Origin of the sequence: Phytoamicus setariae (assembly GCF_016722925.1) — a bacterium.
Lineage (GTDB): Bacteria > Pseudomonadota > Alphaproteobacteria > Rhizobiales > Rhizobiaceae > Rhizobium_E > Rhizobium_E setariae.
Map to the genome: position 1 here is coordinate 1 of NZ_JAEQNC010000011.1, position 113,692 is coordinate 113,692.

At 59.2% G+C, this 113,692-nt stretch carries 109 protein-coding genes and 2 riboswitches (1 of these 111 cut by a window edge); of the genes, 49 read left to right on the forward strand and 60 right to left on the reverse strand.

Annotated elements, in window-relative coordinates:
• Positions 1 to 137: 137 nt before the first annotated feature.
• A complete protein-coding gene (locus JJB09_RS18675; RefSeq protein WP_201661644.1) occupies positions 138 to 686 on the forward strand; it encodes a GNAT family N-acetyltransferase in 549 nt (182 codons plus the stop codon).
• Between the two features lie 17 nt (positions 687 to 703).
• Here the strand turns inward: JJB09_RS18675 and JJB09_RS18680 are convergent, their stop codons facing one another.
• Positions 704 to 910, reverse strand: coding sequence for a DUF1737 domain-containing protein (locus JJB09_RS18680; protein ID WP_201661647.1), 207 nt, complete (start codon positions 908 to 910; stop codon positions 704 to 706).
• The gene (locus JJB09_RS18685; RefSeq protein ID WP_201661650.1) at positions 907 to 1,809 is read right to left on the reverse strand and encodes an HpcH/HpaI aldolase/citrate lyase family protein; all 903 of its coding nucleotides are present in this window, start codon (positions 1,807 to 1,809) and stop codon (positions 907 to 909) included. The genes JJB09_RS18680 and JJB09_RS18685 overlap by 4 nt, the downstream gene beginning before the upstream one ends.
• Positions 1,810 to 1,923: 114 nt before the next feature.
• On the opposite strand from JJB09_RS18685, the gene JJB09_RS18690 reads away from it, so the two are divergent.
• The 5 genes from JJB09_RS18690 (at position 1,924) to ubiG (ending at position 6,292) form a co-directional block, all read left to right on the forward strand.
• Positions 1,924 to 2,181, forward strand: a complete 258-nt coding sequence (locus JJB09_RS18690) for a hypothetical protein (protein ID WP_246748790.1) — start codon at positions 1,924 to 1,926, stop codon at positions 2,179 to 2,181.
• Between the two features lie 125 nt (positions 2,182 to 2,306).
• The gene (locus JJB09_RS18695; protein WP_201661653.1) at positions 2,307 to 3,149 is read left to right on the forward strand and encodes an AAA family ATPase; all 843 of its coding nucleotides are present in this window, start codon (positions 2,307 to 2,309) and stop codon (positions 3,147 to 3,149) included.
• An 81-nt stretch (positions 3,150 to 3,230) separates the two neighbouring features.
• Positions 3,231 to 3,308, forward strand: a riboswitch (SAM riboswitch).
• A 43-nt stretch (positions 3,309 to 3,351) separates the two neighbouring features.
• Positions 3,352 to 4,299: a homoserine O-acetyltransferase MetA gene (gene metA, locus JJB09_RS18700; RefSeq protein WP_201661656.1), complete on the forward strand. Its 948-nt coding sequence runs from the start codon at positions 3,352 to 3,354 to the stop codon at positions 4,297 to 4,299.
• A gap of 9 nt (positions 4,300 to 4,308) precedes the next feature.
• Positions 4,309 to 5,496: a vWA domain-containing protein gene (locus JJB09_RS18705; RefSeq protein ID WP_201661659.1), complete on the forward strand. Its 1,188-nt coding sequence runs from the start codon at positions 4,309 to 4,311 to the stop codon at positions 5,494 to 5,496.
• A 52-nt stretch (positions 5,497 to 5,548) separates the two neighbouring features.
• Positions 5,549 to 6,292, forward strand: a complete 744-nt coding sequence (gene ubiG, locus JJB09_RS18710) for a bifunctional 2-polyprenyl-6-hydroxyphenol methylase/3-demethylubiquinol 3-O-methyltransferase UbiG (RefSeq protein ID WP_201661662.1) — start codon at positions 5,549 to 5,551, stop codon at positions 6,290 to 6,292.
• Between the two features lie 19 nt (positions 6,293 to 6,311).
• On the opposite strand, the gene JJB09_RS18715 is transcribed toward ubiG, so the two are convergent.
• The 6 genes from JJB09_RS18715 to hemC all read right to left on the reverse strand — a co-directional run bounded on the left by JJB09_RS18715 (position 6,312) and on the right by hemC (position 12,092).
• On the reverse strand, positions 6,312 to 7,049 hold the full coding sequence (locus JJB09_RS18715; RefSeq protein ID WP_201662149.1) for a glutamine amidotransferase: 738 nt from the start codon (positions 7,047 to 7,049) through the stop codon (positions 6,312 to 6,314).
• A gap of 21 nt (positions 7,050 to 7,070) precedes the next feature.
• On the reverse strand, positions 7,071 to 7,520 hold the full coding sequence (locus tag JJB09_RS18720; RefSeq protein ID WP_201661665.1) for a tellurite resistance TerB family protein: 450 nt from the start codon (positions 7,518 to 7,520) through the stop codon (positions 7,071 to 7,073).
• Positions 7,521 to 7,574: 54 nt separating this feature from the next.
• A complete protein-coding gene (locus tag JJB09_RS18725; protein ID WP_201661668.1) occupies positions 7,575 to 9,158 on the reverse strand; it encodes a heme biosynthesis protein HemY in 1,584 nt (527 codons plus the stop codon).
• Between the two features lie 13 nt (positions 9,159 to 9,171).
• The gene (locus JJB09_RS18730; RefSeq protein WP_201661671.1) at positions 9,172 to 10,353 is read right to left on the reverse strand and encodes a mitofilin family membrane protein; all 1,182 of its coding nucleotides are present in this window, start codon (positions 10,351 to 10,353) and stop codon (positions 9,172 to 9,174) included.
• An 80-nt stretch (positions 10,354 to 10,433) separates the two neighbouring features.
• Complete coding sequence (locus JJB09_RS18735) at positions 10,434 to 11,159, reverse strand: uroporphyrinogen-III synthase (protein ID WP_201661673.1); 726 nt, start codon at positions 11,157 to 11,159, stop codon at positions 10,434 to 10,436.
• Positions 11,160 to 11,162: 3 nt separating this feature from the next.
• The gene (hemC, locus tag JJB09_RS18740) at positions 11,163 to 12,092 is read right to left on the reverse strand and encodes a hydroxymethylbilane synthase (protein ID WP_201661675.1); all 930 of its coding nucleotides are present in this window, start codon (positions 12,090 to 12,092) and stop codon (positions 11,163 to 11,165) included.
• 74 nt (positions 12,093 to 12,166) lie between these two features.
• Between hemC and tsaD the strand changes: the two genes are divergently transcribed.
• The 7 genes from tsaD to JJB09_RS18775 all read left to right on the forward strand — a co-directional run bounded on the left by tsaD (position 12,167) and on the right by JJB09_RS18775 (position 17,817).
• The gene (tsaD, locus tag JJB09_RS18745; RefSeq protein ID WP_210341776.1) at positions 12,167 to 13,261 is read left to right on the forward strand and encodes a tRNA (adenosine(37)-N6)-threonylcarbamoyltransferase complex transferase subunit TsaD; all 1,095 of its coding nucleotides are present in this window, start codon (positions 12,167 to 12,169) and stop codon (positions 13,259 to 13,261) included.
• Positions 13,258 to 14,247, forward strand: coding sequence for an NAD(P)H-dependent glycerol-3-phosphate dehydrogenase (locus JJB09_RS18750; RefSeq protein ID WP_201661677.1), 990 nt, complete (start codon positions 13,258 to 13,260; stop codon positions 14,245 to 14,247). Before tsaD ends, JJB09_RS18750 begins: the two co-directional genes overlap by 4 nt.
• Positions 14,248 to 14,258: 11 nt before the next feature.
• On the forward strand, positions 14,259 to 14,552 hold the full coding sequence (locus tag JJB09_RS18755; RefSeq protein WP_201661680.1) for a YciI-like protein: 294 nt from the start codon (positions 14,259 to 14,261) through the stop codon (positions 14,550 to 14,552).
• Positions 14,553 to 14,555: 3 nt separating this feature from the next.
• Positions 14,556 to 14,990, forward strand: a complete 435-nt coding sequence (locus tag JJB09_RS18760; protein ID WP_201661692.1) for an EVE domain-containing protein — start codon at positions 14,556 to 14,558, stop codon at positions 14,988 to 14,990.
• Positions 14,987 to 15,631: a class I SAM-dependent methyltransferase gene (locus JJB09_RS18765; RefSeq protein ID WP_201661696.1), complete on the forward strand. Its 645-nt coding sequence runs from the start codon at positions 14,987 to 14,989 to the stop codon at positions 15,629 to 15,631. The genes JJB09_RS18760 and JJB09_RS18765 overlap by 4 nt, the downstream gene beginning before the upstream one ends.
• A 70-nt stretch (positions 15,632 to 15,701) precedes the next feature.
• Positions 15,702 to 16,640 (forward strand): tyrosine recombinase XerC, encoded by a 939-nt coding sequence (locus tag JJB09_RS18770; protein WP_343229056.1) that lies wholly within the window; start codon positions 15,702 to 15,704, stop codon positions 16,638 to 16,640.
• Between the two features lie 70 nt (positions 16,641 to 16,710).
• On the forward strand, positions 16,711 to 17,817 hold the full coding sequence (locus JJB09_RS18775) for a TraB/GumN family protein (RefSeq protein WP_201661712.1): 1,107 nt from the start codon (positions 16,711 to 16,713) through the stop codon (positions 17,815 to 17,817).
• Here the strand turns inward: JJB09_RS18775 and JJB09_RS18780 are convergent.
• From JJB09_RS18780 to sdhC, 18 genes are all read right to left on the reverse strand, one after another.
• Positions 17,810 to 18,271: a DUF2867 domain-containing protein gene (locus JJB09_RS18780; RefSeq protein ID WP_201661714.1), complete on the reverse strand. Its 462-nt coding sequence runs from the start codon at positions 18,269 to 18,271 to the stop codon at positions 17,810 to 17,812. The genes JJB09_RS18775 and JJB09_RS18780 overlap by 8 nt on opposite strands.
• Before the next feature lie 59 nt (positions 18,272 to 18,330).
• Positions 18,331 to 19,737 (reverse strand): dihydrolipoyl dehydrogenase, encoded by a 1,407-nt coding sequence (gene lpdA / locus JJB09_RS18785; RefSeq protein ID WP_201661716.1) that lies wholly within the window; start codon positions 19,735 to 19,737, stop codon positions 18,331 to 18,333.
• Between the two features lie 24 nt (positions 19,738 to 19,761).
• Positions 19,762 to 20,517, reverse strand: coding sequence for an SDR family oxidoreductase (locus JJB09_RS18790; protein WP_201661719.1), 756 nt, complete (start codon positions 20,515 to 20,517; stop codon positions 19,762 to 19,764).
• Positions 20,514 to 20,990, reverse strand: coding sequence for a hypothetical protein (locus JJB09_RS18795; protein WP_201661721.1), 477 nt, complete (start codon positions 20,988 to 20,990; stop codon positions 20,514 to 20,516). Before JJB09_RS18795 ends, JJB09_RS18790 begins: the two co-directional genes overlap by 4 nt.
• A gap of 25 nt (positions 20,991 to 21,015) precedes the next feature.
• The gene (locus JJB09_RS18800; protein ID WP_201661725.1) at positions 21,016 to 21,654 is read right to left on the reverse strand and encodes a LysE family transporter; all 639 of its coding nucleotides are present in this window, start codon (positions 21,652 to 21,654) and stop codon (positions 21,016 to 21,018) included.
• A gap of 27 nt (positions 21,655 to 21,681) precedes the next feature.
• Positions 21,682 to 22,071 carry an MAPEG family protein gene (locus JJB09_RS18805; RefSeq protein WP_201661727.1) on the reverse strand — a complete coding sequence of 130 codons (390 nt, stop codon included), beginning with the start codon at positions 22,069 to 22,071 and terminating at the stop codon, positions 21,682 to 21,684.
• A gap of 57 nt (positions 22,072 to 22,128) precedes the next feature.
• On the reverse strand, positions 22,129 to 23,340 hold the full coding sequence (gene odhB, locus JJB09_RS18810) for a 2-oxoglutarate dehydrogenase complex dihydrolipoyllysine-residue succinyltransferase (RefSeq protein ID WP_201661729.1): 1,212 nt from the start codon (positions 23,338 to 23,340) through the stop codon (positions 22,129 to 22,131).
• A 41-nt stretch (positions 23,341 to 23,381) separates the two neighbouring features.
• Positions 23,382 to 23,684 (reverse strand): YciI family protein, encoded by a 303-nt coding sequence (locus JJB09_RS18815; protein ID WP_201661731.1) that lies wholly within the window; start codon positions 23,682 to 23,684, stop codon positions 23,382 to 23,384.
• A gap of 9 nt (positions 23,685 to 23,693) precedes the next feature.
• A complete protein-coding gene (locus JJB09_RS18820) occupies positions 23,694 to 26,678 on the reverse strand; it encodes a 2-oxoglutarate dehydrogenase E1 component (protein ID WP_201662155.1) in 2,985 nt (994 codons plus the stop codon).
• 100 nt (positions 26,679 to 26,778) lie between these two features.
• Positions 26,779 to 27,681 (reverse strand): succinate--CoA ligase subunit alpha, encoded by a 903-nt coding sequence (gene sucD / locus JJB09_RS18825; RefSeq protein WP_201661733.1) that lies wholly within the window; start codon positions 27,679 to 27,681, stop codon positions 26,779 to 26,781.
• Positions 27,682 to 27,683: 2 nt separating this feature from the next.
• A complete protein-coding gene (gene sucC, locus JJB09_RS18830; RefSeq protein WP_201661735.1) occupies positions 27,684 to 28,880 on the reverse strand; it encodes an ADP-forming succinate--CoA ligase subunit beta in 1,197 nt (398 codons plus the stop codon).
• Positions 28,881 to 28,914: 34 nt separating this feature from the next.
• Positions 28,915 to 29,877, reverse strand: a complete 963-nt coding sequence (mdh, locus tag JJB09_RS18835; RefSeq protein ID WP_201661737.1) for a malate dehydrogenase — start codon at positions 29,875 to 29,877, stop codon at positions 28,915 to 28,917.
• A gap of 175 nt (positions 29,878 to 30,052) precedes the next feature.
• Entirely contained in the window at positions 30,053 to 31,213 is a 1,161-nt protein-coding gene (gene zapE, locus JJB09_RS18840; RefSeq protein WP_201661739.1) for a cell division protein ZapE, read from the reverse strand.
• A gap of 24 nt (positions 31,214 to 31,237) precedes the next feature.
• On the reverse strand, positions 31,238 to 31,774 hold the full coding sequence (locus JJB09_RS18845; protein WP_201661742.1) for a protease inhibitor Inh/omp19 family protein: 537 nt from the start codon (positions 31,772 to 31,774) through the stop codon (positions 31,238 to 31,240).
• Positions 31,775 to 32,045: 271 nt separating this feature from the next.
• Positions 32,046 to 32,825, reverse strand: coding sequence for a succinate dehydrogenase iron-sulfur subunit (locus JJB09_RS18850; protein ID WP_201661744.1), 780 nt, complete (start codon positions 32,823 to 32,825; stop codon positions 32,046 to 32,048).
• Positions 32,826 to 32,842: 17 nt separating this feature from the next.
• The gene (gene sdhA, locus JJB09_RS18855) at positions 32,843 to 34,684 is read right to left on the reverse strand and encodes a succinate dehydrogenase flavoprotein subunit (protein WP_201661747.1); all 1,842 of its coding nucleotides are present in this window, start codon (positions 34,682 to 34,684) and stop codon (positions 32,843 to 32,845) included.
• A gap of 5 nt (positions 34,685 to 34,689) precedes the next feature.
• Positions 34,690 to 35,070: a succinate dehydrogenase, hydrophobic membrane anchor protein gene (gene sdhD, locus JJB09_RS18860; RefSeq protein WP_201661749.1), complete on the reverse strand. Its 381-nt coding sequence runs from the start codon at positions 35,068 to 35,070 to the stop codon at positions 34,690 to 34,692.
• A gap of 11 nt (positions 35,071 to 35,081) precedes the next feature.
• On the reverse strand, positions 35,082 to 35,474 hold the full coding sequence (gene sdhC / locus JJB09_RS18865; RefSeq protein ID WP_201661752.1) for a succinate dehydrogenase, cytochrome b556 subunit: 393 nt from the start codon (positions 35,472 to 35,474) through the stop codon (positions 35,082 to 35,084).
• Positions 35,475 to 35,911: 437 nt separating this feature from the next.
• On the opposite strand from sdhC, the gene JJB09_RS18870 reads away from it, so the two are divergent.
• Positions 35,912 to 36,328, forward strand: a complete 417-nt coding sequence (locus JJB09_RS18870) for a hypothetical protein (RefSeq protein ID WP_201661755.1) — start codon at positions 35,912 to 35,914, stop codon at positions 36,326 to 36,328.
• Between the two features lie 14 nt (positions 36,329 to 36,342).
• Here JJB09_RS18870 and JJB09_RS18875 read toward each other — a convergent pair whose 3' ends face one another.
• Together JJB09_RS18875 and JJB09_RS18880 are read right to left on the reverse strand one after the other, a co-directional pair.
• Positions 36,343 to 37,407: a pyridoxal phosphate-dependent aminotransferase gene (locus JJB09_RS18875; protein WP_201661758.1), complete on the reverse strand. Its 1,065-nt coding sequence runs from the start codon at positions 37,405 to 37,407 to the stop codon at positions 36,343 to 36,345.
• 1 nt (position 37,408) lies between these two features.
• Entirely contained in the window at positions 37,409 to 38,317 is a 909-nt protein-coding gene (locus JJB09_RS18880) for a polyprenyl synthetase family protein (RefSeq protein ID WP_201661761.1), read from the reverse strand.
• A 228-nt stretch (positions 38,318 to 38,545) separates the two neighbouring features.
• Here JJB09_RS18880 and mtgA point away from each other — a divergent pair, with 228 nt between their 5' ends.
• The 4 genes from mtgA to JJB09_RS18900 all read left to right on the forward strand — a co-directional run bounded on the left by mtgA (position 38,546) and on the right by JJB09_RS18900 (position 43,711).
• Positions 38,546 to 39,226: a monofunctional biosynthetic peptidoglycan transglycosylase gene (gene mtgA / locus JJB09_RS18885; RefSeq protein WP_343229057.1), complete on the forward strand. Its 681-nt coding sequence runs from the start codon at positions 38,546 to 38,548 to the stop codon at positions 39,224 to 39,226.
• A 355-nt stretch (positions 39,227 to 39,581) separates the two neighbouring features.
• Positions 39,582 to 40,556, forward strand: a complete 975-nt coding sequence (locus tag JJB09_RS18890; protein WP_201661766.1) for an ABC transporter substrate-binding protein — start codon at positions 39,582 to 39,584, stop codon at positions 40,554 to 40,556.
• An 82-nt stretch (positions 40,557 to 40,638) separates the two neighbouring features.
• Positions 40,639 to 41,742 carry a quaternary amine ABC transporter ATP-binding protein gene (locus JJB09_RS18895; RefSeq protein ID WP_201661769.1) on the forward strand — a complete coding sequence of 368 codons (1,104 nt, stop codon included), beginning with the start codon at positions 40,639 to 40,641 and terminating at the stop codon, positions 41,740 to 41,742.
• A complete protein-coding gene (locus tag JJB09_RS18900; RefSeq protein ID WP_201661772.1) occupies positions 41,723 to 43,711 on the forward strand; it encodes an ABC transporter permease in 1,989 nt (662 codons plus the stop codon). Before JJB09_RS18895 ends, JJB09_RS18900 begins: the two co-directional genes overlap by 20 nt.
• On the opposite strand, the gene JJB09_RS18905 is transcribed toward JJB09_RS18900, so the two are convergent.
• The gene (locus JJB09_RS18905) at positions 43,708 to 44,070 is read right to left on the reverse strand and encodes a cupin domain-containing protein (RefSeq protein ID WP_201661775.1); all 363 of its coding nucleotides are present in this window, start codon (positions 44,068 to 44,070) and stop codon (positions 43,708 to 43,710) included. The two genes, JJB09_RS18900 and JJB09_RS18905, sit on opposite strands and share 4 nt — an antisense overlap.
• Positions 44,071 to 44,214: 144 nt before the next feature.
• On the reverse strand, positions 44,215 to 46,005 hold the full coding sequence (locus JJB09_RS18910; protein WP_201661777.1) for a trimethylamine N-oxide permease: 1,791 nt from the start codon (positions 46,003 to 46,005) through the stop codon (positions 44,215 to 44,217).
• A 261-nt stretch (positions 46,006 to 46,266) separates the two neighbouring features.
• On the opposite strand from JJB09_RS18910, the gene JJB09_RS18915 reads away from it, so the two are divergent.
• Positions 46,267 to 48,636 (forward strand): trimethylamine N-oxide demethylase, encoded by a 2,370-nt coding sequence (locus JJB09_RS18915; protein ID WP_201661779.1) that lies wholly within the window; start codon positions 46,267 to 46,269, stop codon positions 48,634 to 48,636.
• Between the two features lie 59 nt (positions 48,637 to 48,695).
• On the opposite strand, the gene JJB09_RS26960 is transcribed toward JJB09_RS18915, so the two are convergent.
• The 6 genes from JJB09_RS26960 to JJB09_RS18945 all read right to left on the reverse strand — a co-directional run bounded on the left by JJB09_RS26960 (position 48,696) and on the right by JJB09_RS18945 (position 54,693).
• A complete protein-coding gene (locus JJB09_RS26960; RefSeq protein WP_201661782.1) occupies positions 48,696 to 49,295 on the reverse strand; it encodes a PAS domain-containing protein in 600 nt (199 codons plus the stop codon).
• A 232-nt stretch (positions 49,296 to 49,527) separates the two neighbouring features.
• Positions 49,528 to 50,865, reverse strand: coding sequence for an NAD(P)-binding domain-containing protein (locus JJB09_RS18925; RefSeq protein ID WP_201661785.1), 1,338 nt, complete (start codon positions 50,863 to 50,865; stop codon positions 49,528 to 49,530).
• Between the two features lie 50 nt (positions 50,866 to 50,915).
• The gene (locus tag JJB09_RS18930) at positions 50,916 to 51,956 is read right to left on the reverse strand and encodes a heme-dependent oxidative N-demethylase family protein (RefSeq protein WP_201661788.1); all 1,041 of its coding nucleotides are present in this window, start codon (positions 51,954 to 51,956) and stop codon (positions 50,916 to 50,918) included.
• A gap of 30 nt (positions 51,957 to 51,986) precedes the next feature.
• Positions 51,987 to 52,952 carry a 2Fe-2S iron-sulfur cluster-binding protein gene (locus JJB09_RS18935; RefSeq protein WP_201661791.1) on the reverse strand — a complete coding sequence of 322 codons (966 nt, stop codon included), beginning with the start codon at positions 52,950 to 52,952 and terminating at the stop codon, positions 51,987 to 51,989.
• Positions 52,949 to 53,548: a dimethylamine monooxygenase subunit DmmA family protein gene (locus JJB09_RS18940; RefSeq protein WP_201661794.1), complete on the reverse strand. Its 600-nt coding sequence runs from the start codon at positions 53,546 to 53,548 to the stop codon at positions 52,949 to 52,951. The genes JJB09_RS18935 and JJB09_RS18940 overlap by 4 nt, the downstream gene beginning before the upstream one ends.
• Before the next feature lie 11 nt (positions 53,549 to 53,559).
• Positions 53,560 to 54,693: an aminomethyl transferase family protein gene (locus tag JJB09_RS18945; protein WP_201661797.1), complete on the reverse strand. Its 1,134-nt coding sequence runs from the start codon at positions 54,691 to 54,693 to the stop codon at positions 53,560 to 53,562.
• 332 nt (positions 54,694 to 55,025) lie between these two features.
• On the opposite strand from JJB09_RS18945, the gene JJB09_RS18950 reads away from it, so the two are divergent.
• From JJB09_RS18950 to JJB09_RS18960, 3 genes are all read left to right on the forward strand, one after another.
• On the forward strand, positions 55,026 to 55,673 hold the full coding sequence (locus JJB09_RS18950; RefSeq protein ID WP_201661800.1) for a glutathione S-transferase N-terminal domain-containing protein: 648 nt from the start codon (positions 55,026 to 55,028) through the stop codon (positions 55,671 to 55,673).
• Positions 55,674 to 55,830: 157 nt separating this feature from the next.
• The gene (rpmF, locus tag JJB09_RS18955; protein WP_201661803.1) at positions 55,831 to 56,016 is read left to right on the forward strand and encodes a 50S ribosomal protein L32; all 186 of its coding nucleotides are present in this window, start codon (positions 55,831 to 55,833) and stop codon (positions 56,014 to 56,016) included.
• 181 nt (positions 56,017 to 56,197) lie between these two features.
• Positions 56,198 to 56,602: a hypothetical protein gene (locus tag JJB09_RS18960; RefSeq protein WP_201661806.1), complete on the forward strand. Its 405-nt coding sequence runs from the start codon at positions 56,198 to 56,200 to the stop codon at positions 56,600 to 56,602.
• 65 nt (positions 56,603 to 56,667) lie between these two features.
• On the opposite strand, the gene phaR is transcribed toward JJB09_RS18960, so the two are convergent.
• Entirely contained in the window at positions 56,668 to 57,252 is a 585-nt protein-coding gene (gene phaR / locus JJB09_RS18965) for a polyhydroxyalkanoate synthesis repressor PhaR (RefSeq protein ID WP_201661808.1), read from the reverse strand.
• 283 nt (positions 57,253 to 57,535) lie between these two features.
• Between phaR and JJB09_RS18970 the strand changes: the two genes are divergently transcribed.
• Entirely contained in the window at positions 57,536 to 58,717 is a 1,182-nt protein-coding gene (locus JJB09_RS18970; protein ID WP_201661811.1) for an acetyl-CoA C-acetyltransferase, read from the forward strand.
• A gap of 67 nt (positions 58,718 to 58,784) precedes the next feature.
• Positions 58,785 to 59,510, forward strand: a complete 726-nt coding sequence (phbB, locus tag JJB09_RS18975) for a beta-ketoacyl-ACP reductase (RefSeq protein WP_201661814.1) — start codon at positions 58,785 to 58,787, stop codon at positions 59,508 to 59,510.
• A gap of 46 nt (positions 59,511 to 59,556) precedes the next feature.
• Here the strand turns inward: phbB and JJB09_RS18980 are convergent, their stop codons facing one another.
• Positions 59,557 to 60,090: a dihydrofolate reductase family protein gene (locus tag JJB09_RS18980; RefSeq protein WP_201661817.1), complete on the reverse strand. Its 534-nt coding sequence runs from the start codon at positions 60,088 to 60,090 to the stop codon at positions 59,557 to 59,559.
• Between the two features lie 795 nt (positions 60,091 to 60,885).
• Here JJB09_RS18980 and JJB09_RS18985 point away from each other — a divergent pair.
• The 4 genes from JJB09_RS18985 (at position 60,886) to JJB09_RS19000 (ending at position 65,912) form a co-directional block, all read left to right on the forward strand.
• Positions 60,886 to 63,993 (forward strand): helicase-related protein, encoded by a 3,108-nt coding sequence (locus JJB09_RS18985; RefSeq protein WP_246748791.1) that lies wholly within the window; start codon positions 60,886 to 60,888, stop codon positions 63,991 to 63,993.
• Positions 63,994 to 63,999: 6 nt separating this feature from the next.
• Positions 64,000 to 64,398 carry an RNA-binding S4 domain-containing protein gene (locus tag JJB09_RS18990; protein WP_201661820.1) on the forward strand — a complete coding sequence of 133 codons (399 nt, stop codon included), beginning with the start codon at positions 64,000 to 64,002 and terminating at the stop codon, positions 64,396 to 64,398.
• 161 nt (positions 64,399 to 64,559) lie between these two features.
• Positions 64,560 to 64,898, forward strand: a complete 339-nt coding sequence (fdxA, locus tag JJB09_RS18995; RefSeq protein WP_201661823.1) for a ferredoxin FdxA — start codon at positions 64,560 to 64,562, stop codon at positions 64,896 to 64,898.
• Positions 64,899 to 65,342: 444 nt separating this feature from the next.
• Positions 65,343 to 65,912 (forward strand): CarD family transcriptional regulator, encoded by a 570-nt coding sequence (locus tag JJB09_RS19000; RefSeq protein WP_201661826.1) that lies wholly within the window; start codon positions 65,343 to 65,345, stop codon positions 65,910 to 65,912.
• A 64-nt stretch (positions 65,913 to 65,976) separates the two neighbouring features.
• Here the strand turns inward: JJB09_RS19000 and JJB09_RS19005 are convergent, their stop codons facing one another.
• The 5 genes from JJB09_RS19005 to JJB09_RS27160 all read right to left on the reverse strand — a co-directional run bounded on the left by JJB09_RS19005 (position 65,977) and on the right by JJB09_RS27160 (position 71,472).
• Positions 65,977 to 67,533, reverse strand: a complete 1,557-nt coding sequence (locus JJB09_RS19005; RefSeq protein ID WP_201661829.1) for a M48 family metalloprotease — start codon at positions 67,531 to 67,533, stop codon at positions 65,977 to 65,979.
• Between the two features lie 129 nt (positions 67,534 to 67,662).
• Positions 67,663 to 68,349: a thiamine ABC transporter ATP-binding protein gene (locus tag JJB09_RS19010; RefSeq protein WP_201661831.1), complete on the reverse strand. Its 687-nt coding sequence runs from the start codon at positions 68,347 to 68,349 to the stop codon at positions 67,663 to 67,665.
• Positions 68,346 to 69,944 (reverse strand): thiamine/thiamine pyrophosphate ABC transporter permease, encoded by a 1,599-nt coding sequence (gene thiP, locus JJB09_RS19015; RefSeq protein WP_201661833.1) that lies wholly within the window; start codon positions 69,942 to 69,944, stop codon positions 68,346 to 68,348. The genes JJB09_RS19010 and thiP overlap by 4 nt, the downstream gene beginning before the upstream one ends.
• A 24-nt stretch (positions 69,945 to 69,968) precedes the next feature.
• Positions 69,969 to 70,973 carry a thiamine ABC transporter substrate binding subunit gene (gene thiB, locus JJB09_RS19020; RefSeq protein WP_201661835.1) on the reverse strand — a complete coding sequence of 335 codons (1,005 nt, stop codon included), beginning with the start codon at positions 70,971 to 70,973 and terminating at the stop codon, positions 69,969 to 69,971.
• A 41-nt stretch (positions 70,974 to 71,014) separates the two neighbouring features.
• A riboswitch (TPP riboswitch) is annotated at positions 71,015 to 71,127 on the reverse strand.
• A 63-nt stretch (positions 71,128 to 71,190) separates the two neighbouring features.
• Positions 71,191 to 71,472, reverse strand: a complete 282-nt coding sequence (locus JJB09_RS27160) for a ribonuclease E inhibitor RraB (protein ID WP_201662159.1) — start codon at positions 71,470 to 71,472, stop codon at positions 71,191 to 71,193.
• A 205-nt stretch (positions 71,473 to 71,677) separates the two neighbouring features.
• Here JJB09_RS27160 and JJB09_RS19030 point away from each other — a divergent pair, with 205 nt between their 5' ends.
• The 3 genes from JJB09_RS19030 to JJB09_RS19040 all read left to right on the forward strand — a co-directional run bounded on the left by JJB09_RS19030 (position 71,678) and on the right by JJB09_RS19040 (position 75,004).
• Positions 71,678 to 72,814, forward strand: coding sequence for a calcium-binding protein (locus JJB09_RS19030; RefSeq protein WP_201661837.1), 1,137 nt, complete (start codon positions 71,678 to 71,680; stop codon positions 72,812 to 72,814).
• A 324-nt stretch (positions 72,815 to 73,138) separates the two neighbouring features.
• On the forward strand, positions 73,139 to 74,251 hold the full coding sequence (gene leuB, locus JJB09_RS19035; RefSeq protein ID WP_201661839.1) for a 3-isopropylmalate dehydrogenase: 1,113 nt from the start codon (positions 73,139 to 73,141) through the stop codon (positions 74,249 to 74,251).
• 81 nt (positions 74,252 to 74,332) lie between these two features.
• Entirely contained in the window at positions 74,333 to 75,004 is a 672-nt protein-coding gene (locus JJB09_RS19040) for a phosphatase PAP2 family protein (RefSeq protein WP_201661841.1), read from the forward strand.
• A gap of 48 nt (positions 75,005 to 75,052) precedes the next feature.
• Here the strand turns inward: JJB09_RS19040 and JJB09_RS19045 are convergent, their stop codons facing one another.
• A complete protein-coding gene (locus tag JJB09_RS19045) occupies positions 75,053 to 76,927 on the reverse strand; it encodes an MFS transporter (RefSeq protein WP_201661843.1) in 1,875 nt (624 codons plus the stop codon).
• A 468-nt stretch (positions 76,928 to 77,395) separates the two neighbouring features.
• Between JJB09_RS19045 and JJB09_RS19050 the strand changes: the two genes are divergently transcribed.
• Both JJB09_RS19050 and JJB09_RS19055 read left to right on the forward strand, forming a co-directional pair.
• On the forward strand, positions 77,396 to 78,418 hold the full coding sequence (locus tag JJB09_RS19050) for an aspartate-semialdehyde dehydrogenase (protein ID WP_201661858.1): 1,023 nt from the start codon (positions 77,396 to 77,398) through the stop codon (positions 78,416 to 78,418).
• Between the two features lie 153 nt (positions 78,419 to 78,571).
• A complete protein-coding gene (locus JJB09_RS19055; RefSeq protein ID WP_201661861.1) occupies positions 78,572 to 79,393 on the forward strand; it encodes a lytic murein transglycosylase in 822 nt (273 codons plus the stop codon).
• 43 nt (positions 79,394 to 79,436) lie between these two features.
• Here the strand turns inward: JJB09_RS19055 and JJB09_RS19060 are convergent, their stop codons facing one another.
• Positions 79,437 to 80,099, reverse strand: a complete 663-nt coding sequence (locus tag JJB09_RS19060; RefSeq protein ID WP_201661865.1) for a carbonic anhydrase — start codon at positions 80,097 to 80,099, stop codon at positions 79,437 to 79,439.
• A 16-nt stretch (positions 80,100 to 80,115) separates the two neighbouring features.
• On the reverse strand, positions 80,116 to 80,991 hold the full coding sequence (gene pdxY / locus JJB09_RS19065) for a pyridoxal kinase PdxY (protein WP_201661868.1): 876 nt from the start codon (positions 80,989 to 80,991) through the stop codon (positions 80,116 to 80,118).
• Between the two features lie 211 nt (positions 80,992 to 81,202).
• On the opposite strand from pdxY, the gene JJB09_RS19070 reads away from it, so the two are divergent.
• From JJB09_RS19070 to JJB09_RS19080, 3 genes are all read left to right on the forward strand, one after another.
• The gene (locus JJB09_RS19070) at positions 81,203 to 82,531 is read left to right on the forward strand and encodes an MFS transporter (RefSeq protein WP_201662161.1); all 1,329 of its coding nucleotides are present in this window, start codon (positions 81,203 to 81,205) and stop codon (positions 82,529 to 82,531) included.
• A gap of 86 nt (positions 82,532 to 82,617) precedes the next feature.
• The gene (locus tag JJB09_RS19075) at positions 82,618 to 83,304 is read left to right on the forward strand and encodes a peroxiredoxin (RefSeq protein WP_246748792.1); all 687 of its coding nucleotides are present in this window, start codon (positions 82,618 to 82,620) and stop codon (positions 83,302 to 83,304) included.
• 44 nt (positions 83,305 to 83,348) lie between these two features.
• Entirely contained in the window at positions 83,349 to 84,386 is a 1,038-nt protein-coding gene (locus JJB09_RS19080) for an MBL fold metallo-hydrolase (RefSeq protein WP_201661869.1), read from the forward strand.
• A 66-nt stretch (positions 84,387 to 84,452) separates the two neighbouring features.
• Here JJB09_RS19080 and purH read toward each other — a convergent pair whose 3' ends face one another.
• From purH to htpX, 4 genes are all read right to left on the reverse strand, one after another.
• Positions 84,453 to 86,066: a bifunctional phosphoribosylaminoimidazolecarboxamide formyltransferase/IMP cyclohydrolase gene (purH, locus tag JJB09_RS19085; RefSeq protein ID WP_201661870.1), complete on the reverse strand. Its 1,614-nt coding sequence runs from the start codon at positions 86,064 to 86,066 to the stop codon at positions 84,453 to 84,455.
• A gap of 96 nt (positions 86,067 to 86,162) precedes the next feature.
• Positions 86,163 to 87,863 (reverse strand): heparinase II/III family protein, encoded by a 1,701-nt coding sequence (locus tag JJB09_RS19090; protein WP_201661873.1) that lies wholly within the window; start codon positions 87,861 to 87,863, stop codon positions 86,163 to 86,165.
• Between the two features lie 129 nt (positions 87,864 to 87,992).
• Positions 87,993 to 89,372 (reverse strand): RsmB/NOP family class I SAM-dependent RNA methyltransferase, encoded by a 1,380-nt coding sequence (locus JJB09_RS19095; RefSeq protein ID WP_201661876.1) that lies wholly within the window; start codon positions 89,370 to 89,372, stop codon positions 87,993 to 87,995.
• The gene (htpX, locus tag JJB09_RS19100) at positions 89,369 to 90,424 is read right to left on the reverse strand and encodes a zinc metalloprotease HtpX (RefSeq protein WP_201661879.1); all 1,056 of its coding nucleotides are present in this window, start codon (positions 90,422 to 90,424) and stop codon (positions 89,369 to 89,371) included. Before htpX ends, JJB09_RS19095 begins: the two co-directional genes overlap by 4 nt.
• A gap of 99 nt (positions 90,425 to 90,523) precedes the next feature.
• Here htpX and JJB09_RS19105 point away from each other — a divergent pair, with 99 nt between their 5' ends.
• The 3 genes from JJB09_RS19105 to JJB09_RS19115 all read left to right on the forward strand — a co-directional run bounded on the left by JJB09_RS19105 (position 90,524) and on the right by JJB09_RS19115 (position 92,767).
• A complete protein-coding gene (locus tag JJB09_RS19105) occupies positions 90,524 to 90,724 on the forward strand; it encodes a DUF1674 domain-containing protein (protein ID WP_201661882.1) in 201 nt (66 codons plus the stop codon).
• 53 nt (positions 90,725 to 90,777) lie between these two features.
• On the forward strand, positions 90,778 to 91,248 hold the full coding sequence (locus JJB09_RS19110) for a thermonuclease family protein (RefSeq protein WP_201661885.1): 471 nt from the start codon (positions 90,778 to 90,780) through the stop codon (positions 91,246 to 91,248).
• A gap of 145 nt (positions 91,249 to 91,393) precedes the next feature.
• The gene (locus JJB09_RS19115; protein ID WP_201661888.1) at positions 91,394 to 92,767 is read left to right on the forward strand and encodes a GGDEF domain-containing protein; all 1,374 of its coding nucleotides are present in this window, start codon (positions 91,394 to 91,396) and stop codon (positions 92,765 to 92,767) included.
• A 62-nt stretch (positions 92,768 to 92,829) separates the two neighbouring features.
• Here JJB09_RS19115 and acs read toward each other — a convergent pair whose 3' ends face one another.
• Positions 92,830 to 94,782, reverse strand: coding sequence for an acetate--CoA ligase (acs, locus tag JJB09_RS19120; protein WP_201661892.1), 1,953 nt, complete (start codon positions 94,780 to 94,782; stop codon positions 92,830 to 92,832).
• 222 nt (positions 94,783 to 95,004) lie between these two features.
• Between acs and JJB09_RS19125 the strand changes: the two genes are divergently transcribed.
• Complete coding sequence (locus JJB09_RS19125) at positions 95,005 to 95,700, forward strand: DUF1013 domain-containing protein (RefSeq protein ID WP_201661897.1); 696 nt, start codon at positions 95,005 to 95,007, stop codon at positions 95,698 to 95,700.
• Positions 95,701 to 95,917: 217 nt separating this feature from the next.
• Positions 95,918 to 96,295 (forward strand): hypothetical protein, encoded by a 378-nt coding sequence (locus tag JJB09_RS19130; RefSeq protein ID WP_201661900.1) that lies wholly within the window; start codon positions 95,918 to 95,920, stop codon positions 96,293 to 96,295.
• Here the strand turns inward: JJB09_RS19130 and JJB09_RS19135 are convergent.
• Positions 96,287 to 96,943, reverse strand: coding sequence for a YggS family pyridoxal phosphate-dependent enzyme (locus JJB09_RS19135; protein WP_201661903.1), 657 nt, complete (start codon positions 96,941 to 96,943; stop codon positions 96,287 to 96,289). The two genes, JJB09_RS19130 and JJB09_RS19135, sit on opposite strands and share 9 nt — an antisense overlap.
• Before the next feature lie 158 nt (positions 96,944 to 97,101).
• Between JJB09_RS19135 and leuS the strand changes: the two genes are divergently transcribed.
• Genes leuS through holA form a run of 3 tightly spaced genes read left to right on the forward strand, consistent with a single transcriptional unit; the run spans position 97,102 to position 101,298 of the window.
• The gene (gene leuS, locus JJB09_RS19140; RefSeq protein ID WP_201661906.1) at positions 97,102 to 99,732 is read left to right on the forward strand and encodes a leucine--tRNA ligase; all 2,631 of its coding nucleotides are present in this window, start codon (positions 97,102 to 97,104) and stop codon (positions 99,730 to 99,732) included.
• Complete coding sequence (locus JJB09_RS19145) at positions 99,719 to 100,243, forward strand: LPS assembly lipoprotein LptE (protein ID WP_201661909.1); 525 nt, start codon at positions 99,719 to 99,721, stop codon at positions 100,241 to 100,243. Before leuS ends, JJB09_RS19145 begins: the two co-directional genes overlap by 14 nt.
• Positions 100,244 to 100,245: 2 nt before the next feature.
• A complete protein-coding gene (gene holA / locus JJB09_RS19150; protein ID WP_201661912.1) occupies positions 100,246 to 101,298 on the forward strand; it encodes a DNA polymerase III subunit delta in 1,053 nt (350 codons plus the stop codon).
• A gap of 5 nt (positions 101,299 to 101,303) precedes the next feature.
• Here holA and JJB09_RS19155 read toward each other — a convergent pair whose 3' ends face one another.
• The 8 genes from JJB09_RS19155 to hemE all read right to left on the reverse strand — a co-directional run bounded on the left by JJB09_RS19155 (position 101,304) and on the right by hemE (position 110,062).
• Positions 101,304 to 102,188 (reverse strand): ParB/RepB/Spo0J family partition protein, encoded by an 885-nt coding sequence (locus JJB09_RS19155; protein ID WP_201661915.1) that lies wholly within the window; start codon positions 102,186 to 102,188, stop codon positions 101,304 to 101,306.
• Between the two features lie 35 nt (positions 102,189 to 102,223).
• Positions 102,224 to 103,018, reverse strand: coding sequence for a ParA family protein (locus JJB09_RS19160; RefSeq protein WP_201661918.1), 795 nt, complete (start codon positions 103,016 to 103,018; stop codon positions 102,224 to 102,226).
• A gap of 18 nt (positions 103,019 to 103,036) precedes the next feature.
• Positions 103,037 to 103,672 (reverse strand): 16S rRNA (guanine(527)-N(7))-methyltransferase RsmG, encoded by a 636-nt coding sequence (gene rsmG, locus JJB09_RS19165; protein ID WP_201661921.1) that lies wholly within the window; start codon positions 103,670 to 103,672, stop codon positions 103,037 to 103,039.
• 6 nt (positions 103,673 to 103,678) lie between these two features.
• Positions 103,679 to 105,565, reverse strand: coding sequence for a tRNA uridine-5-carboxymethylaminomethyl(34) synthesis enzyme MnmG (gene mnmG, locus JJB09_RS19170; RefSeq protein ID WP_210341777.1), 1,887 nt, complete (start codon positions 105,563 to 105,565; stop codon positions 103,679 to 103,681).
• Positions 105,566 to 105,641: 76 nt separating this feature from the next.
• Positions 105,642 to 106,967: a tRNA uridine-5-carboxymethylaminomethyl(34) synthesis GTPase MnmE gene (gene mnmE, locus JJB09_RS19175; protein ID WP_201661923.1), complete on the reverse strand. Its 1,326-nt coding sequence runs from the start codon at positions 106,965 to 106,967 to the stop codon at positions 105,642 to 105,644.
• Between the two features lie 79 nt (positions 106,968 to 107,046).
• Entirely contained in the window at positions 107,047 to 108,312 is a 1,266-nt protein-coding gene (gene rho / locus JJB09_RS19180) for a transcription termination factor Rho (RefSeq protein ID WP_201661925.1), read from the reverse strand.
• Positions 108,313 to 108,491: 179 nt separating this feature from the next.
• On the reverse strand, positions 108,492 to 109,031 hold the full coding sequence (hemJ, locus tag JJB09_RS19185; protein ID WP_210341778.1) for a protoporphyrinogen oxidase HemJ: 540 nt from the start codon (positions 109,029 to 109,031) through the stop codon (positions 108,492 to 108,494).
• A complete protein-coding gene (hemE, locus tag JJB09_RS19190; protein WP_201661927.1) occupies positions 109,028 to 110,062 on the reverse strand; it encodes a uroporphyrinogen decarboxylase in 1,035 nt (344 codons plus the stop codon). The genes hemJ and hemE overlap by 4 nt, the downstream gene beginning before the upstream one ends.
• 401 nt (positions 110,063 to 110,463) lie before the next feature.
• On the opposite strand from hemE, the gene JJB09_RS19195 reads away from it, so the two are divergent.
• The 5 genes in view from JJB09_RS19195 to dnaQ are tightly spaced (at most 31 nt apart) and all read left to right on the forward strand, a layout consistent with a single transcriptional unit that may run on beyond the window.
• Positions 110,464 to 111,282 carry a pyruvate, water dikinase regulatory protein gene (locus JJB09_RS19195; RefSeq protein ID WP_201661929.1) on the forward strand — a complete coding sequence of 273 codons (819 nt, stop codon included), beginning with the start codon at positions 110,464 to 110,466 and terminating at the stop codon, positions 111,280 to 111,282.
• A gap of 31 nt (positions 111,283 to 111,313) precedes the next feature.
• Positions 111,314 to 111,913: a Maf-like protein gene (locus JJB09_RS19200; RefSeq protein WP_201661931.1), complete on the forward strand. Its 600-nt coding sequence runs from the start codon at positions 111,314 to 111,316 to the stop codon at positions 111,911 to 111,913.
• Positions 111,906 to 112,766 (forward strand): shikimate dehydrogenase, encoded by an 861-nt coding sequence (locus tag JJB09_RS19205; protein ID WP_201661933.1) that lies wholly within the window; start codon positions 111,906 to 111,908, stop codon positions 112,764 to 112,766. The genes JJB09_RS19200 and JJB09_RS19205 overlap by 8 nt, the downstream gene beginning before the upstream one ends.
• Positions 112,766 to 113,356 carry a dephospho-CoA kinase gene (coaE, locus tag JJB09_RS19210; protein WP_201661935.1) on the forward strand — a complete coding sequence of 197 codons (591 nt, stop codon included), beginning with the start codon at positions 112,766 to 112,768 and terminating at the stop codon, positions 113,354 to 113,356. The genes JJB09_RS19205 and coaE overlap by 1 nt, the downstream gene beginning before the upstream one ends.
• A gap of 6 nt (positions 113,357 to 113,362) precedes the next feature.
• Positions 113,363 to 113,692: the start of a DNA polymerase III subunit epsilon gene (gene dnaQ / locus JJB09_RS19215; RefSeq protein ID WP_201661938.1), read on the forward strand. Its footprint extends 390 nt past the window's final position; the window shows 330 of its 720 coding nt (coding positions 1–330); the start codon lies at positions 113,363 to 113,365; its stop codon lies beyond the right edge, outside the window.

Genomic DNA, 113,692 nt, shown 5'->3' on the forward strand with positions numbered 1-113,692 from the left:
AGGTCGACAAAGCTTCCGACTTTGCCGACCTCTTTAATCGTAGCTACTAATCTATAGCAAAACCGCTTCTAGCGGTTCAAGCGCAGCGTTTCAAACCTCCACCTTTGGTGGAGGTCATGACTTATGCGGGGGATGATATGAGGATACGTATTCGCAACGCGGCGATATCGGATGTGTCTGTTGTCACCGAGATCTATCGGGAATCCGTCCTCAACGGCATCGGCACTTACGAACTGGAGCCACCATCCGAAATCGAGATGACCTCCCGCTTCAACGCCGTCACCGGCCAGAATTACCCCTACCTGATCGCCGAAGATGAAAACGGCTCGATCCTCGGCTATGCCTATGCTTCGCCGTTCCGCACGCGCCCGGCCTATCGCTATCTGGCTGAAAACTCCGTCTACGTCTCTCCAGAGGCGCGCGGCATGGGCGTCGGCCTGACATTGCTGGAGGCGCTGCTCAGCCGCACCGCCGAGCTTGGCATAAGGCAGATGGTCGCGGTGATCGGCGGGGCCAATCCGGCCTCGATTGCGCTGCACGAGAAGGCCGGCTTCAAGCATACGGGGCGCATGCCTTCCACCGGGTTCAAGTTCGGCAAATGGGTCGACACCGTTCTGATGCAGATTGAGCTCGGCGAAGGTGCCGACACAATCCCGACCGAGGAGCCAAAGCTCCGGCGTCGTTGACCCAGCGCTCGACAGGTCTACTGCTCGCCGAGCTTCATGTCGGGATGGTAGTCCTTGCCCTCGACTTCCTTGAAGACGGCCTGACCGGCCATCATCTGCCCGGTTTGGGCATTGAAGGAATAGGCCGGGTCGCCATGCAGCAACCACCCCTTGTTGAGCGCATCGGTGACGCGGTGGCAGAAGGCTGAATCATCCGGGCCGGTGAGGAAGCGATAGAGTTTCATGCGGATCTCGCTCTTATAATATCGACCTTGGCAATCAGCGCCAGTGCCTGTTGAAAGTGAAGTCTTTCGACCATCCTGCCGCCAACGCTGAGCGCGTTGAGCGACGCAGCTCCTGCCGCGGAGAAGGCGTCGATGATCGCCCTTGCGTCGGCGATTTCGGACTCGGACGGCTGGAAATGCCGGTTGGCGGCATCGATCTGCGCAGGATGGATCAGCATCTTGCCATCGAATCCCATTGCGCGGCCCTGCGCGCATTCCGCTTCGAATGGCGCCAGATCGCGAAAGTCGTTGGATACGGAATCGATCACCGACAGGCCGAAGCCGCGGCCGGCAAGCACCACCTGCATCAGCCACGGAACGAGGTATGTGCGGGCGGGATCGGGCATGACCCCGGTATCCTTGCGCAGATCATTGAGGCCGACAACCAGACAATCGAGCCGACCACCCCGGGTACGCCCCGTCTCCGCTATCGAACCGGCATTGAGGATCGCAAGCGGCGTCTCCATCATCGCCCAGATTCTGAGCATGTCCGGCGCATCGTTTTCCGATAGAAACAGCGACAGGTCCAGCACATCGTCGCTGGTCCGCACCTTGGGCAGCAGCACTGCATTCGGCTGGGTCTCCAGCACCAAAGCGAGATCGTCTTGATAGTGGGGCGAGGCAGCGTCATTGATCCGGATGATGATCTCTCGACCGCCGGCGAGCCCCGCGGCCATGAATTTACGGATATTGTCCCGAGCGGCCGCCTTCATCTCCTCGGCCACCGCATCCTCCAGATCGAGAATGACGGCATCCATGGCCAGACTGCCGAGCTTGGCGATAGCACGCTCGTTGGACGCCGGCAGGGAAAGCACGGAGCGGCGAAGCGCAAACGCGGTCGGATCGGAATTCATGGTCATCGCCGATCTATGGCCCGAATTCCGCCGGAGTTCAAGAATATGTGACAAAGGGTCGGCGCCAGGACCCTTGCAAATGAGGCGGACTTGCCCCACATTGTTGACAAAGGAATGGTGATGACCATGAAAAGCTTGCGTTCATTCTTGCTCACTCTCGCTGGGTTGACCTTTGTCGCTGTGGCCGCGTTGTTTACTGCGTCAATCGGTTTGGCGATCGCTGGAACATTCACAGTGTTGCTGTTCGGACAATGGCTCGCGACTTTCCTTGGCCGCCAGCCTCAGCCGGTACGCGCCTATGCAAAAGCTCGCACCCGTCGTGAGCAGGATCGCATGCGCGTCTGGAACGACGGCAAGGGCACGATTATCGACATGTGATACAGCGGCCGGGCGTAAAGCCTTGGCCGGTTCGAAGGCGGACGTTTACGTGCCGCCTTTTTTGTTGCCTAGATTTTTCCAAGCAACTAGTTTCCCGCCGAAATCATGAGAATGGACTCCAGACTATGCAATTCACCGGAACAGAGCACTACATCGCCGACAAGGATCTGATGGTAGCCGTCAATGCCGCCATCCGGCTGGAGCGACCGCTTCTGGTGAAGGGAGAACCCGGCACCGGCAAGACGGAACTGGCGCGCCAGGTGGCAGAAAGCCTGGGCCTGCGCCTGATCGAGTGGAACGTCAAGTCGACCACCAAGGCGCAGCAGGGGCTCTATGAATACGATGCCGTGTCGCGTCTGCGCGACAGCCAGCTCGGCGACGAACGCGTGCACGACATCAAGAACTATATCCGCAAGGGCAAGCTTTGGGAGGCTTTTGATTCCGGCGAGAAAGTCGTGCTGCTGATCGACGAGATCGACAAGGCTGATATCGAGTTTCCCAACGACCTGCTCCAGGAGCTCGACCGCATGGAGTTCCATGTCTACGAGACCAACGAGACGGTAAAGGCCAAGGTTCGGCCGATCGTCATCATCACGTCCAACAACGAGAAAGAACTGCCGGACGCCTTCCTGCGCCGCTGCTTCTTCCACTACATCCGCTTTCCCGATGCCGATACGCTCGCCCGCATCGTCGAGGTTCACTATCCCGGCATCAAGAAGCGACTGCTTTCGGAAGCGCTGAGCCGCTTTTTCGAGATCCGCGACATGTCGGGATTGAAGAAGAAACCTTCGACCTCTGAAGCGCTCGACTGGATCCGCCTGCTCGTGGCCGATGATGTCGAGCCAGAAACGCTTGCCGCAAGCGACAAGAATGCCTTGCCCAAGCTGCATGGTGCGCTGCTGAAGAACGAACAGGATGTCCATCTCTTCGAACGCCTGGCCTTCATGGCGCGTCGCGAGATGCGCTAGGGCGCGGAGCCCTGAGCAAGCCCTGCGTCCGTCAACCGCCTGCTTTCAACCCGATTGATAAAATGCTTCGCCCGGTATATGAGACATAACCGTGGTGATTTGCCGGCCGGCTTGCAGCCACGTTAAACAAATCGCTAAATAGGGCCACCGCATACGGGGACCGGCGATTTGTTTGAACGCCGGTGATTAATGGAGTTCCCCTATGCCGATCAAGATTCCAGACCAGCTGCCTGCGTTTCAGACCCTCCTCAAAGAAGGTGTGTCTGTCATGACCGACTCGGTCGCTATCCGCCAGGATATCCGACCGCTGCAAATCGGCCTGCTGAATCTCATGCCCAACAAGATCAAGACCGAGATCCAGATCGCACGGCTTGTCGGCGCTTCGCCGCTGCAGGTGGAACTGACGCTGGTGCGGATCGGCGGCCACAAGTCCAAGAACACGTCCGAGGACCACATCCTGTCGTTCTACAAGACCTGGGACGAGATCAAGCACCGCAAGTTCGACGGCTTCATCATCACCGGCGCCCCCGTGGAAATGCTGGACTACGAGGACGTCACCTATTGGGACGAACTCAAGCAGATCCTCGATTGGACGGAAACCAATGTCCATTCGACCCTCAACGTCTGCTGGGGGGCGATGGCAGCGATCTATCACTTCCACAAGGTGCCGAAATACACCCTGGAAGAGAAGGCGTTCGGCGTCTACCGCCACCGCAATCTCAATCCGGCCTCGCCCTACCTGCTGGGTTTTTCGGATGATTTCGATGTGCCGGTGTCGCGGTGGACGGAAGTGCTGCGCAAGGACATAATCCCCGCCTCCGGCCTCGAAGTGCTGATGACGTCAGACCGCACCGGCCTCTGCCTGGTCGCGGAAAAGAGGGGCAACAGGCTCTACATGTTCAACCACGTCGAGTATGACTCGACGTCGCTGGCCGACGAATATTTCCGCGACCAGTCAGCCGGCATTCCGGTGCGACTGCCGGAGAACTATTTCCCGGATGACGACCCGTCGAAACTGCCGGCCAACCGCTGGCGCAGCCACGCGCACCTCTTGTTCGGCAACTGGATCAACCAAGTCTATCAGACCACCGAATTCGATCTGGAGAATGTCGGCATCGCAGATCGTACACCGCAGCTTCAACGGGTGTAAGGCAACATCATGTTCTTGCCCTTCTTCCTTGAGCTCAAGGCAGCGAAAGTCCCGGTCACCCTTCGGGAGTTCCTGACGTTGCTTGAGGGAATGGAAAGCCACATAGCCGACTATGATATCGAGGCGTTCTATTACCTGGCGCGCACGGCGCTGGTGAAGGACGAACGCTTCATCGATCGCTTCGATCGGGTGTTTGGCCACTGCTTCAAGGGCGTGGCCGGCGTTTCCGGCAACGCTGCAGCCGTCGATATTGCCGAGATCCCCGACGAATGGCTGATGCGGCTTGCCGACAAGCACCTAAGCGACGAGGAAAAACGGCTGGTCGAAAGCCTCGGCGGCTTCGAAAAGCTGATGGAAACGCTCAAGCAGCGGCTCTCCGAGCAGAAAGAGCGTCACCAGGGCGGCAACAAATGGATCGGCACCAGTGGCACCTCGCCGTTCGGCGCCTTCGGCTACAATCCCGAGGGCGTGCGGATCGGCCAGCATGAATCCCGCCATCGCCGGGCGGTGAAGGTGTGGGACGAACGCGCATTCAAGAACCTCGACGATTCGGTCGAGCTTGGCACCCGCAACATCAAGGTGGCGCTGAAACGGCTTCGCCGCTGGGTACGCGATGGTGTCAACGAGGAGCTCGACCTCGACAACACGATCCGCTCGACCGCCGAGCACGGCTGGCTGGATGTCCAGACACGACCGGAACGCAAGAACCGCGTCAAGCTGCTGATGTTCTTCGATATCGGCGGTTCGATGGACGACCACCTGAAGATCGTCGAGGAGCTGTTTTCCGCGGCCAAGGCGGAGTTCAGGCAGCTCGAGTTCTTCTACTTTCACAATTGCCTCTATGAAGGCGTGTGGAAGGACAATCTGCGCCGTAAAGCCTCGATGATCGACACGACCGATATCATCCGCACCTATGGGCCGGACTACAAGGTGATCTTCGCCGGCGACGCCTCGATGAGCCCATACGAGATTACCATGGCCGGCGGCTCGGTCGAGCACTGGAACAGGGAGGCGGGGGCCGTCTGGCTCAACCGCATGACCGGCCATTTTCGTAAATGGGCATGGCTGAACCCGGTTCCCGAGGCGCATTGGGGCTATACGCAATCGATCGGCATCATTCGCGAACTGTTTGCCGGCCGGATGTATCCGCTTACGCTCGGCGGGCTCGAAGCTGCGGCAAAAGAACTGTCGCGTTAGCGCCTTTAGGCTTATATAGCACGCAAGTAGGACCAGAATCCGGAGTAGGATCATGACAGAAGCGGCAAAGACCACCATCGACCAGGCGGAAGTCGACCGCTTTTCCGCGATGGCCGCCGAGTGGTGGGATCCGACCGGAAAATTCCGGCCGCTGCACAAGTTCAACCCGGTGCGCCTTGAATATATCCGCAACAAGGTTTCTGATAAATTCGGCCGCGATCCGAAGTCGCATCGCCCGCTCGAGGGCCTCAGGGTTCTCGATATCGGCTGCGGTGGCGGGCTGTTGTCCGAGCCAATGGCGCGCATGGGAGCCACAGTGCTGGGTGCGGATGCCTCAGAGAAGAATATCGGCATCGCGAAGATCCACGCCGAGCAAACCGGCGTCGTCGTCGATTATCGCGCGGTGACAGCCGAAGCGCTGGCTGCCGATGACGAAAAGTTCGATGTCGTGCTGAACATGGAAGTGGTTGAGCACGTTTCCGATGTGCCCTTCTTCATCGAGACCTGCGCAACCATGGTCAAGCCGGGCGGACTGATGTTCGTCGCCACCATCAATCGCACCTTCAAGGCAGCGGCGCTTGCGATCGTGGCAGCCGAAAACATTCTTCGCTGGCTGCCGCGCGGCACCCATCAGTATGAGAAGCTTGTTCGTCCGGAAGAAATCGAGCGCCCGCTCAATGCTGCCGGCATGACAGTGGTCGATCGCACCGGCGTGTTTTTCAACCCGCTCTCCAACCAGTGGAACCTGTCGAAAGACATGGACGTCAACTACATGCTGCTGGCGGAGCGGGCATAAGCAGCCCACCGGCACTGCGTCAACCGAGATCGACCATCCTGTGGCCGAACACGGTGTCGATCATGTTTGACATCCACTGCCGGAGCGCCGCATCGTGTAGAAAGCGGCCATCCAGATGCCGGTCACCGGTCTGGGCGTTGGGCAACTCAAATCGATGCGCGCCATGAACCACCCACCTGTGCATCATGGCCCGTGTCAGTTCGCCATGGAACTGCACGGCCCAGGCATTTTCGCCGAAACGGAATGCCTGGTTCTCGTAGGTGTGCCCGCGCGCGAGTAGCTTGGCACCGGACGGCAGGTCAAACCCTTCGCGGTGGAAGTGATAGACCATCGACGGCCAGTCCATGATCTTGCGGCCTTCCTCCGTGCTCTCCAGCGGATACCAGCCGATCTCGGTCATCCCCTCCGTGTGGCTCTCCACCTTGCCGCCGAGATTCTTGACCAGCATCTGCGCACCCAGGCATATACCGAGGAACGGTCTGTTTTCACTCAATGGCACCGAGATCCAGTCGATCTCCCGCTTGACGTAATCATCCGGATCGTTGGCGCTCATCGGGCCGCCGAAGATCACCGCTCCCGAATGATTGCGCATCGTATCGGGAAGCTTCTGGCCGAGGAACGGACGGCGAATGTCGAGACGATAGCCGCGTGCCTCCAGCATCTGGCCCGCCCGGCCGGGCGTCGAATTTTCCTGATGAAGAACAATCAGAATGGGCCGGCTATCGACCTTTTTGGTTTTGAGGGCACTCCTCAGCATCATCAGTCTCTCGACCCTGCCCTATTGAGATTTTTCGTCGGACTGCCGACCTTCGGCGGCCTGTCGGCTGGCAATCCTATCGCGGCCGGAAACGCCGATCAACTCGGCGATCCGCCAGACCAGGTGATCCTCGAGTTCGTTGCGGTTGTCGTCGGCATGCACGACTTGCCAGAGCATGCCGATAAACTCCGCCTTCTGGGTCTCATCCAGGGCACGGTTGATCCGGGAGGTGAAGCGGAAGAGATCGACAGCGTCTTCCTCCTGCTTGCGCGCCACCGCCAGCATCTGTTCGAACTCCCCCTTCGAGAAGTTGAAATACGCCCGGATGACCTGTTCGAGCGTCTGGTTCTCACTATCCTCGACAACACCATCGGCCTGGATGACATGCAGCGCCAGCGCGATAACGGCAACAGCGGTATCGTCCGGCACCACGCCCTGACTTTCACCACCCAGCGAATTCAAGAAAGCCATCACTTTTTCAAACATTTCGATCTCGCCCTTGGAACTGCTTGCTAGCGACTGCGGCTAGAACAGCCGGAACCCGGTCCTTTCAAGTGGCCTTTCGCCCTTGACGCCGGGATCATCAGGCGGCCTTCCAAAAAACGGTTCGACATCAGCGCCGGCGGCCTTTTGCACCCTTGGCCTGTCTTCTGTGGGTGATTTCGCTGCTACCACAGGCTTGATTTCACCAGCTGCCGTGGTTTTTTCCACCGTCGTCACCGGCTGCCTGACAGGCGCGGGCTCAGCCGGCGAAACGTGCGGCGACGGCAACTGGCGAAACGCTGCATCGGCCTGGTTGGCTTGCCCGTCGATTGCCGCAGCGGCTGGCGCATACGGACGCTTCCACTCGAATGCGTCGAGCCGACCGCTGATTGGAGAGATCGGCAGCCAGTGCTCCGATATCTGTCCATCGGCCACCCATTGGGGATCGCGCGGGGCTCGAAGCGCCTGCGTAAGCCAGTAGCGCACCCTGCCCTGATCGTTGGTCTCTGTCTCCTCGATATCGGCCAGCAGGAGGTAAATGCTTTCACGCTCTTCGATGCGCGCCGCCGCCTCCGCCTTGGCGCGGGCGAGCGCAAAGTCGCGCGCGTCATAGGCCGCAGATGCCACGGCATAAAGTGCTGCGTAAGTCTCCGGTTGCAGAGTTTCGAGCCGCTCGGCGCGCTTCAGCTTTTCCTGCGCCGAACCACCGCCCGCGGCCACGTAAGCCGAGGCGACTTCCGGATGTGCATCAAGCTTCCAGACCTGTTCCAGCACCGACAGAGCCTTGCGAGGATTGCTCTCGCGAATATAGGCCTTAGCAGCTATGGACGCCGCCGGCACCAGTTCCGGGGCCAGCTTCAGCGCATGGATCGCATCCTCGCGAGCCCCTTTCGGATCGGCCTCCAGCTTCGACAGGGCGCGCCCGGTCAACAGCACGGCCTTCTTTCGGTCATGAACCTTGCGGTCCATGCCGGCCAGCACCCGCTGGGCTTCAAGCAGGCGAATAGCGTCATCATAGCGACCGGCCTGAATGCGGTATTCCAGCGTCGCTTCCGCGGCCCAAGGCAAGTGCGGGGCTTTCTCGATCGCCTTTTCGGCATAGTGACGTGCCGCTTCATGGGCGCCAAGCCGCTGGGCTTCGAGATAGAGCCCCCGCAGGCCCAGTTCACGCGTCTCGGGATCCTCGGCCATCGCCTCGAATTTCTTGCGCGCATCATCGGTGCGCCCGTCGATCAGGGCCGTCTGTGCTTCCAGCAGATGGATCAGCGGCTCGGAATCGCTGCTGATCAGCCCCTTTGTGCGGTCGAGCATCTTGCGCGCCAGCGGCGCGTCACCCGAACCCACAGCGATAAGGCCGGTCGACAGCGCCTGATAGCCGCGATCACGCTTGCGGGCCCTGAAAAAGCGGGTCACCGATTGCGGCGAGGTCCAGATCGTCCGCACCAGCCACCAGGCAAACATCACGAGCGCAACGAGAACGGCCACCATGGTTGCCGCAACCATCAGGCTCATCTCGATCCTCTGGCCTTGCCAGAGGATGCTGAGCTCGCCGGGACGCTCGGCCAGCCAGGAGAAGCCGAAACCGAGGGCAAGAACGATGGCAATGAAGGAAAGTATGCGGATCATCGAAATTCCTTCCTCAGCCCTTGGTCTGTGTGCCGGATACGGCTTTGGTCAGCGCCGAGCCGACAAGTTCCTCTACCCGGATTCGGGCATCGAGCGACGCCTTGAAGTCACCCGCCGCCTTCTGCGCAGCCTCCGGCAGAGCCTGCCACTCGACAGCGGCGGCCTTCAGATCTCCATCGGTCAGCTTGGCCTCGATCCGCGCCACGACGGCGTCTGGGCCATCGCCCTCGACATTGCCTACCGGTCGCACTTTGACGGAGGAAAATGCGCTTGCCCACAGCCGGTCCATGAGGCCCTGGTTGGGATCGTCGACATGCACGGCGGCGAGAATCCTGTCGGCGGCATTGGGAAAGCTGGCGATCAGCGTCGAACGCGACGGCACGCCGATGGCGGCAAACTTCTTCAGTTCCTGGACCGCAGGATCCTGCGCATCGATGCCTTCGAGCGTGTCGAGTTCGGTAATGAATGGCCCGCCGCGATCGATAGCCGCCTTCAGTCCTGCCGACGCAATGGCCACTGCCACATTGACGTCGTCGCGGGGTTCGGCAGCCTTCTTTTCCAAAGCCTCGAGCCGCATGACCAACTGGGCATTGGCGGCATCGAACGATTTCTTCGCCTCCTCGACGGAAGCCTTGATACCGCCGATCTCCATGCCGAGAACCGAGAGCCGGGCATCCGCATCGACCGAAAGGCCATTGGCGGCCGGCACATCGGCCATGCGCTTTTCCAGGGCCGCAATCTTCTCCGTTACCGGCGTCAGATCGACATCGGGCTTGGCGGCTTCGACGGTCTTGATCGACGTTTTCAGGCCTTCGATTTCAGCCGAAAGCAGATTGAGCGTCTGAGCGGTCTTGTCATCGGAATTGAGCGATGGAAAGACACCCCAATATTGCAGGCCGGCCGCGCCACCCAAGACCACTGCGCCGCCGATCAAACCTGCCGCGATCAGCGAAAGGCTGCCGCCACCGCTGGCGGGCCGGGTGGGTTCGGCAAATCGGCGATCATCGGAATTGGTCGTTGTCGCGGTTGCTTCGGAAGCGGCCGACGCATCACCTTCAGCAGCGGAAGAGGCGGAAACGTCTTCCTCGGTTCCTTCCGCTTCGCTGACTGCGATATCCTTCACCTCCCCGGCGGCGAGGTCGATCGTTTTCGGATCGTCGTTCGGCCTGGAATGGCGGGTCGGGTCCGTTTTCATGGGTGCTTCCCCTTTCGCGATATGTAGAACCTTAGCGCGACTATGGTGCCTCGCAAGGTGTTTTTGTCAGGCCAGGGGCCTCACAGCAGGTCGATCAGTTCGTCCTCATCGGGATTCTGGCTGATGACGGCGCTGTTCGAGAACTCCTCCGGCACCTCTTCGGCGATGTTGCGGCTCAGGCAAAAGAACAATGTCTTCCTTAAGGCTTCCTTACTCTGGCGGAAAACTTCCAGCTCAAAGAAGGCTTTCGCATTCTCACGGGAGAAGAAGAAGGCTGCATCGACCGGCCGATCAACGAGGAGTTTCTGCTGCTGCTCGATCGAATAGTAGATCGGCTCCATGGCATAGATTTCGGCCGTCACGCAATCGATGCCGTTTTCAGTGAGTGTACGCTCGAACAATCCCGATCGCCGCGCCCCGGCAAGATAGAGAAGCGGTCCAGCAGGGCCATTTTCGGCGGCGAACTGTCCGGCGATCAGCGAAGCGAGGTCCTTGCCATTGCCCGATGCGGCCTGCACTTTGGTGAAGCCAGCTTCCAGCAGCGCTCGTGCCGTCGCCCGACCGACGCTGAAGACCGTCGCTTCGCGAAAAGCGTCGAGCGTCGGCCCAAGCCCCTTCAGGCAGCGGACCGCCTCAGCCGACGTAACCGCCAGCGCCCAGTATCGGGAATTCAAAGCATCGGCGGCCAGCGCCTGGTCATGCACCGGTTTCAGGAGCGGCAGGAGAACGGCCTCGTGGCCTAGCTCGTCGAGCTTTCGAGCAGTTCCCATCGCCTGGTGTTCCGGACGGATGATCAAGACGCGCATTGCTCAACCCCAGTTTTCGAAGAAGGCCGTTCCTGCTTTATCCCTGATCGCGTGGCCGGCGGCGCGGCCGATTTCCGCAGCCTGATCGGCCGGGCCTTCAGACTTGATTTCATGAAAAGTCTGACCGTCCGGCGTCAGCACCATGCCGGCGAAGCGGATCCGGTCCCCCTCGACCTCGGCATAGCCAGCGATCGGCGTCCGGCAGGACCCGTCAAGCACTTCGAGGAACGCCCGCTCGCAACTGACCGCCGCAAACGTTGCTGGATCATTGACGGCCGACAGCAGGCTGTGAATTGCCGAATTATCCATGTGCGCCTCGAGACAGATCGCCCCTTGCGCGGGGGCGGGCGGAAATATCGAGGAATCCAGGATCTCGGTGGCAATCTCGGGCTTGCCGAGCCGCTTTAGCCCGGCATAGGCGAGCAGCGTCGCATCCGCCTCGCCGTCGGCGAGCTTGCGTAGTCGCGTGTCGACCTGTCCGCGGAAGATCTTTACCTTGAGGTCGGGACGCAGCTTGCGCACCAGCGCCTGCCGGCGCAAAGACGCCGTGCCGACCATGGCGCCCTGAGGCAATTCCAGCAGGCGCTCCGCCTTCTGGCTGACGAAAGCGTCGCGCACATCTTCACGCGGCAGATAGGCCACGATGCCAAGCCCGTCCGGCAGACGGGTCGCCATGTCCTTCGACGAATGAACCGCGAAGTCCAGTTCGCCGGACAACAGGCGTTCCTCGATCTCGGCCGTAAACAAACCCTTGCCGCCAATTTCCGACAGAGGCCGGTCGGTGATCCGGTCCCCCTGGGTGGAGAGCACCACCACTTCGAACATATCCTCGGCAAGGCCATGCGCCTGCATCAGCCGGCGCCGGGTCTCATGCGCCTGCGCCAGCGCCAGCGGGCTGCCTCTTGTGCCGATTCTGAAAGGTTTTGTTTGCATTTGCGGCGATCCGTTGTAATCGGCTTTCAAGTAACCATCTTTCGATACATCTGCAATCTTTCAAAAGGTCGATCATGGCTGTTCTGCGTGTTCTCGGGATCGAGACAAGCTGCGACGAAACCGCCGCCGCGATCGTCGAACGAGAACCCGACGGCACGGGTCGCATTCTCTCCGATGTCGTTCTATCACAGTTGGAAGAGCATTCCGCCTATGGCGGCGTGGTGCCCGAGATTGCAGCCCGCGCGCATGTCGAGGCGCTGGATTCGCTGATCGAGCAGGCGCTTGCCCGCGCCGATATGTCGCTTGCCGATGTCGACGCGATCGCCGCCACCTCCGGCCCCGGCCTGATTGGCGGACTGATCGTCGGCCTGATGACCGGCAAGGCAATCGCCATGGCGACCGGCAAGCCGCTTTACGCCATCAATCATCTCGAAGGCCACGCGCTGACGGCACGGCTGACCGACGGACTTGCCTTCCCGTATCTCCTGCTGCTTGTCTCCGGCGGCCATACGCAGCTTATCCTCGTCAAGGGGGTGGGCGAGTACGAGCGCTGGGGAACCACCATCGACGATGCGCTGGGCGAAGCTTTCGACAAGACCGCAAAGCTGCTCGGGCTGCCCTATCCGGGCGGACCGGCAGTCGAGGCGGCAGCCGTCTCAGGCAACCCCAAGCGCTTCACCTTTCCGCGCCCGCTGGTCGGCGAGGCAAGGCTGGACTTCTCCTTTTCCGGCCTGAAGACCGCCGTGCGGCAGGCAGCCGAAGCGATCGCCCCGGTGACCGATCAGGACATCGCCGACATCTGCGCTTCGTTCCAGGACGCCGTCAGCCGGACCATGCGCGACCGCATCGGCCGGGGCCTGCAGCGTTTCAACGAGCGTTTCGGGCCGATGGCGGAAAAGCCATCGCTCGTCGTCGCCGGCGGGGTGGCTGCCAACAAGGAACTTCGGCAGACGCTGCAGTCGATCTCTGACGGGCACGGCTTCCGGTTCATCGCTCCGCCGTTGTCGCTGTGCACCGACAATGCCGCGATGATCGCCTGGGCAGGACTGGAACGGATTGCCCAGAACCTTCCGGCCGATGACCTGACCGTTTCGCCACGCTCGCGCTGGCCACTCGACCAGAACGCCCAAACATTGCTCGGCACCGGCAAACGGGGAGCCAAGGCATGAGTGCACGCGAACGGATCGTCGTCGTCGGTTCCGGTGCGTTCGGCACCGCCCTTGCGGCCGCTGCGGCGATTTCCGGCAATGCCGATGTCACCCTGCTTTGCCGAACCGTCGAGCAGCAACAGGCACTGGCCGCGACCAGGATCAACCAGCGAAACCTGCCCGGCATCGTTCTGCCCGACACACTGGCCTTCAGCACCGATCCGGACACATTGCGCCACGCTTCCGTGGTGCTGTTCGTGATGCCCAGCCAGGCGCAGCGCGAGGCGGCGCAGAGCCTCCAAGCCTATCTCTCCGAACACCAGTCGATCGTGACTTGCGCCAAGGGCATCGAAAAATCCACCGGCGCACTTTTGACGACGGTTCTGGAAAAGGAACTTCCGGGTCATCAGATTTCGGTCTTGTCCGGTCCGGGTTTTGCCGCCGACATCGCCAGGGGCCTGCCCACGGCAATGGTCGTCGCCTCCCCCGACATGGCGGAAGCAGAGCACATCGCCCGACTGGTCTCCGGACCGACATTTCGCCTCTACCCGTCCACGGACCGCATCGGCGTACAGCTCGGCGGGGCGCTGAAGAACGTGCTCGCCATTGCCTGCGGCATCGTCGAGGGTGCCGGATTGGGCGATTCCGCCCGCGCAGCGCTGATCGCACGCGGTCTAGCGGAGATGTCGCGTTTTGCGGAGGCATTCGGCGGAAATCCGGAGACGCTGATGGGCCTTTCCGGCCTTGGCGATCTCGTGTTGACGGCCACCAGCCACCAGTCGCGCAACTTGCGTTTCGGCATCGAAACGGGACGCACCGGCCGCGCTGTCCTGCCTGCGGGTGAACTGGTGGAAGGCGCCCATGCTGCAGCCATCGCCGCCCGGCTTTCGGCCGAAAAGGCTATCGAAATGCCGGTGACAAACGCAGTAGCTTCGATCATAGAAGGGCGGATCAACGTGAAATCGGCGATTTCAGGCTTGATGAGCCGGCCCATCACCACCGAATGAAAGGAAGACCCATGCTTTTCGCATTTATTTGCCAGGACAATCCGGGTTCGCTGCAGCTTCGCATGGATACGCGGCCGGAACATGTGGAGTGGCTGAATAGCATCAATGCGGACGGCACCGTAACCTTCGCCGGCCCCTTCCTGGATGCGGAAGGCAAGCCGAACGGCAGTCTGGTCGTGGTCAAGGCCGAGACAATTGAGCGCGCCAGGGCGATTGCCGCCGCCGACCCCTATGCCAAGGTGGGCCTCTTCGCCTCGGTGGATGTGCGCCCCTGGAACTGGGTCTTCAACAAGCCGGAGGCCTGATCGATGGCATACTGGCTGTTCAAGTCCGAGCCTTTCAAATTCTCGTGGCAGATGCTGAAGGATCTCGGTGACAAGGGTCAGGAATGGGACGGCGTGCGCAATTACGCCGCCCGCAACAACATGCGGGCGATGAAGATCGGCGACAAGGGGTTCTTCTACCATTCCAACGAAGGACTTGCCGTCGTCGGCATTGTCGAGGTCGTGGCACTGGCGCATGTCGATTCCACCGCCGACAATCCCACCTGGGAATGCGTTGACATCAAGGCCGTGCGCGATGTGCCGAGGCCGGTGACGCTCGAGATGGTCAAGACGACGCCGGAACTGGCTGATACGGCGCTGGTCAAACTTTCGCGCCTGTCGGTCCAACCGGTGACGGAGGCCGAATACGAGCTCATCTGCGCAATGGGCGGCGTGGAAAATCCTCCCCGCTCCCCATGAAGACCGATCCGGAGGCGTTCATTCTCGCCAACACGGCTGTCATGGCGCCGCCACATGTGCCGGAAATACGCCTGCATCTGGCTGATGAAGCCCATGAACTCTGGTTGAAAACCGAGGAAGAGCTCGAGGAAATCGGCCTGCCGCCGCCCTTCTGGGCCTTTGCCTGGGCCGGCGGACAGGGACTGGCCCGCTACGTCCTAGATCATCCACAGAGCGTCGCCGGCAAGCGCGTGGTCGATTTCGCCTCCGGTTCGGGACTGGTGGCAATCGCCGCAATGAAGGCGGGAGCGACCTCGGTTCTATCTATTGATATTGACCCGTGGACCGAAAGCGCCATCAAGCTCAATGGGCAGTTGAACGCCGTTACGCTCGGGTATTCGAACGCGGATATCATCGGCAAGACCCTCGATGCCGATATGCTGCTGGCCGGAGACGTGTTCTACGACAAGGGGTTTGCGGAGCAACTGATCCCCTGGTTCGAAGCCCTGACAAGGGCCGGTATTGCCGTCATCGTCGGCGATCCAGGTCGCGCCTACTGCCCGCGCGAACGAATGCAGGCGCTCGCGACGTACCAAGTCCCAGTGACCCGCGCGCTGGAGGATGCCGAGGTCAAGAAGACCACGGTCTGGCAGTTAGCATAGGCAACCGCATACGATTTAACAAAGTCACAACCATTTCGCCGCAATGCTCGATCAAAATGTGGAGATGGACGTGAACGAAATCCTCATCATGGCCGATGAAGCCCTGCTGGCCGAGCGCAAGCTTTGGCTCGACGGGCTTGCGCATGAGCGCCGGCTCGCCGACTTGACGGTCGAGGCCTACGAACGTGACACGCGCCAATTCCTGTTCTTTCTCTCTGGGCATGCCGGCGGGCCGGCGCGGCTCTCCGATATCGAGGCGCTGCGACCCGCCGATCTGCGTGCCTTTCTCGCCAGCCGGCGCAGGGATGGCGTGGGTGCACGCACCATGGGCCGCTCGCTCGCCGGGTTGCGCTCCTTCCTGCGCTATCTCGAGAAGAAGGGGATCGCCAATGCCGCAGGGGCACGCGCCGTACGCTCCCCGAAACAGCCGAAGAGCCTGCCCAAGCCGCTCTCCGCCGAACAAGCGATCCTGGTTTCGTCCGAAACCGGGCAGCTGGCCGATGAACCTTGGATCTCGGCGCGCAACGCGGCAGTCCTGACCCTGCTTTACGGATCGGGGTTGCGCATCTCCGAGGCGCTTTCGCTGACCCGAAACGATATCCCCGCAGCCGCTGCATCGCTTCGAATCACCGGCAAGGGCGGAAAGACCCGGATCGTGCCTATGCTCGACGCGGCAAAGGAAGCCATTGACGCCTATCTCAAATCCTGTCCGTTTGTGGTTGCCGCGGATGTCCCCTTGTTCCGGGGCGCGCGCGGCGGCCCCCTGCAGCCGGCGATCATCCAGCGCGAAATGCAGAAGATGCGCTCGGCGCTCAACCTGCCGGAGACCGCGACACCGCATGCGCTGAGACATTCCTTCGCCACCCATCTGCTCTCGGCCGGCGGCGACCTCCGCTCCATTCAGGAGCTGCTGGGACACGCCAGCCTTTCCACCACACAGGTCTATACCGGTGTCGATGCTGCCCGGCTCCTCGATATCTTCGACAGGGCTCACCCTCGCGCCGGTTAACCATAGACATTAAGGAAATATGAGCCGCGCACATCTATTCTCGCGCCAATTGATTGAAGATGGGGTTTCCATGTCCTTTGCCGCGCCGAACACCAAATCCCCCACCCGCTGGCTCACGTCGGCAATTGCCGACCGGCTGGCGAACGGCGCGCTGTTTTCACTGATCGCGATCCACCTTCTCGCCGCACTGTCGCTGGTTTTTATCCTCGCCTTTGTACGACCGGCACAGGCCGCCGAAGATATCGCCTGCGGTGCCAAGGATCTGGTCGCCGAACTCCGCAAGACCGATCCAACCGCCTATGCAAAGCTGAAGGCGGAGGGCGACGCGGTCAAGAATTCCGGCAGTCGCTTCTGGAAGCTGGAAAAGCCGGGCCAGGAGCCGGACTGGTTGCTCGGCACCATGCACCTTTCCGATCCGCGCGTGACCGACATGCCGACGGAAGCGAAAGCGGCATTTGACAAAGCCAGCACGGTGCTGCTCGAATCCGACGAAATACTTGATCAGGCGCGCGCGTCGGCCAAGCTGATGGCCAAGCCGGATCTGTTGATGTTCTCCGGCAATGCGACAATCCGCGACTATCTCAACCCTGCTGACCAGATCGTGCTGGAACAGGGATTGAAGAAGCGGGGTATTCCGCTGGCCACCGTCATCAAGATGAAGCCCTATATTCTGTCCTCGATGGTGGCCCTGTCATCATGCGAACTCTCCCGCAAAGCGAGCGGCGCGCCGTTTCTCGACATGAAGCTCGCAAAGGACGGGCAGGCTTCCGGCAAGGCGGTCAAAGGCGTGGAAACGCTGGCCGAGCAGATCGAGGCCATGGCAAGCCTGCCGATGGATTTCCACGTCCGTTCGCTGGTCAGCATCGTTCGCTATCCGCAGTTCACCGCCGACATGATGGAGACGACACTCGGTCTTTATCTCGAAGGCAATATCGGCATGGTCTTCCCGGCCAGTACCTTTTTTGCGCCTGAAAAGTCGGACAGCGACTTCAAGGATATGGCCGTCTTCGAACGTCGCCTGATCACCGACCGCAACCATCACATGGCCGATCGAGGCGCGCCGATCCTGGCAGAGGGCAACGTCTTCATGGCAGTGGGCGCGCTACACCTGATCGGCGACGAGGGGCTGATCGAGCTTCTGAAAAAGAAGGGCTACAAAGCCACCCCGGTCATGTGAGTGCTGCTCGTTTGCCGAGATTGGCCAGCATCGCTGCCACGATCAACTTGTGGAACGGCGTTATGAGCGCAATGTAGAGCCGGCCGAGCAGGATCTTGCGGTCAACCAATGTCGTGGCGCTGATGATCTGGCGCCCATCAGTCAGGCGCCGCAGTCGGATGACGATCCGGAAATCCAGATGCCGATCATCGAAGCCCAGAACGACCTCATCGTGGTCAGAGCTGATGACCGGAAACATCCCGATCATATCCAGCTTGCCGGACGTGTGATAACTTGACGTTTTCAGTCCCAGCACCGCAACAATGGCGTCACGCAAGTGCATCAGCCACTTAACCCACGGCGGGAAATGGCCAAGGGCCATATGGGCGGCTTGCACCGCCGTCAGGGTTGGCGCGCGAACATCGATCTCGTAACAATCGGCCCAGTTCGCCGTTGGCAAGGCTGGATGCGGCAAGCGTACCTCCTCGGCAAGGCGCAATCCGAAACCTTACGACGAAGTAAACTTCAAGCCGCTCACATATGGATCGGCTTGAAGAAGGTGGCCAGCGCGGCCTCCTTGACCGCTTCCGACATGGTCGGATGCGCATGGCAGGTGCGGGCGAGGTCTTCCGAAGAGCCCCCAAACTCCATCAATACGGCCGCTTCGTGGATCATTTCGCCGGCGCCGAAGCCGACGATGTGCACGCCGAGAACCCGATCGGTCTTGGCATCGGCCAGAACCTTGACGAAGCCCTCGGTCGCTTCCATGGCGCGCGCACGGCCATTGGCGGTGAAGGGAAACTTGCCTGCCTTGTAGGCGACGCCAGCGGTCTTCAGCTCTTCTTCCGTCTTGCCGACCGAAGCGACTTCCGGCTGGGTATAGACCACGCCCGGAATGACGTCGTAATTTACGTGCCCATGCTGGCCGGCCAGGATTTCGGCAACTGCCACACCCTCGTCTTCCGCCTTGTGGGCAAGCATCGGCCCCTTGATGACGTCGCCGATGGCGTAGATGCCGGTCACCGATGTCTGGTAGGAGCCATCGACTTCGACGCGGCCGCGATTGTCCATGACCACACCGGCTTCGGCCAGACCGAGCTTGTCGGTGAAGGGCTTGCGGCCCGTGGCAATGAGCACCACATCCGCTTCGATCGATACCGCTTCGCCGCCCTTGACCGGCTCGTAGGTGACCTTGGCGCCCTTGGCACTCTTCTCCACACCGGTGACCTTGGCGCCCAGCTTGAATTCAAAACCCTGCTTGGCGAGCATGCGCTGGAACTGCTTGGAGACTTCCCCGTCCATGCCGCCGAGAATGGTGTCGAGATACTCGACAACCGTGACCTTCGCACCGAGCCGGCCCCAGACCGAGCCAAGCTCAAGCCCGATGACGCCGCCGCCGACCACGACCAAGGTCTCCGGCACCTTTTCCAGCGTCAGTGCACCGGTGGAGGAAATGATAACCTTCTCGTCGATATCGACCTGCACGCCCGGAATGCCGGCGACATCCGACCCCGTAGCGATCACGATGTTCTTGGCTTCCAGGACCTGGGCATCGCCGTTGTCGGCGGTGACCTGCACCTTGCCCTGGCTCAGAACCTTGCCGGTGCCCTGGAAAGCATCGATCTTGTTCTTCTTGAACAGGTAGGCGACGCCATCGACATTCGACTTGACGACGCCATCCTTGAACGAAAGCATCTTTTCCAGATTGAGCTTGGGCTTGGCCAGCTCGATGCCGAGGCTGTCCATGCCGTGCGATGCATGCGCGTAGAGTTCCGAGGCATGCAACAGGGCCTTGGAGGGAATGCAGCCAATGTTGAGGCAGGTGCCGCCATAAGTCGCTCGCTTTTCGACCACGGCCACCTTGAGACCAAGCTGCGCCGCCTTGACCGCGCAGACATAACCGCCGGGACCGCTACCGATAACAATGACATCATATGACATAGGCATTTCCTTCTTTTCCGGCGACTACCTGCCGCCGCTGATATTCAGAATGGCTCCCGTTACATAGGAAGCCTGGCTTGAAAGCAAAAAGACCACCGCATCGGCGACTTCGTCGCTCGAGCCAGGTCTCTGCATTGGAATCTGGGCCGCCATCGCCCAGGCACGGTCGGGCGCCCCGCCCGAAGCGTGGATGTCGGTTTCGATGATGCCAGGGCGCACCGCATTGACGCGGATGCCCTCGCCGGCGACCTCGCGGGCCAGACCGACGGTGAATGTGTCGATTGCCCCTTTCGAGGCGGCATAGTCGACATATTGGCCCGAACCGCCGATCACTGCCGCCATCGAGGAAAGGTTGACGATTGCACCACCCGTGCCGCCATGGGCGGTCGACATTCGCTTCACCGCCTCGGACGCGCAGCGGATCTTGCCGATGACATTGATGGAGAACATCCGCTCCAGCCGTTCGCGCCCATAGGCATCGACGCGGGCGCCGAGGTCTACGACACCGGCATTGTTGCACAGCCCGTCGAGCCGGCCGAAGCGTTCGTCGACGGCCCTGAAAATGGCCTCGATGCCGAATTCATTACCGGTGTCGCCCTGGACGATCTCGGCGACGCCGCCCGCCTGATTGATCTCGTCCTTCAGAGCGGTTGCCGCTGCCTCGTTGGAAAGATAGTTGATCAGCACCCGCCAGCCGGATTTGGCTGCCTTTCGACACACGCTGGCGCCGATGCCGCGACTGCCGCCGGTGACAAGCAGAACTGGAGCGTCGTTGGTCATTTACCGCATCCTTTCAGCGAAAAGACATCCCAGGGAACAACGGTGGCTTTCTTCTCGCCCCAGGCGCTCGAAGCCTGAAGCGAAGGGCCAAGGCCTGCCAGCAGGATTTCCGGCGCAGCCTCGGCACCCTGCCCTGGCAACAGATCGATCTTGCCATTGCGGTGCCCATAGATGACGCCTTCCCAGACGGTGCAGGCGGCGATATCCTCTCCCGTGACATCGCCCTCAGGGCAATTGTTGAACAGGATACCATTGGTGCGGTTGACCGGCTCCGACGCCATGACGTGGCCGTCAAGCGCCAGATTTGTCTTCAATACCTTGACAGTAAAGCGATGGCTCGATGCCGAGGAATCGGGATCGACAGCGGAAAATGCCAACTCGTAGGCAGCGGCGGCATCGCCATAGACGGCATTCTCCTGACGGCACTCGGTGGCCGCTGCTACAGCCGGCGACAGCAGCGCCAACCATGCCATCAATGCAGTCCGTATGCCCACCATCTCAACCTGCCTTCTCGGTTGCCAGCTTGAGGCCGAAGGCGATGAACACCAGGCCGCTTGCCCGGTCGATCCACTTGGAGGCCCGGCTGAACGCAGCCCGCATGCGTGCCGTCGTCATGAAGAACGAAACGCCCACGAACCAGCCGATCAGGGCGCTCGCCATCACCATGCCGTAGACGAACTTGACCCCGTCAGGCGTATGAAGGCTGACCACGCTGGAAAACACCGACAGGAAGAAAAACACCGGCTTCGGATTGAGGGCATTGGCTAGGAATCCGAGGCCGAAGGCCTTCAGCGACGACTGCTGCTTTCTGTCCGCAGTTACCGCCGCCATGGCGTCGATATCCGTACGGCCGGCCCTGAGCGCGCTGACGCCGATATAGATGAGATAGGCGACACCGAGCCACTTGACGATGTTGAACAGCAGGATCGACTGGGAAATGATCAGCCCCAGACCGAGAATCGTATAGGTCATGTGGAAGACCAGCGAGACCCCGATGCCGAATGAGGTGAAGATCGCGGCGCGGCGCCCATGCACGATGGACTGGCGGATGACCATTGCCAGATCGGCCCCCGGCGATACGATCACGAAGGCGAAGATCGCCATCAACGACGCTATTTCGAGAACATACTGGTGCAAGTCAGCCTCCAGACAGGTTGATCGCGCTCAGAAAAGCACGCCGAAGAACATGATGGCAAGGCCGGCCATCGCAATCGCCCAGGCGATCGATCTGAGCGGCCCAAGTCCACCGATATAGAACGGCAGATAGATCACGCGCGCCACAAGGTACACGATCGCGCCCAGCGTCGTATATACATCGCCGCTGGAGGACATCTCCGTCGCCAGCACCAGCGCCACGAAGAATGGGTAGGTCTCGAGAAAGTTCCTAACCGCCCGTTCACCCCTGCCCGTGTAAAGGCCGCTGGCATGCTGTTTGTCCCGATTGGGATCATAATTGCGGACACCGCGCTCGGCATAGAGCGTCGCTACCTGTGTGCAGATATAGATACCGCCGAGAACCGTACTCCAGACCAGGCATAACAATTCGGTCGACATCGACGACTTTCTCTCGTGCGAAGAAAGGGCCGCCCGAGAGCGGCCCGAAAGCTGGGATCAGAGGTCGAGAACCAGACGTTCCGGATCCTCGAGGCTTTCCTTGACCCGAACGAGGAAGGTCACCGCTTCCTTGCCGTCGACGATGCGGTGGTCGTAGGAGAGCGCCAGATACATCATCGGACGAATGACGACCTGTCCGCCGATGGCCACCGGCCGCTCCTGGATCTTGTGCATGCCGAGAATGCCCGACTGTGGCGCATTCAGGATCGGCGAGGACATCAGCGAACCGTAGACGCCACCGTTGGAGATGGTGAAGGTGCCGCCCTGCATGTCGGCCATGGAGAGCGCGCCATCGCGGGCCGCCTTGCCCAGACGGCCGATATCCTTCTCGATCTCGGCGATCGACATCTGGTCGGCGTCACGGACGATCGGAACCACGAGGCCCTTGTCGGTGCCGACGGCGACGCCGATATGGGCGTAGTTCTTGTAGATGATGTCGGTGCCGTCGATTTCGGCGTTGACGGCCGGGATTTCCTTCAGCGCATGCGTCACTGCCTTGGTAAAGAAGCCCATGAAGCCGAGCTTGACGCCATGCTTCTTCTCGAAAATGTCCTTGTACTTGTTGCGCAGGCTCATGACGGCCGACATGTCCACCTCGTTATAGGTGGTGAGCATGGCGGCGGCATTCTGCGCGTCCTTGAGGCGCTTGGCGATCGTCTGGCGCAGGCGGGTCATCTTGACGCGTTCTTCACGAACCTGATCGCCAGCCGAGGACGGCGCACGGGCAACAACGGGCTGGGCGGCGGGTGCGGCTGCCGAAGTGCCCTTGGCGATTGCCGCAAGAACATCTTCCTTCAGCACCTGGCCGCGCTTGCCCGAACCGTCGATGGAGGCAACGGCGATGTTGCTGTCGGCTGCGACCTTGGCGGCAGCCGGTGCTGCAGGCATGGCCGCGGCCGGTGCTGCAACGGGAGCGGTAGCAACCGGAGCCGGTTCAGCCTTGGCAGCAGGTACTGCTGCAGCGGCGCCAGCACCCGCGGCGATCTGGCCTAGCAGGCCGCCCGGGGCGACAGTGTCGCCAGCATTGGCGACGATTTCGCTCAGCACGCCGGAGGCCGGAGCGGGCACTTCGACCGTTACCTTGTCGGTTTCGAGTTCACAGAGGATTTCGTCGGTCTTGACCGCGTCGCCCACTTTCTTGAACCAGGTTCCGATAGTGGCCTCGCTGACGGATTCGCCAAGGGTTGGGACGCGGATTTCGGTGGACATCTTTAAGTTCCTGAATTGTTTGACGTTACGTCGATCTGGTTTCAGTTCTGCCGGAGAATGAGAGAGGGTATCGGAGCCAATTCATAACGGAAGCCCAGTGATACCGAGATCACCGGGTCGGCCGCGCACAATGCCTCGGCCTCCGCCTCGTTTTCAGTTTCAACGATCGCCATGCCCCAGGGGCCCTTGGGATCGAAAACCGGTCCGACAGCAACGGCCAGCTTCTCCTCTGCCAGCCGCTGCCAGTATTGTGCATGGTCAGTCATCGCCGCCTTTTCCGCCTCGTTCATGTCGAAGGGAAAAGTCGAGCGGGGTCCGATGAGCTTCAGATGATAGTAGCCCATCGGTCCACCTCAGCTTCCGAGCGCGTCTTCGAGGAAGGCCGCAAGCTGTGCGAGATGCTTGGACATCAGACCCGTCGCCGGCGAGGCCGCAGCCGGACGGCCGGTATAGCGGACGCGCTGGTACTTCGCATCGATATGCGCAAGCACCCATTCGAGATACGGATCGATGAACGACCAAGCGCCCATGTTCTTCGGCTCTTCCTGGCACCAGACCATTTCGGCATGGCGGAAGCGGCTGAGTTCGTTGATCAGCGCCTTGGCCGGGAACGGATAGAGTTGCTCGACGCGCAGCAGGTAGACATCGTCGATGCCGCGCTTTTCACGCTCTTCCAGAAGGTCGTAATAAACCTTGCCGGTGCAGAGCACCACGCGGCGGATCTTCGCGTCCTTCTGCAGCTTGATCGGACCATCCTTGATCACTTCGGCATCGTCCCACAGCAGACGGTGGAAGGAGGATTCGCCCGCCATTTCCGACAGCGAAGACACGGCGCGCTTGTGGCGCAGCAGCGACTTCGGCGTCATCAGGACAAGCGGCTTGCGGAAGTCGCGCTTCATCTGCCGGCGCAGGATATGGAAATAGTTCGCCGGCGTGGTCACATTGGCGACCTGCATGTTGTCTTCGGCGCAGAGCTGAAGGAAACGTTCCAGGCGCGCCGACGAATGCTCGGGGCCCTGACCTTCATAGCCATGCGGCAGCAGGCAGACGAGGCCCGACATGCGCAGCCACTTGCGTTCGCCCGACGAGATGAACTGGTCGAACACCACCTGGGCGCCGTTGGCGAAATCGCCGAACTGGGCTTCCCAAAGGGTCAGCGCATTCGGACGGGCCAGCGAGTAGCCGTATTCGAAACCGAGCACAGCCTCTTCGGAAAGCATCGAGTTGATGACTTCGTACCTCGCCTGGGTGGGCGACAGGTTGGCGAGCGGAATGTAGCGTTCCTCGGTCTCCTGATCGTAGAGCACCGAATGGCGCTGCGAGAAGGTGCCGCGTTCGCAATCCTGGCCGGAAAGGCGGATCTTGTGGCCATCGAGGCAGAGCGCGCCAAAAGCCAGCGCTTCGCCCATTGCCCAGTCGATGCCCTCGCCCGTCTGGATCATCTGGGCGCGGTTGTCCATGAAGCGCTGGATGGTCTTGTGCGCCTTGAAGCCTTCAGGAATTTCGCTCAGCTTGCGGCCGATTTCCTTAAGCTGCTTCATCGGCACAGCCGTCTTGCCGCGACGCTGCTCATCCGCGTTGTCGGCCGTGCGCAGGCCCGACCAGAGACCGTCCAGCCAGTCGGCCTTGTTGGGCTTGTAGGCCTGGCCGGCTTCGAATTCCTGCTCGAGATGGGCGCGCCAGTCGGCCTTCATCTTTTCCAGTTCGCCCTGGGTGATCAGGCCCTCGGCGATCAGACGTTCGCCATAGAGCTGGACGACCGTCTTGTGCGAACGGATGACCTTGTACATCTTCGGCTGGGTGAAGGAGGGTTCGTCGCCTTCATTGTGGCCGAAGCGGCGGTAGCAGAACATGTCGATGACGACAGGCTTGTGGAACTTCATCCGGAATTCGGTCGCGACCTTGGCGGCAAAGACCACCGCTTCCGGATCGTCGCCGTTGACGTGGAAGATCGGTGCTTCGATCGTCTTGGCCACATCGGACGGATAGGGCGAAGAACGGGAGAAAGCCGGATTGGTGGTGAAGCCGATCTGGTTGTTGATGATGAAATGCATCGTGCCGGCAACGCGATGACCGCGCAGGCCGGAAAGACCGAGGATTTCGGAAATCACGCCCTGGCCGGCAAAAGCCGCGTCACCATGCAGAAGCAGCGGCAGCACGCGGGCGCGTTCGCTGAGCGGGATGATGTCGCCGTCCCAGACCTTGGCCATCTGGTCCTGCTTGGCGCGTGCCTTGCCCATGACGACCGGGTCAACGATTTCCAGATGCGACGGATTGGCCGTCAGCGACAGGTGAACCTTGTTGCCATCGAATTCGCGGTCGGAGGAAGCGCCGAGATGGTACTTCACGTCGCCGGAGCCTTCGACGTCGTCGGGCGCGTAGGAACCGCCCTTGAACTCATGGAAAACGGCGCGGTGCGGCTTACCCATCACGTTCGTCAGCACGTTCAAGCGACCGCGATGGGCCATTCCGAGAATGACTTCCTCGAGGCCTTCGGAGCCGCCGCGCTTGATGATCTGTTCGAGCGCGGGAATCAGCGATTCGCCGCCATCGAGGCCGAAGCGCTTGGTGCCCTTGTACTTGACGTCGATGAACTGCTCGAAGCCTTCCGCCTCGATCAGCTTGGAAAGGATCGCCTTCTTGCCTTCCGGCGTGAAATCGACGCCCTTGTCCGGACCTTCGATACGCTCCTGGATCCACTGCTTGATCTCGGGATCGGAGATATGCATGAATTCGACGCCCAGCGTCGAGCAATAGGTCCGCTCGAGGATATCGATCATCTCGCGCGCCGAGGCGTATTCCAGCCCCAGCACGTTGTCGATGAAGATCTTGCGGTCCATGTCCTCCGGGCCGAAGCCGTAGTTGGAAGGCGACAATTCATTGAAATCCTCGACCGGCGCAGCAATGGCGAGCGGGTCGAGCTTGGCATGCAGGTGGCCGCGCATGCGATAGGCGCGGATCATCATGATGGCGCGAACGGAATCGCGCGCTGCCTGCTGGATTTCTTCCGGGCTGGCGGGCTTGCCCGCGACTTCGGCCTTGGCTTCGATCTTCTTGGTAACGGCCTTCTCAACCGTCGGCCAATCGCCATCCAGCGCGCTGACCAGTTCGCCGTTCAGCGGCACCGGCCAGTTCTTCTTCTGCCAGGAAGCACCCTTGGCGGCCTTGGAAATGTCGGCCGGGCTGTCCTCCAGCCCCCGGAAAAACGCCTGCCATTCGGCGGTTACCGAAGAGGGATTTTCCTGGAAGCGCGCATAGAGCTGCTCGATGTAAAGGGCATTGGCGCCATCAAGGAACGACGTCGCCGAAAACTGCTGATTGGCCTCTTGCCTTGCCATTTTTCCAATGCGGAGCTCGCTCCGCCTCCTGTAGCTTTTCATCACCGGCATCCGCCGGCAGAGTGGTAAAGGCGGGAATCGATATTCCCGCCTTATGTCTTCAACCCTTGAGCACTTCGACCAAGGTTTTTCCAAGGCGCGCCGGAGACGGCGAGACGCGGATGCCTGCGGCTTCCATCGCTGCGATCTTGTCTTCCGCACCGCCCTTGCCGCCCGAAATCACGGCGCCGGCATGGCCCATGGTGCGGCCCGGAGGGGCCGTACGACCGGCGATGAAGCCAACCATAGGCTTCTTGCGGCCGCGCTTGGCTTCGTCCTTGAGGAACTGCGCCGCGTCTTCTTCGGCAGAGCCGCCGATTTCGCCGATCATGATGATCGACTTGGTCTCGTCGTCAGCCAGGAACATCTCGAGGATATCGATGAACTCAGTGCCCTTGACCGGGTCTCCACCGATGCCGACAGCGGTGGTCTGGCCGAGGCCTTCGTTGGTGGTCTGGAACACCGCTTCGTAGGTCAGCGTACCGGAGCGGGACAGAACCCCGACCGAACCCTTCTTGAAGATGTTGCCCGGCATGATGCCGATCTTGCATTCGTTCGGCGTCAGCACGCCCGGGCAGTTCGGTCCGATCAGGCGCGACTTGGACTTGTCGAGGCGAGCCTTGACCTTGACCATGTCGGCAACCGGAATGCCTTCGGTGATGCAGACGATCAACGGGATCTCGGCGTCGATCGCCTCGATGATCGCAGCGGCAGCACCCGCCGGCGGCACGTAGATGACCGAAGCATCGGCGCCGGTGGCGTCACGGCCTTCGGCAACCGACTTGAAGATCGGCAGCTTTTCGCCCATGGCGCCGTTCCAGGTTTCGCCGCCCTTGGAAGGGTGGATACCGCCGACCATCTTGGTGCCGTGATAGGCGAGCGCCTGCTCGGTGTGGAAGGTGCCGGTCTTGCCGGTCAGACCCTGAACCAGGATCTTGGTGTCTTTGTTGATCAGAATGGACATACTCAGGCTCCCTTGACGGCCTTGACGATCTTCTGGGCGGCGTCATCAAGATCGTCGGCTGAAATCACGTTCAGACCCGATTCGTTGATGATCTTCTTGCCCAGTTCGACATTGGTGCCTTCGAGGCGAACCACGAGCGGAACCTTGAGGCCGACTTCCTTGACGGCTGCGATCACGCCTTCGGCGATGACGTCGCACTTCATGATGCCGCCGAAGATGTTGACCAGGATGCCCTTCACGGCCGGATCGGCTGTGATGATCTTGAAGGCCGCGGTGACCTTTTCCTTGTTGGCGCCGCCGCCGACATCGAGGAAGTTCGCCGGCTCGGCGCCGTAGAGCTTGATGATGTCCATGGTCGCCATGGCCAGGCCTGCGCCGTTGACCATGCAGCCGATATTGCCGTCCAGCGCCACATAGGCGAGGTCGTACTTCGACGCTTCGATTTCCTTGGCGTCTTCCTCGGTCGTGTCACGCAGGGCGACGACGTCGGGATGGCGGAACAGCGCATTGCCGTCGAACGACATCTTGGCATCGAGCACGCGCATGCGGCCGTTCTTCATGACGATCAGCGGGTTGACCTCGAGCAGGCTCATGTCCTTTTCGACAAAGGCCTTGTAGAGGATCGGGAACAGCTTTTCGGCATCGGCCTTGGCTTCGCCATCGAGCTTGAGCGCCGCAGTCAGGGCCGCAAGGTTCTCGGCAGTCACGCCCTTGTCCGGATCGATCGCCACGTTGATGATCTTTTCCGGCGTGTTATGGGCAACGGTTTCGATGTCCATGCCGCCTTCGGTGGAAACCACGAAGGAGACCTGGCCGACCGCGCGGTCGACGAGCAGCGAGAGATAGAGTTCGCTGGCGATGTCGGCGCCGTCCTCGATGTAGAGGCGGTTAACCTGCTTGCCGGCATCGCCGGTCTGCGCGGTCACCAGCGTGTTGCCGAGCATTTCCTTGGCGTGAGCCTTGGCTTCATCGATCGAGAAAGCGAGGCGAACGCCGCCCTTGGAGTCCGGACCGAGTTCCTTGAACTTGCCCTTGCCGCGGCCGCCAGCATGGATCTGGCTCTTGACCACGTAGAGCGGGCCGGGGAGTTGCTTCGCAGCAGCCTCGGCTTCATCCGCCGAGAAAATGGCCACGCCTTCAGCAACCGGTGCGCCAAAGCTCTTGAGAAGAGCCTTGGCCTGGTATTCATGAATGTTCATGATCTTTTCCTGTCAATCTGACGTTGCGCTTGGCTTACTTCAAAGCCGGAGCGATGTTGATGCAGGCTTCGCAGAGACCGGCGACAGCACCGACCGACTTGTCGAAAGCTGTCTTTTCCGGACCATTGAGATCGACCTCGATGATGCGCTCGACGCCACCGGCACCGATAACGGTGGGAACGCCGACATACATGTCCTTGACGCCGTACTGGCCGGTGAGGTGCGCCGCGCAAGGCAGAACGCGCTTCTTGTCCTTGAGGAAGGCTTCGGCCATCATGATGGCAGCAGCGGCCGGGGCATAGTAGGCCGAGCCGGTCTTGAGCAGGCCGACGATTTCAGCGCCGCCGTCACGGGTGCGCTGGATGATTTCTTCGAGACGTTCCTTGGTGACCCAGCCCATCGTCACGAGATCGGTCAGCGGAATGCCGCCAACGGTCGAGTAGCGGGCAAGCGGGACCATCGTGTCGCCGTGGCCGCCGAGCACGAAGCCGGTGACATCCTCGACGGAAACGTTGAATTCCTGCGCCAGGAAGTAACGGAAACGGGCAGAGTCAAGCACGCCGGCCATGCCGACGACCATGTTCTTCGGCAGACCGGAGAACTTCTGCAGCGCCCAGACCATGGCGTCGAGCGGGTTGGTGATGCAGATCACGAATGCGTTGGGGGCATACTTCTTGATGCCGGCGCCGACCTGTTCCATGACCTTGAGGTTGATGCCGAGAAGGTCGTCGCGGCTCATGCCTGGCTTGCGCGGCACGCCGGCAGTCACGATGCAGACATCTGCGCCCTCGATGGCCGAGTAGTCGCTCGCGCCGGTATAGTTGGCATCGAAGCCGTCGACTGGAGAGGATTCAGCGATGTCGAGACCCTTGCCCTGGGGAATGCCGTCGGCAATGTCGAACAACACCACGTCGCCCAGTTCCTTCATGCCAGCAAGATGCGCCAGCGTGCCGCCGATCATTCCAGAACCGATGAGTGCGATTTTCTTACGCGCCATGGGAATATGTCCTTCATAGTTAAGACTGCGGGGCGGGCTTGGCACACCTCGCTCCAATGGCGAACGGGCTTAAACAGAAAAGGTTAAAAATACAACACGTAATTTTGCGTGCAGTAATTTCAATCGGTTAGATATATATTTTCTTACGTAAACGTCAATTGAATGTCTGACAGAATTATCCACGCGTGTTATTTGCGCTAGCAGCAAGATACTCTTCGCTGCGCATTTCAAACAACCTCGAAACCGTTCGGTCGAACTCAAAGCCGACTGTTCCCTTGCGCACCGGCAACAGTGCTTCCGGCATCGCTGCAGCTGATGCTATCAGGCGAATCTGACGATCGTATAACGCGTCGACCAGATTTATGAAGCGTTTGGTTTCATTGCGCTTTTCCACGGCCAGCACCGGAACATGCTCGACGAACACGGTATGATAGCGCTCGGCGATTGCCAGGTAATCCGTTGCGGCGAGCGGTTGCTCGCACAGATCGGCAAAGGTGAACCGGGCAGCGCCATGCGCGGCAAGGGGAACGTGGATAGTGCGACCCTTCATGGCAATCCCATCGGGTACGGACTTTGCGCCCTGCGTCACCTCATGCCAGGCAGCTTCGATTCTCGTATCATTGACGCCGTTGATCGGCACGAGCCACACCGGCAGGCTCTTTGTCTTTTCCATGCGGTAATCTGTTTCAGTATCGAGCGAGACGACGTCGACATTGTCCTTCAGCAGCGAAACGAACGGCAGGAACAGTTGCCGGTTCAGCCCGTCCAAATAGAGGTTGTCGGGCTCGACGTTCGACGTCGCCACCAGAATCGATCCAAGACGGAAGAGTTCGGTGAACAGCCGCGACAGGATCATCGCATCGGCAATGTCGGTGACAGTGAATTCGTCGAAACAAAGCAGGACGGCCTCGGCGTGCAGGCTGGCGGCGACAGGCGGCACGGGATCGGCCTGTTTCGTCTCGCCCTTCTTCAGCTTCTGCCGGTGCGCGTGGATGCGACTATGCACGTCAGCCATGAATTCGTGGAAATGCGCCCGGCGCTTGCGCTCGATCGGCGCAAGCTCGTGGAGAATATCCATCAGCATCGTCTTGCCGCGGCCGACGCTACCATGGATGTAGAGCCCGCGCACGGGCTGCTCGACCTTGCGGCGAGAAGCAAACAGCCAACCCAGCGCCGATGTCTTCGACGCGGGCTTGCGCGAGTGCAATGCCTCAAGGATCATATCCAGGCGGCGGGCAACGGCGATCTGCTGCGCGTCATACTGTATATGGCCGTCGCCGGTCATCGTCTGCAACCGCTCGACGACGCTTGCGGAGTAGTCGGGGGGTGGCTGCATGTGATGGAAATCCGGCTGCTGGGCTTAGCGGGAAAGGCTTACCGGTTGACCGGAGTTGGCCAGCGAACCATCGAAGCGGTTTTCGGCGGTTTTGTAGAGACGTGCCAGCTGGTTGCCGGCGCGGTCCTTGAGCACCACCTGCTTGCCGGAGACCTCCCAAGAACCCATGGCCATCAACTCGCCGGAGCAACCACGCGTGCCGCCACGCGAGCCGGAGCCGAGATTGGTCAGTGTCAGGAACATATCGCAATTGGCGCCGCCCGCATTGACCTTCCAGCCGCCGACCATCGCTTCCTTCTTGATGTCGAGTGCTGCTGCGGCCGCCGCCGCATCGGCCTGGGTGTTCTGCCCAAGAGCCGGGTCGACAACGGGCTTCTGCGGGAACTGCGCCGTATCCGTGGTCGGATCGGGAAGCTGACCGGCCTCGACCGGCGCAACCGGCTGCGCTTCCAGCGGTTGCGGCTTCACGCTCGAATTGTCATAGGTATCCATGCGATCGCTGGCGCAACCGGAAAGCATGATCGCCGCAACAAGCGACCCGACAGATAGCGATTTCCGCATCCCCAACTCCTTCAGTCCCGACCCGGCTGCCACTCACAACCGGAAAATTATGGCGGAATTAGCGTAGGCGCATATGGTTAATCAAGCGATAACTCCGAGATTATCTCGCTGTTGAAGCTCTTGGCTGCAACAAGCTCGAAAATCGCCCCTTGCGGCAATCGTCCGCCTTAAGTGTCTTTTGGGTGAAAAGCTTGACCATCCGCGCAAACCGAAGCGCGGATGGATGTTTTGCAATGTATCTGATCGAAAATTTCCTTCGGCAGTGCCGCGGTCAGACCCGACGCTCCACCATCATCTTCTTGATCTCGGCAATCGCCTTGGCCGGGTTAAGGCCCTTCGGGCAGGCTTGGGCGCAGTTCATGATCGTGTGGCAGCGATAGAGCCGGAACGGATCCTCGAGATTGTCGAGGCGCTCGCCGGTGGCCTCGTCTCTGGAGTCGATCAGCCAGCGATAGGCCTGCAGCAGAACGGCCGGACCGAGGTAGCGGTCGCCGTTCCACCAGTAGCTCGGACAGGAGGTCGAGCAGCAGGCGCACAGAATGCACTCGTAGAGACCATCGAGTTTCTGACGGTCCTCATGGCTCTGGCGCCATTCCTTGGCCGGCGTCGGCGACACCGTCTTCAGCCATGGCTCGATCGAACGATGCTGGGCGTAGAAGTTGTTGAGGTCCGGCACCAGATCCTTGACGACGGGCAGATGCGGCAGCGGATAGACCTTGACCGTGCCCTTCACCTCTTCCATGCCCTTGGTGCAGGCAAGCGTGTTGGTGCCGTCGATGTTCATCGCGCACGAACCGCAGATGCCTTCGCGGCACGAACGACGAAAGGTCAGCGTCGGGTCGATCTTGTTCTTGATGTAGATCAGCGCGTCGAGCACCATCGGGCCGCAATCGTCGACATCGATGTAATAGGTGTCGATGACCGGGTTCTTGTCGTCATCCGGCGACCAGCGATAGATCCGGTATTCGCGGACGTTCTTGGCGCCTTCCGGCTTCGGCCAGACCTTGCCTTCCGACATCGTCGAATTCTTGGGGAGAGCGAGTTCAACCATTTCCTGTTCTCCTCAGATCAATACACACGCGCCTTGGGCGCGATCTTGTAGGGATCGATGCCCTCAGCGATGAGGTCGGTATGCACCGGACGATAGTCGAGCTTGACGTCGCCCGCGTCATTGACCCAGGCCAGCGTGTGCTTGCGCCAGTTGACGTCGTCGCGACCGGCGAACGGACCATCGACATAGTCCTCGCGGGCATGCGAGCCGCGGCTTTCCTTGCGAGCTTCGGCGCCGTAGACCGTGGTGATGGCGTTGGCCATCAGGTTTTCAAGCTCGAGCGTCTCGACCAGGTCCGAGTTCCAGATCATCGAATGATCGGTAACCTTGATGTCGGGCAGTTCCTTCCAGATCGCGCTCATGCGCTTGCAGCCGCTTTCGAGCGATTCCTGGGTGCGGAACACGGCCGCGTCTTCCTGCATGGCACGCTGCATCTTCTCGCGCAGCACGGCCGTGGGCGTCGAGCCCTTGGCGAAGCGCAGCCGGTCGAAGCGTTCCATGATCCGGTCGCAGGCGGCAACGTCGAGTGCCGGGATCGGCTCGGCGCGGTTGATGACCTCACCGGCGCGGATTGCAGCCGCGCGGCCGAACACCACGAGGTCGATCAACGAGTTGGAGCCGAGGCGATTGGCCCCGTGCACCGAGGCGCAACCGGCCTCGCCGACGGCCATCAGGCCTGGCGAGATGCGTTCTGGGTTGTTGGCGTCGGCATTCAGCACTTCACCCCAGTAATTGGTCGGGATGCCGCCCATGTTGTAATGAACGGTCGGCAGAACCGGGATCGGCTCGCGGGTCACATCGACGCCGGCAAAGATCTTGGCGCTTTCCGAGATGCCGGGCAGGCGCTCGTGCAGCACGGCCGGATCGAGATGGTCGAGATGCAGGAAGATGTGATCCTTGTTCTTGCCGACGCCACGGCCTTCGCGGATTTCCATCGTCATGCAGCGCGAAACCACGTCGCGCGAGGCGAGATCCTTGGCATTGGGCGCATAGCGCTCCATGAAGCGCTCACCCTCGGAATTGACGAGGTAGCCGCCTTCGCCGCGTGCACCCTCGGTGATCAGGCAGCCGGCGCCGTAGATGCCGGTCGGGTGGAACTGCACGAATTCCATGTCCTGCAGCGGCAGGCCGGCGCGTGCGACCATGCCGCCACCGTCGCCGGTGCAGGTATGGGCCGAGGTGGCCGAGAAGTAGGCGCGGCCATAGCCGCCGGTCGCCAGCACCACCATCTTGGCGGTGAAGCGGTGGATCGTGCCGTCATCGAGGTTCCAGGCCACGACACCGGTGCAGCGGCCATCGGCCGACATGATCAGGTCGAGCGCGAAATACTCGATGAAGAATTCGGCATTGTTCTTCAGCGACTGGCCATAGAGCGTGTGCAGGATGGCGTGGCCGGTGCGGTCGGCTGCCGCACAGGTGCGCTGCACCGGCGGGCCTTCGCCGTAGTTCTGCATGTGGCCGCCGAACGGGCGCTGGTAGATGCGGCCGTCTTCGGTGCGCGAGAAGGGCACGCCGTAATGCTCGAGCTCATAGACCGCTTTCGGCGCTTCCATGGCGAGATACTGCATGGCATCGACGTCGCCGAGCCAGTCGGAGCCCTTGACGGTGTCGTAGAGGTGCCATTGCCAGCTGTCCGGCGTCATGTTCGTCAGCGAGGCGGCAATGCCGCCCTGTGCCGCGACCGTGTGCGAGCGGGTCGGAAAAACCTTGCTGATGCAGGCGGTCTTGAACCCCTGCTCGGCCATGCCGAGCGTGGCGCGAAGCCCCGCGCCGCCAGCGCCGACAACGACCACGTCATAGGCGTGATCGACATACTCGTAGGCCTTGCCGCCCTGAGCGGCGTTTGAGACTGCAGCCATGTTGATTATCCTGCAAATCCGGTCTTGAGCACGGCGAAAAGACAGAGCCCGGCAACAAGAACCGTAAAGAATGTGTTGAGCATCAGGAGCACGACCTTCTGCCCTTCATGGTGAATGTAATCCTCGATGATCACCTGCATGCCGAGCCGCATATGCGCCAGGCCCGAAATCACGACCAGACCCATGATGACAGCGACGAACGGGTTTGCGAGCGCTGCACGCACTTCCGCGTAAGACGAATTGCTGTGGGTGATGATGAAGCCGATGAAGAACAGGATCAGCGGCACATTGGCAGCGGCCGTCAGCCGCTGGCGCCAGAAATGATCCGTGCCTTCCTTGGCCGAACCGAGCCCGCGAACCTTGCCGAGAGGCGTACGCATATCCATCGAATGACCTCCTAGCGGACCATATAGCCGACGACCCAAAGAAGGATCGTGATGACAGGTGCGGCGACGAACGTGGCCTTGGCCATCCTCGTGGTGAAATGCTTCTCGAACCCGTAGCCCAGATCCCACATGAAATGGCGCAGGCCGCCGAGAAGGTGCTGGACGAGCGCCCAGGTGAATCCGAAAAGGATGATCTGGCCGATGATCGAACCAAAGATCGTGCTGACGAAGTCGTAATAGCCTTCACCCGACGCGATCGCGATCAGCCACCACGCCACCAGCAACGTGCCGAAATAGAGGGCAGCGCCCGTAATGCGATGGATTATGGAACTCGCCATCGTCGGAATCAGCTTGTAGACTTGAAGATGGGGAGACAAAGGACGGTTTTTTGCCGCGTTCGCCATGTAAGGAACCTCCCGGGAGGGCAATCAATAAGCGCCTGGAAACCGGCGCACTCGTTCAGGCATACACATCAAAATTATGTGCATTGCATCAAAACGGTGTTTAGTCGCGTGTTTGCGCCGCCGCAAGCCCTGCCAAAGGCGTATTTCCGATTTAATCGATTATTTCGAAACCAGTATTTTGAATTCGGCTCGCGCCCGCAGCCAAGCCACCAGATATGCAATCCTCGCGCAAGTCCCATAGCCCATTGATTGTAGAGGGGACGAAGTGTTAACGTGTGATTAACAATGCGTCGTAACCGCTACAGCGACACGCCTCAGCCGTGACGCGCAATGACTCTGTAGGATTTTGAATCTGCTGCGTAATTATGTCCTTGGACCGACTCCGGCTCTTGGGATTTCAGCAGTCGGCCACTTCATGCAGTCAAAGGGAGATTGCCATGTTCATGCGTACCGGAATTCTCCTCGCACTTGCCACGCTTGTTATGTTCCCGGTCGGCATCGATACCGCCGACGCTGGTCAACGGCATAATCGATATCATCATCACGTCAGGCACAACCACAAGCTTTTCCGGCAGAGGGTGGCGCACCACCGCGGGCCACGCAACGTCATCAAGTCCAAGGTTGTGGTCAATGTCATCAATGGCAGCGGGTACGGCTATGTCACCCAGTCAAGCGGCACATATTCCGGCGACGTTTCTGTCTCGTACCAACCAGGCGTCGGCACCTGGTCTTATGGCACGACCTCTCGAATCTCGAATCCGAGGATCAGGGCCGGCGGAGCGAAAATCATCAATGTCGGCCACCGGAACAACGATTGCCGCATGGAAATGGGCGTCTGCGTTATCCGCCCGTAACAGCTATTCGACCGCTAGCGGACACCGATGACGACATCGATCGCTTCGATCAGCCTGTCACACTCTTCCCGGGTGCCAATCGAAATGCGCAGGAAATCGGAAATGCGCGGCTTGTCGAAGTGCCGCACGAGCACCGATACAGCCCTTAAACCCGCTGCGAGTGAGGCACCTGAATGACCGGGATGGCGGGCAAAGATGAAGTTTGCCAATGACGGCAGCACCTCGAACCCACGCTGCCGCAGCGCACCGGTGACCCGATCGCGCGATTCCATCACCTTGTGGCGCGTCTCGTCGAACCAGGCGACATCCTCGATTGCGGCGGTTGCCCCGGCTTCGGCCAGCCGGTCGATCGGGTAGGAATTGAAGGAATCCTTGACCCGCTCCAGCGCCTCGATGAGGTGGCGCTGACCGATCGCGAAACCGACGCGCAGCCCTGCCATCGAACGTGATTTCGACAGCGTGTGGATCACCAGCAGGTTGTCGTATTTCCGCGTCAACGGAATTGCGGTTTCGCCGCCGAAATCAATATACGCCTCGTCGATCACCACTGGCTTGCCCGGATTGGCTGCGACCAGCGCCTCGATCCCGGAAAGCGGCAAACCGATTCCGGTGGGCGCATTGGGATTGGGCAGAATGATTGCGCCGCAATCGCGCTGATAGTCTTCCAGACGGATCTCGAATTTGTCGTCGAGCGGGATCGTCTGCGCAGCGATCCCGTAGAGCAGGCAGTAGACCGGATAAAAGCTATAGGTGATATCCGGGTAGACCAGCGGCTTGTCATGCTTGAGCAGCGCCTGGAAGGCATGCGCCAGCACCTCGTCCGATCCGTTGCCGACAAATACTTCGCTTGCATCGACACCATGCAGCCCAGCGATGGCCTGTCTCAGCTTCAACGATAACGGGTCGGGATAGAGCCTCAGCCCGTCACCCGCTTCCGCCTGAATGGCTGCGACTGCCTTCGGCGAAGGCCCATACGGATTCTCGTTGGTGTTGAGTTTGACGAGATTCTGCATCCGCGGCTGCTCGCCGGCGACATATGGCTTGAGAGTTGAAACGATCGGCGACCAGAATTTGCTCATCTCAGTGATTCCGTTGTGCGATATAGGCTGCAATCTTGACCAGCATGTCCGCCTTTTCGCCGTATGGCGCTAGCAGGGTCTGCGCTTCGGCAACGAGGGCCTCAAGCTTTTCCTCGGTCCAGGCGATGCCGTGCAGCGAGGGCAGGGTGCCCTTGCCGCGCGCCGCGTCCTTGCCCGCCGCCTTGCCCAATGTGGCGCTATCGGCAACCAGGTCGAGCAGGTCGTCGCGCAACTGGAAGGCAAGGCCGATGATCTCGCCGAAGCGTACGAGGCGAGCCCGTTCCCCCGCCTCCGCATTGCCGATGATTGCTCCTGCCTCGCAGGCAAACCGGATCAGTGCGCCAGTCTTCATCGCCTGCATGACGGTGATCTCGCCCTCGGAAAGCGTGCGGCTTTCCGCTTCCAGATCCAGCGCTTGGCCACCCGCCATGCCGCCGAGCCCTGCCGCACGTGCAAGCGCCAGCGTCAGCTGCATCTTGCGAGCGGCATCGAGTTCGGTTTCATCGGACGCCACGATTTCAAAAGCATAGGTCAGCAGGCTGTCGCCAGCGAGAATGGCCGCAGCTTCGTCAAAAGCCTTGTGCACGGTCGGCTGGCCACGCCTAATGTCATCATCATCCATTGCCGGAAGATCGTCATGCACCAGCGAATAGCAATGGATGCATTCGAGCGCCGCCGCGATGCGCAGCGCCGTCGATTCGATGCCGCCAAACATCCTGGCGCTTTCGATCACCAGCGCCGGTCGCATGCGCTTGCCACCGTTGAGCACCCCATGCCGCATGGCGGCAAGTAGCCTTTCGGGCCGCGCGATCTCGCCCTTCTGGGGCGCCGATGACAACATCTCGCCAAGCAGCCGTTCGACTGCCGTTGCATGCGCCTTGAGCGTTTTGGAAAAATCCCTGTCTTGCATGGCACGCTCTTTCGCATGGGCCGTAAAGCCTTGCAACAGGCCTGATGCGCCTGCCGATGACAAAACATGCCGCCGATAGCTGGCAATGTGGCTGCGCTCGGGTTATGAAAACGTGGCATACAGCAGGGAAAACCGGGGCTTTGAAGTTTGGAAGTTGCTTCCGAGACAGGATTGATCGCGCCATCTCCGGCTTCGGAGACACAGGCGTCGTCGTCCGCGCGAGTTGATGTGCCGGTGCGTGCGCGTTTGCGGAAAGTCCTGAAATGGGCGATCGGCCTTGTTCTGCTGCCCTATCTGCTGATCCTGATCTATGCGGTGGGCTTCGTCCACCCGGTGTCCACCTTGATGCTGTGGGATCTCGTCACTCTGAAGGGCTATGACCGGCGCTGGGTGGATTTCGAAGAGATTTCCCCCAATCTGGTTCGGTCAGTGATGATGTCCGAGGATGGCCAGTTCTGCAATCATGACGGCGTGGACTGGGTGCAGATGAATGGCGTTATTCAGGACGCATTGGATGGCGAAGCCACGCGTGGCGCCTCCACCATACCCATGCAGACGGCAAAGAACCTGTTCCTGTGGAACGGCCGCTCGTTCGTTCGCAAGGGCCTGGAGCTGCCGCTCGCGCTAGGGGCAGACCTAGTCTGGTCCAAGAAGCGGCTGATGGAGATCTACCTCAACATCGCCGAATGGGGGCCGGGCATTTACGGCATCGAGGCGGCAGCGCGCTACCATTTCAAGGTTCCGGCCTCAAAACTCAATCGCCGCCAGGCCGCATTGCTTGCAGTGTCGCTGCCCAATCCGATCACGCGCAATGCCTCCAAGCCGGGAAAAGGCATGAAGCGTCTCGCCGGGTTGATCGAGCGCCGGGCAAAAGCTTCCGGCGACTACATCAAGTGTCTCTACGACTAAGCCCAGTTAATGGGCAGGGAATGAACGGCAAACAAGCAATGCGCCGTCGATTTGAGCAACCTTCCCACAAAATACCTTGCCAATGAAGGAAAATGTAGTTTCCAGCGAATTCGTCGCGCCGGATGCTTTGCAATTATTTTTGGCAGTGTATTAATATTTCCCGGACGAAAGAATACGGCCTGCCCCGTTGTCGGCGGAGCCGATGCGATTGCATCTCGACGCAGTGCATTCCCTACCAGTGAATTCTCCATTTCCCATTTCTTCCAGACCTATCGGACAAGACGCAATTGCATTCGTCCTGAAAATACATTGGGGAACAACCTCGCAATCGCAAAGTCAAACGGGAGATTCCAGCATGCTGCTATCCGGACTGATTTCGAATTTGCGTTACGGCGTTTTAGCATTGGCCACAATCGGCTGCCTTTCCTCGACCGCGCTCGCGCAGGAGGTGGAATCGTCCGATCCGATCAAGGTGGCGCTGTTCGATTGGACCAGCGTCAATCTCAACGCCAGGATCTATGGCGGCATTCTCGAAAAGCTTGGCTATACCGTCGAGTATCCAACGGCGGACTACCTTTCCAGCCTGACCACGGGACTGACCAACGGCGACCTGTCCATCGGCATGGAATACTGGGCGACGACTGCCGGAGAGGCAATGGCCGCCTCAGACGCGACTGGCCAGACTGAAAATCTCGGCACGCTCGGCCCAAAGGCCAAGGAGGAGTGGTGGTTTCCTGAATATATGAAGGCGAAATGCCCGGGTCTGCCGAATTGGGAAGCACTGAAGGATCCGAAATGTGCGGAGGCCTTCTCCACTCCTGAGACGGCACCCAAGGGTCGTTATGTCGGGGGGCCGGTGACCTGGGAAGGCTTTGACGACGAACGGGTGGCGGCACTTGGATTGCCTTTCACCGTCATCCATGCCGGCACTGATGCCGCGATGTTTGCGGAACTGGAATCGGCCTACCAGCGCCAGGCGCCGATCATGCTCTGGATCTACTCGCCGCATTGGGCGCCGGCGAAATACAAGGGCGAATGGCTGCAATTTCCGGAATACACCAAGGAGTGCTATACCGACCCGAAATGGGGTTCCAACCCGGATGCTAAATACGATTGCGGCAAGCCGCATGGCGAGATCTTCAAATATGTCTGGTCAGGCATGAAGGACAAATGGCCGGGCGCCTATAAGCTTGCCAGGAATTACAAGATCGACACCGACGTGCTCAACAAGATGAGTGGCGAGATCGACCTTGACGGCAAGACCCCGGAAGATGTCGCGGCTGCATGGATCGATGCCAACGAAGCGACCTGGAAGGAATGGGCCAAGTAACGATCGCCCGATAGCACCGCAGCGGCCGCCGCCGAGCCCTGCCGGCGGCCGCACAACATGCTCCAGTACCGAGGTATCCCGCATGAATGGCGTTGCCGATATCAGCGCGACAGCACTTCACCGTGAAACGACCGAGCTGCGACCAATCAAGCTTGCATGCCGCAATCTCTGGAAGCTTTTCGGTGCGACGGCTGCCCAGTTCATCGCGACCCAGGATGGCCGGGCCAGCGCCGAGGACATAGCCTCCGCCGGCCTTGTCGGAGCTGTGCGCGGCATAGATCTCGAAGTACGCCAAGGCGAGATCTTCATCATCATGGGCCTTTCAGGCTCCGGAAAATCGACGCTCGTTCGCTGCATGTCACGACTGATCGAGCCGACCTTCGGCAAAATGGAATTCGAGGGCAGGGACCTGCTGAAAATATCCGAAGCCGAGCTGATCGAGCTTCGACGCCACCGCATGGGCATGGTTTTTCAGAATTTCGCGCTGTTGCCGCATCTCAACGTCATCGAAAATATCGCCTTTCCCCTGAGCATTCAGGGCATGGCAAAAGCTGAGCGCGACAGCAGGGCGCGCGAAATGATCGAGCTGGTCAGCCTAAAGGGCCGCGAGCATTTCTACCCGCGCGAATTGTCGGGCGGCCAGCAACAGAGGGTGGGCATCGCACGCAGCCTTGCCACAAATCCGGACATCTGGTTTCTCGATGAACCGTTCTCCGCACTCGATCCGCTGATCCGCCGGGAAATGCAGGATGAGTTGATGCGATTGCAGGCAGTTCTGAAAAAGACGATCGTCTTCATCACCCATGATTTCGACGAAGCAATCCGGCTGGCCGACAAGGTTGCGATCATGAAGGATGGCGAGATCATCCAGATCGGCACGCCGGAAGAACTCGTTGTCCACCCGGCTACAGACTATGTGGCGGAATTCACCCGCGATGTGCAGCGGGCGAAGGTGGTATCCGCCCGTCGCCTGATGCAGCCGCCGGATGGCCATGAATATGGCGGCTCAGTCTCGCCTGATGCCAGGATTTCGACCTTCTCGTCAGCCATCGTCTCCGCGGGCAAGCCGTTTGCCGTGGTCGATGGTTCGGGGCAGATACTCGGCGAAGTGACCCCGCAGGCGGTCGTCGCGCTGCTGGCAGATGTCGGCGAAAGGAACAGGTCAGATGGCAGCCATCGCCTCTGAAACAGAAGCCGTTGGCAGGCGCGCGATCAATAGATGGCATGCGATCTGGCCGCTGGCATTGTTGGCCGTCGCCGCGCTTTTCCTGATGCGCGACATGTTTCCCAACGCGGTAACCTACCCGAGTGATGCGGTGGTACCGTTGGCAGACTGGATTTCAGCGATCATGGTGTGGCTGAAGAGCAATATCAGCTGGCTGACGCGAACGATAACGGCGGTGCTCGATGTGCCGCTGGATCTTGCCATGGACCTGTTGGCCAAGGGCTTCAAGATTGGCCGGGGGCTTGATGCGATTGCACTGCCGCGGCTCTCCTGGGTGGGGATCTGCGCTGCCGCCTTTGTCGCGGGACGTGCCTATGGCGGCAACCGCCTTGGTTTTCTGGTCGGCGGCTGCTTCCTCTACATCGCGCTGTTCGGCAAGTGGACGAGCGCAATGCTGACACTGGCCTTGATCGTCATCGCCGTCCCGTTCTGCGTGATGACCGGATTGCTCGTCGGAATCTGGGCGTGGCGGCAACCGTGGGCAAACCGGGTACTGGTTTCGCCCGCGCTGGACTTGATGCAGACCATTCCCACGTTTGCCTACCTGATCCCGATGCTGCTGCTGTTCGGAAACAGCCCCGTTTCGGCGATGATCGCCACCGCCATCTTCGCCACCCCGCCCATGGTGCGCGCCACGATGCTGGGCTTGAGCCGCGTGCCCTCGGAGATTGTCGATTTCAGCGACATGGCCGGCTGTACTCGCTCCCAGAAGCTCTGGCGCGTATTGGTCCCGGCGGCGCAACCGACGCTGATGGTCGGTGTCAACCAGGTTATCATGCTGGCGCTGAACATGGTGATCATCGCCTCGATGATCGGCGCAGGCGGCCTGGGCTATGACGTCCTGCTGGCGTTGCGCGCGCTCAAGGTTGGCGAAGCGATGGAGGCGGGTCTGGCGATTGTGGCGCTTGCCATTGCGCTCGACCGGCTGAGCCAGGCAATCGCGGTGCGACAGTCCGGGTCGAAACCCGGCAGCAATGACGCCGAACCGATCTGGAAGCGTTACCCGAACCTCACGCTCGCCGTCGCACTTGTCGTGGCCGCTACACTGGCAAGCCTGGTCATCCCTGCCTTTGCGCAACTGCCGAAATCGCTGACGCTGAGTACTGCTCCCTTCTGGAAAGCGGCGTTGAACTGGGTCACCATCAACTTGTTTGACGCCATCGAGGTTTTCCGCGTGAGCCTGATCCTCTATGTGCTCAACCCGCTGCGTGCCTTCTGCGAGGGTTTTCCATGGCTCGGGGCGGTTTTTCTGCTGGGACTTGCCGGCTTTCAACTCGGTGGAATTCGCCTCGCATTGACTGTAGCACTGCTGACGGCGTTTTGTGCGGTGACCGGCCTGTGGGAAAAGACGATGGCGACCGTCTATCTCTGCGGCATTTCCGCCTTTGTCGCCTGCCTGTTCGGCATTCCGCTCGGGCTTGTTGCAGCCCGCAGCGACCGCTTTGAGCGGTTCATCACGCCAATGATCGACACGCTGCAGGTACTGCCGTCTTTCTGTTTTATCATTCCGGTGGTGATGCTGTTCCGTGTCGGCGATGTAACCGCGATGATCGCCACGGTGGCCTTCGCGATCGTGCCGGCCATCCGTTACACCAACCACGGCATCCGGCAGGTGCCGCCATCGCTGGTGGAAGCTGCCCTCGTTTCGGGCTGCACCAGGCGACAACTGTTCTGGAGGGTACAGTTGCCCGTCGCGCTGCCGGAAATCATGCTCGGCATCAACCAGACCATCCTGATGGCACTGGCGATGATCATCATCTGCGCGATGATCGGCACCCGGGACCTCGGCCAGGAAGTGTTCATAGCCCTGTCCAAGGCGGATTCCGGACGCGGCATTGTTGCGGGCCTGGCAATCGCTTTTATCGGCATTGTGGCCGACCGGCTTTTCAATGCGTTGAGCGCCAAGCGCCGCAGCGCGATCGCGGGTTAGTCAACCGCAATTTCCGGACCAGCGATATGCACCGCCAGCAGGCAACCTTCGGGACTGTGGGAGCAATGCTCTGTCCCATCCTTGAACCAGACCAGATCACCCTTCCTGAAAACGGTTCCATCGTTCTCGATCAACTCGCCTTCAAGGATCAGGAACTGCTCGTGGCCATTATGGCGATGCGGCCGCGTCGTCATGCCGGCCGGCATCCGATAGACGTGAAAGCCGGTGCCAAGCGGCAGGCTTTTGTCGAGCTGCAGAACGCTGTCGCCAAGTGCCGTGCCATCGTCATAGACAAACGGCTCGAATTCGGTGTCGTAGATGTTGGCGACCTTTCGTTCGGCGGGTTCAACATTGCGCATGGTTCGTTCCTCCTGAAGTGAATGTTAGCCGGACAAACATCCTTGCCAAGTAGAATCGGCGCGTCCCTGCCAATATATGGCAGGGACGCGCCGGCATTCCGACGGATGAAAGCGCGGCTGTCGCCGCGCCTTATGCAAGCCCCATCAAGATGGCAGCTGGAAGAACCAGTTGGCCCAGAGCACGATCACCAGCCCGACCGTCAATGCGAGGTACGGCAGGATGCCCGCACGCCGGACGCCGAGATCCTGGCCCGTGAGGCCCAGATCCTCCATCGCGGCGGCCGGGAACTTGCCGCCGTCACGCACATAGTGCCGCCAGGCAAAGACCGGCAGGATCATGGCGGCGAAGATGAAGCCCACCCACAACGCGTTGGAGTAGCCCCAGACCTTGGCACCCGCACCAAGGAACAGCACGTTGACGAAGGCCAGCAACGTGTTGAGTCCGATCAGCCAGGTCGGCGCCTTCCACGGACGCTCGATGTGGGGGGAATCCATCCGATGGATCCAGCCTGCATTGAGGTTGAGGAAGTTGAAGATGATGTAGCCGACATTGGAAACCGCGAGCACGAAGAAATAGCCGCCGGCATCCGAGGCGATTGCCAGCAGGAACAAATTGAAGCCGAAATCGGTCCACATCGCCCGCGTCGGCGCGCCGTGCTCGTTGGTGTGGTCGAGATATTTCGGCAGCCAACCGTCCTTCGAGCCTTGGTAGAGCGTCCGCGACGATCCGGCCATTGCCGTCATGATTGCCAGGAACAGCGCCATGATCATCAGGATGACGAGGATCTGCGTGACGATGCGGCCGCCATGCACCATGTTCGCCAGCGCTTCGCCGACACCCGTTCCATCAACGATACCTGGCGCCAGCATGCCGGCATGACCAAGAACGCCCTGGAAGGTGAACGGAACGAGGAAGAAGAACAGGCAACAAAGCAGACCCGAATAGAAGATCGCCTTGAAGGTATCCCGCTTCGGATCCTTCAGTTCGCGCGTATAGCAGACGGCGGTCTCGAACCCGTAGGTCGACCAGGCGGCAATATAGAGACCACCGAGAAACAGCGTCCATCCGCCGACCGTCCAGGCACCGTCAATGCCGGAATAGCCGGCAGTCGGGGGTACCAGCCCTGTGACATTGCCCCACTCGATCGCACCGGTGAAGATCGGATACAGGCCGATCAGCAGCAATGGCACGAGGACGATGATCGCCAGCCATTTCTGCACGTTGGCGGTGCCTTCGATGCCGCGATGCTGGATCGCAAAAATGATCAGCATCAGAATGCCGCCGATCACGAAAGTGGCATTGATATTTGCAGTCGCCAGGAACGGAATGTTGAAGCTGGCCAGCGACCAGCCGCGAATCATCGGCGTCAGGGCCGCGATTGCATCGCTGGTCAGCAGTGCCTTGACCGCCACGTCCGGCGTCGCGCCCGCATTGGCCGCGATGTATTCCGCCACACGCGGACTATCGGCCGCGAGGCTCGCTGCGTTGGCCGCAATCCAGTCGAGTACCGGTTGGGAGTCAGCCAGCGGGATCGGGAACAGCGCGTTGAGGATATAACCGGCGGCGATCGCACAGCCGAGCGAAAGGACCGGCGACCACGCAAACCAGTTGCACCATACCGAGAGCGGCGCGATGAACTTCGAATACCGTAGCCAGGCCGTCGCGCCGTAGATTGAGGCGCCGCCCGACTTGTTGCCGAACATGCCCGCAATTTCCGCATACGTGAAGGATTGCAGGAAGCCCATGACCATCGAAATGATCCAGACCAGAAAGGCAAGTTTGCCGGTGGTGCCGGCAATGCCGCCAATGGAAAAGAGAACGAGGGGCGGTACGCCCGCGGCGACCCAGAAGGCGCCTTTCCAATCGAGTGCGCGGTGGAGATTGCTGCTGCTGGTAGCCGCAGGCACTCCTCCCGCTTCCAATACTTGTGTCATTGATATTAGGCTCCTCAGCCAGTTTTTCGTTGCGCCGTAAGCGCAGTCCCCTTTTTTGCGCCGCATCCGAGAGATGGCTCGACAGTCCGGGTTTTCCCGATATTTTTCACTGTCGATCGACGGGCCGCATCCCGCCAACGCGTTACCAAGAGTGAATAATTTTTCATACAGGTCAAGAGGGCTTTACATGCGGACCGGGTTTGAGAAATAATATTTTTGCGCTTTGCAGGGTAGAAGTGCAGCGCGGAGACGGGAGGCGACATGCAGGAAACCGATTTACAAGCACCCAGGCTCACGCCGCCGAGGCCGAGCATCGTGCTGCAGCCGGGGATATCCTCACTGCCTGCGGGAACCGAGCGATATCGCGTGCGCGGTGCTGGCTCGTTGGTCGTGCGCGTTGCCGCCGGCGACCGGGTACTGCTGACAGACATCGAGGGCTGTCAGCCCTGCGAAGTGACGTTCGTCGATGCCACGGGCGCGTTCGACGCCAGTGGACTGGGCTCGAAATTCACCAACTCCGCCGAGGGGCTGAAATCCATCCTCGCATCGAGCGATCCGAGCGCAGCCCGAACATTGGCTGCCTTGCGTCGCCGCGGAGTCGATCTTGCCCAGGCCGGGGCCTTACGGCTTTTTGGCGCTTTCAGCGCACCTGGCAGCAACGCCGATCTGATCGTAAGCCGGGAAGGGCTGCTGATCGTGGCGGCGCCTGGAAGCGCCATGTTGCCAGATGGACAGGACACCAGCACGCCTATCGAAGTCCGCATCGCGCACAGCCACTTCGAGCGTTCCTACGAATCGCTGTTGCCCGAACCGATCGCCGATCCCATTCAGGATCTGCGCGTCCGCGCCGCCACCGCATCCGCCTATTTCGTGCGGGCCGGCGAGTTCATCCAGATCATCGACGTGTCGGGCCGGCAATGTACAGATTTTCAGGCATTTGCCGCCCGCAAGGTCGACAAGGGGCTGGATCTCGCACTCGATTCCACCATTACCCGCACGCTGCTCGGTCGCTCCTATCCGATGCCCGGGCTGCCGTCGAAGGCGTTCGACCGGGAGTTCGAACCGCTTGTGGAGATCGTGCAGGATACCGTCGGCCGCCACGACGCCTTCGCCACGGCCTGCAACTCGCGCTACTATGACGACATGGGCTATCCCGGCCATGTCAACTGCACCGACAATTTCAATGCGGTGCTGGCGCCTTACGGTGTTGCTCCGCGCAAGGGCTGGGAAGCGATCAACTATTTCTACAACACCAATATCGACCACAACAACCAGCTCTATCTCGACGAGCCGTGGTCGCGCCCCGGCGACTATGTGTTGATGCGGGCGCTGACGGATCTTGTCTGCGTCTCCTCTTCCTGCCCCGACGACATCGATGCCGCCAATGGCTGGAACCCGACCGACATCCACGTCCGGACATTCTCGGACAAACAGAAATTCTCCAGAGCGGTAGCTTATCGAATGACCCCAGATGCCGACGCCGAACTGACGCGGGAAACCGCATTCCATCCACGTTTTTCTGAAATGACCCGCGATTTCGCCGAATATCGCGGTTACTGGCTTGCCAACCGCTTCACGTCGACAGGACCGATCGAGGAATATTGGGCTTGTCGCGAGGCGGCGGTGATTACCGACCTGTCGCCGCTGCGCAAATTCGAGGTGACTGGCCCGGATGCCGAAGCACTGCTGCAATATTGCCTGACGCGCGACGTGCGCAAGCTTTCGACCGGTCAGGTCGTCTATTCGGCCATGTGCTACGAACATGGCGGCATGATCGACGACGGCACCTTGTTCCGGCTCGGTGACAACAATTTCCGCTGGATTGGTGGTGACGACCAGAGCGGCATCTGGCTACGCCAGCAAGCCGAAAAAATGGGCTATCGTGCCTGGGTGCGCTCCTCGACAGACCAGATGCACAACATCGCCGTCCAGGGCCCCAAGAGCCGCGAAATCCTGAAAGATATCGTCTGGACCGCGCCGAAACAGCCGACCATTTCGGAACTGGAATGGTTCCGCTTCGCCGTCGGCCGCATCGGCGGCTTCGAGGGCGTGCCCATCGTCGTCTCCCGCACCGGCTATACCGGTGAACTCGGTTATGAAATCTTCTGCCATCCGAAAGACGCCGTCGCTGTGTTCGATGCGGTATGGCAGGCTGGCGAACCGCATGGACTGAAGCCGCTGGGTCTTGAGGCACTTGACATGGTTCGCATCGAGGCGGGGCTGATTTTTGCCCATCACGAGTTTACCGACCAGACCGATCCCTTCGAAGCCGGCATCGGCTTCACGGTTCCGCTTAAATCAAAGGGAGACGATTTCATCGGCCGCGATGCGCTGATCAAACGCAAGGAAAATCCGCGCCACATCCTTGTTGGACTCGATATCGATTCAACGGAAGGCGCGGGCCACGGGGATTGCATCCATATCGGCCGGGCGCAGGTCGGCGTCGTGACCTCGGCAATGCGCTCGCCGATCCTGAAGAAGTCCATCGCACTGGCACGCGTTGAAGCGATCCATGCCGCAGTGGGCACGGAAGTCGAGATCGGCAAATTGGATGGCCACCAGAAGCGGCTGCCAGCCGTGATCGTTCCGTTGTCGCACTATGATCCGCAGAAGACACGGCCGCGCAGCTGACGCCGGAAATGCCCTTTGCAGATAGCTGCAGAGGGCTCCGGATTGATCAGGGATGAAAATCAGGCCGACCTGCGCTGCGCCGAAGCGATCGCGCGTGCGGTGGTTTCCGAGTCGTTGGCGAGATTGCGCATTTCAGTCGCCAGCACGGCAAAGCCTTGCCCGGCAGCCCCAGCGCGCGCCGCCTCGATGCCGGCATTGACGGCAAGCAGCTTCAGATAGCGCAGCGAATGCAGAATCTCGCCGGTCCGCGACGCGGTAATCCGCATGTCGGCTGTCTGCTCGTCCAGGCGCTGATAAAGCGATTCGATATTGATGATGCTGCCTTCGAGATACAGCAGTTGGCCGTCATCGCCCCAGACGCCGCCGCCGGTTTCGGTAACCCAGATGTAGTGCCCCTTCTGATGACGGATGCGATACTCCATCGTCCAGTCGGTCTTGGTATCGAGTGCCTTGCCCACGGCCTCGTCCATGCGCGGCACATCTTCCTCGCACATGATTGACGTAAATGTCCTGATGGTGTTGCCGACGATCTCGGCGGCTGGGTAGCCGAAAATTCGGGAAATCCCGTCCGTCATCTCGAGCATTGTATAGTTTTCATCCGCACGGCACCTGTAAAGGAATCCGTTCATGCGACCAAGAACGCTGTTTTGAAAATCCATGGGTACCACGTGAAATTAGATCAAGGATATAATCATCAGGAAGTATTGTCGAATGTGGATAATAATTTCTTACTATGCGTATGCTTTGCTTCGACAAAATGATGAATTTCAGTCTTTCATGAGGCGCATATATCGCCTCGCAATACGAAAAGGCGCGCCCCTCGTGCGATGGGGACGCGCCTGATTCTTCTCTAGCTCGAAAGATTTAACTCCGGGCGGGTAGAAACTCGCCCTAGTTCTTCAGATAGGCCTCCATGGAATCATCAAGTTCCTCCAGCCAAGGGGTATGATGCTTGGGCGACATCGTGCCGGTCATCAGAGATCTATAGGAATTGTTGCGGAAGCCCATGATGTCTTCCGCCTTGTGGTGTTCCCACTGCATGAACGTCTTGTTGGTGCCCTGGATATCGAAGCTCGGATAATCCGTCGCATCGATCAGTTCCTGCACATAGTCGCCCTGGAACCAGATCATCTGTTCGGCATCTTCCAGCGTCTCCTCGCGGGCACGCCACTTGTCGAAATCCGCCTTGAGTTCGGCTTCCGCCGGCAGTTCGATACGACCGAGGATGAGGTCGCGGACATACCAGGCCTGGGCATCGAACATGTTGAATGTATAGAACTGGTCCTGCATGCCGAGATAGAAAAGCTTCGGGTTGTTCTCGAACACCACCCCCTTGTGCAGCATGTCCGACCACAGGCGGTTTGCCGTCTTCAAACGCAGTGAATCCGGCAGGAACGGGAAGTGATGCAGGTATCCCGTGCACAGGATCAGCGCGTCGATTTCCTTGCTTGACCCGTCCTTGAAATAGGCCGTCTTGCCCTTCAGATGGGTGATCAGCGGCCGCTCCTCGAAGCGTTCTGGCCAATTGAAACCCATAGGCTTGGAGCGATAGGTGGTCGTCACCGACCTGGCGCCATATTTCCAGCACTGCGAACCGATGTCTTCAGCCGAATAGGACCGGCCGACAAGAAGCACGTCCTTATCCTTGAATTCGCGGGCATCGCGGAAATCATGGGCATGCAGCACGCGGCCATTGAAGCTCTCGACACCCTCGAAATAAGGTACGTGCGGCGTCGAAAAGTGACCGGATGCCACGACGACATGGTCGAATTCCTCATCATACATCACGTCTTTGACACGGTCGTGCGCCGTGACCGTGAACTTCTGCGTCTCTTCGTCGAAATTGACCATGCGGACCGGCGTATTGAAGCGCACCCAGTCCTTGACGTTGGCCTTCTCGACCCGACCCTTGATGTAATCCCAGAGCACGGCGCGCGGCGGGTAGGAGGCGATCGGCTGGCCGAAATGCTCCTCAAAGGAATAGTCTGCGAATTCGAGGCATTCCTTCGGACCGTTCGACCAGAGATAGCGATACATCGAACCGTGTACCGGCTCGCCATATTGATCGAGACCGGTGCGCCAGGTGTAGTTCCACAGACCGCCCCAATCCGCCTGCTTTTCGAAACAGACTATCTCCGGGATTTTTGCACCCTTTTGGGCGGCCGATTGAAATGCTCGCAATTGCGCCGTGCCGGAAGGGCCGGCTCCGATAACTGCTACTCTGGTCATGAAACGTTCCCTTTATTGATTATGCGTATTCCAATTGGCGCTTGCGGCAATCAATCCGGCGAAAACCCGGGGCTCGTCGGTGCGCCGTCATCGTATTTCGAAAGCCAGTCGATCGTCGCTTCGCGATAGCGTGTCAGTCCCTTGTAATCGATGAGCTCGGGCGGCAATGTGCGCAGTACACGCGGCAGCCGCCGAGCCCATTTCGGCACCGTAACGATCTCGTTCATGTTCATCAGGTAGCAGCGGATGACGAACAGCATGGCGTTGGAGCGCGGCAGGCGCCACAGCGTCTGCAGTTCCACGCGCAGATGCACCTTTTCGCCGACATTTTCCGGCGTCACCGTCGCCCGGTCCGTTCCCCATTTCGGATAGTTTTCCGGGCTGGTGTCGAGGCGCGGGTTGATCGTCATCGTCCAGTTGAAGCGGCGAACCGGCTTGCCCTGCTGCAGGTTCAACAGGAACTTCAGCGCGCGCTCGAACACGCCGATCTGGTGGGCGAGCGGCACCGGCCCGTGCCATTCCATGAAATTCATGCCGATATCGAAATCGAGCGACCAGTCCGCCTGCGTGGTCACCATGCCGGCATCCATCCACAGATTGCCGTCGCGCTGGTCGACGATGCAGAAGTCGCCTTGCGCCTGCCGGGTGATGTATTCCATCGGCTCATAGGGCAGGGTGGAACGATCGCCGAAGGTGAATGTATCGTCGATCCCGAGCGGTCGGTTGATCCACCGCCATTGATCACCGTTCCGGATCAGGGTGAAGTGCTCCGGATAGCCCGCGGCTTGCTGCTCCATCAGCAGCTCCAGCGTATCCCATTGCGCCGCCATCATGTGTGGCAGAGCCTGACAGCGCAGCGGGTCTTCCTTCAGCACCAGTGCCCGGTCGCGCATCTCGGAAATGTAGTGCTCATCGACGTCGATCAGGCTTTCGTACACCGTATTCTTGGCGCCCAGCACATGCGGTTCCATATTGACGGCGTACATGTAGTCGTCGCGGTCGAAAGGAAAGGGAAAACGCCTGATGTTTTCCGGACTGTTGCGATAGGTGAAGTCATCGCGAAAAGTCTCTTGCTTGAACATGATTGCCATTCGCAAATTCCCCTATTTTTATTTTGCCGGCTAAAGGTCCAGTGCCAGCGACTTTCCCTGGAAGCGCGACACGCAGACCATGATCTTGCGCCCAGCCGCCTTTTCCTCTTGCGTAAGATAAATATCGTTGTGCTGAAGCGTGCCGTCGCAGCGAACCACGGCAGTCTCGCACTGGCCGCAGGCGCCGCCGCGGCACATGTAGGGCGCGTCCACACCTGCCTCCTCGACCGCTTCGAGAATGCTCTGGTGATCGCCAACGGTGACGGTCTTGCCCGACCGCGTCAGTTCGACTGCGAACTTCTCGCCCGGCGGCGGCGCAAGAAAGCGCTCCGAATGCAGGTTCTCCTTCGGCCAGCCCGCGTCACGGGCGGTGCGAAGACAGAAATCGCTCATGCCGGCGGGGCCGCAGACATAAAAGTGTGTGCCGAGCGGCTGGTTGTCGAGAATGTCAGCAAGGGGAATCCGGCCCCCTTCCTCGTCGACATAGACCTTGATCCGCTCGGGTCCGTATTCGTCGATCAGTTCCCGCCAATAAGCGCCATGACTGCGAGAGCGGATGGCATAATGCAGTTCAAAAGCCGTGTTGCTGCGATGAAACTGCGACATCATCGCCAAAAATGGCGTTATCCCGATGCCACCCGCGACCAGGATATGTTTACGGCCGCGCGCGTCAGCGGGAAAAAGATTGACCGGCTGGCTGATCGTCAGATGGTCGCCTTCCCGCACCTGTTCGTGCATGAAGGCCGAGCCGCCTCGTGATTCCTCGACCCGTAGCACGCTGATCTCGTAAGCCGAAGGATCATGCGGTGCCGACATTAGCGAGTAGGGATTGCGCCGCATGTGTCCGTCGCCGCGCATGGTGACGACGACATGCGCGCCCGCCGAAAAGATCGGCAAGGCCTGTCCATCCGTCCGCTCAAAACGGAAGCGCTTGATCTTGTCGGTGACCGGCGTGACCCGAGCCACGCGCACCGGGATATCCGCATTGATACTCACGTAAACAATTCCTCCGGTTCCGGCGCGGTGCCGGGCTCTTCCGCATCGATGTTGACCCCCTGGAAGGCGGCGAGCCTGCGGGAATAATGGTCACGCACCAGCAGGGAGAGGCCGCAATGGCTGCAGTTGAACGGGCTGACTGTGACGTTCTCCGTCGTACCCTTGCAATGTACGCACTGAACACGCCGCGCCAGCGATCCCCGATGTTCCGATACAATCGATCGGTAATCCATGCCGAAATCGATGCCGAGGCCCATCGCCTGACCAATGAAGCCCTCCGTTCCGGCCACATAGAGACGTGTGCCCATGGTCGCGTTGGTGAGCGAGCCTCTGAGGCGGAATAGCAGCGTCGCAATGGTCGGCGCCTGCCAACACTGATCGGCGCCTAGTGCGACGAGCGAACCGAAAGGATCCGTTTCACGTGAAGCACCCGCCGTGTAGAGGATCTCGCTGCGGGCGAGAACCTCCTTGTCTACCGTTTGCTCGAGAAGGGCGCGAGCACCTTCGCCTTCCAGTGCAAATATGTGCCGCTTGGCGTAGGGATCGATCGTCAACCCCTCATAGACCGGGCGGCTTTTGATACCTTGAACGAGCATGGCGCGCGCTCCTAGCCCTTGGCCGTCCGCTTCTTCTTTTCCGGATCGTCGAACGTGATGGTGTGGGCAATCGCCTTGGCCTTGACGTTCTTGCCGCGCACTTCGAGCGGCACGCCCTGCTTGGCGACATCGACGTCCAGCCGCGCAATTGCCATCGATCGCTTCGTCAGCTTGGAGTAGCTCGGGCAGGTGATCACGCCGACCTTCTTGTCGCCGGCATAAACTTCGTCACCCAGATCGGTCGGACCATCGGCCTCGACCAGCAGGCCGAAGATCTTGAAGCGTTCCTTGCCCTTGAGCCGTGCATGCTCCTCTGCACCACGGAAGCCGGTCTTGCCCGGGCTGACGGTGAAGTCGAGACCAAGTTCCCAGAGGCTGTCGCCCGGAGGCTGGTCAGCAAACGGATACATCTGAGAATTGTCATAGGGATAAAACAGCAGGTAGCTTTCGACCCGCAGCATATCCAGCACCGAGAAGCAGCAGGGCAGGATGCCCATGTCCTTGCCTTCGTCGAGGATGCGGTCCCAGACCATACCCGCATCCTGACCGCGAACGAAGATCTCGTAGCCACGTTCGCCGGTATAGCCCGTGCGCGAAATCATCACCGGTGCGCCGAACAGCGTCGTCTGCATGTGATGGAAGTAATTGAGGTCGCGAATACCGGGCACGTGCTTGGCCAGGAAATCCACCGCGACCGGCCCCTGCAGCGACAGGTCGTGAAGATCGTCGTCAAACAGCACGGCGCAGTTGCGGCCGGCTGCCTGGCGGATGATTTCCTCATGCCCGGAACCGGAGCCATGCACCAGCATCCAGGAGTTCGGCCCTGTGCGATAAACGATGCAGTCGTCAGTGAACATGCCGCGATCGTTGAGCATGCAGGCATAGACAGAGCGACCAGGATAGATCTTGTTCATGTCCCGGGTGGTGATATAGTCGAGGACGGCGATGGCATGCGGGCCGACCAGATGCACCTTCTTCAGTCCCGACACATCCATGAGGCCGGCCTTGGTGCGGACCGCGATATGTTCGGCATAGATGTCCTTGTCGTAGGTCCAGGCGGTACCCATACCGCTCCAGTCCTCGAGCTTGGAGCCCATTGCGCGGTGACGATCCGCGAGTGCCGAAAAACGCCAGCTGAGAGTCATTATCGTTCCCCCGATTATTTTACTCTGTGGAATATTTCTTTCCTGAGTATATTTAATTCTGGCCCGATGACAAGCGTGGCGGCCCCCAGAACAGGCAAAAAGCACATGATGGAAAAACGCACCGCAAACACCTGAAATCAACGGCGTTGCGGATATATTAGGATGGCGATTCCCGCTTTTTTCTCGTGTTTTCTTGTCGTCCGAACCAAACTTTCGGCAACGCACGAATCATCGCGCCGGTTGCGGCATTGCCCGAGTCTCGTAATGTGCTAATTCAGAGCTTCGGCAATCGAGCTGCATCGTTGCCGACGCGAAAACAGGAGCCGAAAACCGTGGACCAGTTGAAACTTTACGTTGCCAACAAGAACTATTCATCCTGGTCGATGCGGCCTTGGCTGGCTATGAAAGCCGCCGGCATCCCTTTCACCGATGAATTGATCCCGTTCGACTACGAACACGGCAATCCGACAATCAAGGCGATCTCCGAAACAGGCATGGTCCCCCTGCTCGTGCATGGCGACTTCAAACTGTGGGAGTCGCTGGCGATCATTGAATATGTTGCCGAACTGTTTCCGGATGCTCCGGTCTGGCCATCTGCCCGGCAGGATCGAGCCCTGGCCCGCGCTTATAGCCTGGAAATGATCAGCGGGTTTCGCGGTATTCGCAACGCCTGCCCGATGAACTTGAGGCGCCCACGCAAGGCCATGCCGATCACCGACAGCATGCGCGCGGACATCGTTCGCATCGAAAAGATCTGGCACGAAAGCGTGGCAAGAAGCGGCGGCCCCTTCCTGTTCGGCGCGTTTTCGGCCGTCGATGCGATGTTTGCTCCCGTCGTCAACCGGTTTGATGCCTACATGCTGACGGAACATCCAGAATCGCTGAAATACATGGCGGCAATGAAGGCTCATCCAGCCTGGATTGCCTGGGCCGGAGATGCCGCGAAGGAGACCTGGATCGTCGCGGAGGACGAGGCATAAGGCTGCCGATCATCCAGCAAGAAAATTTCTTGTGGGGACTGGTCAAAGGGGCTTTGCACATGTATAAGCCCGACAAATTTTCCGGAAAAGATCACTGACTGGTACAGCCCGTCTGGCTGATCGCAAGAGTGTCCGGGTGAGATTGGAGTTTGAAAAAATGGCAGTTCCTAAAAGAAAAACAAGCCCGTCACGCCGTGGCATGCGCCGTTCCGCTGATGGTTTGAAGGCTTCGACCTACGTTGAAGACAAGAATTCCGGCGAGCTTCGTCGTCCGCACCATGTCGATCTGAAGACCGGCATGTATCGCGGCCGTCAGGTTCTGACGCCGAAGGAAAGCAGCTGATACTTTCAGCAGCTTTACTGTATTAGAGCCGGCCTTTGGGCCGGCTTTTCTTTTTGTGCTGAAGTAATTCGAATCCGCAATTGCCGTTTCACCATTATTGATCCGGCGCCTTGGTCGGGCTATGGAACGTAAACTTCGAGTTCAGGCAGCAATGCCTTGGCCTACCCAAAGAGGACTGGAAATGTTTGCTGTTCCACTGATGCTCATCCCCTTCATACTGTACAATCTGACGATGTTCGGCTTGCTTGGCGATGGCGGCGTCGGCGCCTTGGAGAATCAGGTCTTCAGCCTCAGCATGATGTCCGGCGCAACATGGACAATGAGTCTGGGCGATCTGCTGCTCGTCGTCGGACTGATCGTCTTGTTCCTGGAAATTCTCAAGTCCACCCGCAGGAGTGCGGCATCCATCACCGACCATCTCCTGTCGATGGTGATGTTCATCGTCTTTCTCGTGGAGTTCCTGCTCGTTCCGAGCGCGGCCAACCACGTCTTCTTCATTCTGATGATTGTTTGCCTGATCGATGTGCTTGCTGGCTTCGTGATATCGATCCGGTCAGCCGGACGGGATGTCTCGATCGGCCTTTGAAGACACTGGAGCCGACTCCAATGCCTGCCGCGAGGTGACGCGGCAGGCCAGTGCGCCACGGAAAATTACATCTTCTCGATCTTGGCCTGCAGCGCGCGCAGCTGTTCCTTCAGGTCCTCGACATCCTTGGCGTCGGCCTTGCGGCCATCCTGGGGCTCTGGCTTGGCGGTTGCGGGACTGAAGGGCGTAAACACTTCCATCGCCTGGCGGAAAATCTCGGTGTTGCGCTTGATCTGCTCTTCCATCATCTGCATCGGAATCTGCAGGTTCTTGGCAAGTGGCGTTTCACCCAGAGACTTGGAAAGGTGCTCGCGAATCTGCGACTGCTGGTCGCCGAAAGCCTGCATCGACTGTTCGAGATAGGACGGCACGAACATCTGCATCTGGTCGCCGTAATAGGAGATCAACTTCCTCAGGAAAGATATCGGCAGCAACGTATTTCCGTTCTTGGATTCCTGCTCAAAGATGATCTGCGTCAGCACGGAATGGGTGATGTCATCGCCGCTCTTGGCATCCTGAACGGTAAAGTCTTCGCCGCGCTTGACCATGTGGGCCAGGTCATCGAGCGTCACATACGTGCTGGTTCCGGTGTTGTAGAGGCGCCGGTTCGCATATTTCTTGATGACGATCTGCCCATCGTTCTTGGCCATGAGTTCCTCCTGCAAACGCCGGCTCTCCCGATACTTTTTGATTGGCGTTTCAGTCAGTTTAAGCGAAAAACCCGCGTCAGCACAATCATTTTGTGCAATGCAGTGAAGGGCTCCAAACTTTTTTGTTGCGCATTAAGTGCACTGCAGTATCAGCGGTTCCCGGGAGAAACGCGGCCTGCTGCAACAGCCGCCCGCCAGGTGCCAGAATTCAGTCTACCAGATGACATTGACAGGCCGAACCCGGTTTGCCAGTGTCATCCCAACCTTGCCAAGGAGAGATATCATGAGCAATCCGTCGATCGTCATCGCCAGCGCGGCCCGTACCGCGGTCGGATCCTTCAACGGCAGTTTTGCCAATGTCCCGGCACACGAACTCGGTATCGCCGCCGTCAAGGCCGTGCTCGAGCGCGCCGGCGTCGAGGCGGGCGAAGTCAATGAAGTCATTCTCGGCCAGGTCCTTCCCGCAGGCGAAGGCCAGAACCCGGCCCGGCAGGCGGCGATCAAGGCTGGCATCCCGGTCGAAGCGACAGCCATGGGCATCAACCAGCTCTGCGGTTCTGGCTTGCGCGCCGTGGCACTCGGCATGCAGCAGATCGCCAGCGGCGATGCTTCCATCATCGTGGCCGGCGGCATGGAATCGATGTCGATGGCGCCCCACTGCCAGCACCTGCGCGGCGGCGTGAAGATGGGCGATTTCAAGATGATCGACACGATGATGAAGGACGGCCTGACGGATGCCTTCCACGGCTACCCGATGGGCATCACCGCAGAAAATGTCGCTCGTCAGTGGCAACTGACCCGCGAGGAGCAGGATGTTTTTGCGCTCGCCTCGCAGAACAAGGCCGAAGCCGCGCAGGTCGCCGGCCGCTTCAAGGACGAGATCGTGCCGTTCACGATCAAGGGCCGCAAGGGTGACGTGATCGTCGACAGCGACGAATATATCCGCCTCGGCGCCACCATGGACGCCCTGGCCAAGCTGCGCCCGGCCTTCGACAAGGAAGGCACGGTCACCGCCGGCAATGCCTCCGGGATTAACGACGGCGCGGCTGCCACCCTGCTGATGACCGAGGCCGAGGCGTCGCGCCGGGGCATTGCGCCACTCGGACGCATTGTTTCGTGGGCCACCGCCGGTGTTGATCCGAAGATCATGGGTACAGGCCCGATCCCGGCATCGCGCAAGGCGCTTGCCAAGGCCGGCTGGTCGATCAACGACCTTGATCTGGTCGAAGCCAACGAAGCCTTTGCCGCCCAGGCCTGCGCCGTCGGCAAGGAACTTGGCATCAACCCGGATATCCTCAACGTCAACGGTGGCGCCATCGCCATCGGCCATCCGATCGGCGCTTCGGGCGCGCGCATCCTCAACACGTTGTTGTTCGAGATGAAGCGACGCTCCGCCAGGAAGGGTCTGGCGACCCTCTGCATCGGCGGCGGCATGGGCATCGCCATGTGCATCGAAGCAATGTAACGCAAACTTAGGCCGGTTCTCACGAACCGGCCTTTTTTAATTCGGATACAGCAAATGGGAGGCATTCATGGGTAGAACTGCTGTCGTAACCGGTGGAACGAGGGGAATCGGCGCTGCCATCTGCGTGGCGTTGAAAAATGCAGGCTACACTGTCGCTGCCAATTATGCCGGCAATGATGAGGCTGCGGATACCTTCTCGAAACAGACAGGCATCCCCACCTACAAATGGGATGTTTCCAGCTATGAAGCCTGCGTCGCAGGTCTCGCAAAAATCGAAGCCGATCTTGGCCCGGTGGAGGTTCTGGTCAACAATGCCGGCATCACGCGCGACGGCATGTTCCACAAGATGACCCCGGACCAATGGAGCGCCGTCATCAACACCAACCTTACCGGTCTGTTCAACATGACCCATCCGGTGTGGACTGGGATGCGCGACCGTTCTTTTGGGAGGATCATCAACATTTCCTCCATTAACGGCCAAAAAGGCCAGATGGGCCAGGTCAATTACTCCGCGGCAAAGGCCGGCGATATCGGCTTCACCAAGGCGCTCGCACAGGAAGGCGCCGCCAAGGGCATCACCGTCAATGCTATTTGCCCCGGCTATATCGGCACGGAGATGGTCCGGGCAGTGCCGGAAAAGGTCCTGAACGAGCGCATCATTCCGCAAATTCCCGTGGGACGGCTCGGCGAACCCGAGGAAATCGCCCGTTGCGTGGTGTTCCTTGCCGCCGACGATGCAGGATTCATCACGGGCGCGACGCTTTCGGCGAATGGCGGTCAATACCTGACCTGATATCAACAGCACGCCTCCGCCGCACCAGCCTGCAGTGGGGGCGTTTCTATTTTACCCGGTACTGAGACTGAACCAGGCCAGACTCGAATGCTTCGGTTCGGATGTGCGCCAGGGCAAGATCGTTGTCGAGCGGCCCGAACAGAGGCAGGCCGTCTCCCAACAGCACTGGTAGGCGCGACAGAACCAGATCGGCTATCAGGCCAGCCCGCAGGAATGACTGGATGAGGCGGCCACCATCGACATAGGCCCGCCGCCACCCCTCCGACGTCAGCGTGTCGGCTACGGTCAGTGGAGTCCCATCGAAGACTCGGACCTTGCCGGCCAGCTCCGCGGGAAGATCCCCAGCCTTCAGCCTGCCGCTGAGCACGACCACGGGCTTTGAAAACGGCCATGCGCCAAAAGTCAGAACTTTCTCGAACGTCGCGCGCCCCATGATCACCCCGTCCATGGTTTCCAGGAATGCCGAGTAGCCGTAGTCGCCACCGTCGGGAGGCAGCGCTGTCAGCCAATCAATGTCACCATTTCGACGGGCGATGAAGCCATCGAGGCTTGTGGCGATGAACACATGGCAAGTCAGCATTTCCAACTCCGCAATTCACCCCGAGGCGGACGCCGGTTGCAGTCAAACGCGGCAGCGCCATTCTTGAGGATATGGTTAAAATTCCGTTATTATACAACATCTCGCGGGGAACAAACCAACAACAGGTTCGAAAGCCCGATTCGTCAGCGATTCGTTCCATATTGGTTCACCGGGCTTTCGGAAGCGCAAGGCGAGCTCCGGCCTGCGTATTTCGATTGTACTTTTCAAACATTGACCAGGGCTTTCGCACGGTCCGAGACCAGAATCCGGCTGCATCGACACTGACTATGGTTAACGAAAACATAATCCGCAATATCTGGTGGCGAACATGTCAGGAACAAAAGATCTGGCTCGATTCGTCAGCGATTTGTTCCAGTTTGGTTCAGGCACCATCAAAGACCCATGCAGGCAGGATGCAGGAGTTCGAAAAAATGCAATCTTTATATTTTGTTAACCATAATTCTCATTCGGATTTGACGCCATTTTTCATTGCAACTGGCAGGCTTTATCAGTGGCAGTGAGAGAATCCGCAAAGATTCAGCCTATCGTGAGTTTCCCGTCTTGAGACACTATATATAGCAGTGAACAATACGGGAACGACATCGAGTCATCGATTCGTCGCCGATTCGTTCGCAAGCTGTTCCGAATCTTACCGGAAAGTTGATTTCTTGGGCTTTGCCGACACCCGGGGTCAGGCCGCGAGCAATCCCGGCTTGCAATTGCCGCCAAGGAGATGCAAGGAAAGCGCGCCCGCCTCCTTTGGCTGGGCAGGAAATTGAACTGGACTGGACTGACTTGATATCCGATCCCATTGCATTGAGCGGCCGCGGTGTTACCGCGGTTCTCGGACCGACCAATACCGGCAAGACCCACTACGCCATTGAACGGATGGTGGCCCACTCTTCGGGTGTGATCGGTTTGCCGCTCAGGTTGCTTGCGCGGGAAGTTTACGGACGGGTCGCAGAGAAGGTTGGCGCCGCCAACGTTGCGCTGATCACCGGCGAGGAAAAGATTGCTCCGCCCGGTGCGCGGTTTTCTGTCTGCACGGTCGAGGCAATGCCCGACCAGACGCGTGCGGCCTTCGTGGCCATCGACGAGGTGCAGCTCGCCAGCGATTTCGAGCGCGGTCACGTTTTCACCGATCGTATCCTCAATCTGCGCGGCCGCGAAGAGACGCTGCTTCTCGGCGCGGCGACCATGAAGCCGATCCTTTCCCAGATTCTGCCCGGCATCCACATCACCGAGCGGCCGAGGCTGTCGCAGCTGTTCTATGCCGGCCAGAAAAAAATCACCCGCCTGCCGCGTCGCAGCGTCATCGTCGCGTTCTCCGCTGACGAGGTTTACGCGATCGCCGAGCTGGTCAAACGCCAGCGGGGAGGGGCCGCCGTCGTCTTGGGCGCGCTCAGCCCACGGACCCGCAACGCCCAGGTAGCGCTCTACCAGGCAGGCGACGTCGAGTATCTGGTCGCAACTGATGCCATAGGCATGGGTCTCAACCTTGATGTGGACCACGTCGCCTTCGCCCAGGACCGGAAGTTCGACGGCTTCCAGTATCGCAACCTGAATGCCGGCGAACTGGGCCAGGTCGCCGGACGCGCCGGACGCTACATGCGAGACGGCACCTTCGGCGTGACCGGCCAGACACCCCCGTTCGATGACGAACTGGTACGCCGGATCGAGTCGCATCAATTCGATCCCGTCAAGGTCCTGCAATGGCGTACCAAGCAGCTCGATTTCTCGACGCTTGCCAATCTCAGAAAAAGCCTCGAGGCCGGACCGCGCATGCAGGGGCTGACCAGGGCGCTCCCGGCCGACGATTTGCAGGCTCTGGAACATTTGGCGCGCTATCCGGACATTTTGGAGCTTGCCACAACGCGGGAAAGAGTGGAAAAGCTCTGGGAGATTTGCGCGCTCCCGGATTATCGGCGGATCACGTCGCTTCAGCATTCCGATCTGGTTGCTGCGATATACAAGGACGTTGTCCGGCGTGGCGCTGTCGATGAGGCGTTCGTTGCCGAGCAGGTTCGCAGGGCGGATCGCACCGATGGTGAAATTGACACGCTTTCGGCACGTATTGCGCAAATCAGGACTTGGACCTATGTGTCAAACCGGCCGGGCTGGCTTGCAGACCCGGTGCACTGGCAGGAAAAAACGCGCGCCATCGAGGATCGTCTCTCAGATGCGTTGCATGAAAGATTGACCAAACGCTTCGTCGACCGCAGGACATCTGTGCTCATGAAGCGGCTAAGAGAGAATGCTATGCTGGAAGCTGAAATCAGTGTGAATGGCGATGTCTTTGTCGAAGGACATCATGTGGGACAACTGTCGGGCTTCCGGTTTGCGCTGGCAGGCGGTGCCGACGGCCAGGATCTCAAGGCGGTGGAAAATGCCGCCGGCAAGGCGCTGGCGCTGGAGTTCGAAGCACGTGCAGCGCGTCTGCATGCGGCGGGCAACAACGATCTGGCCTTGTCCAGCGATGGGCTGGTCCGCTGGCTCGGCGAACCAGTCGCCAAGCTGACCGCGTCTGACCACATTATGCGGCCGCGCGTGGTTCTGCTGGCTGACGAGTTGCTCTCCGGTCATGCCCGTGAGCATGTCCAGGCGCGCATCGAGCGCTACCTCAACCATCATATCGCCACCGTTCTCAAGCCGCTGGACGACCTTATCCGCGCCGAGGATTTGCAGGGCATCGCCAAGGGTCTTGCCTACCAGATCGCTGAAAATCTCGGCGTGCTGTTTCGTCGCGATGTTGCCGAAGACGTCAAGACGCTGGATCAGGAAGGCCGTGCATCCATGCGCAAATACGGCATCCGTTTCGGTGCCTACCACGTTTTCATGCCGGCACTGCTGAAGCCCGCGCAAGCGGAACTGATCACCCTTCTCTGGGCTCTCAAAAACGACGCACTGACGAAGCCCGGTTATGGTGACCTGATTCCGGCGCTGGCCGCTGGCCGCACGTCGATCGTCACCGACAATTCCTTCGAGCGCAATTTCTACCGTCTCGCCGGCTTCCGCTTCCTCGGCAAGCGCGCTGTGCGCATCGATATTCTCGAGCGGTTGGCTGATCTCATCCGTCCGCTGCTGCAATGGAAGCCGGGCGCACCGGCACGTCCTGAAGGCGCCTATGACGGCCGCCGGTTCATGGCAACACCGTCCATGCTGTCGATTCTCGGCGCCACCGCCGACGACATGGAAGAAATCCTCAAGGGACTGGGCTATCGGGCCGACAGTGTTACGGCTGACGAAGCGACCGTGCATCTGGCCGCAACTGCTCCCGCCGCAGCCCAGCCCGCTGCTCCTGCGGAGGAAACCGCGGCCGGCTCGGAAGATCCGGCAACCGGCGAAGCCGAAGCCACGGAAAGTGTTACAGAGCCCGCCGCTGCCGCCGAAAACGCAGACGAAGCACCCGCGGCAACCGAATCGGCCGAGCCTGCTGTGGCCGAAGAGCCCAAGAGCGACGCTGCTGAAGCCGTCGCCGTGGCAGAAGGCGAAGCTGTCCCGCAGGAAGAAAAGCGCGTATTGTTGTGGCGGCCGGGCGGCGGAAAGCCGGACAGCCAGAACCGCGACAATCAAGGCGCAAACCGCCGCGACAATGCAAATCGCGACAACCGCCGCAACGATCGGCAGGGCGAACATCGTGGCCAGCCGCGCGAGCGGGCAGAAGGCCGCAAGGATGGCCGGCCTTCGGACAATCGCGAGCCTCGCGGTGACCGTCAGCCACGTGGAGATCGCCCGGGCAACGAGCATCGCGGCGAAAACCGGCATTCCGGACCAAAGCGCGACAAGCAGGATCGCAACCAGCCGCAACGCTTCGACGCGAAGCCGGCCCGCAAGGACAAGCCGGTCGACCCGGATTCGCCCTTCGCAAAGCTCGCGATCCTCAAGGAGCAGATGAAGAAGTAATCGACGATGGCTGACCAGCCCGCGACCCAACGCCAGCGCATAGACAAATGGCTGTTTTTCGCGCGCATCGCGAAATCCCGCACATTGGCGCAGGAATGGGTCGAAGCTGGCCATGTAACCTTGAACGGCGATAAAATTCGCCGTTCAAGCGTTGAGGTTCGTGTCGGCGATCGACTCGATGTGATGACGCGGGAACGAGACCTTGTGCTCATCGTACTTGCGCCCGGGGAGAGGCGGGGACCTTTTGAGGAGGCCCGCCATCTCTACGAGGACCAGTCTCCACCCAGGCAGACAATGAGCCGCTTCGATCACGCCCAGCGCGACCCCGGCGCCGGCCGCCCGGAGAAGAAAGAGCGGCGTGAACTCGATCGCCTGCGCAGCAAGCGTGATTTCCATGGCGAGTAGAAAATTAAACCGAAATCACTGGATTGCAGGGCAGAAATGCAGTTTTAGCAGGGCTGCTTTTAGGATGTCGGTCCTTGCAAAGCAGGGGTAAACTGGGTACTTGACGGTCAAAATCGGGGTCATTCGGATCCCGAGATGCGGAATGTAAGCTGGAGTGTCTCATGACATATGTCGTGACCGACAACTGTATAAAGTGCAAGTACACCGACTGCGTCGAAGTCTGCCCGGTCGACTGTTTTTACGAGGGCGAGAACTTTCTCGTCATCCATCCGGACGAGTGCATCGACTGCGGTGTCTGCGAGCCTGAATGCCCCGCCGAAGCGATCAAGCCGGACACCGAGTCCGGGCTGGACAAGTGGCTGAAAATCAACGCGGAATATGCTTCCATCTGGCCGAACATCACGCAGAAGCGTGATGCGCTTCCCGAAGCCAAGGAGATGGATGGCGTCGCAGACAAGTTCGAGCAATACTTCTCCGAAAAGCCCGGCACAGGCGATTGATTGCGTAGACGCGGGTGCTGCCGGTCGTCCGGCAGCACGACTCGTTTGCAGAATGTCGAAAGAATTACAGATCGTCGCCGTAAGCTGTCCATTTTGTACGCGATTGGACGTAGCTATATCAACGGCGCAACGGACAGCTTGAGTCTGGGTTTTCCCCAGTCAAAGCAAATTATTGATTTCCACTGATTTTTGTGTTATTCAAGGCCCCACTGATCCCAAGGGGCAAAATTTGCCCTGACATCACGAAAGCTACGATCCCCGAATGCGGTTATTTTGAAAAATGCGCCCTTATGGTAGCCGGTTTTCATTTTGCCGCGTGCGGAGATTGTTTGCATCCACGCATATGGGTCCAGTCCATAGAAATGGCGCAACGCCTGCGCCATTCCCCGGCCGAATTGGCCGTACCCGGGCAACCGGAAGCATGTTAGGGAGTTTGTGAAAAGCATGACAACCCAGATCAAGAAACCTTCTACACGCCAGGGCTTCAAAACCGGTGAATCGATCGTCTATCCTGCCCATGGCGTCGGCCAGATCGTGACCATTGAAGAGCAGGAAGTGGCCGGCATGAAGCTTGAACTTTTTGTTATTGATTTCGAAAAGGACAAAATGCGTTTGAAGGTTCCGGTCGCCAAAGCCGTGAGCATCGGTATGCGCAAGCTTTCTGAAACGGATTTCGTTGATCGCGCCCTCAAGGTCGTGCAGGGCAAGGCCCGCGTCAAACGTACCATGTGGTCGCGTCGGGCACAGGAATACGATGCAAAGATCAATTCCGGCGACCTGATTTCGATTGCAGAAGTCGTGCGCGACCTTTTCCGTGCCGACAACCAGCCGGAACAGTCCTACTCCGAACGTCAGCTCTATGAACAGGCACTGGACCGCATGGCCCGCGAAATCGCTGCCGTCAACAAGATGTCTGAAACGGAAGCCGTTCGGCTGGTGGAAACGAACCTTGCCAAGAGCCCGCGCCGCTCAGGCAAGTTGACGGAAGAAGATGAGCAGGAAGAAGCGGCGTAAGCCTTTCACTGTAAACTGGACTGACGAAAAACCCGGCCTGGCCGGGTTTTTTGTTGTCTGCAATTCACTCCGAAACGATCTTGACCTTCTCGCCAGCGCTGACACTGGCGCCGAGCGGCAAGCCGTTGATCAACCTGAAGAGCTCAAGCTTGCGATCCGTGCCGAGCATCCGGTCGGCGAGCGTCTGGATGGTTTCACCGGGGTTGACGGCAACCACGCGAATGCGCAGCGGCTTCAGGTTTGCCGCCTCCGACGGGCTCAGGCGCCTGAATGTCCGGCGAAGCTGCACGGCGGTCGCTTGGAGTGCCGCCGTGCTGCCTTTTGGCACAGCAGTCAGGAAGCGATAAATTTTCTGGCCATTGCGAACCACGGTGACATCGAAATCCCAGCGGTCTGCGGATGCCCGTGCCGTCGCCGCCGGCATGCCATTGACGAACGCAGCGCGCACGGTATCCGGCATCAAGCCGGTGACCCAACCGCTGGCGATATACTCCGTCAGGCTGCCGCCCGACTTGTCATCTACAAGATCGAAACGGACCGCGACTTCACCCGGCCCGGTGGCCATCACGGCTTCGGCCTTGTTGTCGATGCGGAAGCCGTCCGGCACCTCGAAGCGGATGCCAAGGTTGCCATGCATGAAAGCCTGGCCACGCACATAGCCCTCCTGCGGGCTGTCGCCGTAGAGCAGGCCATCGATGCCCTGCAGGAAGTAGTCGCGCCCCTTGTCGCCGGCCTTGCCTTCCATGCCGAACTGCCGCGCGTGCCGGCGGGCAAGATCCACGCGCTGTGGCGTGGTCGGGTGGCTGGAGAGGAAGTCGAGGCCGGGATCGGAATCGGGGTCGATCGAATTGAACCGGGAGTAGGCGCCCATTGCATCGAGGAAGCGCGCGGCGGCATAGGGGTCGTAGCCCGCCTCGCCCAGCATGCGCACCCCGATGACATCGGCCTGCAATTCCTGATTTCGAGAAAACGCTGCCAACCTCAATTTGGATCTGGCAAGTGCCTGCTTGCCTGCAAGCTCGGAGGAAAGCACCTCGGTCACCACGCGGCTGGCGATCACTTCGGCCTCTTCGCGCTGCTGGCGTTCGATGCCGTGATTGGCGGTCACATGCGCCATCTCATGCGAAAGCACTGCAGCAACTTCAGACGCATCCGTGGCAAGCGCCAACAGGCCGCGTGTGACATAGACATAGCCACCCGGCAGTGCAAACGCATTGATCGCCGGCGAGTTGAGGATGGTGATGCGGTAGGACTGGGACGGATTTTCAGACACGAGTGTCAGTGCACCGGTAATTCTCGCCACCAACTGCTCGGTCTTCACATCCTTGTACTCGCCGCCATAGGAGGCTACGATACGCGGATGCTCTCGCGCACCCATCTCCGCACGCGGGTCATTTTTCTGAACTTCGTCAACGATTTGCGGGGTCTGCGAAGGCGCGACGCTGGGCTCGTAACTCTGGTCGAGGATCGACTGGCAGCCGGAAAGCGCCACGGTTGTAAGAAGCACCGCAATCGAGCGCGCAAGCGCACGCCGATATGTCCGACGACCCACCCGGGTCTGCGGCACCTCGATCAATTCGCCAGCCTGTATACTCTCGACCGTCAGGGCCCTGTCCTTCATCTGCTCCGGAGTTCCCTGCGGGAGCGGGGCACCTTTATCCGATTTCACCACTTATTGCATAGCACAAATTGCTGGGAATCCGAGGACGAGCATGAGAATAAATCAGACCATTTTGAGGCTGCGAATAGATTAGGCGAAATATTTGCCTAGCCCTGCCCAACTGGTTGGGTTGCCACAATACACGACACGGCCATCGTCGATTTCGACCACTTGGTCGGCAATTCGCACAACTTCACGTCGATCATGGCTTATCATCAGCACCATCATAGCGTTTTGCCGCTGGAGGCGCGTCAGAAGATCGCCCATCTGGTGACGCAATTCCTCGTCGAGACTGGCAAACGCCTCGTCAAGCAGCAGAAACGGGCGCCTTCGCACCAGAGCGCGTGCGAAAGCCACACGCTGTTTTTCTCCTCCCGAAAGCGCCTGGGTCATTCGTTTCTCAAATCCTGACAGCCCCACATCCGTCAGCGCACGGGAAATGGCGTCGCTGTCGCCTGCTGACAGGGTCAGCGTCGGCGAAATGCCGAGCGCGACATTTTTCTGGACGTCGAGATGGGCAAACAGATTGTGGTCCTGGAAAATGTAGGTGAGGGGGCGCTTGCCCGGTGCAATCCCGGTCACCTCCGCGCCGTTCATCGATATCGAACCGCCCGATGGTTCCTGAAAGCCTGCGATCAGGTGAAACAGGGTGGACTTGCCGGACCCGGATGCACCCGTGATTGCCACGATTTGCGGCCCCTCGAGCGCGAGGTCATAGTCAAATGTGCGGGCACCCAGATGCGCGGTCACGTGTTCCAGCCTCAGTGCCGGCGTCATGCTGTTTCCTCTTTCTTGCGGCGATCTGTCCTTATCGCTGGTAACATCAGGACAAGGCAGAGAGTTCCCAGGATAAGGGACAGTCCCGCCGCATCGGTTGTGCGATAGCTGCCGAGTTTTGCATAGAGCAGCGACGGCAGGGTGATGAAATTGTCGCTGCCGAACAATGCGATTGCCCCCATGTCACCGAGAGAAAGTGCAAGTGCAAAGCTCAGCGCCGTCATCAGCGGTGATTTCAGCGCCGGCCAATCGACAATACGCAAACGCGCAAAACCATGAATATCCAGGCTGTCCGCCAACCGTGCGGTTCTCAGAGCATGCGTCTTGAGTTCAGGGCCAAGGATCCGGCTGGTGAAGGGCAGGGCCATGACGGCATTGATGGCGATCACCATCGCCACAGCCGGATTGCCGCCGACACCCGCCTTGAGGAGGAAAATGAACCAACCCGCCCCAAGCGCCAGCGGCGGTATCAGCAGCGTAAACTCCGGCAGACGAAACAGGCCGCCAATCGGCCTTGTCACGGAAAGAGAAAGTCGGGCCCGCGCAATCAGGTAAGTCAGCAGCACGGCCGAGCATCCGGCAGATGCGGCCACGATGAGGCTGGTTCGCAGCGCTTGATGAAACAGGCTATCGGTCAACAGTCGCGCGAGATCCGATTGCGCCCCCGAAATCAGGATCGCCAGCAACGGTGTCCCGACAAAGAGGGCGAAGAGCGCAATCGTCAGGACATCACGAAGGACGGCCGGCCGGCTTTTGCCGTCGGGCCGGAAAGGTTCGCCGGCGTTGGCGGTACGATCCTGTTCGGGATCCGGAAACCAACTCAGCAGGATAAACACCAAGCCGGTCAGCGCGAGCTGCAACAGGCTGAGCAGCAGGGCCCGTGATGGGTCGAACTCGAATTTCAGTGCCTGGTAGATCGCCACCTCGAGGGTGGAAGTCGCTGGCCCGCCTCCGAGCGTCAGCACGATGGTGAAGCTTGTAATGCACAGCATGAAAATCAGGCCGGCTATTCCCGGCAGGACCCGGACGATAGCCGGCCATTCGACAAACCGGAAAAGCGAGAAGCGAGGAAAATCCAGCCCGGCGGCAAGTTGCCATTCGCGTCTCGGCACATGCGACAGCGCCCTCAACATCAGGCGAGCGGCGAGCGGCAGGTTGAAGAACACGTGCCCGAGAAGAATGCCGCCAAGGCCGTAGATCGAAAAGCCAGTGTCGATGCCTGCGATCTTCAGGAGATCGTTCACGACACCCTGCCTGCCCCAAATTTCCACCAGACCGAAAATGGCCGGCAACACCGGCAAACCCAGCGGCAGGATCATCAGCGCAACGAGCAACGACCGCCCGAGGAAATCGTGCCGTCGGGCCATGGCGAGCGCCACCGGCAGAGCGAAAATGAGCGACAACGCGGTGGATGCGAGCGCCTGACCGATGGTGAACAGTGTCACCCCAAAGATGTAGCCGAGCGGCGGCCAGGACGAACCTCCGCCGCCGGCAATAACGAGCATCATGATCGCGACCGCACAAAAGCCGATGATCAAGGCCAGCCCGACAGAGCCGGCCAGGATCCAGATACGCGCCTCCAGAGTGCGATTCATGATGCAGGGAATCCGGCTAAGTTGTTACTTCATGCTCATGGCAGCGAGCCATTCATCCACCCATGCCTTGCGCTTGGCCGCAGCCTCGGCAGCCGGAATGGTCAGCGTCTTGGCCGGATGCACGAGCTTGTCGAAAACCGGGTTCAGCGGCTTGGAGGTTGCCGCAACCGGCATCATCCAGTTGTTTTCGGGAATGATGTCCTGAAAGTCCGGCCCGATCATGAATTTGAGGAATGCCTGGGCAAGTTCCTTGTCCTTCGCGGCCTTGGTGATCCCGGCAACCTCGATCTGGATCGGATGGCCTTCGGAAAACTCTACGGCCTGGTAGCGGTTCACGTTTTCGGCGATCATGTGGTAGGCGGGTGAGGTCGTATAGGACAGGACCATCGGCGCTTCGCCCTTGGTGAACAGGCCATAGGCTTCAGACCAGCCGGGCGTCACCGTCAGGATTCTTTTGCTGAGCTTTGCCCAAGCTTCCGGCGCCTTGTCGCCATACACAGATTTTACCCAGAACAGCATCCCGAGACCGGGCGTCGAGGTACGCGGATCCTCGATGACGATTTTCTCGGCCGGATCGCCGTCGACCAGGTCGTGCAGGCTTTTCGGCGGGTTCTTGACCTCATTCGTGTTGATGATGACAGCGAAGTGCCCATAGTCGTAGGGGACAAAAACCGGATCTTCAAACCCGCCGGGCACCTTGACTGCAGATGTGTCGATGCCGTGATCGACAAACAGGCCGGTTGCCTTGGCTTCCTCGGTCAGGTTGTTGTCGATGCCGAGCACAATGTCGGCCTTCGATGCCGCGCCTTCCATCTTCAGGCGGGTGAGAAGCGCTACGCCATCGCCGAGGCTGACATAATTGACCGTGCAGTCGCAGGACTTTTCGAATGCCGCCTTGACCTTGGGGCCGGGGCCCCATTCGGAGGTGAAGCTTTCATAGGTGTAGATGGTCAGCGACTTCTGGGCCGCTAGTGCGGGAAGGGAAAAGACTGCGAATGCAGCGGCAGCAAATAGGGAAATCCTGCGCATGAGCGCCTCCTTGGTTTCATAAAAAACGGGAATAGGGCGCTTGCGATGTGCCGTCTAATCCCTCCGCCGGTATGAGCCGGATCAGGTTCTGCGGGTCGGTCGAAACCTCTCAGCCCAGGACCGTTTCCGGCCGAGGACACCCCGTTAGAGCAAAGCGACATGTAGACCTGCATCTGGCGAATGGCAAGAGGGCGGATGAGCGAGGAGAATTCTCAGGTCAATCCTGGGCAATATCGCTGGCATTGAAGCAACCCCAGTCATCGTTTTCGCCGTCAATTGGTCGGGCGGCAGAGCCGAGATAGTCCTCCAAACTGCTTATGTCGGCATGATCCGGCACCATATGCCTGACAACCAGGACATCCCAGGGACGCTGTTCATCAGCATCGGATTTGCGGTAGCTGAGCTTGAGCCCATCGTGATGAATTGCTTCACAAAATGCGATGTCTGATGCTTCATTCGGAAAGATAACGTTGAAGTCAATATTTCTTGGCGCGGTCAGGCTATCAAACCCGAACGTATGCGCCGCAGAACATCACCGTTTTCATTATCTGGAATATTTTCAATCTCAATCACTTTATCGTCCATGAACTGAGTCAGCATCAGGAAATACTGATGCACGGCCTGTAAGTTGTTTTGAAACACTTTCCTGACATTCTAAGCCCATTGAACGGCGGGAGAAGAGCTTCCGAACCGAGGGGGATATTATGGCTCGATATACTGGTTTGGTACGCACGGAAGTGGTTGTGAAGGAAGAAGACCATGGCACAGTTTCCAATTCCGCCATTCTGCTTTCCGGCATGGTTATGAAGGGATCGGCGACAGCCCTTGTCGAAGGCACCCTGCAGGGCTTTGGACGTGGCGACGCGCTGCGGGTGGATAAGGGAGATCGCTGGAACATTCAGATTTCCGAGACTGGTTTTGTCGCTGGCAATGAAATCGGCATCCGGATCGAAGGCGACAATGGATCGCTCGCGAATTCCGGGCGGATCGTTGCACTCGGAGCTGCAGTGTATATTAGGGGCAACAACAACGAGTTCCGGAATGAGGGCTTCGTTGGTGGTGGAAGAGAAGGCCTAATGATGGAGCGTGGTCAGATCGTCAACGAGAAATCAGGCCAAATCATCGGCGATGCGTATGGCGCCATCGGGGAAAACATTGAGAATTATGGCCGGATTTCCGGCGAAACCGCGGTTTTTCTCAACGGCTCCGGCACCTTGATCAACAGGGGAGTAATCGACGGCAATGTTCGCTGTGGTGGGAGCAACGATCTTATCGACACACTTGGTGGAACGATAAACGGCGTCGTTCGGGCTGGGTATGGCAACGACATCTTGATAACCGACGACGCCCGGATTCTGCTTGTCGATGCACGCAGTGGCGGCAATGACACAGTGAAATCGACCGTCAGCTACAAACTGTCGGACAATGTGGAAAGGCTGGTCCTGCTGGGCAAGGGGGACACTGACGGCAAAGGCAACAACCAGAGGAACACGCTGGATGGAAATGAAGGCGCCAACAAGCTTTCCGGGATGGGTGGAGATGACGTGCTGGATGGTCGAAAGGGCGATGACGTCCTCAGCGGTGGATCCGGCAGGGATGTCTTTATGTTTGCTGTCGGCGACGGTAAGGACACGATCACCGATTTCGCGGTATCCGATGTCGGGCAATCGCCCCACGATGTGATCGCTCTCAGATCCTGGCACGACATTCGAGACTACGAAGTCCTCTGGGAGCATGCGCGCAATGAAGATGGCAACGTCGTGATCGAAGCCGAAGGCGACAGCATCACTCTGCTGAACGTGCATCTGAGTGAGCTCACACGGGACCACTTTTATTTCTAAGCACTTGAGTTCCGCAACACATTGCCTTCCCCCGCAGGGAGGGTGATGCGCGCGGCAACGAAAAACGCAAGCAGGAACTGACGGCAGGGCGCTCCGGAACCGGCGAAGACTTCACCATTTGCGCATCGTTTTCCGCGATCCGCATTTGGTTGCGTCGGTGCGGCCAAATGCGGGGAAGGTCCTGATTCACGTGAAACCGCTGTTGCCTGACGCTGGGCACGGCAAGCGAAGGCGTACCGGAATCGCCCGGATTGGCTTGAAAAGCGGGGCTTTGGGGACTATGGGAACCCCAGTTTCAACCCTTCGATTTGGAAAGTTCAGGCAATGACCGTACGCAAGCTCCTTCTTCTTCCCGGTGATGGCATCGGCAAGGAAACCATGGCCGAAGTCCGTAAGTTCATTGTGGCGATGAACGACAAGTTCAACGCCGGCTTCGAAACCGAGGAAGGTCTGGTCGGCGGCTCTGCCTATGACGCCCATGGCGTCGCGATTTCCGAGGAAGACATGGCGAAAGCCATGGCCGCGGATGCCGTGCTGTTTGGCGCCGTCGGCGGCCCGAAATGGGACAGCGTCCCCTATGACGTCCGCCCGGAGGCCGGCTTGCTGCGCCTGCGCAAGGATCTCGCCCTGTTTGCCAACCTTCGTCCGGCCATCTGCTATCCGGCGCTTGCCACCGCTTCCTCGCTCAAGCCGGAAGTGGTCGAAGGCCTCGACATCCTGATCGTCCGCGAACTGACCGGCGGCGTCTATTTCGGTTCGCCGAAGGAAATCATCGACCTCGGCAACGGCCAGAAGCGCGGCATCGACACACAGGTCTATGACACCTATGAGATCGAGCGCATTTCCGCCGTGGCCTTCGAACTTGCGCGCACCCGCAAGAACAAGGTCTGCTCGATGGAAAAGCGCAACGTCATGAAGTCGGGCGTGTTGTGGAACGAGGTGGTGACTGCCACCCACAAGGCGAAGTTCTCCGACGTCCAGCTCGAACACATGCTGGCCGATGCCGGCGGCATGCAGCTGGTGCGCTGGCCCAAGCAGTTCGATGTCATCGTCACCGACAACCTGTTCGGCGACATGCTGTCCGACATCGCCTCGATGCTGACCGGCTCGCTCGGCATGCTGCCGTCGGCCTCGCTCGGCGCACCCGATGCGACCACCGGAAAGCGCAAGGCGATGTACGAGCCCGTACACGGCTCGGCGCCCGATATTGCCGGCCAGGGCATCGCCAACCCGATCGCCATGATCGCATCCTTTGCGATGTGCCTGCGCTACTCCTTCAACATGATCACCGAAGCTGACAACCTTGAACGCGCCATCGCCAATGTGCTCGAGCAGGGCATCCGGACCGGCGACATCATGGCTGAAGGCGCCAAGAAGGTCGGCACGACGGAGATGGGCGACGCAATTCTCGCCGAATTCCTCAAGCTTTCTGCTTGAATCTGAAATCAGGGGCCGCATATTTCCTGCATGACAGAGAAAACGCCCGGCCCCTTTTCCAGATTTAGAGTTCACTACGAAATGACGAAATCAGAGCACCGGCCCTTGCCGGTGCTCTATCCATTTGCAGCGATCGTCGTGCTTGTCCTCTTCGCCTTCCTGTTTCTCGACCGCCAGGCAGCTGTCATGTCCGGGCACTGGCCTGGCTGGCTTTCAGGGCCGTCGGCTGCCATCACCGATGTCGGCGCGTCCTGGTGGATCCTGACCCTGACGACCCTGGTGATATTCGCTGCGTGGGCATGGAAGCAATTTGCTCGATCGGATTTCGCCGGGCGAATGAGCACAACTATCATTTCGATGTGCTTTTACGTGCTGATCTCCGTCGGACTTGCCGCACTGATCGTCAACATCATCAAGCGGCTGATCGGTCGTCCCCGTCCGTTCATGGCGGATGATCACGGGATTTTTTCGTTCAACCCTTTGGCGCGCAATTTCGATTTCGAAAGCTTCCCATCCGGCCATGCCACGACAAACGGCGCCTTCTTCATGGCGCTTGCCCTGTTGTTTCCGCGCTTCCGGTGGCCGCTTCTCGTCATCGGCGTTTGCTTCGCGCTGACCCGCGTATTCATCGGCGTGCATTTCCCCAGCGACGTAACGGCGGGCTTCGGCTTCGGAATGTGGTTTGCGTTTGCGGTCGCCGTGTGGTTCTCCCGCTACGGCATTGTTTTCGACAAATCGCTGCGTCTGAAATGAAAAACCCGGCGCGAGCGATCGCGCCGGGCGTTTGTTGGATATGAGAACTCAGAGTGCGTGCACGTCGTTGTTCTTGGTCTCCTTCAGGAAGAGCATGCCGATCACCAGGCTCATGACTGCAATCACGATGGGGTACCACAGGCCGTAATAGATATCGCCGGCCGAGGCGCTCAATGCGAAAACGATTGCGGGCAGGAAGCCACCGAACCAGCCATTGCCGATATGATAGGGCAACGACATGCCGGTATAGCGGATGCGGGTCGGGAACATTTCCACCAGCATCGCCGCGATCGGGCCGTAGACCATCGTCACATAGATGACCAGCACGGTAAGGATTGCGATGACCTGCACCCAGTTGATCTGGGACGGGTCTGCAACGATCTTGAAGTCGCCACCGCCCGGTACCTTGTAGACCGCCAGCTCCGTCGCCCCATTCAGATCCGCTGCCGTCGCAATCTTGTCACGGATCATCTTGGCCGCAGGCAGAGTTTCCGGAGTTATTGCCTTGATCTGCTCCTCGGTGAGGTTCAGCTCCGGATTGGCTGCAACGAAGGCCGCAATCTTCGGTTCGGGAACCATCGCCGCGCCACGTGCCAGGGGATAGCCGGCATCTTTCAGTGCGGTGAAGGAGGCCTTCTGGAACTTCGCCGTGTTCGCCTTGGCGTCATCGCCGGCATTGACATAGCTCGGAATAACGGTTTCGCCGATCTTGACGCTTGCAACCGTTCCCGCAGCTGCCGGAACGATGTCATAGGCGATCGAGTTGCGGGCAAGGAATTCGGTTGCCACGTCGCAGGTCGTGGTGAATTTCTTGGTCCCCGTCATGTTGAACTGGAACGAGCAATCCTTCGGATCGGCCGTCACCGTAGCCTTGATCGTCTGCTGGGCTGTGTAGAGGGCAGGATTGCCCGCCCAGGTCAGCGCCTTGAACAGCGGGAAATAGGTTACCGCTGCCAGCAGCAGACCTGCCATGATGATCGGCTTGCGGCCGATCTTGTCCGACAGCCAACCGAACACGACAAAGAACAGTGTGCCGATCGCGAGCGATGTCGCCACCATGATGTTGGCGTCCTTGAGCGGGATTTTCAGCACGTTCTGCAGGAAGAAAAGCGCGTAGAACTGGCCGGAGTACCAGACGACGGCCTGACCGGCGACGGCGCCGAATAGCGCGAGCAGCGCGATCTTGGCGTTCTTCCACTGGCCGAAGGCCTCCGTAAGCGGCGCCTTGGAGCCCTTGCCTTCCTCCTTCATCCGCTTGAAAGCCGGCGACTCGTTCATCTTCAGCCGAATCCAGACCGATACGCCAAGCAGGACGGACGAGAGCAGGAACGGAATACGCCAGCCCCACTCGGCAAAGTCATCGGCGCTCATCATCGACTGGATGAAGAGAATGATGACCAGCGACAGAAACAGGCCACCGGTCGCCGTCGTTTGGATCCACGACGTATAGTAGCCACGACGGTCGTCTGGTGCATGCTCGGCGACATAGGTCGCGGCGCCGCCATATTCGCCACCGAGGGCCAGGCCCTGGAGCATCCGCAACACAAGCAGGATAATCGGCGCTGCAATGCCGAGCGTCGAAGACCCAGGCAGCAGGCCGACGATGAAAGTCGACAGACCCATGATCAGGATGGTGATCAGGAAGGTGTATTTACGGCCAACGAGATCGCCGAGCCGGCCGAAAACCAGCGCGCCGAACGGCCGGACCAGAAAGCCAGCGGCAAAGGCTAGCAACACGAAAATGTTGCGGGTCGTTTCCGGATAGGAATTGAAGAAGGCGTACCCGATATAGACGCCGAGCGAACCGTACAGATAAAAGTCGTACCATTCGAACACGGTACCGAGCGAGGAAGCGAAGATGACTTTCTTCTCCTCGCCGGTCATTTTGCGCGATCTGGGCGCGCCGACGGCAATGTCTGTCATGATGGTATCCTCCAGGAAATCGCCGCAGCACCTCTCCTCAAAGGCTTCCAGACTGCGCGCGTGGTGTCAGAATGCCAGAACCGCAGGGGGTCCGGCAGCCTTGCTTTGGGATTATGACCAAAGTCGTAGGTGCGTCGCACCATCGGCAAAATCACGCGCGCGCGTCGCGAACCGCTTGACTCTCCGGCAAAAGCGTCTAGAGGAAACGCTGTAAGAAGGAACAGCTCATGAGCGGTGGCATTTCAGCACCTGAGTTCATGCGCCGCCCGGACATCAGGTCCGGCGGACGTTCTTTCTTTTCTCCAGTTTTCAAAACCTGGGCCAAAAAAACGACGACGACTACCGTCTGACGTTCCTGGCCCGCCGCTCTCTCCCCGGCTTTAGGCCGGGAGCAGAACCCGACGCGGTCTGCGCTTCGTGGTTCAAACCCCAAGCAACCGGCGGAGAGAAGAGAAAGAGACGATCAAAATGGGTTTCAAAGTTGCAGTCGCAGGCGCCACCGGCAATGTCGGTCGCGAGATGCTCAACATCCTGTCAGAACGCGGGTTTCCCGCTGATGAAGTCGTAGCGCTTGCCTCCAGCCGTTCGGTTGGCACGGAAGTGTCCTACGGCGACAAGACCCTGACCGTCAAAAATCTCGAAAACTACGATTTCGCCGGAACCGACATTTGCCTGATGTCCGCTGGTGGAGCGGTTTCGCTCAAGTACTCGCCGAAGATCGCCGCACAGGGCTGCGTGGTCATCGACAATTCTTCGTCCTGGCGCTACGACTCGGAAGTTCCGCTGATCGTCCCGGAAGTCAACCCGGATGCTATCGCCGGCTTCCGCAAGAAGAACATCATCGCCAACCCGAATTGCTCGACCGCCCAGCTGGTCGTCGCCCTGAAGCCACTGCACGACAAGGCCAAGATCAAGCGCATTGTCGTCTCGACCTATCAGTCCGTCTCCGGCGCCGGCAAGGAGGGCATGGACGAGCTGTTCAACCAGACCCGTGCGGTCTTCGTGGCCGACCCGATCGAATCCAAGAAGTTCACCAAGCGCATCGCCTTTAACGTCATTCCGCACATCGATAGCTTCATGGAAGATGGCTATACGAAGGAAGAGTGGAAGGTGCTGGCTGAAACCAAGAAGATGCTCGATCCAGCGATCAAGGTCACCTGCACCGCCGTGCGCGTGCCGGTGTTCATCGGCCACTCCGAATCCGTCAACATCGAGTTCGAAAACGAGATCACGGCCGACGAGGCACGTGACATCCTGCGCGATGCGCCGGGCTGCCAGGTCATCGACAAGCACGAGAACGGCGGATACATAACGCCTTACGAATGCGCTGGCGAGGACGCAACCTATATTTCGCGCATCCGCGAGGATGCAACCGTGGAGAACGGCCTCAACATGTGGATCGTTTCTGACAACCTTCGCAAGGGCGCTGCGTTGAACGCAATTCAGATTGCGGAACTTCTTGTTAACCGTGGCCTGTTAAAGACGGCTTAACGCCGCTTAACCATTTCGTCAGGCGAATATTTCCCCCGCAAGAAACGTCTGTTCTTGCGGGGTTTCGTCTTGAAGTAGATTTAGGCAGGCTGATTTTTTTGATTTTAGGCGATTCGGCGCTGGAAAATGCCGGATTTGCGGATGAGGACACCCATGATCACGACACGGAAAGTATTTGCAGCGCTTGCACTGTTTGCGGCGTCCTGTTCCTTTGCGGCGACTGCCGAAGCTGCATCCTGCGGCAACACGTCAGCCGGTTTTGACGATTGGGCTGCCGAGTTCAAAAACGAGGCGGCGGCAAATGGCATCGGCCAGCGGACCCTCGACAAGGTGTTTTCCCAGGTTTCCTACAGCAAGGCGACCATTCGCGCCGACCGAGGCCAGAAAAGCTTCAAGCTGTCGCTGGACGACTTCATGCGAAAGCGTGGTGCCACCACCATCGTTTCTCGCGGCAAAAAGATGAAGAATGCCAATGCCGCGCTCTTTGCGTCGATTGAACAACGCTACGGCGTGCCGGCCGGCCCGTTGATTGCCATCTGGGGCATGGAAACCGGCTTCGGTTCCTTCATGGGCAAGGAACACACGCTTTCGGCGGTCGCCACTTTGGCCTTTGACTGCCGCCGCTCGGACTATTTCACTGATCAGTTCTACGCCGCGCTGAAGCTGGTCGAAAACGGCACGCTTCCGGTCAACGCCAAGGGTGCGGCACATGGTGAAATCGGCCAGACGCAGTTTCTGCCGAAGAACGTCCTGAAATATGGTGTCGACGGCGACGGCAACGGCCGCATCGACATGGTCGGTTCGCGCGCCGACGCGTTGGCCTCCACGGCCAACTTCCTGCGCGGCCATGGCTGGCGCGCGGGCGCTGGCTACCAGCAGGGCGAGCCGAATTTCGGGGCAATTCAGGGCTGGAACGCGGCGACCGTGTATCAGCAGGCAATCGCAATCATGGGCGCACAAATCGACGGGCAGTGAGCTGCCCCTTGCACGCAATAAAGGCGGCTCATGGCCGCCTTTTTCATGTCTCCTCGGCTTCGTCCTCGATTGCAGGACGGGTAAAATCGCCGGTATCTGGGTTCATCGTCCAAAGCTCGCCGGTTGAGATGTCGAACCAGGCGCCGTGAACCGTCAGGCTGCCCTTCTTTTCCAGAATATCGACACAGGGAAACGTCCGAAGATTCTCGATCGAATTGCGGATCGAGATCCTCTCAAGCGCGCGTTGGCGCTCGGCTGCCGTCATGAAGTCGTAATGCTGCACCTGCTCTGCCGCCGGACGCAGAAGGCCCATCCACTTGCCGATGAAATCGCCGGGCGAAAGCGGATTGCCATCGCTGTTGAGCGCGGCGTGAATGCCGCCGCAGCGGCCGTGGCCGAGCACCACGATCTCGCGGATCTTCAGGCCCTGGATGGCGAATTCCAGCGCCGCGGAGGTGCCGTGATAGTGGTCGTCGGGGCCGTAAGGCGGAACCATGTTTGCGACGTTGCGAACGACGAACAACTCGCCGGGCCCGCTATCGAAGATGGTCTCCGGCGCCGAGCGGGAGTCGCAACAGGCGATGACCATCGTCTTCGGAGCCTGGCCGGTTTCCGCAAGTGCCCGGTATCGGTTGGACTCGCCCGCGTAGCGCCCTTTCATGAAAGACCTGTAACCACAGATCAAGTGATCCGGAAATTCGCACATGGTATTTCCCTTCTGCTTACTTTTTTCTGGCTCGCGACGGATGCACCAGCTGCCTGAGTTGGACCATGGCCATCGGAGTGGAGAAACTCGAGTAATCCTCGGAAAGCATCAATTCATCCGCACCGCGCTTGACAGAGCGCGCCAGGATCTCGAACACGGACGCGGTCGTCATCTGCAAGGCACGCTCATCAGTCTCTCCCTTCAGGATTCGGGACAGGAAGAGCGCTGAAGTCAGATCGCCAAGCCCGTTCGGCGGATTTCCGACCATGCGGTGTTCCGCCAGCATTGCGTAACGATCCGTCAGAAGCAGATTGCCGATGCCGCCAGTCATCATTGGCACTGAAGACGTCACCAGCACCCGGCGCGGCCCCAACGACAGGGCGGCATCCATGATCTCGGTGTTGGTCTCGAGGGCTGCGCCGACGAGCCAGGCCAGTTCATAGCGATTTGGCGTCGCAATATCGGCAAGCGGCAGCAAGCGGTCACGGATTGCCGTGGCAACTGGCTCCGGTACGTAGAGCCCCTTGAGATCGCCGATAACTGGGTCGCAGAGGCAGATCATAGATGGATTTGCGGCCTTCAGGGCAGACACCAGGCGTGCCGCGGCGTCCACCTGACCGGCATCGCCGAAATAGCCGGTAATCACGGCCTTCACGCCAGCGGCCCAAGGAGATCGGATGATATCGTCAATCGCCGAGGAGAATTGCGCTTCAGGTATGACAATCCGGGTGGAGGGACCATGACCGGGGTGCCACGGCAGGATGACCGTCGGCATGGACCAGACTGGATGCCCCAACGTTTCCAGACTGAAAACGATGGCGCGGTTGCCGACGGACCCGCGTACGACATGGCTCGATATGGCGATGATTTCTGCCGGGCTGGCCCTGTCCATCGTTTCGCATTCCCGCCTTTTATTTCGCACCTTGATTGCCGCAGTGCAGCGAAATGTCAACTGCCTTGGACGAGACAGCGCGCGCGATCACATCTTGAATGTGTATGGTTGAAATGCCACTTTGCCACGTCAGCGCGCCAGGGAAACGCAAGTGACTGAAATCTCTTTGATATCCGAAAGGAAGGCAAACCGGCGGGCAATCTTCGGCTGGATGATGTTCGATTGGGCCGCGCAGCCTTTTTTTACGGTCGTCATCACATTTGTATTCGGACCTTACTTTGCGGCACGAATGGCTACCGATCCGGCTGCCGGCCAGCTTGCCTGGAGCAACGTTGGCACCATTTCCTCGATCATCATTGCCATTCTGTCGCCGATCCTCGGCTCCGTTGCCGACGAAACAGGCAACCGCAAACACTGGATCGGCTTCTTCGCGACGATCAAGATCGTGTCGCTCTCGGCGCTCTGGTATGCGGCGCCGGGCAGTTCCTTGCTGGCGATCGGCATGTTGATAGTCCTGGCATCGATCGCGGCGGAATTCTCGATCGTGTTCAACGATTCCATGATGACGCGGCTGGTCTCCCGCGAAAGTGTCGGCAAGATCTCCAATATCGCCTGGGGGCTTGGTTATGCCGGCGGCCTTATCGCCCTGTTCTTCGTGCTGCTTTTTCTCGCGGGCAGCCCGACAACGGGCAAGACGATCATCGGCATTACACCACTTTTCGGTCTCGACCCTGCGACGGGTGAAGATGCACGCGTCACCGGGCCGCTTGCCGCAGTCTGGTATCTGATCTTCATCCTGCCGATGTTTTTCTTCACCCCGGACAGCTCCAAGCACGTGCCGATTGGCACCGCGACGCGCAGCGGATTGCGCCAACTCGGCAACACCTTGAAGGACCTTGTCAGCCAGACCGGGCTCATGCGGTTTTTCGTCTCCCGCATGCTCTATCAGGATGGCGTCAATGCGCTCCTTTTCCTCGGTGGCGCCTATGCGGCAGGCATGTTCGGCTGGCAGACCACAGAAATCGGACTGTTCGGCATCATCCTCGCCTTTGTCGCGATCTTCAGCTGCGTCATCGCCGGCTATCTCGACAACATCCTGGGTTCGAAGGTCGTGGTGGTGATCGGACTAGTCATGCTGATTGCCGCAACTACAGGCATCATATCGACCGGGCTGGATTTCACGCTATTCGGCCTGCTACCGCTTGCTCCGGGTGATAGCGGCGGGTTGTTCGGAACCGCTGCCGAGAAGGCCTACATCCTGTATGGTGTGTTGATCGGGCTGGCCTTCGGACCGGTCCAGGCATCCTCCCGCTCCTATCTCGCAAGGAGTGTCAGCAGCGAGGAGGCGGGCCGCTACTTCGGTATCTATGCACTGTCCGGACGCGCCACGTCGTTTTTGGCAACCGCCATCAACAGCGGCTTGATTTGGCTGACGGCCTCGCCGCGGATCGGCATGAGTTCGTTGATCGGCTTTTTCGTAATCGGCCTGATCTTGTTGCTCCTCACGCCCTATCCCGCGGATCGCGGCGAACAACAATAGTGCACTATGCATCGAAGCTCAGTCGGAGTATCGGAGCGTGTCGAGTAACCCCAATCGATCCCCGGAAAGGGACTAAGGAGAGGTAAATGGACACAACATCAATGCACCCCAAAGCGCTTGCCCTCAACGATACGGCGCCCGATTTCACCGTCCAGACAACCGAGGGCGTAATCCAGTTTCACGACTGGATCGGCGATGGTTGGGCAGTGCTATTCTCGCATCCCAAGGATTTCACCCCTGTCTGCACCACCGAACTCGGCTACATGGCGCGGATAAAGCCCGAGTTCGACAGGCGCAGCGTGAAGATCATCGGACTGTCCGTAGACCCTCTGGACCGCCATGCCGATTGGGCCAGCGATATCGCGGAAACGCAAGGCACTGCGCCGAATTTCCCGATGATCGCGGATGTCGATTACAATGTCTCCAAGCTCTATGGTATGCTGCCGGCACCTGTTTCCGGCGATCCGACCAAGCGCACCGCGGCAGACAACCAGACAGTGCGAACCGTCTTCGTCATCGGTCCTGACAAGAAGATCAAGCTGATGCTGATCTATCCGATGACGACCGGCCGCAACTTTGACGAGGTGCTGCGGGTCATCGATTCGCTCCAGCTCACGGCCCGGCACAAGGTGGCGACGCCGGTGAACTGGCAGCAGGGCGATGACGTCATTATCGCAGGGTCGGTGTCCGACGAAGAGGCCAAGAAACAGTATCCCGATGGCTGGAAGGCGCCCAAGCCCTATATTCGCATCGTCCCGCAACCCAAAAACTAGGATAGGGCTCTTGCCGGCGTTCGGCACTGAAAAAGGAGGAGCAGATGATTTTCCGACAGCTTTTCGATCAGACGTCCGGCACCTATTCCTACCTCCTCGCCAGCCGCGCCGGCGGAGAGGCTCTGATCATCGACCCCGTACTGGAAAAGGTCGACCGCTATCTGACACTAATGCGGGAACTTGATCTCCGGCTGGTCAAGGCGGTCGATACACATCTGCATGCCGATCACATCACCGGCCTCGGTGCGCTGCGCGACCACACGCAGTGCATCACCGTGATGGGCGAGCAAACCAAGGCTGACGTGGTGTCGATGCGACTTTCCGACGGCGACAAGCTGACCGTCGAGGGACTGTCGCTCGACGTAATCTACACACCCGGCCACACGGACGATTCCTACAGCTTCGTGCTTCCGGACCGCGTCTTTACCGGCGACACACTGCTGATCCGCGGGACCGGGCGGACGGACTTCCAGAACGGCGATCCGCGGCAGCAATACGACTCGATCTTCGGCCGCCTGCTGCGGCTGCCAGAACGCACGCTCGTCTATCCTGCCCACGATTACAAGGGCGACACGGTCTCCACGATCGGCGAGGAGAAAGCCCACAATCCCCGCCTGCAGGTGAAGTCGGTGGAGGAGTATGTCGAGCTGATGAACAATCTGAAGCTCGCCAATCCCAAGATGATGGACGTCGCCGTACCAGCCAACATGACGATCGGCCTGCACCAGGAAGAGGTCGCGCGGCAAGGCTGGTCGGTGGGGGTCACGGAGGCGCTGGTGTTTGCTGGCAATCCTGAAGTTGCATTCATTGACCTTCGCGAGCACGCCGAACGGGAGCGCTACGGCATCATACCGGGTTCGCTTCATGTTCCCTATCCCGCGCTGAAGGACCATATTGCCGAGGGCGGCATGCTGCACGATCTTGCCCGCAGGAAGGGCAAGCAGCTTTTGTTCTATTGCGCCTACGGTGAGCGGTCAGCGATGGCCGTTCAGGCGGCGCAGGATGCCGCCCTGCGGCTCGCCCGCCATCTCGAAGGTGGGATCGCGGCCTGGACATCGGCCGGAGGGCCGATCGAGCGGTGAGCACTCACTTTGCCGCGATGCAAGCTACAGCTGCTTGCACGCCGGATCGATATGACCTCGTACCGATTAGTGCCGGAAATGACGCATACCGGTGAAGACCATCGCCACGTTGTGTTCGTTGGCCGCATCGATGACATCCTGATCGCGCATCGAGCCACCCGGCTGAATGACGGCTGTCGCGCCCGCTCCGACAATCGAAAGCAAGCCATCGGCGAAGGGCAGGAATGCTTCGGATGCGGCGGCCGATCCCTTGGTCAGCGGCACCGCCCAACCGGCGGTCTTGGCTGCTTCCTCCGCCTTGATGCCGGCAATACGGGCGGAATCCACCCGGCTCATCTGGCCGGCGCCGATCCCAGCTGTCTGGCCGTCCTTGGCATAGACGATGGCATTCGACTTGACGTGCTTGGCGACCTTGTAGGCGAACTTCAGGTCCTCAAGTTCCTGGGCGGTTGGCGCGCGCTTGGTGACCACCTTGAGGTCGATATCCTCGATCATGCCATTGTCGCGGGTCTGTACCAACAGGCCGCCCGAGACAGTCTTGGCGGTGAGGCCGGCAGCGCGCGGATCCGGCAGTCCGCCAGTCACCAGCAGCCGCAGATTGGCCTTCTTCGCGATGATCGCCTTGGCGTCTTCTGTTACATCCGGCGCAATGATGACTTCGGTGAACAGCTTGACGATCTCGGTGGCGGTCTCGGCATCGAGCAGCGAATTCAGCGCCACGATGCCGCCGAAAGCCGAGGTCGAGTCGCAGGCGAGCGCCTTGAGATAGGCATCCCGCAACGTTCCGCCGGTCGCGACCCCGCACGGATTTGCGTGCTTGATGATCGCGCAGGCCGGGCCTTTTTCGGGCGTGAACTCAGCCACCAGCTCGAAAGCAGCGTCTGTGTCGTTGATGTTGTTGTAGGAGAGCTGCTTGCCCTGCAGCAATGTCGCATTGGATACGCCAGGCCGCGTGTCGCCGGTGACATAGAATGCCGCCTTCTGGTGCGGATTCTCGCCGTAGCGCATCTCTTCGCGAAGCACGCCGCCGATCGTCCGATAGGCCGGCGTGTCGATTGCAAGATCCTCGGCCAGCCAGTTCGAAATTGCTGTGTCGTAGGCAGCTGTACGCGCATAGGCCTTCTGGGCCATCCGCTGGCGGAACGCGTAGGGTACAGTGGCGCCTTTGCCAAGCAGATCGATCACCGCCTGGTAATCCGACGGATCGGTGAGAACGGTGACATAGGCATGGTTCTTGGCCGACGCACGGATCATTGCCGGTCCGCCGATGTCGATATTCTCCACGCTTTCGGCATAGTCCTCGCCGCGCGCCCTGACTTCCTCGAACGGGTAGAGGTTGATGACAGCAAGGTCGATGCTGCTGATACCATGGGCCTTCATCGCGGCGCGGTGCTCGGCATCGTCGCGGATCGCCAGCAGGCCGCCATGCACACGCGGATGCAAGGTCTTGACGCGACCGTCCATAATCTCCGGAAACTCCGTGACCTCGGATACGTCGGTTACCGCGATACCGGCATCGCGCAGCGCCTTGTAGGTACCGCCGGTCGAAAGGATACGCACACCATGTCCGGCAAGTGCGGCGGCAAAATCGACAATCCCGGTCTTGTCGGACACCGACAGCAGCGCTGTCTCGATCTTCACCAAATCCGGAGCCGGAATGCGCTTGGAGTGAACAGCCATGGACCTACCCTCAATTTGAATGGATGCTAATTGAAGGTGGCGTTAGCATATGCAGCACAGTGATTAAACCGGAAAGTCACCGTGTTGCCGGACTTTTCAAACCACCGGCACCGCCGGTTTTCTGGTCATGACCCACTGTACTTCCGACACTTCGCCAACCCGGAAGGACAGTTCGATCTGCCGCGAGGCGCGTATGCCGCTCGGATCGGCAAAAAACACGTCGTCCTCGATGTCGATTTCCGTGTCGGCGGTGGAGAAAAGCCAAGTCTCGCCATCCGGCGCGACCAGCCGGACTTCATGCCTGCTGACGGGGCGGATGTCGACCTGCGGATGAATGTGGAAGCGGATGACAGCCGTATCCTCCACCGATGCATCGGGTTCTGCCCCGTCAGCCGTCATCAAGCGGTCCCGGCCGCGAATACGCGACCCAGCTTCATTGAGATGGATCATTCGCTCGTGGATGAGCCCGAAGGGTTCGAGATAGCCATCATGCGATGCGACCAGCTCCTCGACGCCATCCGCCGAATCCCGCCGCTCCATTTTCACCGAAGTAACACCGTCGGCGAAAATCGGCCCTGATATCGCCGACCGCGATATGCGGCTGGAGGAAGTATCGTTCACCGTAACCGTCGAATGCGCAGCGGTTGCGCGCGACAGCTGTCGGTAATGCTCGCCCGCAAAACGCGGTGCGCCTGAATTGATGATGAACCGGTATCGCCCCGACGACATTTCGAACGACAGGCAACCGGCGTGCGCCGTCTTCGACATTTCCGCCGTCATCGGAGTGCCGGTATCGACAAGGATGACGGTATCTCCGAGCGCGAGCCGCTGATAGCGGACATGAGGAAGCGCCTTGAAGGGTTTGCCCGCTGTCTCGTCGTAGCGGAGCACTGACATCAGCTCATTGGCAAGCGTGGTCGTCGCTCCGTTGAACAGTGCAAGCTCGCCACCTTGATGACGGAAGAAGCGCAGGGCGGGGTACATCCGGTCGATTGCGGGAATAAGGCGGACAGGAACGTCGTGACCGAGATTGACATAGGTCTGGCGCAGCGGCAGCAAATCCAGCAACAACTCCAGGCCGGTTCTCGGGTTGCGCGATATGTGTCCGCCATCGGACAGGATCTGCCGGTCGAGTTCCGCATTGAGGAGCTGTGCCGCCCGCTTTATCCTGCGCCCCGAGGACGGGATCGAGACCGAGGCTGCGGCCAGCGCGATCCGAACCCGCAGACGCGCCTCGCCATCGGCGACATGATGGGCGATCTTTTCCAGGTAGCGAACCTGTGCGGTCAGGCTTCTGAGAAACCGCCTGTAGAAGCGAATATCGGCGCCCTTGAGCAGGACGGTGGAATGGGAAAGCCAGGCGATGATGCGTTGCGCAACAATATCCGCCTCCCAGGCCACTCCAGTGATCCGCCGGCCATGAATGGCGAGCCAGTCTGCTGCCAGCTGTCGGGCGACCTCACTGTGCGTATCCGATCGCGAGGCGCGCACATGCCGCAACCAGGAGAAACTGTGAAGGCGATGAGCGAATTCGCGCGACGGAAGCTCCAGCGTAAACGGCGACTTACCATCGGCAGCCAGCATCCGTCCCGCAAGTGCGAAGCGGCCGGCCGCGATTTCTTCGGCGATGAAGGGGTCGGAAGCTCGAAGATCGGTCGGGGCAACGATCAGCCTGTCGGGAATTCTGCGCAGGGAGGGCAACGCGATCGCCCGCCACGCAGCAAAGCGCAACGATGAACGGCGCTTGGCCTCCCGCAGGTAATGCATCAGGTTCCTGTGCCGCCGTGATACGCCCATTCCGCCGCTGCTTTTATTTTTCTAATTTAATTAAGTTACTAATACACACACGGTCAATCGTTCGCATCTGTTGACCCGAATTGGAACAGAAAAGTTTGTCCGGCAATATGGCTGAAATGGCGCGGGCGACTATTGCTTTCGCCGGATCACGGCGGCGAAAAAACCATCCATGCCGCCGAGCGTTGCAGGGGTTGTGCGTATCTCACCAAGCTCGGTGATGGCCTCTTCCAGCCCCGGCCAATCCTGCTTTGCGATCGGTGCCCGCTCAGCATTCGGGTTGGCACGCAGGAATTTCTCCACAACTTCTTCACCCTCGAGCCTGTCGAGCGAACAGTTGGAAAAAACGATCGTGCCGCCGGGCCGCACGAGAGCGAATGCGCTGACGAGCAAATTATACTGCACGCGCGCCAGCGTCTCGATGTCATCGACGCCTTTGGTCCACAGCACATCGGGATGACGACGGATGGTGCCGGTCGAAGAGCAGGGTGCATCGAGCAACACCGCGTCGAACGGCTCAGCCGGCTCATATTCCTCAAGGCGCGCATTGACGATCTCGGCCGTCAGCCCCAGTCGATCGAAATTGCTCTTCATCCGTTTGATGCGGCTTGCCGATTGTTCGACTGCCGTGACATTGGCGCCCTGTACGATCAGCTGGGCAGTCTTGCCGCCAGGCGCCGCGCAAAGGTCGGCAACCCGCTTTCCCTTGATGTCGCCCAACAGGCGGGCGGGAATGGCAGCGGCGGCATCCTGAACCCACCAGACGCCGTCGGCAAAACCTGTCAACTCGGTGACCGCGCCGTCGAACTTGTCCAGTCGAACGGTCCCGGTCGGCAGGACGGTGCCGCCCAGAGTATCTGCCCAATGCTGCGGATCCGATTTTACCGTGAGATCGATCGGCGCGAGCTTGAGGTAGGCTTCGGCAATGGCAGCAGTCGTTTCCTTGCCATAGGTGGCGACCAGCCGCTTTTCATACCAGGCTGGCAGCGGCGAAACAGCTTTGCTGACGCCTTCCAGCACATCGTGCTTTTCGCGACCGAGCCTGCGCAGCAACGCATTGACGAGATTGGCAAAACGGCTGGAGCGGGGATCGCGGCGCGCCTGTTCCACCGCGATGTCGACGGCGGAATGATCGGGCACATCGAGAAACAGGATCTGCGTCGCTGCCACGGAAAGAATGTGGCGCAAATGACTGGCGCCTTCCGGCAACGGCTTGTCCAGGTAGCTGTTGAAGATCGCGTCGATCCACGTCAGGTGGCGCAGGCCGGAGTTGAGGATGGCGCGCACAAGCGCCCTGTCCTGCAGGGAGAGCACGCTGAAGGCCGGATTTCCGTGATGGTCGTCGAGCATGCCGTCGAGCGGCGTTTTCTGGCCGATGACCGCGCTCATGATCTTGACGGCCGCAGCCCGCGCCTGAAAGCCGGGCTTGTCCGGCTCCGCCGTGCGGGGAGTGCGCCCCTTGCCGTGTTTCGCGGCGGGATGCTGGCTGCGTCGGCCGTAATCTGAGGTCAAGAATAAGGTCCTTCGGGTGGTTTGTTGTTGCCGCGCCCCCAGGTAACATTCGGGACCGAACGGCCTTTGGTCGCGGGCTTATCAGGCGCCGGCTCGGTAGTCGAGGGTCCCCATGGACCGGTGCGGGCATTTTCCGGTGCCGAACCCTGCTGTTGCGGGCGTCGCTCGCTGCCTTCTCTCTGGACAGGGCGTGGCTGACGAGCCTGCGGCTGGCCGCTCCGCGCCATATCCTGAAGTGCGGCAATGCGATTTTCCGTGTTCGGATGGGTCGAGAAAAGATTGTCCATTCGCTCGCCGGACAACGGATTGATGATGAACATATGAGCAGTGGCGGGATTTGCCTCGGCATGCGCGTTCGGGATCTGGTGGGCTGTATTGGCGATCTTGTCGAGCGCTGAAGCGAGCCACAGGGGATTGCCGCAGATCTCTGCGCCGCGGCGGTCGGCCGCATATTCCCGCGTCCGGCTGACTGCCATCTGCACCAGCATTGCCGCAAATGGCGCGACAATCGCGGCAATGAGCCCTGCGATCGGATTGTGCCGCTCTCCATCGCGGGAGCCGCCAAAGAAGAAGGCGAAATTGCCCAACATGGAGATGGCACCGGCAATCGTCGCCGTGATCGTCATCGTCAGCGTATCTCGGCTTTCAATGTGAGCCAGTTCGTGGGCCATGACGCCTGATACTTCTTCGGGCGTCAGGCGCGCGAGCAACCCGGTCGAAGCCGCCACAGCCGCATTCTCCGGATTGCGACCGGTAGCAAAGGCGTTCGGCTGTTCCTCATTGATCAGATAGACCTTCGGCATGGGCAGGTTGGCACGTGCCGCCAAGTCGCGGATCATGCCGAAGAATTCCGGCGCATTGCGCTCGTCCAGTTCCTGGGCGTCATAGGCGCGCAGCACCATGTTGCCGGAGTTCCACCAGGAAAAGACATTCATGCCTGCAGCAACGACAAGTGCGATCATCATGCCGCCCCGTCCGCCGATCAGGAAACCGACGGCCATTAAAAGCGCGGTCAGGAATGCAAGCAGCATTGCGGTTCGGAGGAAATTCATCCCTTTCTCCCTGTCGGTGGTCTTTGCCTTGTCGGCAATACTGCCTTATAGAATGGTGTAGGCGCGCTTAAAGTTCAATACAACAGGCAGGTTACGTGCATGACCGCGGCAGACAATGACAACGCTGAAACCGGCAAAAAGCCCTTGACGCCAGCCGCCATCCGAGCCCTCAAGGAAGCGGAAGAACGCCGAAGGCTGCAGCCCTCCGAGTCCACGCCGGTCGAGATTGGCGGGCGCGGCGGTGCCGATCCGGCCCGCTATGGTGACTGGGAAGTCAACGGCCGAGCAATCGACTTCTAGTGTGTGAAATAATTCCTATTTACTAAGTATCCGTCGCGGAATATATTCCTCGAATGATTGTTCGCGCGCTGATTCCATTGCTGGTTTGTCTTGCTATCTCGCTGCAGGCCGCGAATGCCGTCGCTGACCGCAAGGATCGGTACTATATGGAGGGGCCGGTCGAGGCCGAGCTGATTTCAATCATCGACGGGGACACGCTGCTGGTTGCGGCAAAGCCGTGGCCGCAGCAAACGGTATCGGTCTCGGTACGCATACGGGGTGTCGATGCGCCGGAAATGAAATCGAAATGCCCGGAAACACGGACTCGAGCGCAAGCCGCGCGACAGGCGCTGGCCGATATGCTTGACGCGACAGATGGTCGACTGTCGCTTTCTTCGATCTCCGGTGACAAGTATTTCGGTCGCGTGGTTGCCGATGTTATTTCCGCGGATGGGCGGGATGCCGGAGCGGAACTCCTGGCTGCCGGCTTGGCACGCGCCTACGCTGGAGGCCGGAAGGCTAAGGAGACTTGCCGCAGTCATTGAGCAGGTGGAAGAAATACAATCCCGCCGGGGATGCGCAGCCAAGGGACGAATTGTTTCGCCGAATCGCCGTTCCCCGGCAGCAAAAAATTAACCATCCCGACTATATCCGGTCGGCATCGGATTCATGTTGCCTCGGATACTCATTTTGACCTCTTCGGAAAAGATTATTGCCAGCCAGTGGCATGACCTGTTGTCATCGGCTTCAAACGATGCGCGCAGCATGCTCCGCAACATTGCCAGGCAACAGGCCGGCGTGCTTTCCAGACTGTTTTACGACAGCTTGCTGCAGGACCCGCAGGCCAATGCCATCCTTTCGAGCGAAGAGGTGGAGAGCCGGCTCAGTGCCTCGTTACAGCAATGGCTTGTTGATATTCTCAGCGCCGATCCCGAGCAGGACATTGTCAACCTGATCGCGCAGCAGCGCCACATCGGCGTCATGCATTCGCGCGTGAACGTGACGATCGAACTGGTGTTGCGCGGCGTGCGCATCATCAAGCTGGCGCTGATGAGAGCACTTCTTCACGGCCCGGAATATGACCCTGTCTCTGCCGAGGCGACCTGCCTTGCCGTCGGGCTGATCGACATCGCCATCGAAGCGATGTCGGCAGCCTATTCACGTTCACGCGAAAAGGCGACACGGGCTGACGAGGCTTTCCGGGGTTATGCCGCCACAGTCAACATGTCGCTGGAGCGCGAAAAGCAGCGCGCTGCGCTGTTCGACTGGTCCAACAGACTGTTACAGGACATGATGATCAGCCAGGATCCCATGTCTCTTTCCCGCATTGGCCAATCGCCTTTCGGCTTCTGGCTACGTCACAAAGCTCCGGCGCTGTTTGCCGACCGAGAACAGTTCGCCGACATAGGCTATCGAATCGACAGAATAGACCGAACGTTGCTGCCAGCCTGCCAAAAGGCAATGAGCGGGGCCGCAGAGGACCTACGCGGCGCCACGCGTACGATCGTTGCCGAGGTCGAGCAGATCCGAACTTTGGTCGAGGCTTTGTTTGACCATCTCGTGCACCTCGAGGCCGGGCGGGATGCGCAGACGCAGCTGCTGAACCGGCGGTTCCTTCCGACGGTATTGAGCCGCGAAATCGAACTTAGCCGCGACATGGATAGCCAATTTTCGGTGCTGTTGCTCGATGTCGATCACTTCAAGAACGTCAACGACACCTATGGCCACGACATGGGCGACAGGGTGCTCGAGCGTGTCGCCCAGCTTCTCTCGGACAATACCCGCAGCGGCGATTTCGCCTTTCGTTATGGCGGAGAAGAGTTCCTGCTTGTCTGCGTTGAGCAGACGATCGACCAGGCAATGCGGACAGCCGAAAATATCCGCCAGCAAATCGCCGCCCAAGCGATCCAGATACCCAATCAGGGGACATTAAGCGTCACGGTCAGCATCGGCGTCGCACAGCACGATGGGCACCCGGATTACCAGCGCATGATTGATCGCGCCGACGAGGCGCTTTATGCCGCCAAGAATGCCGGCAGGAACCGCTGCATAGCATCCACATGATTCACGACGGCATGAAAAAGCCGGCCGATTCTTGCGGCCGGCTTGAATTTTACAGGGTTTGATTAGCCCTTCCTGTTCTGGCGATTGGCGATCAGTTCGTCGACGACGCCCGGATCAGCAAGCGTCGAGGTATCGCCCAACGCACCGAAATCGTCTTCGGCGATCTTGCGCAGGATGCGGCGCATGATCTTGCCCGAGCGGGTTTTCGGCAGGCCTGGCGCGAACTGGATCTTGTCCGGTGCGGCGATCGGGCCAATTTCCTTGCGCACATGTGCTACGAGGTTCTTGCGCAATTCATCGTTGCCCTCGATACCCGCCATCAGCGTCACGTAACAGTAGATGCCCTGACCCTTGATGTCATGCGGATAGCCAACAACAGCCGCCTCCGAAACCAGATGGTGGGAAACAAGAGCCGATTCCACCTCAGCCGTACCAAGACGGTGGCCGGACACATTGAGAACGTCATCGACGCGACCAGTGATCCAGTAATAGCCGTCCTCGTCGCGGCGGCATCCGTCGCCGGTGAAGTACTTGCCCTTGTAGGTGGCGAAATAGGTCTGGATGAAACGCTCGTGGTCGCCGTAGACAGAGCGCATCTGTCCGGGCCAGCTGTCGGTAATGCAGAGATTGCCGTCAGCAGCACCCTCAACCAGGTTGCCCTCGTTGTCGACCAGTTCCGGCTTGATGCCGAAGAACGGCCGTGTTGCAGAACCTGGCTTGAGGTCAGTGGCGCCTGGCAGAGGCGATATCAGGATGCCGCCGGTCTCGGTCTGCCACCAGGTATCGACGACTGGGCATTTGGCCTCGCCGACGACATTGTAATACCATTCCCAGGCTTCCGGGTTGATCGGCTCACCGACCGAACCAAGCAGGCGAAGGCTCGAGCGCGAGGACCGCTTGACGTAATCGTCGCCGGCGCCCATCAGCGAGCGGAGCGCCGTCGGCGCGGTATAAAAGATATTGACCTTGTGCTTGTCGATCACTTCCCAGAAGCGGCCCTGGTCGGGGAAATTCGGCACGCCTTCGAACATCAGCGTCGTGGCGCAGTTCGCCAGCGGTCCATAGACAATGTAGGAATGCCCCGTAACCCAGCCCACATCGGCCGTGCACCAGTAGATATCGCCATCGTGATAGTCGAAGACATATTCATGCGTCATTGAGGCATAGACAAGATAACCGCCCGTCGTGTGCAGCACGCCCTTGGGCTTGCCGGTCGAACCTGACGTATAGAGGATAAAGAGCGGGTCTTCCGCCTTCATCTTCGCGGGCGGGCAGTCCGGCTTCACGCTGGCGGTTTCCTGATGATACCAGAAGTCGCGACCAGGCGCCCAGGCGGTCTTGCCGCCGGTGCGACGCACGACCAGCACCTTGTTGACGATCACGTGCTGCTTTGCCGCGATATCGATCGCGGTATCGGTGTTTTCCTTGAGCGGGATCGGCTTGCCGCCGCGAACGCCCTCGTCGCAGGTGATGACGAAGGTCGATTCACAATCGACGATGCGGCCCGCCAGCGCTTCGGGGCTGAAGCCGCCGAACACCACCGAATGGATCGCGCCGATGCGGGCGCAAGCAAGCATTGCATAGGCCGCTTCAGGGATCATCGGCATGTAGATGGTGACGCGATCGCCCTTCTTTACCCCGTGCTTCTTCAGCACATTGGCGAGCCTGCAGACATGGTCGTACAACTCGTTATAGGTGACTTTCTTGTCGATATAGGGATTGTCGCCTTCCCAGATGATGGCGACTTGTTCGCCATGCGTTTTCAGGTGGCGGTCGATGCAATTGTAGGAGACGTTGGTCTGGCCATCTTCATACCATTTGATCGGAACCCGGCCCTTGAATGACGTGTTTTTGACCTTTGTATAGGGCTTGAACCAATCAATCCGTTTGCCGTGCTTGCCCCAGAACTTGTCGGGGTTCTCTATGCTCTCCTCGTACCATTTCAAGTACTTATCGTTGTCGATGAGGGCCGCCGCCTTGGCGGACTTGAGCACAGGGTATAGCTTAGACGACATGCATTCCTCCCACGCATACCAGATTTTACGCGCCTCTTACACGCATTTGTGCTAAGAACATAGCAGCAGAAATGCACCCGGCAATCAGACTTTGGTCAATTGATTGTCCAAGAATTGCAATTGCGTGACAGTTCCGCTATAAAGCCGCCGAATTCCCGGACATTGTGGACTAACACAAACGGCCTGCGGCACCGGCGCAGGCGGCTCAGAAGGATTGTATCCATGGCTCAGCAGCAGCTTCTCATGCCCAAGGCGACCGCCGTCTGGCTGGTTGATAACACAGCTCTGTCGTTCGATCAGATCGCCCAGTTCTGCAAGCTTCACCCGCTTGAGATCAAGGCGATTGCCGACGGCGAAGCTGCGCAGGGCATCAAGGGCCTCGATCCGATCGCGACCGGCCAGCTGTCCCGTGATGAGATCGCTCGCGCTGAAGGCAATCCGATGCACAAGCTGAAGATTTCCGAACCAAAGGTTCGGGTGCCGGAATCGAAGCGCAAGGGCCCACGTTACACACCGGTCTCCAAGCGCCAGGACCGACCGAACGCCATCCTCTGGCTGGTTCGCAATCATCCGGAGCTTAAGGACGCACAGATCTCCCGCCTCGTCGGCACCACCAAAACGACGATCCAGCAGATCCGTGAACGCTCGCACTGGAACTCGGCCAATCTCGCGCCGATGGACCCCGTGACGCTCGGCCTGTGCTCACAGATCGACCTAGACATGGAAGTCGAGAAGGCAGCAAAGAGCCGTCCGTTCCAGACCGCCGAGGAAATGGGGGCAACTCTTGAATCCGCACGCGAAACCGAAAAGCCGGCTGCAGAGCACGATGATTTCAAGGAAATCGACGCCGATGCAGTATTCGCAAAGCTGAAGTCGCTCTCCGGTAATCGGAACGACGAGGAAGACGAACAGTTCTGATCCTCTCCAAACAGAAGCAACACAAGGGGTGGCCTCAAGCCGCCCCTTTCTTTATTCTGCTTCTCCGCAACTTTAAGTCCACGGCACGCCAAGAATAGACGCATATATTACTGAATATCAGATGTTTATACGCAAAATATCTAATTGATTAATATCGGATCGAGCGTAGTCTCCACTTCCCGGGCAGTTGGGAACCCGGCACTCAGGAGGCAATCATATGAACGGACTTGCTCGAATCTGTTGGATCACTTCTCCGCTGTATCTATTGGCGGGCATGGTGTTTGGTATCTGGATGTCGGCGACCGGCGATCACACGCTGGCGCCAGCGCATGCGCATCTCAACCTGATCGGGGGCGTGATGATGGCTCTTTTCGGGACCTTTTACATGCTGCGGCCAAACGCGGCCGTCGGCGCTCTCGGCAAGATCCAGGTCGCACTTGCCCATGTCTCCGTCTGGGCAATGTTTCCCGGAATCATAATGGCCATTAGCGGCGGGTCAGAAACTCTCGCCAAGATCGGCGCGATCCTGTTCGTCGTCAGCATGCTGATGTTCGTCGCGATTGTCGTGCGGTCTACATCGCCTCGTTCAGCGTGAACCGAAGATAGCTGAGCCAACCCGGACGCTGGTCGCACCGAAGGCAATGGCCGTTTCGAAATCGCCCGACATTCCCATGGAAAGTCGGGCGAGATCGCATTGTCGGGCAAGCTTGGCAAGCAGGGCGAAATGCGGACCGGGATTTTCATCCGCCGGCGGAATGCACATCAGCCCCTCGATTTCGAGACCGAGTTCATCGCGGCACAGGTCGACAAAGCGTGCCGTATCATCGGGCGCGATACCCGCCTTTTGCGGCTCCAGGCCAGTGTTGACCTGGACATAAAGACGAACCTTGCGCTGCTGCCTGTCCATTTCGGTTTTCACTGCCCGAGCGATCTTTTCCCGGTCGATGGTTTCGATCACATCGAAAAGCGCAACGGCTTCAGCGGCTTTGTTGGACTGCAGCGGCCCGATGAGATGCAGCTCGATATCGGCGAAGCGCTGTTTCAACTCTGGCCATTTGCCCTGGGCCTCCTGGACGCGGTTTTCTCCGACGCAGCGATGGCCCGCGTCCAGCACCGGAAGGATATCATCCGCCGAGAAGGTCTTGGTTACAGCGACAAGGGCGGCCCGATCATTGCGATGGACTTCCTTGGCTGCCTTTTCCATCCGCCCGATGATTTCGTTGAATCGACCGACGACTGACATCACGCACTCCAGAATTGTTCGATTTCTCCTATATCAGCCCCTCGATGATGCCAAGGGATCGACTATCCTTTGCGCCTAAAAACTTGACGCGAAGCGGCTTTCATGATGAAGGTCAGGCCCAAAATTATTCGAGAATTCAGGGTTTCGGACGGCATATCATGGCATCAGAACGTTACAATCCGCGCGAAGTCGAACCGCGCTGGCAACAACAGTGGAACGAAGCCAAGGTCTTCGAAACCGCAAACGACGATCCACGCGACAAATACTACGTGCTGGAGATGTTCCCCTACCCATCCGGCCGCATCCATATGGGCCACGTCCGGAACTATGCGATGGGCGACGTCGTGGCTCGATACAAGCGGGCACGCGGCTATAACGTACTTCATCCGATGGGTTGGGATGCCTTTGGCATGCCCGCGGAAAACGCCGCGATGAAAAACAAGGTCCATCCCAAGACATGGACCTATGAAAACATCGCATCGATGCGCAAGCAGTTGAAATCGATGGGCCTTTCACTCGACTGGTCGCGCGAATTCGCCACCTGTGACGTCGAGTACTACCACCGGCAGCAATATCTCTTCCTTGACATGATGGAGAAGGGGCTGGTCTATCGCAAGAACTCCAAGGTCAACTGGGACCCGGTCGACATGACGGTGCTGGCCAATGAGCAGGTCATCGACGGTCGTGGCTGGCGCTCTGACGCGCTGGTGGAGCAGCGGGAACTGACCCAATGGTTCTTCAAGATCACCGATTTTGCCCAGGATCTGCTGGATCAACTCGATACGTTGGACCAGTGGCCGGAAAAGGTCCGGCTGATGCAGAAGAACTGGATCGGCCGCTCGGAAGGCATGACCATTCGCTGGCAGGTCGTCGCCTCGGCCACCCATCCTGACCTTAGCGAAATCAAGGTTTATACGACCCGCCCGGACACCTTGTTCGGCGCGTCTTTCCTGGCAATTTCGGCCGATCATCCTGTAGCCAAGGCCGCTGCCGCACAAAGCGCCGAGATTGCGGCGTTCTGCGACGAATGCCGAAAGACGGGAACGTCTGTCGCCGCACTCGAGACCGCCGAAAAGATGGGCATGGACACCGGCATCCGGGTTGCCCATCCTTTTGACGCCAGCTGGCAGGTTCCGGTCTATATCGCCAATTTCGTGTTGATGGATTATGGCACGGGCGCAATTTTCGGCTGCCCCTCCGGCGACCAGCGCGACCTCGACTTCGCTAACAAGTACGGCCTGCCGGTGGTCCCGGTGGTTATGCCGGCAAACGAAGACAAGGCTACCTTTGCGATCACCGATGAGGCCTATGTCGGCGATGGCATCATGATCAATTCGCGCTTCCTCGACGGCATGTCCCCGGAGGCCGCGTTCCAGGACGTTGCCAGCCGGCTCGGACAGAGCCAGATCGACGGCGCCCCGCAGGGCGAGCGCAAGGTGAACTTCCGCCTGCGCGACTGGGGCATTTCCCGCCAGCGCTACTGGGGTTGCCCGATCCCGGTCATCCACTGCGAGGTCTGCGGTGTCGTTCCGGTGCCCAAGAAGGACCTGCCGGTCAAGTTGCCGGATGATGTAACCTTCGATGTACCCGGCAATCCGCTCGACCGTCATCCAACCTGGCGCCATGTTGGCTGCCCGCAATGCGGCAAGGCCGCTCGACGCGAAACGGATACGATGGATACGTTCGTCGATTCCTCCTGGTACTACGCGCGCTTCACGGCGCCCTGGGAAGACGCCCCCACCGATCCCCGCGCTGCCGACGCCTGGTTGCCTGTCGACCAATATATCGGCGGTATCGAGCATGCGATCCTGCACCTGCTCTATTCGCGCTTCTTCACCCGCGCGATGCGCGCCACCGGCCATGTCGGGATGGACGAACCCTTCAAAGGCCTGTTCACACAGGGTATGGTCGTGCATGAAACCTATAGCCGCGGCGAAGGCCACGGTCGCGAATGGATCGAACCCATCTTTGTCAAGATCGACGAAATCGATGGAAAGCGCCAAGCCACTCACCTGGAATCCGGCGAACCAATTTCGATCGGCTCGATTGAGAAGATGTCGAAATCAAAGAAGAACGTTGTCGATCCCGACGATATCATCGCCTCTTATGGCGCCGATACGGCACGCTTCTTCGTGCTGTCGGACTCGCCGCCGGAACGCGATGTGATCTGGTCGGAATCCGGCGTAGAAGGTGCTCACCGCTTCGTGCAGCGCGTTTGGCGCTTGATTTCTGAAGCCGCCGATGTGTTGCAATCAGCGCCATCGCGGGCCGCAAGTGAAGGTGAGGCGCTGGCGATTTCCCAGATCGCCCATCGTACCCTGAAGCAGGTTCAGGCTGACTATGACCGGCTCGGGTTTAACAAGGCGGTTGCCCGCATCTATGAACTCGTCAACGCTCTGGCACAGCCGCTTGCCACCGTCGCGGCGGGCAAAGCAGATACGGCAATGGTCTCGGCCGTGCGTGAAGCGTCTGAAATCCTGGTTCACCTGATTTCGCCGATGACGCCGCACCTGGCAGAGGAATGCTGGCGCGTTCTGGGCAATGATGACCTGCTGGCACAAGCGATCTGGCCTGCCTTCGATGAGGGACTGGTCGTCGACAACCAGATCACTATGCCGATCCAGGTAAATGGCAAGAAGCGCGCAGATTTGACAATTGCTCGCGATGCGGATCAAACTTCCATTGAACAGGCGGTGCTGGCTCTTGAGAGCATCAAGGCTGCTCTGGATGGCAAGACGCCGAAAAAAATCATTATCGTTCCGCAAAGGATCGTGAATGTCGTTGTTTGATAACACCACAATATTTCGGCGGCAGTTTTTTGCCGCCGGCGGCCTTTGCCTCCTGCTTCTATCTGGCGGTTGTCAGGTGAAGCCACTTTACGCAACCGATAGCCAAACCGATGCTGCATTGAAATCCATCGAGTTTTCAGAGGCAACGACGCGTATCGAGCTTGAAGTGCGCAACCAGTTGATCTTCCTCACATCGGGTGGAGCGGGCGAGCCGGCGAATCCCGAATATGACGTGGAGCTGACGATCGCCACTCGCAACATCGGCGTCTTGCTCGAAACGTCCACGGACACCCCGCGCGCCGGCCGAATGGTATTGAAGGCGGACTTCACCTTGAAGAAGCGGTCGACCGGCGAAGTGCTGAAGACCGGGCGCCGCTCATCCGTCGCGCTGGTGGATTTTTCCGAACAGGAATTTGCCAAGATCCGCGCGACGCGCGACGCTGAAAATCGCGCCGCCCGTGAGCTCGCCGAACTTATCCGCGCCGATCTCGCGAGCTGGCTTGGACGCTGAACATGGCCGAGATCAAGGCCCATGAATTCGAACAGTTCGCCAAGCGGCGCAGCCGCGACTTTCGTCTGTTTCTGGTTTATGGGCCAGATCGCGGCCTAGTCTCCGAAAGGGCGGGAGAACTCGCCAAGCTGACTGGCGTGGACAAATCCGACGCCTTTTCCTTCATGCGCTTGGATGCCAGCGATGTAAGCAGCGATCCGGGTCGGCTTTTCGACGAGGCCTACTCCAGCGGCCTGTTTGGCGGCGACAAGCTGATATGGATCAAGGGGGCAGGGGCCGACAAAGCCATTGCCGAGGCCGTAACCGAGCTTGCAGCACGTATTCCCGACAACGTCACGATCATTATTGAAGCCGGCGATCTGAAGAAGGGCGCCAACTTGCGCAAGGCCGCCGAACAGGCGAGCGGCGCCGTTTCGATTCCTTGCTACGCCGACGACGCGAAAAGCCTGAACACGCTGATCGATACCGAACTGGCCGCCTTTGGCCTCCGCATTACGGGCGACGCGCGTCAGGCACTGCTCGATTTTCTGGGCGGCGACCGGATTGCGTCACGCAACGAGATCCGCAAACTTGCACTCTATGCGATGGGCCAGCCGACGATCGAGGTTCATCACGTCAATGAGATTGTTGGAGACGCCAGTGCGATCTCGACGGACGACGCGATAGATGCAATACTTCAGGGCGACCGCGCCGGCTTCCTGCATGCAACGCAGAAGGTCGTCGCCTCCAAGACCCCGGTGTTCCTGGTCCTGCAGGGTTGCTTGCGACAGTTTCAGCTTCTCGATTTGATGCGTGCCGATATGGATGAGCGGCGCGTAAGCGCATCCGATGCCATGAACACCCATGCGCGTCATCTACATTTCCGCCGAAAACCAATCGTTGAGGCCGCTTTGCGGCAATGGTCCGCGCAATCAATTTCAATAGAACTTAGCCGGCTACAGAGCGCGGTTCTCCAAACCCGGCAACGAAACACGCTGGAAGATACAATCGCGATGCAGACGTTGCTGGCGACGACTTTGGTCGCCGGGCGCAATCGCGCCCCGGCTAACCGATAGTCAGCTCATCGTCTTTCGAGCAGGCGGCAAATTTCCTCGAGCTGTTCCAGGGAACGGTAGGATATCATCAACTTGCCACCATCACCGCGGTGATTGACTTTGACCTCGAGCCCAAGGCTGTCAGACAGCGATCGTTCGAGAGCGATGGTATCGGCATCCTTCTCCTGCGACTTGGGTGAGGAAAGACCTGGATTTAACTGCGCCTTGATATCGTTCTGCGCCAGTCGTTCCGCATCGCGCACGGACATGCCCTTGGCGACGATGGATCGGGCAAGGGCTACAGGGTCTGAAGTCGGAATGAGCGCACGCGCATGGCCTGCCGAGAGGCTTCCATCGAACAACATATCCCGAACCGGATCCGGCAACTTCAGAAGACGAAGGCTGTTGGCCACATGCGATCGGCTTTTCCCAATGATCTCACCGAGATCGTTCTGGGTGTAGCCATGTTCCGCTATCAGCTGCTCATAACCTAGCGCTTCTTCGACCGGGTTAAGATCCGACCGCTGAACGTTCTCGACGATCGCCAGCTCGAGTGCCGTCCGGTCATCCACGTCGCGGCTGATGACCGGTATCTCCACGAGGCCGGCCAGCTGCGCCGCCCGCCATCGCCGTTCTCCGGCGATAATTTCGTACTTGTCATCCGGTATCGGACGAACGACCACCGGCTGCACGATTCCATGCTGACGGATCGAGGAAGCAAGATCTTGGAGTTCCGCCTCGGAAAAGTTCTTCCGCGGATTCTTCGGATTGCGTACGACGAGCTCGATCGGGACTTTGCGATCGGCGCTTATGCCCGGACGTCCGGAAACGGACGCCAATGGCTGGTCCATTTCGCCAATGAGCGCCGCAAGACCGCGCCCCAGGCGCCGCTTTGAAGGATCATCATTCATCACTGCTACCCACTTTATTACGTCGATGAAACAAATTACGCGGCACGACTCTGCCGTTCGCGTTGGATCACTTCCGACGCCAGTTGCAAATAGGCCTGACTACCGGCGCATTTCAGGTCATACAAAATCGCCGGCTTGCCATAGGATGGCGCTTCCGAGACCCTGACATTGCGGGGGATCAATGTATGATACACTTTATCGCCCAAATGCTCGCGGACATCCGAAACGACTTGCTGGGCAAGATTGTTACGGGAATCAAACATCGTCAGGACGATGCCCTGGATGTCCAGGCCGGGGTTGATTGTGCTGCGGACCTGCTCAACGGTTTCCAGCAACTGACTAAGTCCCTCTAGCGCGAAGAACTCGCACTGGAGCGGCACCAGAACGGATTGCGCCGCGGCCAAGGCATTCATCGTCAGCAAATTGAACGATGGCGGGCAATCGACGAGAATATAGTCATAGATACTGGCTTCTGGCGCTTCCAGCGCCTTCTTAAGTCGATAGACCCGATCGCTCTCGCGGCCGATCTCCATCTCTACACCCAGTAGATCCATTGTCGATGGTGCGATAGCCAGGTTTGGCACCGCTGTCGGCATGGTAACTTCGAGCACGCTCTGACTGCCGACGAGAAGATCATAGGTGGAGAGCTTCCGATCCTTGCGATCAATGCCCAGACCTGTGCTGGCATTACCTTGCGGATCAAGATCGACGATCAGCACATTCTCGCCAATGGCGGCCAAAGCCGTCGCGAGATTGATCGCAGTCGTCGTCTTGCCGACGCCGCCCTTTTGGTTCGCAATTGTAATGATACGATGTTTTGGCTTGTTCATGCTGGCCCACCTGAACAGTCATGTTTTGAGAGAGAGCCCACTCACCTCGAGGATGACGGAGTCTTCTTCAATGCTGCTCCGATGTATTACCAGATCGAGATTCCACCGCCTACGCGAAACTTCTATTTCCTTGCGGTAATCCCGGCCTTTATGCAGGAAAGCCTTCATTTCACTGTTTTGCATAGACCATGGGTGGATAAAGCCCAGCAAAGTGTCCAAGTCGGCGAGCGCTCTGGCCGATACTCGATCGCAGTCGGTCAAAAGGGCGGGGGCGCTTTCGATGCGAATCGGATGCACGGATCCCCGTCCGCCGGTTTCGGCCAGGGCTGTTCGCAGGAATGCCGCCTTCTTGTTGTTGCTTTCGACGAGATTCACCCAACCAGCATTCAGCTCTGCCAGGCAGATTGCCGTGATGACGCCCGGAAAGCCACCCCCGCTGCCCAGGTCGATCCAGTTTTGCGGCCCAGGAGAGAGGGCATAGATCTGCAAGCTATCGCGTATGTGCCGATCCCAGACATCACCCAGCGTCGACGGTGCGGCGAGATTGATGGCCTTTGCCCATTTCTGGAACAATTGTGCAAAATGCTCGAGGCGTTGCTGTGTTTCACGTGAAACACCAATAGCGGTTGTCCCCGTACGTAGACTCTCTATCATTGCAACCTATCCCGCCAAACGTTCGCCGGTAGAAAACTTGCGCATCGCCACGAGCAGCAAAGATATCGCAGCGGGCGTCATGCCATCGAGGCGTGCAGCCTGGGCAATGTTGGCAGGTCGCGCACGACTTAGTTTCTGCTTCAGTTCGTTCGACAACCCCGGAAGCGCATTGAAGTCGAAGTCAGCCGGTATAGTCTTGTCCTCCTCGCGTCGAACCTCGGCGATGTCGGCAGCTTGTCTGTTCATGTAGACAGAATATGTAGCTTCGATCTCCATCGCTTCCCGGCTCCGCTTGCTGACAGCAGTCAACTCTGGCCAGACCTTAGCAAGCGCGGCCAAATCAAAGCCAGGGTGCGAAAGCAATTCATAAGCGGACCGTCGTTGCCCATCATGATTGAGATGAAGACCGTGCTTTGACGCTTCATTGGGGGTGAGCGCAAGCGACTGCAATTTGTCACGCAGCCCATCCATCTCCTCACGCCAATGGCCAAAACGTTGACTTCTTTCTGTTCCAACCAGTCCGAGTTCGATTCCCTTGGTCGTCAGCCGTTGGTCGGCATTGTCTGCCCGCAACGACAGGCGATACTCGGCGCGCGACGTAAACATCCGATACGGCTCCGCGACACCACGGGACGTAAGATCATCGATCATCACGCCAATGTAGGATTCTGTGCGGCTGAATTGCACCTGCTCGGCTCCGCTAGCGCTGCGCGCTGCATTGAAACCCGCGACAAGACCTTGCGCCGCTGCTTCTTCGTATCCGGTGGTGCCGTTAATCTGGCCAGCGAGAAACAGGCCTCGGACTTTCCTTGTCTCCAGACTTGCTGTCAGCTCCCGCGGATCGACATGGTCATACTCGATAGCATAACCCGGTTGAAGAATACGCGCCTGCTCGAGACCCGGAATCGTGTGGATGAACGCTGCCTGGACCTCGGCTGGCAGCGAAGTGGAGATGCCGTTTGGGTATACCGTATCGTCGTCGAGGCCTTCAGGCTCGAGAAATATCTGATGACCGTCGCGCTCACCAAACTTGACGATCTTATCCTCGATGGATGGGCAATAGCGCGGGCCGACGCCTTCGATTTGCCCAGAATACATCGCCGAGCGACCGAGATTGTCCGCGATTATCTTGTGCGTTGCATCTGTCGTGCGCGTGACGCCACAGTTGATCTGCGCGGTGGTGATCTGGTCCGTCATGAACGAGAAGGGCACGAGCTCGTCGTCGGGGCCCTGATGCCCAATACGATCCCAAGCAATTGTCTTCCCGTCCAGCCTAGCGGGTGTACCGGTTTTCAAGCGGCCGAGCTCGAACCCAATGCGCTCGAATGTCGATGACAGCCCCACTGACGGCTGCTCCCCAACTCGACCGGCTGGCGTTTTCTGATCACCAATGTGTATCAAGCCACGAAGAAACGTGCCGGTGGTTACGACGACTGCACCGCAATTCAGTTGCCTTCCATCCGAGAGCGTTACGCCTCCGACTCGATCTCCATGCATGATAAGATCGAACACATCGCCCTCGACAACATCCAGGCGATCATGATGAAAAATCGCCTCCTGCATCGCAAGACGGTAGAGCTTCCGATCCGCTTGAGTCCGGGGTCCACGGACCGCTGGGCCCTTCTTGCGGTTCAACAGACGGAATTGAATGCCAGATTTGTCCGCAACACGCCCCATCAGGCCATCGAGCGCATCAACCTCCCGGACCAGGTGTCCTTTGCCAAGACCACCAATAGCCGGATTGCATGACATGACGCCGACTGTGTCTCGGCGATGCGTGACGAGTGCCGTGGCTGCTCCGAAGCGCGCCGCTGCTGCTGCAGCCTCGCAACCTGCGTGGCCACCACCAATTACTATGACATCGTAGCTGTTTTTCACGTTCTTCTCCCGCAAATCGTTGCGGTACCGATTCAATTTACACCTTGTGTTTCACGTGAAACGCAAGGACTCTTTTAGCGCGAATCTCGACTTATTTGCCAATGCAAAATTCCGAAAAGATCACATCAAGCAGATCTTCTACATCGACAAAGCCGGTAATCTTGCCGAGGCAATGACTTGCCTGTCGTAAATCTTCGGCTCTCAATTCGATAAGACTGTCGTCGCGTGCCAAACTGTTATCCATGGCCGAAATTGCATCACGCAACAAATCCACCTGGCGTCTGCGAACTGCTACCGCGTTGCCGGTATAGTCCAAGCTATGCGAGAGGATTTGCTCGATTCGTTTCGTTAGTGAATCGATTCCTTCGCCAGTGCTCGCGGACAACACGAGATCCGCATCCGTTAAACACGCATTATTCGGCGCTCTATCAATTTTTGCCGAGATTTTCAAGACTTTCCCTGATGTCTCTATCCGAGGGAATGCTTCACCATCATCACAGTCTCTGAGTAGAAGCACGAGATCTGCATCTTCTACCGAGACAAGTGCGCGACGTACGCCTTCCTGTTCCACGATGTCCGCGGATTGGCGTAATCCAGCGGTATCGACCATCCGCACGAGATAGCCGCCAATATCCAGATCTACAGAAATAAGATCGCGCGTGGTTCCGGCAATGTCTGTTACGATTGCCACATCACGCCGTGCAAGCGCATTCAACAAGCTCGACTTGCCGGCATTTGGTCGGCCAGCAATGACGACCTTGAAACCGTCGCGAACTATTTCCGCAGCGCGATGACCCTGAAGATGCGTGCTTATCTCGCCGCGGATAGTGGCTACATCTTTCCAGACCCTGTCGCTGACGGAACCTGGAACATCCTCCTCGTCCGGAAAATCCAGCTCAGCCTCGATCAGCGCACGGGCGCGAGTGAGTCGATTCATCCAGGATTGGTAAAGGGCAGAGAGGTGGCCGCTGCTTTGTTCAAGCGCCAGGCGGCGCTGCATTTCCGTTTCGGCTGAAATCAGGTCAGCCAGACCTTCAATTTCAACGAGGTCGAGCTTGCCATTTTCGAACGCCCGGCGAGAAAACTCTCCGGCTTCGGCAAATTTTACCTCTTCGACGCCTGACAGAACCGCCAGGATAGCATTGACGGAGGCACGGCCGCCGTGCATCTGCAGTTCAGCACAGTCCTCGCCGGTAAACGAGTTGGGACCGGAGAAGAACAGCACCAGACCCTGATCGATTGAACGCCCGTCTCGATCTCGAAACCAGCGCAATACGGCCGTTCTCGGTTCAGGCACACCACCGGCAAATTCAGCCAGGATCTCACGAACCTTTGGTCCGCTGATCCTGATTACGGCGACACCTGCAGGGAGAGACCCGCTGGAAAGCGCAAACACTGTTTTCGATGCTGGTTGCATGGTGTTCACCTGCTTGACGTCGTCCGAAGACGACGCCCTTAATTAGCAAATCGAACTCCGGTACAAGGAATCCGGCTAATCAAGTATTCATCGAGTCGAAGAAGTCAGCATTCGTCTTCGTCTGCTTGAGTTTATCGATCAAGAATTCGATCGCGTCCGTCGTTCCCATCGGACCGAGAATACGGCGCAGGACGAAGACCTTCTGCAGATCCTGGCGCGGCACCAGAAGATCTTCCTTGCGCGTGCCGGACTTGAGGATGTCCATGGCTGGGAAGATGCGCTTATCTGCAACCTTGCGGTCGAGCACGATTTCGGAGTTGCCGGTACCCTTGAATTCTTCGAAGATAACTTCGTCCATGCGGCTGCCGGTGTCGATCAGCGCCGTAGCGATGATTGTCAGCGAGCCACCTTCTTCAATATTGCGGGCCGCGCCGAAGAAGCGCTTCGGCCGCTGCAATGCATTGGCGTCCACACCACCGGTCAGCACCTTGCCCGACGACGGCACAACGGTGTTGTAAGCCCGGCCAAGGCGGGTGATGGAATCGAGGAGAATGACCACGTCGCGCCCGTGCTCAACCAGGCGCTTGGCCTTCTCGATGACCATTTCTGCGACCTGGACGTGACGCACAGCCGGCTCATCGAATGTCGAGGAGACAACTTCGCCACGCACCGAGCGCTGCATGTCGGTCACTTCTTCCGGGCGTTCGTCGATCAGCAACACGATGAGATAGCATTCGGGATGGTTCGCTGTGATCGAATGGGCGATGTTCTGCAGCAGCACCGTCTTACCGGTGCGCGGTGGCGCCACGATCAGCCCGCGCTGTCCCTTGCCGAGCGGCGCGACAAGATCGATCACGCGCGGCGACATATCCTTTGTGGTGGGATTGTCGATTTCCATCTTGAAGCGCTCGTTCGGATAGAGCGGCGTCAGGTTGTCGAAGTGTACCTTGTGACGGATCTTTTCGGGATCCTCGAAATTGATCGTGTTGACCTTGAGCAGGGCGAAATAGCGTTCGCCTTCCTTGGGACTACGGATAGGTCCTTCCACCGTGTCGCCGGTCTTCAGCGAGAAGCGCCGGATCTGCGAGGGCGAAATGTAGATGTCGTCCGGACCCGGTAGATAGTTTGCGTTTGCCGACCGCAGGAAGCCGAAGCCGTCCTGAAGCACCTCTACCACACCTTCGCCGATGATCTCGATTTCTTGCGATGCCAGGATTTTAAGAATCGCGAACATCAGCTCCTGCTTGCGCATCACGCTGGCGTTCTCCACCCCGACAGACTCGGCAAATGCGAGCAGATCGGTCGGTGTCTTGTTCTTGAGTTCTTGAAGCTTCATTTCAGCCATAAAATGGGACCATCTAAAGAGTCAGAATGGGGGAGGAAACCGGCATCGGTTTTCAGAAGGCAGACATGTGGGAGGGACTTAAGACATGCCGCAATGCTTGTAAGCGTCGTGAAGGTAACGCGTCGAAAACTGCACTGCAAGAGCGCTCTGCCAGAAAAGCCGCGCTTTTGCAAGATATATCAGAACGGTTTGAGAACCACCATCAGCACGATCACGATCATAAGAAGCGCCGGCGCCTCGTTCATGATCCGCCAGTAACGCTGGGTTCTCGGACGCTCATCACGGCCAAATGCACGAACTGCCGAGGCATAGTGCATGTGCACGGCCGACAGCAGCACCACAGCCAACAGCTTGATATGCAGCCATCCACCCTTGAACTCAAAGGCGCTCCAAGCAAGGTAAAGACCAAAACACCAGGCGATGACCATCGCCGGGTTCATGATGATCCGCAACAACCGCTTTTCCATGACCTTGAAGAGTTCGGACGTCGTCGAACCAGGCTCGGTATCGAAATGATAGATGAAGAGCCGCGGCAAATAGAGAAGGCCCGCCATCCAGGCAATGACAGCAATAATATGCAGTGCCTTGGCCCACAGATAGGCTCTGTCGGCATCGGCATAGAGCACGGCCGCGCAGATAACGCCAAATACGATCAGCGCCACCGTCGCCCGCAGCCAGGCCCGGCTGCCAGCCGGATTAGGCCCGCTAGCCACAATCAACCTCCAAGAGATCGAACGCGCCGGATCAGCCTGTCGACATTGGCAGGATCCGCCTGAGGCGTAATGCCATGACCCAGGTTGAAGATCAGCGGCCCGTTTCCGAGCTTGTCAAGAATCCTGTCGATCCCAGCGTCGAGGGAATCTCCTCCGGCAACCATCCTGAGCGGATCGAGATTGCCTTGAACGGCGCCGTCCTTCTGCAGTTCGACTGCAAAATCCAGTGGCACGGACCAATCGAGGCCGATGGCGTCGGCGCCGGTGCCCTGCCGATAGCGTTTGAGATTGTAGCCTGCCCCTTTCGCAAAGGCGATCACTTTGGCTTGCGGCCGCTCGGCACGCAAGCCGTCGATGATCCGCTTCACCGGCTTGATGGCATATTCATCGAATTCATGGTCCCCAAGAACGCCGGCCCATGAATCGAAAATCTGTACCGCATCGGCACCCGCATCGATCTGCGCCACGAGATAGGAAATCGATGCTTCGGCGATGATCGACAGCAAGCGTTCAAACGCTGCTGGATGGCGATAGGCAAAAAGCCGCGCCGGCGCCTGGTCCGGCGTTCCGTGACCGGCGATCATGTAGGTGGCAATCGTCCAGGGAGCGCCACAGAAGCCGAGCAGGGTGGTTTCTGCAGGCAGCTGGCTGCGCAGTCGCCGAACGGTTTCGAACACCGGTGCCAATCTGGCGACAACATCCGGCATGCTTAGTGCAGCGATGCCCGCTTCATCGATGGGATCGAGTTGCGGGCCTTCGCCTTCGACGAATCTCACATTGCGATCGAAGGCGTCGGGGATGACGAGAATGTCGGAGAACAGGATTGCAGCATCGAATGCATAACGACGAATTGGCTGTAGCGTCACTTCCACGGCCAGATCGGGGGTGTAGCACAGGTCGAGAAACGATTTCACGTTTGCCCGTGTGGCGCGGTACTCCGGTAGATAGCGTCCGGCTTGCCGCATCAGCCAGATCGGTGGCGGCTTGACTGTCTTGCCTTCGAGTACCTCGAGCAGCGTCCGTTTCGGTCTATCCACAGTCAGCCTCTATCTAAAAAATCCATATTTATGGAATTTCTATTTCTTAAGAGTCGGTGAGTTTCAAGGATTAAAGTGTCACAGGTGTTCTACCCAGTTTGTGCGCTTTCTGGCCGATGATAATGACGGGAAAAACTGGCGGTGGGATAAATGGTCGAACGACTGCTGTTAGGATTGCAATATCAATAGCTTATAGCGGGTGGTAAAACGAACCGGTCTGTGGATAGGTTGTGGGGAGTTTGAGGTTAACACACGCTTTTCCCAATTTTCCACAGGTGCCGTTCGTTTCTATCCCAACGGGTAAAGGGTGTGGACAACTTGGCAGTTTTCCCGGACATGGAGAACAGCATGTCCGGATCGGGCGACTTATCCACCTCTATCAACAGGCGGGTCTATAAACCTTGGAAAACAAGAAAAAGTTCTTTCACCTGCATTTGATCTCCGATTCGACGGGCGAGACGCTGATCGCGGCGGGCAGGGCCGCGGCATCGCAATTTGCGGATTGTCTTGCTGTCGAACACGTCTATCCCCTGGTGCGTAACCGCAAGCAGGTCTCCGATGTTCTGGCACAGATCGATGCCGCACCGGGCATCGTCTTGCACACGGTTATCGATCACGAGGTAGCCGACCTTATTGATGAGGCCTGCCGCAGCATGGGGGTGCCTTGTGTGTCCGTCATCGAGCCGGTGCTGCAAATCTTCCAGTCCTATCTCGGAGCTCCGACCCGGCGGCGGGTCGGAGCGCAGCATGAGCTGAATGCCGGCTATTTTGCGCGCATCGACGCGCTCAATTTCACTATGGACCACGATGACGGCCAACTGCCGAACGATATCGACGAGGCAGATGTTATTCTGTTGGGCATCAGCCGGACATCAAAGACGCCGACAGCAATCTATCTCGCCAACCGTGGCATCAAGACCGCGAATGTACCCGTTGTCTATGGTATCCCGCTGCCTGAGAAATTATTCACTGCGACAAAGCCGTTGATCGTCTGCCTGATTGCGACGATCGATCACATATCGCAAGTGCGGCAAAACCGCGTGCTTGGCTCGACGGTTGGTTACCAGGAAACTTATACGGATCGCTCGATGATTTCCGAGGAACTTAAATACGCCAAGCAACTTTGCGCCCGGCACAACTGGCCACTGCTGGACGTCAGCCGAAAGTCGATCGAAGAAACCGCTGCGGCAATTCTTGCCCTGCGTCCTAAGGTCAGATAGGAAACGCAACAGTTTATCCGGGCAAATTCATATGGCTGCAAAACTCATTCTTGCATCGAAAAGCGCGTCGCGCCGCGCACTTATGGCTGGCGCGGGCCTGGCTTTTGAAACCGTTGCAGCAGACATTGACGAAAGGGCGACCGAAGCCCGATTGTCTGCCTGCAACGCCAGGCCGCCAGAAGTGGCTGTCGAATTGGCTAAGGCCAAGGCGCAGGCGGTCTCGGAGCAATATCCGGACGCGTATGTCATTGGTTCCGATCAGGTCTTGTCGCTGGGAACGGAGCTTTTCCATAAGCCACTGTCAATGGGCGAGGCCGGTGATCATATCCGCGCCATGGCCGGAAAGACCCACCATCTCAATTGTGGTGTTGCGATCGCATTTCGCGGCGAGGTCATCTGGTCTGCAATATCGATAGCGGCGATGACGATGCGGACGATTTCTCCATCCTTCCTGCAAACCTATCTCGATATGGCGGGTCCGGATATCTTGCAGAGCGTGGGTGCCTATCAGTTCGAGGGGCCGGGCGTGCAACTCTTTGAAAAGATAGAGGGCGACTACTTCACCATTTTGGGCTTGCCCATGCTGACGCTGCTGGCCGGATTGCGGGAACTGGGAGTCATCGATGCGTGATTCACGTGAAACATCCTTAACGAAAGCCTTTGTCTGCGGTCACCCGATTAAGCATTCGCGTTCGCCCAAGATCCATAACTATTGGCTTAGGAATTTCGAACTGCACGGCCACTACGAAGCCGTCGACGTGGAGCCTGGTAATTTCGCCGGCTTCATCTCTGCTCTGAAGAGTGGTGAATCCGGCTACGTAGGTGGTAACGTTACCATCCCCCATAAAGAGCGCGCTTTTCATCTCGCCGATTTGCCTGATGACCTGGCGAAAGAACTCGGCGCCGCCAACACGCTTTATATGGATAGGGGGCAACTCTGTGCTACGAACACGGACGGTTACGGCTTTCTCTCCAATCTGGATGAGCAAGCGCCCGGTTGGGACGACACGCGCAATATCGCTGTTGTTTTCGGGGCGGGCGGCGCCAGTCGTGCCATCGTACAGGCGGTTCGCAATCGTGGCTTCCGCGAAATCCATGTCCTCAATCGTACGGTCGGGCGCGCCCAGGAATTGGCCGACCTGTTCGGTCCGCGTATTCATGCGGGGCCGATAGATGCACTGGTCGAGCGGATGGCCGGCGCCAATCTGTTCGTCAACACGACATCGCTCGGTATGGACGATAGTGGTGCCTTTGACATCGATTTTACCCCGATGGCTGAAAGCGGCTTGGTGACCGACATCGTCTATGTGCCGTTGATGACCCCGTTCCTCAGCCAGGCGAAGCAACAGGGTCGCAGGGTTGCCGATGGATTGGGCATGTTGTTGCATCAGGCCGTACCGGGTTTTGAGAAATGGTTTGGAAAACGGCCGGAAGTGACCGCGGCATTGCGATCGCTCATCGTCGACGATCTGGGGTCGCATTGATGATCCGCCTCGGCCTGACCGGCTCGATCGGCATGGGAAAGTCGACGACGGCTTCGATGTTTGCCGAGGAGGGTGTACCGGTCATCGATGCCGATGGCATCGTTCACGAGCTCTACCAGGGCAAAGCAGCCACCGAGATCGAGCAAGCTTTTCCCGGCACTGTCGTCGACGGCGTGGTGGATCGCACAAGATTGTCAGCGGCACTTTCCGTTGACCCTTCATCATTCCGTCGGCTTGAGGCTATCGTTCATCCTCTCGTCTGGAAGCGCGAACAGGAACTGCTTGATGCAGCGCGACAGACCGGTGCTGATATCGCGGTTCTTGATATTCCACTGCTTTTCGAGAACCATGCAGAAGCGCGGGTCGACAAAGTCGTTGTCGTTACCTGCGATCCCGAACTGCAGCGTGCGAGGGTTCTGGCGCGACCGGGAATGACCGAGGACAAATTCGCCTTGATCCTTTCGCGGCAGCTGTCCGATACGGAGAAAAGGAAGCGCGCCGATTTTATCATCGACACCGGCCTGGGGCTGGAGTCGGCGAGGGCCCGAGTGACAGAGATCCTGAGCGAATTGCGCTCAGCTAAAAAGTAGGACCACATGCGCGAGATTATCTTCGATACGGAAACCACCGGCCTGGACTCGCGTGATGATCGGATCATCGAAATCGGCGGGATAGAACTTCGGGACCACTTTCCGACCGGACGCACCATCCATATTTTCATCAATCCCAATGGCAAGAAGGTTCATCCGGATGCCTTGGCAGTGCACGGTATCACCGATGAATTTCTGGCCGACAAGCCGGTCTTCGCCGCTGTCGCCGATCAGATCATGGAATTTTTCGACGGCGCGATGTGGGTGGCACACAACGCCAACTTCGACATGGGTTTCATCAACGCGGAATTCGCCCGGCTGGGGCTGGCACCGATA

Bases quoted from the DNA above. Each gene is read 5' to 3' on its own strand.
- JJB09_RS18675 (WP_201661644.1), top strand. From the start codon at position 138: ATGAGGATACGTATTCGCAACGCGGCGATATCGGATGTGTCTGTTGTC.
- JJB09_RS18680 (WP_201661647.1), bottom strand. From the start codon at position 910: ATGAAACTCTATCGCTTCCTCACCGGCCCGGATGATTCAGCCTTCTGC.
- JJB09_RS18685 (WP_201661650.1), bottom strand. From the start codon at position 1,809: ATGACCATGAATTCCGATCCGACCGCGTTTGCGCTTCGCCGCTCCGTG.
- JJB09_RS18690 (WP_246748790.1), top strand. From the start codon at position 1,924: ATGACCATGAAAAGCTTGCGTTCATTCTTGCTCACTCTCGCTGGGTTG.
- JJB09_RS18695 (WP_201661653.1), top strand. From the start codon at position 2,307: ATGCAATTCACCGGAACAGAGCACTACATCGCCGACAAGGATCTGATG.
- metA (WP_201661656.1), top strand. From the start codon at position 3,352: ATGCCGATCAAGATTCCAGACCAGCTGCCTGCGTTTCAGACCCTCCTC.
- JJB09_RS18705 (WP_201661659.1), top strand. From the start codon at position 4,309: ATGTTCTTGCCCTTCTTCCTTGAGCTCAAGGCAGCGAAAGTCCCGGTC.
- ubiG (WP_201661662.1), top strand. From the start codon at position 5,549: ATGACAGAAGCGGCAAAGACCACCATCGACCAGGCGGAAGTCGACCGC.
- JJB09_RS18715 (WP_201662149.1), bottom strand. From the start codon at position 7,049: ATGCTGAGGAGTGCCCTCAAAACCAAAAAGGTCGATAGCCGGCCCATT.
- JJB09_RS18720 (WP_201661665.1), bottom strand. From the start codon at position 7,520: ATGGCTTTCTTGAATTCGCTGGGTGGTGAAAGTCAGGGCGTGGTGCCG.
- JJB09_RS18725 (WP_201661668.1), bottom strand. From the start codon at position 9,158: ATGATCCGCATACTTTCCTTCATTGCCATCGTTCTTGCCCTCGGTTTC.
- JJB09_RS18730 (WP_201661671.1), bottom strand. From the start codon at position 10,353: ATGAAAACGGACCCGACCCGCCATTCCAGGCCGAACGACGATCCGAAA.
- JJB09_RS18735 (WP_201661673.1), bottom strand. From the start codon at position 11,159: ATGCGCGTCTTGATCATCCGTCCGGAACACCAGGCGATGGGAACTGCT.
- hemC (WP_201661675.1), bottom strand. From the start codon at position 12,092: ATGCAAACAAAACCTTTCAGAATCGGCACAAGAGGCAGCCCGCTGGCG.
- tsaD (WP_210341776.1), top strand. From the start codon at position 12,167: ATGGCTGTTCTGCGTGTTCTCGGGATCGAGACAAGCTGCGACGAAACC.
- JJB09_RS18750 (WP_201661677.1), top strand. From the start codon at position 13,258: ATGAGTGCACGCGAACGGATCGTCGTCGTCGGTTCCGGTGCGTTCGGC.
- JJB09_RS18755 (WP_201661680.1), top strand. From the start codon at position 14,259: ATGCTTTTCGCATTTATTTGCCAGGACAATCCGGGTTCGCTGCAGCTT.
- JJB09_RS18760 (WP_201661692.1), top strand. From the start codon at position 14,556: ATGGCATACTGGCTGTTCAAGTCCGAGCCTTTCAAATTCTCGTGGCAG.
- JJB09_RS18765 (WP_201661696.1), top strand. From the start codon at position 14,987: ATGAAGACCGATCCGGAGGCGTTCATTCTCGCCAACACGGCTGTCATG.
- JJB09_RS18775 (WP_201661712.1), top strand. From the start codon at position 16,711: ATGTCCTTTGCCGCGCCGAACACCAAATCCCCCACCCGCTGGCTCACG.
- lpdA (WP_201661716.1), bottom strand. From the start codon at position 19,737: ATGTCATATGATGTCATTGTTATCGGTAGCGGTCCCGGCGGTTATGTC.
- JJB09_RS18790 (WP_201661719.1), bottom strand. From the start codon at position 20,517: ATGACCAACGACGCTCCAGTTCTGCTTGTCACCGGCGGCAGTCGCGGC.
- JJB09_RS18795 (WP_201661721.1), bottom strand. From the start codon at position 20,990: ATGGCATGGTTGGCGCTGCTGTCGCCGGCTGTAGCAGCGGCCACCGAG.
- JJB09_RS18805 (WP_201661727.1), bottom strand. From the start codon at position 22,071: ATGTCGACCGAATTGTTATGCCTGGTCTGGAGTACGGTTCTCGGCGGT.
- odhB (WP_201661729.1), bottom strand. From the start codon at position 23,340: ATGTCCACCGAAATCCGCGTCCCAACCCTTGGCGAATCCGTCAGCGAG.
- JJB09_RS18815 (WP_201661731.1), bottom strand. From the start codon at position 23,684: ATGGGCTACTATCATCTGAAGCTCATCGGACCCCGCTCGACTTTTCCC.
- JJB09_RS18820 (WP_201662155.1), bottom strand. From the start codon at position 26,678: ATGGCAAGGCAAGAGGCCAATCAGCAGTTTTCGGCGACGTCGTTCCTT.
- sucD (WP_201661733.1), bottom strand. From the start codon at position 27,681: ATGTCCATTCTGATCAACAAAGACACCAAGATCCTGGTTCAGGGTCTG.
- sucC (WP_201661735.1), bottom strand. From the start codon at position 28,880: ATGAACATTCATGAATACCAGGCCAAGGCTCTTCTCAAGAGCTTTGGC.
- mdh (WP_201661737.1), bottom strand. From the start codon at position 29,877: ATGGCGCGTAAGAAAATCGCACTCATCGGTTCTGGAATGATCGGCGGC.
- zapE (WP_201661739.1), bottom strand. From the start codon at position 31,213: ATGCAGCCACCCCCCGACTACTCCGCAAGCGTCGTCGAGCGGTTGCAG.
- JJB09_RS18845 (WP_201661742.1), bottom strand. From the start codon at position 31,774: ATGCGGAAATCGCTATCTGTCGGGTCGCTTGTTGCGGCGATCATGCTT.
- JJB09_RS18850 (WP_201661744.1), bottom strand. From the start codon at position 32,825: ATGGTTGAACTCGCTCTCCCCAAGAATTCGACGATGTCGGAAGGCAAG.
- sdhA (WP_201661747.1), bottom strand. From the start codon at position 34,684: ATGGCTGCAGTCTCAAACGCCGCTCAGGGCGGCAAGGCCTACGAGTAT.
- sdhD (WP_201661749.1), bottom strand. From the start codon at position 35,070: ATGGATATGCGTACGCCTCTCGGCAAGGTTCGCGGGCTCGGTTCGGCC.
- sdhC (WP_201661752.1), bottom strand. From the start codon at position 35,474: ATGGCGAACGCGGCAAAAAACCGTCCTTTGTCTCCCCATCTTCAAGTC.
- JJB09_RS18870 (WP_201661755.1), top strand. From the start codon at position 35,912: ATGTTCATGCGTACCGGAATTCTCCTCGCACTTGCCACGCTTGTTATG.
- JJB09_RS18875 (WP_201661758.1), bottom strand. From the start codon at position 37,407: ATGAGCAAATTCTGGTCGCCGATCGTTTCAACTCTCAAGCCATATGTC.
- JJB09_RS18880 (WP_201661761.1), bottom strand. From the start codon at position 38,317: ATGCAAGACAGGGATTTTTCCAAAACGCTCAAGGCGCATGCAACGGCA.
- JJB09_RS18890 (WP_201661766.1), top strand. From the start codon at position 39,582: ATGCTGCTATCCGGACTGATTTCGAATTTGCGTTACGGCGTTTTAGCA.
- JJB09_RS18895 (WP_201661769.1), top strand. From the start codon at position 40,639: ATGAATGGCGTTGCCGATATCAGCGCGACAGCACTTCACCGTGAAACG.
- JJB09_RS18900 (WP_201661772.1), top strand. From the start codon at position 41,723: ATGGCAGCCATCGCCTCTGAAACAGAAGCCGTTGGCAGGCGCGCGATC.
- JJB09_RS18905 (WP_201661775.1), bottom strand. From the start codon at position 44,070: ATGCGCAATGTTGAACCCGCCGAACGAAAGGTCGCCAACATCTACGAC.
- JJB09_RS18910 (WP_201661777.1), bottom strand. From the start codon at position 46,005: ATGACACAAGTATTGGAAGCGGGAGGAGTGCCTGCGGCTACCAGCAGC.
- JJB09_RS18915 (WP_201661779.1), top strand. From the start codon at position 46,267: ATGCAGGAAACCGATTTACAAGCACCCAGGCTCACGCCGCCGAGGCCG.
- JJB09_RS26960 (WP_201661782.1), bottom strand. From the start codon at position 49,295: ATGGATTTTCAAAACAGCGTTCTTGGTCGCATGAACGGATTCCTTTAC.
- JJB09_RS18925 (WP_201661785.1), bottom strand. From the start codon at position 50,865: ATGACCAGAGTAGCAGTTATCGGAGCCGGCCCTTCCGGCACGGCGCAA.
- JJB09_RS18930 (WP_201661788.1), bottom strand. From the start codon at position 51,956: ATGGCAATCATGTTCAAGCAAGAGACTTTTCGCGATGACTTCACCTAT.
- JJB09_RS18940 (WP_201661794.1), bottom strand. From the start codon at position 53,548: ATGCTCGTTCAAGGTATCAAAAGCCGCCCGGTCTATGAGGGGTTGACG.
- JJB09_RS18945 (WP_201661797.1), bottom strand. From the start codon at position 54,693: ATGACTCTCAGCTGGCGTTTTTCGGCACTCGCGGATCGTCACCGCGCA.
- rpmF (WP_201661803.1), top strand. From the start codon at position 55,831: ATGGCAGTTCCTAAAAGAAAAACAAGCCCGTCACGCCGTGGCATGCGC.
- JJB09_RS18960 (WP_201661806.1), top strand. From the start codon at position 56,198: ATGTTTGCTGTTCCACTGATGCTCATCCCCTTCATACTGTACAATCTG.
- phaR (WP_201661808.1), bottom strand. From the start codon at position 57,252: ATGGCCAAGAACGATGGGCAGATCGTCATCAAGAAATATGCGAACCGG.
- JJB09_RS18970 (WP_201661811.1), top strand. From the start codon at position 57,536: ATGAGCAATCCGTCGATCGTCATCGCCAGCGCGGCCCGTACCGCGGTC.
- phbB (WP_201661814.1), top strand. From the start codon at position 58,785: ATGGGTAGAACTGCTGTCGTAACCGGTGGAACGAGGGGAATCGGCGCT.
- JJB09_RS18980 (WP_201661817.1), bottom strand. From the start codon at position 60,090: ATGCTGACTTGCCATGTGTTCATCGCCACAAGCCTCGATGGCTTCATC.
- JJB09_RS18990 (WP_201661820.1), top strand. From the start codon at position 64,000: ATGGCTGACCAGCCCGCGACCCAACGCCAGCGCATAGACAAATGGCTG.
- fdxA (WP_201661823.1), top strand. From the start codon at position 64,560: ATGACATATGTCGTGACCGACAACTGTATAAAGTGCAAGTACACCGAC.
- JJB09_RS19000 (WP_201661826.1), top strand. From the start codon at position 65,343: ATGACAACCCAGATCAAGAAACCTTCTACACGCCAGGGCTTCAAAACC.
- JJB09_RS19005 (WP_201661829.1), bottom strand. From the start codon at position 67,533: ATGAAGGACAGGGCCCTGACGGTCGAGAGTATACAGGCTGGCGAATTG.
- JJB09_RS19010 (WP_201661831.1), bottom strand. From the start codon at position 68,349: ATGACGCCGGCACTGAGGCTGGAACACGTGACCGCGCATCTGGGTGCC.
- thiP (WP_201661833.1), bottom strand. From the start codon at position 69,944: ATGAATCGCACTCTGGAGGCGCGTATCTGGATCCTGGCCGGCTCTGTC.
- thiB (WP_201661835.1), bottom strand. From the start codon at position 70,973: ATGCGCAGGATTTCCCTATTTGCTGCCGCTGCATTCGCAGTCTTTTCC.
- JJB09_RS19030 (WP_201661837.1), top strand. From the start codon at position 71,678: ATGGCTCGATATACTGGTTTGGTACGCACGGAAGTGGTTGTGAAGGAA.
- leuB (WP_201661839.1), top strand. From the start codon at position 73,139: ATGACCGTACGCAAGCTCCTTCTTCTTCCCGGTGATGGCATCGGCAAG.
- JJB09_RS19040 (WP_201661841.1), top strand. From the start codon at position 74,333: ATGACGAAATCAGAGCACCGGCCCTTGCCGGTGCTCTATCCATTTGCA.
- JJB09_RS19045 (WP_201661843.1), bottom strand. From the start codon at position 76,927: ATGACAGACATTGCCGTCGGCGCGCCCAGATCGCGCAAAATGACCGGC.
- JJB09_RS19050 (WP_201661858.1), top strand. From the start codon at position 77,396: ATGGGTTTCAAAGTTGCAGTCGCAGGCGCCACCGGCAATGTCGGTCGC.
- JJB09_RS19055 (WP_201661861.1), top strand. From the start codon at position 78,572: ATGATCACGACACGGAAAGTATTTGCAGCGCTTGCACTGTTTGCGGCG.
- JJB09_RS19060 (WP_201661865.1), bottom strand. From the start codon at position 80,099: ATGTGCGAATTTCCGGATCACTTGATCTGTGGTTACAGGTCTTTCATG.
- pdxY (WP_201661868.1), bottom strand. From the start codon at position 80,991: ATGGACAGGGCCAGCCCGGCAGAAATCATCGCCATATCGAGCCATGTC.
- JJB09_RS19070 (WP_201662161.1), top strand. From the start codon at position 81,203: ATGATGTTCGATTGGGCCGCGCAGCCTTTTTTTACGGTCGTCATCACA.
- JJB09_RS19075 (WP_246748792.1), top strand. From the start codon at position 82,618: ATGGACACAACATCAATGCACCCCAAAGCGCTTGCCCTCAACGATACG.
- JJB09_RS19080 (WP_201661869.1), top strand. From the start codon at position 83,349: ATGATTTTCCGACAGCTTTTCGATCAGACGTCCGGCACCTATTCCTAC.
- purH (WP_201661870.1), bottom strand. From the start codon at position 86,066: ATGGCTGTTCACTCCAAGCGCATTCCGGCTCCGGATTTGGTGAAGATC.
- JJB09_RS19090 (WP_201661873.1), bottom strand. From the start codon at position 87,863: ATGGGCGTATCACGGCGGCACAGGAACCTGATGCATTACCTGCGGGAG.
- htpX (WP_201661879.1), bottom strand. From the start codon at position 90,424: ATGAATTTCCTCCGAACCGCAATGCTGCTTGCATTCCTGACCGCGCTT.
- JJB09_RS19105 (WP_201661882.1), top strand. From the start codon at position 90,524: ATGACCGCGGCAGACAATGACAACGCTGAAACCGGCAAAAAGCCCTTG.
- JJB09_RS19110 (WP_201661885.1), top strand. From the start codon at position 90,778: ATGATTGTTCGCGCGCTGATTCCATTGCTGGTTTGTCTTGCTATCTCG.
- acs (WP_201661892.1), bottom strand. From the start codon at position 94,782: ATGTCGTCTAAGCTATACCCTGTGCTCAAGTCCGCCAAGGCGGCGGCC.
- JJB09_RS19125 (WP_201661897.1), top strand. From the start codon at position 95,005: ATGGCTCAGCAGCAGCTTCTCATGCCCAAGGCGACCGCCGTCTGGCTG.
- JJB09_RS19130 (WP_201661900.1), top strand. From the start codon at position 95,918: ATGAACGGACTTGCTCGAATCTGTTGGATCACTTCTCCGCTGTATCTA.
- JJB09_RS19135 (WP_201661903.1), bottom strand. From the start codon at position 96,943: ATGTCAGTCGTCGGTCGATTCAACGAAATCATCGGGCGGATGGAAAAG.
- leuS (WP_201661906.1), top strand. From the start codon at position 97,102: ATGGCATCAGAACGTTACAATCCGCGCGAAGTCGAACCGCGCTGGCAA.
- JJB09_RS19145 (WP_201661909.1), top strand. From the start codon at position 99,719: ATGTCGTTGTTTGATAACACCACAATATTTCGGCGGCAGTTTTTTGCC.
- holA (WP_201661912.1), top strand. From the start codon at position 100,246: ATGGCCGAGATCAAGGCCCATGAATTCGAACAGTTCGCCAAGCGGCGC.
- JJB09_RS19155 (WP_201661915.1), bottom strand. From the start codon at position 102,188: ATGAATGATGATCCTTCAAAGCGGCGCCTGGGGCGCGGTCTTGCGGCG.
- JJB09_RS19160 (WP_201661918.1), bottom strand. From the start codon at position 103,018: ATGAACAAGCCAAAACATCGTATCATTACAATTGCGAACCAAAAGGGC.
- rsmG (WP_201661921.1), bottom strand. From the start codon at position 103,672: ATGATAGAGAGTCTACGTACGGGGACAACCGCTATTGGTGTTTCACGT.
- mnmE (WP_201661923.1), bottom strand. From the start codon at position 106,967: ATGCAACCAGCATCGAAAACAGTGTTTGCGCTTTCCAGCGGGTCTCTC.
- rho (WP_201661925.1), bottom strand. From the start codon at position 108,312: ATGGCTGAAATGAAGCTTCAAGAACTCAAGAACAAGACACCGACCGAT.
- JJB09_RS19200 (WP_201661931.1), top strand. From the start codon at position 111,314: ATGGCTGCAAAACTCATTCTTGCATCGAAAAGCGCGTCGCGCCGCGCA.
- JJB09_RS19205 (WP_201661933.1), top strand. From the start codon at position 111,906: ATGCGTGATTCACGTGAAACATCCTTAACGAAAGCCTTTGTCTGCGGT.
- coaE (WP_201661935.1), top strand. From the start codon at position 112,766: ATGATCCGCCTCGGCCTGACCGGCTCGATCGGCATGGGAAAGTCGACG.